Genomic DNA, 115343 nt, shown 5'->3' on the forward strand with positions numbered 1-115343 from the left:
CAATTATCAGTATAGAAGCAGATGGGTATATTAATATATTTGTAGTACAATTAAAATTGTAGGTAGTAAATAAAGTGACAAATTGTCACTTAAAAATTAGGAGGCGAATGTGTATGACTGATGTACTTGTATTAGGTGCCGGTTATGCTGGTATGCGTGCATGTAAAGTTTTAGCTAAAAGTAAGTTGGATTTAAACGTTACTTTAGTTAATAAGAACTCATACCATTATGATGCAACTGCTTTACACACAATTGCCGCAGGAACTAATGTTCCAGAAAATATCGAAATGGATATTCGTGATGCTGTGAGTGACAAAATTAAGTTTGTTCAAGATACAGTTGTTGATATTAATAGAGAAAAAAATGAAGTTGATTTAGCTGAAAATGGCTCTCTTCACTTTGATTATCTATTTAATGCTTTAGGGTTTGAACCAGAAACTTTTGGTACTCCTGGAGCGGATGATATTGCACTAAAAATTAGTAATGTTGATAATGCTTTAGAAGATTACCACACAATATTGGCTGCTTTAGAAAAGTATCAAGAAACTAAAGATAAATCATTATTATCGATTGCAGTTGTTGGTGGTGGTTTTACTAGTATTGAATTACTTGGTGAATTAGCTTATCAAATTCCAAAGTGGGCTAAAAAATATGGGTTTGCTAAAGATGATATGAAAATCACTTGTATTGCTCCAGGATTTTTACCAATGTTTGATAAAAAATACGCTGATTATGCTCAAAAATATCTTGAAAGTAAAGGAATCACATTTATCATGGGGGGGACAGTTTCTGAAGTGAAAACTGATGGTGTGATTTATGGCGATGATAAAATTTTCCTCCCTGCTAACATTACTTTTTGGACTGCTGGTGTACGAGGTAATAAAATCATGGCTAAAGCCGGATATGATCAACATCGTGATCGGGTTGCAGTTAATGACGATATGAGTTTAAGTGATTTCCCTAATGAATACATTATTGGTGATGTTTCTGCTGTTAAAGATCCAGAAAGTGGAAGAATGTACCCTACTACTGGGCAAATTTCGATTGTTGAAGCTACTAATGCAGTTAAAAATTTAGAAGCTAAACTTCAAAATAAGCAACCAGTTAAGTTTGTGTATAATTCATTAGGAACTGTTTGTTCACTTGGACCTTATTCTGGAATTGCTGATATTAATTTATTAGGTGTTCACCTTAAACTCAAGGGAATTATTGTACCACCTTTGAAACATGCAATCTTTAAACGTTCAGCTTTTGAATTATCTGGTCTTAAGGCCGCACTTCAAAGCTAATTGTTAATTAAGGAGAATAGAGATAATGTTAAATTTAGGACTTAGTGTTTTACCACTAGCTCGTTTCCAATTTGAAATGACAACTATTTTTCACTTTTTCTTTGTGCCAATGTCAATTGGACTTGTCTTAGTTGTCGCAATTATGGAGACATTATATGTGATTAAAAAAGATCCTATGTACAAAACCATGACTAAGTTTTGGGGAAGAATTTTCCTACTTAGTTTTGCCGTTGGTGTTGTTACTGGGTTGATTCAAGAATTTCAATTTGGAATGAACTGGTCAGAATATTCAAGATTCATGGGAGATATTTTTGGAGCTCCCCTTGCAATTGAAGCTTTACTTGCTTTCTTCATGGAATCTACTTTCATTGGAGTTTGGATGTTTACTTGGGATAAATTAAAACCAGCTTGGCATGCATTGACGATTTGGTTAGTATTCTTGGGATCATCAATTTCGGCTCTTTGGATTTTAGCTGCTAATAGTTTTATGCAGCATCCAGTTGGTTATAAAATTAATGCTGCAACTGGACATGTACAAATGACCAGTTTTTCTGCATTACTTAAGAATCAACAATTATGGTATGAATTTTCCCATGTAATTTTTGGAGCATTCATTACAGGAGCATTCATTGTTGCTGGTTTGTCGGCAATTATGCTTTTCAGAAATAAATCACCTAAGTTTTTTAGAAAATCAATGAGAATTGGTTTAATTATTGGATTATTTGCTTGTGTTGGCAGTTTCTTATCTGGTGATATGCAAACTCAATACCTAATTAAAGAACAACCAATGAAATTTGCTGCAACTGAAGGTATTTACAAAAATACCGACAATCCTGCACCCTGGACGGTCTTCCAAATTACTAATGAAAAAGATCATAAGGGAGAATTTAAAATTGAAGTTCCTTACATGTTAAGTGTTCTTTCTTATCATAAACTTTCAGGTTCCGTTACTGGAATGGATCAAACTAACAAAGCTCTTCATAAAAAATACAATAAAAAATTTGGCAAAAATATGAATTATAATTTACCTGTTAACACCCTATTTTTTGCGTTTAGAATTATGAGTGCTGGCTTTGGAGCTTTAGCTGGTTTAGCAATTTTAGGACTATGGTTCTCTCGAAAGAAAAAAGATACTATTTTAAAGCAAAAATGGCTAACATTACTTCTTGGAATTGCAACTTTTGGACCATTTATCATTAACTCATGTGGATGGCTAGTTACGGAACTTGGACGTGATCCTTGGGTTGTTTATGGATTACTTCCAATTGCAGCTGCAGTTTCACCTTCAACTTCTGCTACCTCAGTATTGTTTACAAATATTGTTTACTTCTTATTATTTACCACTCTTGGTTTCTTCATGATTATGTATGCAAAACACTTCTTATTTGAAGGACCTGAAGGTTTAGGTGATAAAACTAATTATGATCTTGAAGATCCATTTTCTAAGGAGGCATTTGAAAAATGAGTTTCTTACAATTATTATGGTATGCCGTAATTGGTTTACTTTTCATAATCTTCTTAGTACTTGATGGTGCTGATTTTGGAGTTGGGATGGCTACAAGATTTTTAGCATCTAATTATACTGAACGGAAATTATTGCTTAGAACAATTGGACCTCACTGGGATGGTAATGAAGTTTTCTTAGTTACCGCTGGTGGAGCAATGTTTGCTTCTCTACCTGGATGGTATGCAAGTTTATTTTCTGGATTCTACCTCCTCTTATTCTTTGTATTAATTGCTTTGATTTTTAGAGGAGTTTCTTTTGAATTTTCTGATGCAGCGTTAACTGAAAAAGGAAAACGTGGCTGGTTATGGGTTAACTTTATCTCATGTTTGTTCATTCCATTTTTATTAGGAATGTTGTTTACTGATATGATCCAACCCCTTCCAATTGATGCCGGTGGAAATATCTTCGTAAGTTTTTATAACGTTGTTAACCCACTTTCAATTCTTGGTGGACTTTGTATTACTGCAGTTTCACTTTATCAAGGATTAAATTACATTGCCCTTCGTACTGAAGGATTAATTCGTTATCATGCTTCTCGTTTAGCTGATAATTTATATTGGATTGCTTATCCAGTTGAAGTATTAATTGTAATTGCATTATATTTCCAAACTAATTTCTACGAACGTCACCTTGTAGCAACATTAGTATTCTTAGTATTAATTGTTGCTGTGACAGTTTGGGGACAAATTGCAGCAGCAACTGATAAAGAAATTCAAGCAATTATTGCTAGTTCATCATTATTTGCAGTAATCGTAATGTTAATCTTTACTGGATTATTCCCTTATGTTTTAATTGCAAATAATCCTGCTCATAGCTTGTTGATTAAGGAAGTTTCATCTTCACCATACACATTGGTAATAATGACAATTGTGTTAGTAATTCTCTTGCCAATTATGCTTGCATACTTCATCTGGAGTTATGTATCACAATGGCATCGAATTTCACTTGAAGAATTCAAAAAAGATTTGGATAATGGTGAAACATATTAATTAAGATTGGAGAATCTATATGTTTGATAAACAACTCATGTCTATTCCCGGTGTCAAAAAGTTAATTGCTAAACTTAGTTGTTTAGCAACTATCCAATCTTTAGCAATTATATTAGAGGCTTACTTCTTATCAGTAGCAGTCGTTAATACATGGAGCTTAAAAAAAATTACAGCATTGCTCTTGCCAATGCTGTATTTTTTTATAGCCTTTGTTGTTCGTTATTCTATCACAAGAATTGAAAGTCAAATAACTGATCGATTTGCAACGAAAGCTACTGGTGAAATTAAAACTCAATTACTTACTAAAGAATTTGAACTTGGACCTCGGATGATTAGTCAAATCGGATCAGGTCATTTAATTACTTTGGCACTTGAAGGAACAGATAAAATTGAAAATTATTTTAATTTAATTATTCTAAAAACTGTTAATATGGCAATTATTCCTGTAATTTTACTAATTGCAATTTTTTTAATTAACTTTATCTCAGGAATAACCCTCTTTTTAGTTTTCCCAATCATTATTATTTTTATGATTATTTTAGGTTTAGCCGCACAAGCAAAATCTGCACGTCAATATAAAGGTTTTACGGATATGTCAAATAATTTTATTGATACGATGCGTGGACTAAAAACATTAAAACTTTTTGGGCTTAGTGATAAGTATGCTGATAACCTTTATCGAGTTAGTGAAAATTATCGTAAAAGTACGATGAGCGTGTTGAAAGTTGCCCTTCTTTCAACATTTGCACTCGATTTTTTTACAACAATTTCAATTGCAATTGTGGCTGTCTTCTTAGGGGTTGCCTTAATTGATGGTAAAATTTTATTATTACCAGCTTTAACCATTTTAGTACTTGCCCCAGATTACTTTTTGCCAGTTAGAGATTATGGCGATGATTACCATGCTACTTTGGATGGAAAAAATGCTTTAACTAATATTTTTGAAATTTTAAAAATCAAATCCCCAACTAGTAAAATTAAATTAAGTGATTTTACTGGTTGGAATAATACTAGTGAACTAAAAATTAGTGACTTGAATTTCTCTTACGATAAAACAAGTCAAGCTCTACAAAATATCAATTTTAATGTTAAAGGATACAAAAAAATTGGAATTGTGGGACGCTCTGGTTCTGGTAAATCAACCTTTTTAAACATGCTAGGTGGTTGGCTTGAACCATCGAATGCAGATCAATTACCGTTTGATGTGAATGGCAAAAAAGTTGGTAGTTTATCTCAAATAGAATGGCAAAAACACATTAGTTATATTCCTCAAGATCCATATATTTTTGCCGGTACAATTACTGAAAACATTGCTTTTTATCAACCAAACGCCACTAAACAACAAATTAAAGTTGTTGCTGAAAAAGCAGGATTAATGGATTTTGTTAATGATTTACAAGCTGGATTAGATACAAAAATTGGAGAAAGTGGTCGTGGAATTAGTGGTGGTCAAGCACAACGAATTGCGCTCGCAAGAACATTATTAGATGATAATCGTGAAATTTTATTGCTGGATGAACCCACGGCTCATTTAGATATTGAAACTGAATATGAGCTTAAGCAAACAATGCTTCCTATTTTCAGAAATCATCTTGTTATTTTTGCTACTCATCGACTTCATTGGATGCAAAATATGGATTATATTTTAGTCATGGATGAGGGTAAATTAGTAGAACAAGGAACACCTGTTGAATTGGTAAATAGAAATGGGATTTATAAAGAATTAATAGACGAGATTCGAGGTGCAGATCAAAATGCATAAAATATTTAAAAATGATACTTGGATTAAACCTTATCTAGCTAGATATAAAAAACTATTAGTTTTGGTATTTTTCTTAGGCGTTTTAACGTTTTTCTGTGCCATCGGTTTAATGTTTGTTGCTGGTTATTTAATTAGTCGCTCAGCTACTCATCCCTATAATATTTTAGTGGTTTATGTTCCAGTTCTTTTAACTCGTGCTTTTGGGATAGGAAGACCCTTATTTAAGTACTTAGAACGGATCAATAGTCATAACTGGGTGCTAAAGGTTACCTCATTATTAAGAAAGCGCTTGTATACCACACTTGAGACTAGTGCCATGTTTTTAACTAGTAAGTTTCAAACCGGAGATTTACTTAGCATTTTAGCTGAAGATATTGATCATTTGGAAAATTTATATTTGAGAACGATTTTTCCTACGGTAGTTGCTTACATTACAGGAATTATCGTAATCCTTTGTCTTGGAGTTATCAGCTGGCTATATGCCATATTCATGCTAATATCATTTGCAATCATCTTATTATTTATTCCCCTTGCTTCAGTTGCGATGCGGGGTGCTGCAAAGGAGTATGAACGATCATTGGTTCATGAATCGTATAGTGAATTAACCGATGCAACCTTTGGAATTGGTGACTGGATGATTTCAGGGAGAAAAAATGGATTTTTAAAGCGAGTTACGAAAAACGATAGTAAATTAGATGCATCAAATTTTAGAACTCGTAAATATGAATGGAATCGTGATCTACTAGTTAAAGTTATGTTTGCAATTATTTTAATTGGTACTTTAATTTGGTCAAATTGGTTTTTTAACTCATCGCAAGCGCTGGCTAATTATGCTGCGGCTTTTGTCTTAGGAGTTTTTCCCTTGATGGATACTTTTATTCCAGTTAGTCAAGCAATGGAAGAATGGCCAATGTATAAGGATTCGGTGCTTAGATTAAATAAGCTTTCAAATGATGAAATTAAACCTAATCCTGATCAATCAGCTGCTAATCCTGATACTTTTAAAGAAATCAAAATGAATGATGTAACGTTTAATTATCCTGGCGAGTCAGTTAGTTTAATTAAAAACGTTTCTTTAGAAGTTAAAAGAGGCCAAAAATTAGCAATTATTGGACCCAGTGGTGTTGGTAAAACTACTCTACTTCAATTATTATTAGGATCATTAATTCCAACTAAAGGATCTGTAACGATTGATGGAATTAATGTGACAAGATTACAGAACAATCAGGCTAAATGGTTTAGTGTTTTAGACCAACACCCTTTTCTATTCAACACTTCTGTTTTGAATAATGTTCGAATTGGAAACGAAAATTCTAGTAATGAAGATGTTAAACAAGCAATAAAAGATGTAGGATTGGAAGATTATATTAAATCATTACCAGATGGCTACAATACTAATGTTCACGAAAGTGGTGTTCGTTTTTCTGGTGGTCAACGCCAACGATTAGCATTAGCAAGAATTTTACTACAAAATAATCCGATTGTTTTGCTGGATGAACCAACGGTTGGGCTTGATCCAATTACAGAAAATGATTTAATTAAGACATTAGATAGAGTACTTAAAGGAAAAACAGTTATTTGGGTAACCCATCATCTTCAAGGTTTATCAAACATGAATCAAGTTATTTTCCTAGAAAATGGTTCAATTAAGATGGAAGGTACCCCATCAGAACTATATAAAAACAACCCCCGTTACCGTAAGCTATATGCTATGGATCAAGGGATTGTTCAAGATTAATTATTTGAATAATTTTTCAATAATCATGTTTAAAGTATTTTTGGAAATACCATCAGGTAATTTATCAATTAAGTGTTTACACTCTTTTAAGGTTTTTTCTAATTTTTGTTGAGCTTGTTTTAACCCACCACTCGTCTCGATTATAATTTGAATTTTTTGAAGATCAGCTGAATCCAGCTGATCTTTTTTTAGTATCTTTAGTAACTCTTCTTTATAACTAGTTCGCAAGGCATAAATAATTGGAAGTGTATATATTCCTTCAGTTACATCTTCGAGTCTTGGTTTTCCAGTCTTATAGGTAGGATTAAAATCAAGTAAATCATCTCTAATTTGAAAAGCGTCTCCTAACTTGGAACCAATTTGTTCAGCCAATTTAACAGTTGTTTCATCAGCACCACCTAAAATAGCACCTTCTGCAGCACTATTTATAAATAAAGCAGATGTTTTTCCGTTAATGGCTTTGAAGTAATCAGTTTCAGATCTTTTTAGATTATCTTTCGAGAGACTTTGATGTAATTCGCCATCCAAAATAGATTGGATTAGTTCAATATTAAAATTTAAATTATTTTTGTCAGGTGCGTATTCGATAAGTAATTTGAAATAACGAGTAAATAAATAATCTCCTAAGTAAATTGCTTCGTGTTGACCAAATTTTTTATTGAGTGTTTTCGCAGCACGACGCAAATCAGATTCATCAATAACGTCATCATGAACTAAAGAAGCTAAATGAATAATCTCTATTGATGCTGCCGCCTTTTCGAAAATTAAATCATTATTATTAGGACCATACTCACTGAATAATAAAAGTAAGGCTGCCCGAATCATCTTACCATTGCCATTAATCAAATCATCAATTCCTTTTTTGAATTTGGAATTATCAATATTAATTTGATTAATCATGATTTTTTGAGTTTTTTTTAATTTATTTTCTAAATTTGGAAACTGTTCCCATAAACTATAGTCCATGAATTTTATTTTTCCTTAATGTTTTTTTGTTAGTTATATTTTATCATATTAAAACTGATTAAAATAAAAAAGCACGAATGACTTTTAACCATTCGTGTATTATTCCTTCTTTATTTTAAAGATTGGAATTTTAGGTAAATCTGTTGATTGATTATTAGAATTATTTTTTTGCTGTTCATAATTTTTACGTTGTTCTTCAACTTGTGCAACCGTTGTAATGTTTTGCTTTTTCCAAGAAATTAAAATTCTATCAATGTATTTTAAACTGTAAACCTGCTTCAAAACTGCCTCACGAAGAGCTAATTTAACAATTTTGGTTGAATATTTATCAATTGTAAGCCAATCGTTAATTGTTTCTAATTCAATTGGAGATAGTGGACGGCCAAATTCTTGTGTGAAATTATTGAATAATTCTTGGCGATTTGAGAGACTTTCTTCTTCAGTATCTTTAATAGAATCTGTTACCTCAATTTTAGAATCTGGATGTTGTTCTAATAATTGATTAATTTTTTGATTTAGTGGTGTAAAGCTATATTCATCTACATTTTCTTTTCCACTAGTAATTGCAACAAATCTTTTCTTTACTAATTGATGAATTGTATCAAAAACTAGTTTTGTATCAAATCCTGTCATGTCCACAATCATTTGTGGTTCAGGAAAGTTAATTCCCCTTGTTTTTAAATAGGAAAGTTCAATTAAAATTACTGATTCTGTTGCGGTTAAACCCAGATTATTGATGTTTGCTAAAATAGCGCCTGAAATATTTACAGATCCATAATCTAAATATTTAATTAAATTATTGTCCATCTAGACACTTCCTATACATTTAATGATTCAATTTTTTTGCCATTTTTAAAGTTTATAGTGACATAATCGTATCCACCGTTATATTTTTTTAAAGAAATTAGCCAAGCAGGTTTGTTATTCACTAAAACCAAACCAGCGTTTATAATTTTTTGATTGTTATTAGATTTTGCAATTATTTTAGCTTTTTCTTCACTAATTCCATCAGATTGTTTAAAAATTTTGATATGTTTCATATTTTTAGTAACAACCGCAAATGAAGGTATATTCTTCTTATTTTCACCAGCTACTGAATAGTATGTTGTTCCTAAATTATTTTCACTAAAATTTGATATATCATGGAATTTTGCATATTTTTCAACTAAATCAATTGTGATTGTTTGCTTTTTTTGAAACGGTCTCTGAGCAATGTGAATTGCAATTAAACCAGATAAAATTATGACAATTGCTAAAGCAAATATTATTTTTGAATAGCGTAATAATCTCATACGTAGTAATCTTTTTTCTCGCATAGGTATCCTCTTTTAAATTCACTAATAATTCAATTATAGCAACTTATCATTTTCTTTTGAATTAAAAAATGTTTTATTTTCTTTTGTAATATTCTCTATATCCCCTGTAATAATTTTTAGGTCTGGATTAAAAGATCTAAGGATTTGTTCACCATATTTTCTAGTAACTAAACGATTATCCAAAATTGTAATTGTGCCATAATCATTTTCATGACGTAACAACCTTCCCATTCCTTGATTCAAATCCATAATCGCCTTTGGCAAGGTATAGCTAATAAAAGGATTTTTTTTCTCTTTTCGCAAATATGAAGATCTTGCTTTAGCAATTGGGTTGCTTGGTGCTGCAAATGGTAAGCGAGTAATAATGACTGATTTAAGATAATTATTTGGAAAATCAATTCCTTCCCAAAATCCATTCGCTCCTAAAATAACTGGATTTTTTGTTTCCTGAAATTTTCTAATTATTTTTTCTTGGCTTCCAGATATTCCAGAAGCAAAAATATGAGGAACTTTATTATTAATTAGAATATTGTGATAAACTGATTCGATTAATTGTAATGAATTGAATAATACAAGTGTTGGAACAGGATGACTATTGTATATATCAATAATAGAATCTGATAAGTATTTAACATAATCGTCATTATCAAAACTTTCGGGCATAGGAGTTTGGTTAGAAACCATTAATTTCATTTGATTTGCATAATCAAAATTTGATTTTAGCCTTTTCATTCTGGTATTATTTCTATTCAAATCAAGTTGATTATAAATAAATTGCGATTTTTTGGAGGTAAACAAGACAGCACCAGTAAAAATAGCAGGTTTGAAATATTTATAAATATCTTTACTTAAACTATTGGTTGAATCAAGTTGTAAACTCTCTAAAATTACATTGTTGGGATCATGATCCAATCCATATTTCATCAAAATAACATCTGCAAAGTTATTAGCTGCAAAGTTATCTATAAAAATATTTAATTGTTCAATAAATTTTATAATTTTAGTCACGTGTTCATTAAACTTTAAGAATATTTCGTAATCAGCTGGTGTCCAGCGTTTAGAATTTTGTGCTATTTCGAAATTTAAAGATTTTAATTGATTTTGTAGAATACTATTTAAACTAGTTAGTTTAGTAATTTGTTGTTGATTTAGTTCAATAAACTCTTTGAGCTTGTCCAATCGTAACCCAACTTCAGAACGATGTTGATTAAGTCGTTTCATAAAGAACTTAGCAAACTGACTAGCTAAATAAGTGTTAGTTTCCGATATTTGGTCAACTGCTTGAGCGATTCTTTCAGTTTTAGATAGCAAACTATTATTACTTTCAAAGATATCGTTTAGATTTTCAGCATGAGTTTGAAAAATATCATTTCTTACTCGCCCACTATTTTTTTTAATAGTTCCAAGCCACAAATGTTTTTGTTGAGAATTAAATGCTACATCTGATAGTGTAGATGCTTCGTCAACTACTAAGTATGGTTTTTGATTTAGAGTTTCATTGATTTTACGAGCATTTTGATAGAGATAATTATGATTGGTAATTACAATATCTGTTGATTTAAGCATTTGCGTTTGACGGTTGATAAAATCATAATTTCCTAAATCTAGATTATCATCAGAAAAACCAGATTGATAATTAATTTGATTAATAATAATTGCTTTTTTAGGCAAATTTAATTCATCTAGATCACCTGTATCAGTTTCAGTCAACCAAATTAAAATTTTAGCTTTGATAAATTGTGATTGTTTGTTACCATCATCAATTAATAAGTTGAGCAAAAACCGATTTAAATCTAAATAATGATTTTTTCCTTTTAAAATTACTGAATTAAATCCAAATCCAAATTCTTCGTTTAAAGTATGATTGATAGTTTTTTGTAATTGAGATTGTAATGCAATTGTAGCAGTACTAATGACAACTGGTCTTCCTTTTTGAACTAAATATGCCATCGTAATTAAGTATCCTAAAGTTTTTCCGCTACCAGTAGGCGCTTCGATTATTAAGTTAGTGGGCTTTTTTTTCGAATCTGTGTAATTATGATAAATAGCATTCATCATTTTACTTTGAGATTCTCGCCATTGATATCCTGGTTCAAGTAACTTTAACTTTTTACTTTTGGTTTTAGGGAATTTAGGAACTTTTAATTTTTCAATAAACTGTGGGGATTTTACCTTTTTTAAAATAATCCCCTCAACGTTTACTAAATTATTTGGCAATTCTAGTTTTTTGGATTGTTTTTGTTGATAAATTGAGCTAATAAATGAAAGTGTATCTTGTGGTAATTCAAGGTTAATATCTAAAATGTTTTTTAAAGTTGTTTGCGGAATTGTTTTAATTTTATCTGTAATTTTAATTAATAAAACTGCTGTTGCAGCTGCATCACTAGCTGATGAGTGTGGGTGTTTATGAATAATATTAAAATGACTGCTAAGATCACTTAATCGATAACTATTCAAAGTTGGAAAAAAAATTTGCGTTAGACTAACCGTATCAATTGCGGGAATATCTAATTCTGGAAAGCCAACTTTTTCTAAAAAGGCATTTAAAAAGGGGAAATCAAAGTTGACATTGTGAGCAACAAATACAGTATTCTTTAATTTTTTGTAGATGGTTGCTGCTACTTGATCAAAAGTTGGAGCATTTTTAATGGTCTCGCTTGTAATTCCGGTTAGATTTGAAATCTCTTCTGAAATCTCAACCCCATCATTTATGTAAGTCGAATATGAATCAATGATTTGATTATTTTTAACAAAACTTACGCTAAATTGAATAATATGATCTCCGTGTTTGATACTCGTACCAGTAGTCTCCATATCAACAACGGTGTATGTTGTATTCTGATTCATTAACTTTCCTACTCTCGTTCTTATAAACTATTCTAATTCTACTACAAAACTAGTTAAATCGATAATATCAAATCGCTTGTATGATTGGTTATTTCTTCAAATATGATAAAATATAACAGTTAAGAAAGTGAGCGATAGCTAATGAATAAAGAAGCAATTGGAAAAAGTCATGCTAAGGTTATTTTTTTAGGAGAACATAGTGCGGTTTATCAAAAGCCTGCAATCGTCTTTCCACTTCCGCAAATTGAAGTCCAAGTTACAATTAAACCCATTCATTCTAATGAATCAGAAATTGAGAGTAAATATTTCAATGGTCCTTTATCCGAATTACCCACTTCTATGACTGGTATTTCACAATTAATTGAACGATTAAATGAACTTTTAAATCCTAAGCACATAAAATTTAGTATTCAAATTATCAGTGAAATTCCCTTAGGACGTGGGATGGGTTCTTCTGCAGCTACTTCAGCTGCCCTTACTCGTGCTTATTTTGCATATTTTGAAAAATCATTAGATAAACAAGAACTAGATAATCTAATTAATGTTGAAGAATCAATTACTCACGGAAATCCTAGTGGAATTGATGCCAAAACGGTGATTTCTGATCAACCAATTTTATTTGAAAATGGTCATTTTACCCCAATCTCTTTTAATACCACTGGGTTTATTATTATTGCAGATACTGGTATTTCTAGTAACACCAAAATTGCTGTTGATGAAGTTCATAACCGATTAAATTACCATCCAGAATTAGTGAAACAAGAAATTAATCAATTAGGAAATTTAACAGAACAAGTCAAATTAACTTTGAACAACAATGATATTAAAAAAACAGGACAATTAATGAACGATGCCCAAATGATTCTTTCTAATTTGGGGGTTAGTTCTTTCAAACTTGATCATTTAATCTCAGTAGCAAAAGCCAATGATGCTTTAGGTGCAAAATTAACTGGTAGCGGAATGGGCGGATGCATTATTGCCCTTTGCGGTACGTTGGAAAAAGCACAACTAATTAAGAAACAATTATTGAATAATGGTGCTAAATCTGCCTGGATCCAATCATTAAATGAATTAACTAGTGAGGCAAAACAATGACAATTTCTAAAAATAAAGTAACTGCTCGTGCATACACTAATATTGCTTTGATTAAATATTGGGGAAAAGTTGATCAGAAATTAAAAATACCTACAACCAGTAGCTTGTCGTTAACATTAAAAGATTTTTATACTGATACATCAGTTTTATTTAACGAAAAGCTTTTAGAAGACAAAATCACTTTTAACGGTCAACAATTATCAGAAAAAAAAGCTGAACGAATCGTTAATTTTCTCGATGTTGTTAGAGACCTAGCTCAACAAAACGTTTATGCAGAAGTTTCTACAATTAACAAAGTCCCTACCTCTGCTGGATTAGCATCTTCAGCATCTGGTTTTGCAGCGCTTGCTGCTTCTGCTAGCAAAGCAATTGGATTAAATTTAAACAAAAAAGACCTTTCTCGACTAGCACGTCGAGGTTCTGGATCAGCTACTAGAAGTATTTATGGTGGTTTTGTGGAGTGGAAAAAAGGCTTTAGTGACGAAACTTCATATGCTGTCCCCTTTGAAGAAGAAGTTGATTGGCCAATTAATGTAGTTGCTGTTATGGTTAATCAATCAGAAAAACAAATGAGCAGTTCTAAAGGAATGCAAATTTCAGTAAACACCTCCCCTTATTACTCAGCATGGGAAAAAGTTTCTAAAAAAGCTCTTAAAGAGATTAAAGTTGCAATTAAAAATCGTGATTTTGATAGGATGGGTAAAATTGCAGAGGAAAATGCAATGCAAATGCATGCGTTAACTTTGAGTTCTTCACCCGATTACACTTATTTTGATGCTGACTCATTAAAAGTAATGAATCTCGTTCATAGTTTAAGAAGCAGTGGTCTAACGTGTTATTTTACAATGGATGCTGGTCCAAATGTTAAAATACTAGTAGAAAAACAAAATACTTCTAAACTGGTTAGTGAGTTAGAAAAAGAATTTGGGTCTGATAAAGTAATTGTTACCTCAGCAGGACCTGGAATTGAGTACCAATAAAAATATTTTACGAAAGAAGTTATTTTTTTGATTACTACAAAAGCGCCTGGAAAATTATATCTTGCTGGCGAATATGCTGTTGTCGAAACTGGACACCCTGCAATTATTGCTGCAGTTAATCGGTTTGTTACAGCAGAAATTGAAGAAGCAAAAAGTTATGGAACGATTACTTCCCAACAGTATGAAAAAACCATGTTACATTGGCAACGGATTAATTCAGAAATCGTTTTAGATGACCGGGAAAATCCCTTTAAATACATCGTTTCTGCAATTAAAGTTGCTGAAGAATACATTAAGCCACTCAGACTCGATTTAAAAACTTTTAACATTAATATTAATAGTGAGTTAGATAGTGGAGATGGAAAAAAATATGGACTAGGTTCCTCTGCGGCAGTGACGGTTGCTACAACAAAAGCCGTATGTAAGCTTTACCAGCTTAACCTAACAAAAATAGAGTTATTCAAGTTAGCTGCAATTGCACACTTTGAAGTTCAGGGAAATGGATCATTAGGAGATGTTGCATCCAGTGTTTTTGGTGGTTTAATTTCATACACCTCTTTTGATCGAACCTGGCTTTCAAGTTTTCGGAAAAGAGTACCACTTAATAAACTAATTAAATTAGAATGGCCGAGCTTGGAAATTATTCCATTAAAAGTTCCATCAACCTTAAAATTTTTAGTTGGTTGGTCTGGTGCACCTGCTTCGACCTCTCATTTAATTGATAAAGTCGAATTAAAAAAAGGGAAAAATAAAGTACGTTATCATCAATTTTTACATGATAGTAACAAATGTGTGCATGATATTACTAATGGATTTCATCAAGATAATATTAAAATCATTATGAATAACATTAAGAAAAATCGTTTGCTTCTACTAGAACTCGGAGAAATGGCTAATGTCGTGATTGAAACTCCTAAACTGAAAGAATTAGTTGAAATTGCAGATTGCTTTGGAGGAGCTGCCAAAACATCTGGTGCAGGTGGTGGGGATTGTGGAATTGTCTTTATTAAGAATAGTGACGCAATTAATAAATTAGTTGAAGATTGGAAGCAACATGGAATTGATCGTTTAAATATCGAAATTTATAATTATTGAGGACATCATAATGGTAAGCATTCAATCGCATCGAAAAGATGAACATTTATCTTTAGCTAAAAAATTTCATAAAGAAAAATCAAATGCTGGATTTGATCAAATTCACTTCATCCCTAGTACAATTCCAGAGATTAGTTTTAATGATGTTAATATTTCCACTAAAGTTGGTTCATTAACGTTTGATATCCCCTTTTATATTGAGGCAATGACTGGTGGCAGTGAATATACTGGTAAAATTAACCGACAATTAAGTGAAATTGCACAAAAGTTAAATCTTGCGATGGCAGTTGGAAGTGAAAGCGTTGCCCTTCGTGAACCACAACTTGAGGGTACTTTTTCAATTATTAAAAAGGTTAATCCTACTGGATTAAAAATTGCTAATTTAAGTGCTAATGCATCGATTGAAGAAGTTGAAAAAGCTATTACTTTAATTGGTGCAAGTGCAATTGAAATTCATGTTAATGTTGCTCAAGAGGTTGTGATGCCTGAAGGCGATAAAACTTTTAATTGGATTAAAAACATCAAAAAAATCGTTGAAGCCTTCCCCATTCCAGTTATCGTTAAGGAAGTTGGCTTTGGTATGGCTCATGAATCAATCGAAAAATTGAAAGCAGTTGGTGTTAAATATATTAATCTTGGTGGTAAAGGTGGTACAAATTTTGTGCAAATTGAGAATTTTCGTCGACCTTCTAAGGATATGAATTATCTTGAAGATTGGGGATTAACGACAGTTCAATCACTATTTGAAGCTCAAGTATTACCAGATTTGAATTATATTGCTGCTGGAGGAATAACTTCCCCGTTAGACGTTGTAAAAGCTCTGTATTTAGGCGCTGATGCCGTTGGGATTGCAAGTACAATATTATCCTCATTAATTGATAATGGTCCTGAAAAGACCGAAATGATGCTTTCAGAATGGATTTATGGAATTAAAGCGATTTTTGTCATGCTTGGCGTAAAAAATATTACTGAATTAAGAAAAAGTAAGATCTTTACTAGTACAGACTTACAAAATTATCTCCAGCAAAGAAAGCTAAAATAAAAACGACTTCCTTAGAAGTCGTTTTTATTATGCTTTAAATCGTAATCCTTTTGGAAAGAAATTTTTAATTGTCCCAGAAACTACTTTTCCAAATCCGATTGACATTCCATCACAAATTAATAAATACCATCCTTTTTCTAAATTAGAATCAGTAGGAATTGTATCCCCATGGACGTATAATTTCCATTCGTCACGTGTAATATTTAATTTATTTTTTACGTGCTCTGGATTAATTTCCAATGCTAGCCCATATGCTGGTTCAATTCGATTTTTCTTAATTTGTCCAAGTGGTGTTCCTGGTCGCATAACTTTTAAACCATTTAAGTCAGGAATTTCAGGGTTGAATGAATACAAAGTTTCTCCAAATTTTAATAAAGGGTGTGGATCAAAATTAACGAAATTATCATAGTTAAACTTCTCCCAATCTTTTTTTAAATTTCCCGAAACATTAGAACGTTGATATTTTATTTTTCCAATTTTACCGTCGTCTAAACTTTGTAATTTAGCCACAAAATGTCCATCTCCCCTAAATAAATGAGGAAATAATCGAACCGTCTTACTTAGATCTGGATTTCCATTCGCCCACGCTGGTCGTCCACTACTCATGCCCTTGAATTTCTCAATTGGCAAAATTTTAAAATTATAATTATCAACTAGCCAGGCAATGATTTGCTCATCTTCTTCTGGTGCAAAAGTACAGGTCGAATAAATAATTTGGCCACCTGGTTTCAACATCTTAACTGCTTTTTTGATAATTTCACGTTGAAGCGTCGCACATTCTTTTGGGTAATCTTCTGACCAATAGTTGGTAGCATCATGATTTTTGCGAAACATACCCTCCCCAGAACAAGGAGCATCAATTAAAATTTTATCAAAATATTTTTTGAAATGTTTTGATAAATTAGCTGGATCTTCATTTAAAATTAATGGGTTTTTAACTCCAAATCTTTCAATATTTTCCACTAGTATTTTAGCTCTTCCACGGTCAATTTCGTTAGAAACCAAGAGTCCTTGATTATTCATTAAACTAGCTAACTGTGTTGATTTTCCACCCGGAGCGGCACACAAATCTAGAATTTTTTCCCCAGGTTTAGGATCGGCTACTTGTGCAACAAACATTGCAGAAGGTTCTTGACTGTATATATACCCACTTTGATGTTCGGCCGATTTACCGTCAATTTTACCAATAAATCCATTATCGACATATTCGATTGGTTCTTTTGTATTAATTTGAAGATTAGCTTTCGGTTTTAAACGATTAATTCTAAATCCATGATCTGCTTCTTCATCAAAACTTTTAATAAAATTTTCGTATTCTTCTCCTAAAAGTCGTTTATACTTTGATTTAAATTTTTCTGGTAATTCCACTTATTTCTTCTCCTCGAATGTTTCAGTAGTTCTAACTGCTAACTGCCAATTATGGTAAAGTCGTTTTCTTTCAATTTCAGACATTTGTGGTACAAATGTTTGTCCTGTTTGCTTAATTCCATCGATTTCATCAACGTCTTTCCAAAATCCAACTGCTAACCCAGCTAAAAATGCAGCCCCCAAAGCGGTTGATTCAGAAGTTGCTGATCTTTCAATTGCTTGATTTAAGATATCTGCTTGGAATTTCATTAAGAAATCATTTTTTGAAACTCCCCCATCAATTACTAATGAATTTAATGGAACTTGTGTTTCTTCTGTCATGGTATTGATGACATCTTTAGTTTGAAAAGCTAATGATTCTAATGTGGCTTTTACAATTTCATTTATTCCAGTATGATTGGTAATTCCTAAAATAGATCCCCGCACACTTTCATTCCAATAAGGTGCACCTAGTCCTGTAAAAGCAGGAACAACAAATACTGGTTCGTCATTTGCGGTTTTAGCCATATTAGCAGTTCCACTGATATTTTCAATCAATTTCAATTCATCTTTTAACCATTGAACGGCAGATCCTGCGATAAAGATACTACCTTCGAATGCATAATAAACTTTGCCACTAATTCCATAAGCAATGGTCGTTAATAAACCTAGTTTTGAAAACTTAGGTTTATCACCTAAATTCATCATAATAAAAGCACCGGTTCCATATGTGTTTTTCGTCATCCCCGGTTTTAATGCTAATTGACCAAATAAAGAAGCTTGTTGATCACCAGCAATTCCAGAAATCGGAATTTGGACCCCCATGAAGGTAAAATTTTGCGTATATCCATAAACATGAGAAGATTCTTCAACCTTCGGAAGCATTTTCTTTGGGATATTAAAAACATCTAATAAATCCTGATCCCACTCTAATTTGTTGATATTAAATAACATGGTACGACTGGCATTCGTTACATCAGTAGCATGTACTTTTCCAGCGGTTAATTTCCATAATAACCATGTATCAATGGTTCCAAAAAGTAAATCGCCAGTTTCAGCTAAGGTTTGTGCCCCATCAACATGATCTAAAATCCAACGAATTTTAGTTGCTGAAAAGTATGAATCAATGATTAGTCCAGTTTTTTGTTGAATCTCATCTGCTAAACCATGTTGTTTAATCTGTTTTGCAATGTCATTAGTTTGTTTTGACTGCCATACAATGGCGTTATAAATTGGTTTTCCAGTTCTTTTATTCCAAATGACAGTAGTTTCTCTTTGATTACTAATTCCAATTGAACGAACCTTATAAGGTTGTGTTTCAGTTTTAAATAAGACATCAGAAATTACTGACTCAGTTTTATTCCAGATTTCATTTGGATCTTGTTCTACCCAACCTGGATGTGGAAAAACTTGTTTGATTTCTTTTTGTGAACGATCAATTTCTTTTCCTTGATGATTGAATAATATGGCACGAACGGATGTTGTTCCCTCGTCAATTGCCATTATATATTGTTCATTTTTCATAATTAACTCCGTTTGTTCTTAATACTCTAATTATAACGCTTCTATGATTTTTAGTAATTTTTTTCAAGCAGTTATTCTACTATTTTTTATATAAATCCTATAAGTACATTTAATATTTTTCAAAAGTTAATGGTGCTATACTTATTTTGTTAAAATAACAGATTTATTAACAAGAGAGATTAGTATAATGGAATTTAATAATGTTACAGTCATTGGTGGGGGAACTCTTGGTTCTTAAATTGCTTATATGTCAGCATTTCATGGTAAAAACGTTACTATTTGGGGACGAAAAGAAAGTTCATTAGACAGTGCTAAAGAACGAGTTAGTCGTTGGGCTCAAGCAGTTAAGGAAGATTTAGGTGCTACTGAAAAACAATTAAATGATGCACAAGACCATCTTACTTATACTACTGACTTGTCACAAGCACTCAAAGATGCTGATTTAGTAATTGAAGCACTTCCAGAAAATGTTGAAATTAAGAAAGACTTTTATGAAAAGTTTGCTAAATTAGCTGATCCTAAAACAATTGTTGCTACTAATACATCAACCCTTTTACCTTCACAATTTGCTGATTATACTGGTCGCCCAGATAAATTTTTAGCTTATCATTTTGCCAATGAAATTTGGAAAAATAATACTGCTGAAATTATGTCACAAAGTAAAACTAGTAAAGAACTTCCTAAAATGTTTGAAAAATATTCAAGAGAAATTGGAATGGTTCCTTTACTTGTTAATAAGGAACAACCTGGATATATTTTAAATTCATTATCAGTTCCTTTCTTAACAGCAGGCGTTCAATTATGGGTTAAAGGAATTTCCGACCCTCAGACAATTGATAAAACTTGGATGATTGCTACAGGTTCACCTATGGGTCCTTTTGCTTTTATTGATATGATTGGATTACGTACCGTTTATGAGATTAATAAAATGACAAAAGACTCAACCTCACAAAAAGCTGCTGAATTACTTAAAAAGATGATTGATAAAGGTGAAATCGGAGTTGAATCTGGAAAGGGATTCTATACTTATCCTCATCCTGATTTTAAAAAGGCTGAATTTTTAAAATAAAACGTTTAGATAAAAAATATATATTTAACTAAATATTGCTTAAGAGCTAATTTCCAATTTGAAATTAGCTCTTTTTTAATTTCAGAAAATTAAACTTTATAGGAGTCTATTTAATCGATGTTACAATTACTATGATAGATAAAGTGTATTAAAGGAGCGGATTTTATGAATAATTTTGAATTTTCTGCCTGTACGAGTATTCTAGTCGGTAAAAATGCAACTACTGATGGAAGTACTCTAATTGGAAGAAATGAAGATTGTAAAGCAGCATGGCCAAAACGCTTTATAGTTAATGAACATCAAGTACTTGATAAACCCCAAAAGTTTGTTTCAAAAGACAACGGTTTTACTTTAGAGCTTCCTAAAGAACGAGGAAAATATACCTCAACTCCAGAATGGACTGATAAATATGGAGTTTTTGAAGAAGATGGAATCAATGAATACGGTGTTGCCATTAGTGCTACTGAAAGTACTTATGCTAATAACAAAGTATTAGGATTTGATCCGCTAGTTTCTAATGGTATTGGTGAGGAAGCAATTGTAACTGTTATACTTCCCTACGTTAAGTCTGCAATTGAAGGGGTTAACCGACTTGGGGAAATCATCAACAAGTATGGTGCATCAGAAACTAACGGAATTTTAATTTCTGATTCTGAAAATGTTTGGTATTTTGAAATTGGATCTGGTCATCAGTGGGTCGCTCAACGAATTCCTGATGATAGTTATGCAGTAGTAGCTAATCAAATGGCCATTCAAGATGTTAATTTTGATGATTCGGATAATTTTAAATGGTCTACTGATATTCAAAAATTTGTGGCTGATAATTCATTAAATCCTAATCGTCATGGATTTAATTTTAGAGAAATTTTTGGAACACAAAATCAATCAGATGCATACTACAGTACTCCTCGAGTTTGGTATGGTCAAAAAATGTTTAATCCAGAAATTGAACAAGATCCGGAATCACAAAATTTACCCTTCATTCGTAAGAGTAAACAATTAATTTCAGTGTTTGATGCCCAAGATTTTCTGAGTTCACATTTCCAAGAAACGGTCTATGATCCTATTGGAAACGGGACTGAAGCACAAAAACATATGTTTAGACCAATTAGCCTTGCTAAAACTCAAGAATCGCATGTTTTACAATTATCAGCTAAATATCCAAAGGAAATTGGTGACATCCATTGGCTTTTAATGGGAGTGGGATCACAAAGTACATTTGTCCCCTTCTTTGCTGGAATTACAGATACCCCTGAGGAATATAAATACAAAGTTGGACATGATTATGATCATGAATCAGCATATTGGACCTTTAAATTAGTAGGAATTTTAATTGATCCACATTATCTTCAATTTAATGAGCAATTAAAAGACGTACAAAATCAATTGATTCAGCAATACATTGCTAATGTTAATGAAGCTCAAATTGCTTCATTAAATGAAAAACAAAATTTAACTGAATTGGCCAATCACTATAGTTTCAAATCGGCTAATCTTGCGTTAACTGCTTATCGAAATCTGGCAGCTAAATTTATTACAGCTTCGACCGATTTTTCACCTTTGAATTATCAACAAGATTTAAATTTATAAACTACTTATATAAGAAATGCGTGTATTAATGGGAAAAAGTAATAGTAAAAAAATGAGTGCTAATAAATTAGCGCTTATGATATTATCGTCAATCTTTGGATTTGCTAATGTAACTGTTGCTTATGATCAAATGGGATATGCTAGTATCATTTGGTATATCTTTGCTGCTTTGGTATTCTTTTTACCAAGTGGTTTGATGTTTGCTGAATATGGATCAGCATTTAGTGAGCAAAAAGGTGGGATTTATTCATGGTTGAAAAACTCTATCGGCGATCGTTTAGCTTTCATTGGTACTTTTATTTGGTTAGCTGGTTGGGTTATTTGGATGATTTCTGTTGCCATTAAAGTTTGGATTCCGCTTTCAAATATCTTTTTTTGAACGGATAAAACTAATACTTGGCATTTACTAAGTTTTTTTAATTCCATGCAAACTATTGGAATTTTGGCAATTACTTGGGTAATTGTGGTTACCTTTTTTGCTGGTCAAGGTTTTAATCAATTGCTAAAGTATCTGGCATTGGGGGGTTCTCGATTATTTTACCAATTGCTTTTGTGGCGGTATCGGTTGTTGTATTAATTGTTAATCATGGTCATTTGGCCCGGCCAATTACAGGAATTAACTCTTTCATAAAATCGCCTAACATTCAATTTACTAATCCAATTGCCCTAATGTCTTTTATTGTTTATGCAATTTTTGCATATGGTGGAATGGAAACTACAGGTGGAATAGTTAATCAAGTTAATAATCCAAAAAAGAATTATCCTCGAGGAATTATTATTGCAGCAATTATAATGACTTTGACATATTCTTTTTCAATCTTCTTTGTTGGTGTAACAACTAACTGGAATAAAGTCTTGGGGAATGAAAAAGTTAATCTTGGAAATATTACCTATGTATTAGTCAATAATTTAGGGTTTGTTACTGCTAAAACGTTTGGATTATCGAATGGAATTGCAATTTTATTTGGTGGTTCTGGAACTCAAAAATTTTATTTGATTTTAACTGATATGGGCAACATTTCAAGCGCAGTTTCTTACCTATTTTTAATCGGGGCATTTCCATTTTTTAAACGTCTTCAAGAAATTGATCGACCATTTGTTTTCTTTAAACCTGGTTGGAAAACTAACATAACTGTGATTATCATGATGTTCATAATTACCTTAGGAATAGGTTTTACTGCTATTCAACCAATTATTTCTAAAGACTTTGAAACAGCTTTTTGGACGATTATTGGTCCTCTATTTTTTGGTTTGCTTGGTTGGTTATTATATGAAAACGGAATTAGAAATATTAAATTGCTAGAAAAATAAGTATAAAAAAAGAACCTACAAATGTAAGTTCTTTTTTTATACTTATTAACGTTTTTTGAATGATTGCTTGATACGAGCAGCCTTTCCTTGACGATCGCGTAAGTAGTATAGTTTTGAACGACGAACTTTACCACGACGAATAACTTCAAGCTTAGCAACACGTGGCGAGTTTAATGGGAAGATTCTTTCTACCCCAACACCATTACTGATCTTACGAACAGTATAAGTAGCTTGAATTCCGGCACCATGACGTTTAATAACGACACCAGTAAAGTTTTGGATACGTTCTGTATCACCTTCGACAACCTTAACAGATACGTTAACAGTATCTCCGGCACGAAAATCAGGCATGTCTGAACGTAATTGTTCAGCGTTGATTTTTTCAATCAATTTGTTTTGACGCATAATAAATTCCCCTAACTAGCACTCTTATCTTTCCGACAGCGGAATACTGTTGATTTTTTTGGTATAAATACCAAATATTATTATAACATATAATAATTCTAAATCAAATTATTATTTTTTTCTTCCTCAATTCGCACTTCAGCTAGTAACCGTTTAGCATCTTTAGATAATTTGCTATGATCAATCATTTCTGGTCGCTTAAGATATGTTTTTCGTAAAGACTCTTTTAAACGCCAATCAGCTATTTTTTGATGATCTCCACTTAAGAGTATCTTAGGAACCTTTTGCCCCCTAAAATCGGCTGGACGTGTGTATTGTGGGTATTCCAATAATCCATCAGAGAAAGAATCTCCAGGAGCAGATTGCGCGTTACCTAAAACACCAGGAATTAAACGTGAAACTGCATCAATCATTACTAAAGCTGGTAATTCACCACCAGTTAAAACAAAATTGCCTATTGAATATTCATCAGTCACAATTGATTTAATTCTTTCATCAAAACCTTCATAATGACCACAAATAAAAGTAAGATGTTCTTCTTTAGCTAATTCTTCTGCTATGTGTTGATTAAACTGTTTACCAGCTGGGTCAGTTAAAATAACTCGTCCCTTAGGAATTCCATTTTTTTTAGCAATTTTTTGAGTTTGTTGAAATGCATCGACAATTGGCTGAGGCTGAAGTAACATTCCCGCTCCACCACCATAAATTGTATCATCAACATTATGATGTTTATCAGTAGAATAATCTCTGAAGTTTGTAATTGAAACGTCTAATAAGCCACGATCAATTGCCTTACCAATTATTGAATCACTCAAAGGTCCCTCCAAAATACGAGGAAATAAACTTAAAATATCAACTTTCATATTACTCAAGCCCTTCTAATACATCAACAATTATTTTATGATTTTTTAAATCAACATTTTTAATAACATCATCAATTTTTGGCAACAATAAATCAGGCTGATTATTACGCTTAACAACCCATACATCATTTGGACCTAATTCCATAATATCTTTTACTGTTCCAACTAACTCGCCATTTTCTTTAAAAACATCTAAACCAATAATTTCGTGATAAAAATAAGTATCAGGATCTAATTCTAAATTTTCTTGTTGTTCCCTAGTAATTTTTAATATTGATGGTTTCAAGAATGTAACATCATTAATTGAGTCTAAACCCTTAAAATGTATAAGAACAAAGTTTTTGTGTTTACGTTTTCCGTCAACTTCTAATTCAACAGTTTTTCCATCCTTTAAAAAAGCGGTAACTTTTTCTCCTTTTTTAAAACGTTGATCAGGAAAATCAGTAATCGGTTGAACTCGTAATTCGCCTTTTAATCCCTGTGTATTCACGATTTTTCCTACATCAAAGTATTCCATTATTCACCTCTAATTAAAAAAGAAACCCTTACATAAGAACAAAGTTTTTGTGTTTACGTTTTCCGTCAACTTCTAATTCAACAGTTTTTCCATCCTTTAAAAAAGCGGTAACTTTTTCTCCTTTTTTAAAACGTTGATCAGGAAAATCAGTAATCGGTTGAACTCGTAATTCGCCTTTTAATCCCTGTGTATTCACGATTTTTCCTACATCAAAGTATTCCATTATTCACCTCTAATTAAAAAAGAAACCCTTACATAAGAACAAAGTTTTTGTGTTTACGTTTTCCGTCAACTTCTAATTCAACAGTTTTTCCATCCTTTAAAAAAGCGGTAACTTTTTCTCCTTTTTTAAAACGTTGATCAGGAAAATCAGTAATCGGTTGAACTCGTAATTCGCCTTTTAATCCCTGTGTATTCACGATTTTTCCTACATCAAAGTATTCCATTATTCACCTCTAATTAAAAAAGAAACCCTTACATAAGAACAAAGTTTTTGTGTTTACGTTTTCCGTCAACTTCTAATTCAACAGTTTTTCCATCCTTTAAAAAAGCGGTAACTTTTTCTCCTTTTTTAAAACGTTGATCAGGAAAATCAGTAATCGGTTGAACTCGTAATTCGCCTTTTAATCCCTGTGTATTCACGATTTTTCCTACATCAAAGTATTCCATTATTCACCTCTAATTAAAAAAGAAACCCTTACATAAAAACAAAGTTTTATATAAGGGTTTCTTTTATTTACCACCATCAATAATAAGTTTAACCCTTTTATTGTCAGTAACATGTACACTATAAATAATAGTGCGAATTGTTTGCGCAACTCTGCCACGTTTACCAATCACTCGTCCAACATCTTTTGGATTAGTTGATAAGATGTATTCGTGAAATTCAGAAGTCTCTTGATGATTGATTTTGACATCATCTGGGAACTTAACTAATGGTTTAATGATTTTTTTTATTAAATTATCAAAATTAATCATAATTAAATTTATTTTTTATCGGCTAACTTAATATCATGAAGTTTCTTCATGATACCAGCATCAGATAAAATGTTTTTAACAGTATCAGATGGTTTAGCACCCTTCTTCAACCAATCAAGAACATTTTCTTCTTTAAGAGTTACTTGGTCAACTTGAACAAGTGGGTTATAAGTACCAACATTTTCAATATAACGACCATCACGAGGACTACGTGAATCAGCAACTACAATACGGTAAAATGGGTTTTTCTTTGAACCCATACGTTTCAAACGGATTTTAACAGACATAACTACACCTCCTATTGATTTCTTAACAATATATAGTTTAACAATAAATTTTATAGATGTAAAGAGTTTTTTCTTTACACCTAATTACTTTCTTTTTTTCTTATTTTTTTTGCGTTTATTTTTTTTAATTTTTCGACTCATACGTTTCATAGCAAGACTAGATAACTTATTCATCCCTTTACCCATTCCTGTTTGTTGCATCATATTTTCCATTCCAGACATATTACCATTAGAAATTTGATTCATCATCTTCTTCATTTGATTGAATTGCTTAATCAAACGATTAACACTTTGAATTGGTTGAGCTGAACCCTTTGCAATTCGGCGACGTCGTGATGGATTTAGAACATCTGGGTTTTCACGTTCTTCATTAGTCATTGAATAAATAATTGCTTTAATTCGATCTAAATCTTTTGGATCCATATCTACGTTTTGTAAGGCAGGATTATTAGCCATCCCAGGAATCATAGCCATCAAATTTTTTAATGGTCCCATATTTTGAATTTGTTGAAGTTGATCAAGAAAATCATCAAAATTAAATGTATTTTCTTTCATTTTTTCGGCAAGTTCCATTGATTTTTTTTCATCAATGTTTTTTTTGGTCTTTTCGACTAATGATAAGACATCGCCCATTCCTAAAATTCTGGAAGCCATACGATCTGGATGGAAAACATCTAAATTATCCATCTTTTCACCTTGACCAGTGAAAAGAATTGGTTTACCAGTTACAGCTTTAATTGATAAAGCTGCACCACCACGTGTATCTCCATCTAATTTAGTTAAAACTACTCCAGTAATATCTAAAGCTTCGTTGAATCCTTCAGCCATATTAACAGCATTTTGCCCAGTCATAGCATCAACAACTAAAAGAATGTCAGTTGGTTTAGCAACTTCTTTGATTTCTTTTAGTTCATTCATTAATTTTTCGTCAATTTGTAATCGACCAGCAGTATCAATAAATACGTAATCATTATGATTTTCTTTTGCAACTTTTAAACCATCTTCAACAATTTTAACTGGGTTAACTTCAGTTCCTTCTTCAAAGACAGGAACATCAATTTGTTTACCAATTTGTTGAAGTTGTTCAATTGCAGCTGGACGATAAACGTCGGCCGCAATCATTAAAGGACGAGCATTGTCATCTTCCTTTAACATTTTAGCTAATTTACCAACTGTTGTTGTTTTACCAGCACCTTGGAGCCCAGCCATCATAATAATTGTTGGGATTTTATTTGATTTTTTTAAGGTAGTTGTTTCTCCACCCATCATTTCAGTTAATTCATCATCAACAATTTTAATGATTTGTTGTCCTGGGTTTAAACCTTCTAAGACATTTTCACCTTTAGCTTTAGCTTGTACTTTTTTTACAAAGTCACGAACTACGGTGAAATTAACATCGGCATCAAGTAATGCAAGCCGAATTTCACGCATAGTAGATCGCAAATCAGCTTCGGTAATTTGTCCTTTACCACGTAGTTTTCTGAAAGCCTCTTGCAGTTTACTACTTAATCCTTCAAAAGCCATATTTAAAACCTCTATTCTTCTTCAATTTCTTCTAATTTATCAATTAAACTATTTAGTGCTGAGTCTTTAGAATAAGAAACTTTAATCAAAGCTTCTAATTCGTCAACAACTTTATTTCGTTTAATAAATTTTTCATATAAGCCCATTTTTGATTCATAGTTTTCTAATGTTTTTTCAGTTCTTTTAATATTGTCGTAAACTGCTTGTCTGCTAACATTAAAATTCTCTGAAATCTCACCTAATGATAAATCATCTGCATAATATTGCGAAATATAATCGGCTTGTTTTGTAGTTAATAAACAACCATAAAAGTCAAATAAAGCATTAATATAATTGTCACGAACTAGTTTAAGATCAAAATTTTTATCCATATTTATTCCTCAACTAATCCCTTAAACAAACCATAGACAAATTTTTCTGGATCAAATGTTTGCAAATCATCCACTGACTCACCTAAACCTACATACTTAACAGGAATTCCAATTTCATTTTTAATGGCAATTACGATACCACCTTTAGCAGTACCATCAAGCTTTGTTAAAACAATTCCGGAAATGTCAGCTACTTCTTTGAAAGTTTTAGCCTGACTCATTGCGTTTTGACCAATCGTTGCATCAATTACCAACAAAACTTCTTGTGGGGCTCCAGGAATTTTATTAGTGATAATTTTATTCATTTTGGCTAATTCTTTCATTAAATTGACTTTGTTTTGCAAACGTCCAGCCGTATCAATAAATAAAATATCATAATCATCTGACTTAGCTTTTTCCACAGCATCATAAACAACTGAAGCAGGATCGCTACCTTCTGATTTCTTGACAATATCAACATGATCACGTTTAGCCCATTCATCTAATTGTTGGATTGCTCCGGCACGGAATGTATCAGCAGCAGCTAAAAGGACTTTTTTGCCTTGTTTTTGGTATTTATGAGCCATTTTTCCAATTGTAGTAGTTTTTCCTGCACCATTTACTCCGATAAATAAGATAACTGTAGGACCATCAGGATTTTCTTTTAATTTATTTTCATCATTAGAAGGAGAATCATAAATTTCTACTAATTTTTGAATTACAAAATTTTGAACTTCTTTATGACCTTTTACATTATCTAGTTTAACAGCTTCCTTTAATTGATCACTAATTTGAGTTGCTGTTTGTACACCAACATCAGATTCGATAAGGGTATCTTCTAAATCATCAAAAAAATCTTCATCAACGTTTCTAAAATTTGCCAAAAGATGCTTTAACTTTTCTCCAAAAGAAAATCTAGTTTTTTCCAATCCTTCTTCATAGCTTGCTTGATTTTCATTTTTTTGAGATTCTATTTCATCTATTTTTTCGTTATTTTCAACGATAGGTGTTACATAATCATTTTCTTTTTCAGGTTGATTAAAATCACTGGGTTTAATTTCAGAATCAGCAGTTTCTTTTTTGCCCGATTCTGGTAATTCTTCATTATTTTCTTCATTTTCAGTTAATGTTTTTTGTTCATCCACTTTGTTTTCTTCATTTGATGTAGATTGGTTTTTATGTTTAAAAATATCAAATAATCCCATTACTATCTCCTATCTTTATGGTTAATCAAATCAACAGATACTAGTTTTGAAACCCCAGAATCTTGCATGGTAATTCCGAATAAATCATCTGCATAAATCATAGTTTCTTTTCTATGCGTAACAACAATAAATTGAGTTTCATTTTTTAGATTTTTGATGTACTTTGCAAAACGATCTACATTTGCTGGATCAAGTGCTGACTCTGCTTCATCTAAAATAACAAATGGAACTGGCTTAACTTCAATAATTGCGAATAATAAAGCTAATGCCGTTAACGCCTTTTCACCCCCAGATAGTAAAGTAATATTACGGTAGCGTTTTCCAGGAGGCTTAACTAGAATGTCGATTCCCGTTGTAAGCAAATGATGCGGTTCACTTAATTCAAGTTTAGCTTCTCCACCACCAAAAATATTTCTAAACACTTGACTAAAAGATGCAGAAATTTTGTTATATGCTTGTTCAAATCGAACTTTAACGGTTTCATCCATTTTGTCCATGATTGTTAATAATTGATTCTTCGCTTCAAGCAAATCGTTCATTTGATGCTGCATAAATTCATGGCGTTCTTTAATTTCCTGATAAGCTTCAATTGATCCAAGATTAACTGGTCCCAATTCAGAAATTTGTAATTGGATATTTTGAATCTCATTATTTAATTGATTTAAATTTAAATCTAATTTTTTGTAAATTTGATTACTATTATTTAGTTCATCAAATTTGGTCTTAATTCGACTTAAATTATGATCAACCACAGTTAATTGTGATTTAAACTGATTAAGATATTCATTATTCTCAATTAAATGATTTTGTTCTTGTCCAATTTTAGCATCTAATTGTTGTAGTTCAGTTCTTTTTGTATCTAGAATTTCTTTAGTTTGATTAAAATTATTCTCAGTTTCATTAATTTGGATTTGAATATCATGAGTATCGAAATGATTAACTTTACTAATTTCTGCTAACTTTTGTTTAATTTTTTTAATTAAATTTTTGGAATTAGTTTGATTAATTTCATTTTTGTCAATCTGCTGTTTTATATTTGAACAAATTTGATTAACGTTGCTAAGTCTTTCTTTTACAATTCCAATTTGTTGTTGTAAATCATTCTTAGAATTAAGTTCAACATTATAATCATGTTTTAAAAGTTCTAAATTAGAAGTCAAAGACTTATTGCGGGATTGGTTATCATCAATTTGTTCCTGTAATTTTGTAATTTGTTGTTTTAAGTCTTCTGGCTGTTCAAATTCATTATCCCTACGATTGCCTAGTTTTAAATTTAATGCCTTTATTTCTCGTTCTATTTTATTTTTTTCATTTTCTTGCAAGCTTAAATTGTTTTTTTCTAACATTAGTTTTGAACTTATTTCACTGGAATCTTGATAAACCATTCGTTTTTTTTCTTGATCATCTTTTAGTTTAAATTGAATTTCTTTTAGGTTTTGTTCACCCGAATTCAACTTTTCTTGCATACGTTGAACTTGATTTTTTAAGTTAATTAAATTATTTTTTTGCGTTAAAAGACCATCATTTTGACGTTGGTTTTTCCCCCCAGTAATTGATCCACCAGCATTAACAACATCTCCATCTAATGAAACTACTTTTACTCTGTGATTACAAATATTACTAATCTGAGTTGCTGATTTTAAAGAATCAGCAATAATTATTCCACCAAGCAAATGTTGTTTTACTTGCTTATATTTATCATCAATCTGGACTAAATCAGATGCAATCCCGATAAAACCATCAATTTGACGAACTTTTTGCAGAATCGTATCTGATACAAAACGATCAGTAATCCCATTAACTGGTAAAAGGGTTACACGCCCAAGTTTATTTTTATTTAAATATGCAATTGCTTTACGTGCGTCGCTAACATTTTCTACAATTATCTGTTGAATAGCCGCACCAAGAGCAGTTTCAATTGCCTTAATATATTGATTATTGACATTTAAATAATCTCCGACCGCGCCAATAATTCCAGACAAATGTTCTTTTTGTTTTAATAAATTACGAGTTCCATGATACAAATTGTTATGATTTTCAAGTAAAGAAGCTAATCCATCTCGTTCAGTCTTTGCTTCTTGAAAAATTCTAAGAGCATCTAACCAATTAGCACGCATCGTTTCAACTCGATTTTCATCATTTTTTATTAGTGATTCGTATTTTTCGAGTTTCTTTGAAGCTTCAACCTCATTTTCTTTTAAAAGTTTAAGTTTAGAAATAATGTTATTAATCGATTCATTGATTGAATTTAATTGATCCTTTTTTTGTCTTAATTCTTGAAATAGCAATTTTGAGTTACTATCAGCTTGTTGACTTAGTTTTTCATTCATACGCAAGTCATTACGAGTATCTGAAATTTTTTGCATTAATTCGACATATTTGGATCGACCCTTATTAATTTCTTTTTCTGTAAATAAAACATCTTTTTCTAATTGTTCGATTTTTAAAGTTTTTAATTTATTTTCAAGATTAGTAAGTTGTTTTTTTAATGATTCTTGGTTATCGGACTCCTTAGCTAATTGACCAGCCAATTTATTTTTATTAGAAATTAAATCATCTAATTGTTGCTGTAAATCATTTTGCTTTTGCAAATCAAATTTTTTTCTTTGTTCATTAAGTTTTTTTTCACTACTCAAATTTTCAAGTAATTTATTCTTTTCTAATAATTCACTTTGCAAATTTTCTTTATCAATATCTAATTGATTAATTTTTTGACTTAGTTTTTCTTTATTTAAGTTCAAATTATCAATTTCCTTAATCAATTGACCATGTTCAATTTGAACTTCTTTTAATTTGTTTTGAATTTTACTTTTTTCTTCAGAATTATTTTTTAAAACAAATTCGAATTTATTAAACTTTAATTCATTCAAATATTTATTTTTAGACAAATAGAGCGAAGCGATTTCGCTTTGCTCTTTCAAAGGGTTCATTTGTTTTTCAATTTCCCTAATAATATCAGAAATTCTGTCTAAATTTAATTGCGTATCTTCTAATTTTTTTTCTGATTCATTCTTTTGCTTTTTATAATGATAAACTCCCGCGGCCGTTTCGATAATTGTTCGTCTTTTTTGGACGTCATCATCTAAAATATCATCAACATTCCCTTGAGAAATAATTGACAATGAACCTTCTCCTAGACCTGTGTCCATAAATAGATTATGTATATCCCGTAGCAAACATTCATGATCATTAATTGAATAAATACTTTCGCCACTTCGATAGTATTTTCTTGTCACTTTTACTTCACTATAATCTGATTCTAAGAAATGCGATGTATTATCAAAAATTAAACTAACTTCTGCACGATTCAAAGGGTGTTGATCTTTTGAACCAGAAAAAATAACATCTTTCATTTTTTTACCACGAAGACTTTTAGCTGATTGTTCTCCTAATGCCCAACGTACGGCTTCAATAACATTACTTTTTCCACTACCATTTGGACCAACAATTCCAGTAAAACCGTTTTGAAAATCAATGTTAGTTTTATTAGCAAATGATTTAAAACCTGCTATTTGGATTGATTTTAATTTCAAAACAGATTCCTCACTTTATTATTGCAATTTTTGATCTTTAATTCCTAATTTGTCTAGAGCCATTTTAGAAGCTAGTTGTTCTGCGTTTTTCTTTGAATGACCTTCCCCTACTCCAAGCTCCTGATCATCAACAAATACAGCAACTTTAAACTGTCGATCATTATCAGGACCATTTTCATCTAATAGCTTATACTCAATTTTAACTGGACCGTTTATTTGAATAGCTTCTTGCAATTCAGTTTTGTGATCAAAGAATTCATCGAACCAACCTTCATCAAGTTTAGGGAAAATGACTAAATTACAAAAATGTTTAACTGTTTCAATTCCTTGATCAAGATATACTGCCCCAATAAATGATTCAAAAATATCACAAAGAAGTGAATCACGTTTTCTAGCTCCAGCTTTTTCCTCACCCTTACCTAAACGAATGTATTTATCAAAGTGACATTCACGAGCGAACCGACTAAAACTATGACGATTAACCATTGCAGCTCTTAATTTTGTCAATCGACCTTGTGGCATTTCAGGATAACGTTTAAAGATGTAGTCAGACACTACAAGTTGATAGACAGCATCACCTAAAAATTCTAATCTTTCATAGAATTTTAAATCTTGATCTGGATGCTCATTTACATATGAAGCTTGTGTGAAAGCCTCATCTAATAGTTCTTCATTATTAAATTTTATGTTATATTTATCTGCTAATTTATTATCAAATTCTTTTTGCACAGTATACTCCTCCGTAATTCCTAATCTAAGTATATCATTAAACGAAAAACTCTATCTAATATTAGACAGAGCTTTATTGATTTGTTATTTTGTTTCAGCAACTTTTGTAAAATGATTTTTTGCTGATTCTACATAACCAGATTTTACAATTTCAGCGGCGTTAAATAAACAATTTTTAACTGTTTTAGCATCACTATTACCATGGCCCTTTACTACTGGATCTTTAATCCCTAATAAAACTGCACCACCATAACGTTTGTAATCCATTTTTTTAGCCATCTTTTTAAGACTATCTTTCATCAAGAAAGCACCTAATTTAGCTTTAAACCCACCATTTTTAATTGATTCCTTTAACAAACCTAATCCAGACATTGCAGTACCTTCAATCGCCTTAAGAACTGCATTTCCAGTAAAACCATCTGTAACAACAACATCGGCAACTCCATTTAACAATTCACGAGACTCGATGTTCCCGATAAAATTAATTTCACCATTTGCGTTCATTGATTGAAGTGCATCGTGCATTTTACGATGAATCATGTCACCCTTATCAGCTTCGGTTCCGTTATTAATTAATCCAATTCGAGGATTATTAACATGTCCAACTAGTTCTGAGTAATATTTTCCTAATAAAGCGTATTGTTCAATGTTGGTAACTTTTGCATCGGCATTAGCCCCTGCATCAACCATGGTAAATCCTTTATCGTTATTCATAACAGGCATTGTCGCCGTAAAACCAGGACGATCTATTCCTTTGATTCTACCAATAATTAACAAGGATGCAACTAATAATGCCCCTGTATTTCCAATGGAAACTAAGGCATCTGCTTTTCCGTCTTTGACAGCTTTAGCAGCTAAAACCAGACTTGAATTTTTTTTACGTTTAACTGCTCGAACTGGTTCATCTTCCATAGTAATTACTTCGTCAGCATGAATGATTTTAATGTTCTTTTCGTCTTTTAAAAGCGGTTTGATTTGTTTTTCATCACCAAATAATAAAAACTCGATATCGTCTCGACTATTACGAGCTAGTTTAACCCCTTCAACTACTGATTGTGGTGCATAATCTCCACCCATGGCGTCTACTGCAAGTTTAATCATATCTATCTTACTCCTTCAATCAAAAGATGTGTTCTCATTTAAAGTGGTTAAATTTTTTAATAATTCTTGATTTTCATCAAGATCTTTCCAGTTTTCGTTATCTGTAACCTGTTTAGCTACATCTTGAGCAGCACTAAGAATATTTAAATCTGCAATTGGATCTCCAACTTGAAAAGAAGGAAGCCCTGATTGCTGCTTTCCCAGCAAATCGCCCGGTCCTCTTAATTCTAAATCTTTTTGTGAAATAAAGAAACCATCTGTCGATGAGCTCATAACATTCATTCTTTTAATTCCAATTTCAGTTTTTGGATCAGCAATCAAAACGCAATAAGATTGCTGTGATCCGCGTCCAACTCTTCCACGTAATTGATGAAGTTGAGCCAGGCCAAAATGATCTGCATCAAAAATTACCATTACACTTGCATTTGAAACATCTACTCCAACTTCAACAACTGTTGTAGATACTAGAATTTGCGTTTTGTTATCTTTAAAATCCTGCATTACCGTATTTTTTTCGTTTTCATTTAATTTACCATGTAAAAGACCTACTTTGTATTTATTTCCAAAATATTGTTGGAATTTTTCAAAAGTCTCTGTTACGTTTCTCATATCCATTACTTCTGATTCTTCAATCAAGGGAACAATTACATATGCTTGTTCGTTATTTTTAAGATGTTTTTGTAAAAAGTTAAGCATGGTTTTAATTTGTGAATTTTTAATCCAGGTTGTTTTAATTGGTTTTCGTCCACCTGGTAACTCATCTATAACAGACACATCCATTTCTCCATATGCAGTAATCGATAAAGTCCTAGGAATTGGTGTAGCAGTCATCGATAAAACATTTGTTGCTTTGCCTTTTTCACGCATTTTTCGTCTTTGATTGACACCAAAACGATGTTGTTCATCAATTACTGCTAAACCTAAATCGTTATATTTAACTTTATCTTGAAATAAAGCATGTGTTCCAATAATTAAATTAATTTCTCCATTTTTAATTCTAGGAAGCATTTGTTTCCTAGCAGAAGCAGGTGTAGCTCCAGTTAATAATGCAATATTAACATTTGTCCCAGCAAATAGTTTAGCCAATCCATTAGCATGTTGTTCAGCCAAAATCTCAGTTGGAGCTAACATTACCGCCTGTTTTCCCGAGAGAATTGTAGATAAAATGGCAATTGCAGCAACGACTGTCTTTCCACTTCCAACGTCTCCTTGCAACAATCGATTCATAACATAAGGTCTATGTAAATCAGCTAAAATTTCATTAACTACACAATCTTGTGCCCCCGTTAGATGATACGGTAATTTCTCAATAAAGGGCATTAAGGTTAATTTATCAGCCATAATTCGGGCATCTTTATTTTTCTGGTGATTAGTCTTAATGGTCTGTAGTTGCATTTGAAATAAAAAAAATTCATTAAACTTAGCCGTTCTTAATGCTGCTTTAACATCATCATGGTTTTTCGGAAAATGTAGGTCATGAATAACCTTTTTAAAAGATTCGAGACGAAACTTATCAATAATCCATTTAGGGACAAAATCGTCAATTACATCATAATATTCTGTAAAAGCCTGTTGAATGATTTGCTGTAATGCTTTTTGAGTTATCTTGTTATTAACAGAATAAATAGCACTAAAATTATTTTTGCTATTTGATTTCATTAATTTGATTCCAGTCATCGATTTTGAAACAGCATTAAATTTACCATGAACTAAAACTTTCTGACCAATTTGTAATTGTTTTTTAAGCCATGCTTGATTAAAAAAGGTAACCGGAATAACATCATGATCTATTAATAAACGAACTGTTAAACGACTTTTTCGACGACCATAGAAACTAATAGTAGGTTCAGCAGCAATTTCGCCTTTTAAAGTTACTGTTTGCTGATCAACAATCTCTTGAATTTCTTTTGGTACAAAATCTTCATACCGAAAAGGAAAATACGTTAATAAATCAAAAATAGTATGAATATCCAAATCAAATAAAGCCTCTTGTTTTTTAGGGCCTACACCATTTAAAGTTGAAACCGAATCATTAAGATTCTTCATAGGTTTCCTCCTTATAGAAGAAAAAACTGCCAATCATAAATGATTGGCAGTTTTTGATGTTTTTATTCAACAGAGATAAGTAATGGATATACTGGTTGATCTCCTTCATGGATTTCAACTTCAAGTTCAGGATCAATTTCGATTGCTTTTGCCTCAATTTGATCTGCATCTGATTGAGTTGCACCCTCACCAAAAATAATGGTTACATTTTCACTGTCTTCATCTAACATTTTTGTCAACATTGAAATTGTTGCATCATTTAAAGTATCTTCAATAATTTCAATTTTACCATCAACAATTCCCATGTAACTGCCTTTTTTAATATCAAGACCATTAATCTTTGTATCACGAACTGCAGCTGTAACTTGACCACTTTTAACTGAATCTAGTGAATCATCCATTTCATTCTGATTTTCTTCAATTGAAGCGGCTGGATTAAAAGAAAACATCGCCGTTAAACCTTGTTGAATGGTTTTAGTATGAATAACTTTCATTGGTATATCAGTTAAACTTTCAGCTTGTTCAGCAGCCAAAAAAATATTCTTATTGTTTGGTAAAACAATTGCTTTTTTTGCATTTGAATTGTTAACCGCATTAACAATATCTTCAGTACTTGGATTCATGGTTTGACCACCACTAATAATGTTAGTTACCCCAAGGCTTTTAAATAATTCTTCAAGACCTTTACCAGCTACCACAGAGATTACAGCTATCTCTTTTGGACTTTCTTTTTTATCAGTTATTGGTTGATGTTCAATTTCTTCATCATTTTCCATGATTTCTTCTTGCTGACTACGCATGTTATCAATCTTGATGTTAATTAAATCACCAAATTTTTGTCCCCAAGTTAATACTTTACCTGGATGCTCAGTATGAATGTGAACTTTAGCAACTTCATCATCATTTATAACCAGCAATGAGTCACCAAGTGGAGCTAAGTAGTTATAAAAGGTATCATAGTCAAATTTTTTCTCAACTTCTTTACCTTTACCAAATCTAACTGTCATTTGAGTACAATATCCATAGATAATGTCTTCAGGATTTAATTGTCCTTGAGCACTTTCATGATGGTCTTCATTGACCATTTGATCCATTTGATTTGCTTTAACATTGAATTTTTCATGAACATCAGTTGAAGCTTCCCGGTCATTTAAAATGTCAGCAAAAGCTTCAAACACAAATGTAAGACCTTGTCCACCAGAATCAACTACTCCTACTTGTTTAAGTACTGGAAGTAATTCAGGCGTCTTAGCCAGAGCCTCTTGGGCACCATTTTTAATTGCATCCATTACTCGGGCACAATCATCAGTTTCTTCTGCAGCATGATGACCAGCATTAGCTGCATATCTTACTACTGTCAGAATCGTTCCTTCAGTAGGTTTCATAACTGATTTATAAGCAGTCTTAGCTCCCGCAGTAACAGCATTAGCAAGTTCATGCGCATTTAAAGTGGTCTTTCCTTCAACGTCTTTTGAAAATCCACGGAAAATTTGAGATAAAATAACCCCAGAGTTTCCACGGGCTCCCATCAAAAGACCCTTAGCTAAAGCTGAAGCTTTTCCACCAACTGTGTTATCAGTAGATTTACTAACATATTTAGCTCCACTTTCCATTGAAAGACTCATATTTGTACCGGTATCGCCATCGGGAACCGGGAAAACATTTAAAGAATTAATAAATTCTGCATTATTTTTTAGCACGACCGATGCAGCTTGAACCATTTGGTCGAACTCTTTAGTCGTAATCTTAGTTACTGGCACTATTATCCAATCTCCCTTTTAATTCAAACTAATTAATCGTTAATTACTTTTACACCTTGGACAATTACATTTACTGCATCAGCAGTAACCCCAAGCATTGTTTCTAAATTATATTTAACTTTGTCTTGTACAGTACGTGATACTTCAGAAATCTTTGTTCCGTAGCTCACGATGATATTGACATCTACTTCAATCTTGTCTTGTACTTGACGAACAACAACTCCACGTGAATATGCATCTCTACGTAAAATTTCGTTCATGTTGTCTTTTATTTGATTTTTACTTGCCATACCGACAACACCATAGTTATCAGTTGCTGCACCACCAACAACGGTTGCAATAACATCATTATCAATGTTGATGGAGCCGTATTGAGTATTCATCTTAACAGCCATCGTGTAAGCATCTCCTTATTTACAAGTTAATCTCGATACCCTATCTTAACATATTGATAATTAAAACCAAAATCATTTATTATTATTAGGGTGTCAAGTACAAATACTTGAAAGAAAGATTGCAATTAAAGTCCAAATATGCTAAATTTAGACATGTAGTTTAATACGCTCTAATTTAAAATAAAAGGAGGGATATTTTCATGGCTAAAGATGCATTAACAGGAAAAAGAACCCACTTTGGTAATCGTCGTTCACACGCTTTAAACTCTTCAAGAAGAAGTTGGAAGCCAAACCTTCAAAAGGTTCGTATTTTAGTAGATGGTAAACCAAAACGCGTTTGGTTGAGTGCTAGAACATTAAAATCTGGTAAATTCAAGCGTGTATAATATCTATACGTTTAATTAATTAATTAAAACAAAAAAGAAGTAATCGAAATGATTACTTCTTTTTTGTTTTGGTTAATTTTAATCTTTACTTTGAATCACGGTCAATATACCTTTATCAAATTCAAAAGTTGCATGATTATGCATAAATTCATTACTAGAAAAAGAAGTCGGTATTAAGACTAAATGGTCCTTCAAAGTATACATTTCATCAAATAAAGTTAAATGACAATTTTCAAAATTAACAAAATCTAGGTATTTCATCCCATTTATTTTATCAATTTGATGTTTTCCTGGTTTGAAAAAACGCACACAGTTTTGTTGATCTAAAAGAGTTACTTTTTCAACGACCGAATTAAAGATCGGCTTTTGTAACATCAATAAATTGGTCATTAACTGATCAAGACGTCCTCCAGAAAATCCATAAATATCAATTTCAGATTCTGGGAAATGTTTCATTACATATTTAATTGCAATTTCAGTATCAGTTTCGTCTTTAATTGGATTAGAGCGATGAATGGAACTAATCTGAGCTTCAATTAATTTCATCTCAGCATGGTTGACTGAATCAAAGTCACCAACTGCAGCAAGCGGGGTAATCCCTAATTCAAGCAATTTTAACGCGCCACGGTCAACCCCAATAAATGGTCCTTTAATTTTGCCATTTACTAATTCAGTTGGCCATTCTGTCTTAGGACCACCAACTAATAAATTAATTTTTTGCATAATTTAGAAATCCGTTGCTTTTTTAATCGCGTTGATTCTTTCAGCAGGATCTGGTGCATCAAAAACATATGAACCTGCAACAGCGACATTAGCCCCAGCTTCGTAAGCTTTAACAACTGTTTTATCGTTAACTCCACCATCAATTTCAATCTCAAAATTAAGGTTTTCTTTTTCGTTTCTAAGCTTGTTCAATTCTGCAATTTTTTCAATTGTTTCTGGAATGAATTTCTGTCCACCAAAACCTGGGTTAACAGTCATAACTAACACTTGGTCAACCATATATAAAATTGGTTCAATTAAGCTAACTGGAGTACCTGGATTAATTACTACTTCAGCTTTAACACCATGATTTTTAATCATTTGAAGGGCGCGATGGATATGTTGAGTTGCTTCAACATGAACTCCAATTAAATCTGCCCCATTTTTGGCAAAAACATCAATGTACCGTTCAGGATTTTCAATCATCAAATGACAATCTAATTCCATATTTGTAATGGGACGAATAGCTTTAACCCAGTTTGGTCCATAAGAAATTGAAGGAACAAACATTCCATCCATAATATCGATGTGTAAAACTTCAGCCCCAGCTTTATCTACTTCTTCAATTGATTTTTGAAGATTTACATAATCAGCACTTAAAATTGAAGGTGCAACTTTAATCATTTTTATTTCCCCTTTTTCGTTTATAAATAATTTTTTGACTCTTAATTAAAGCATATTGTTTGAGATAGTCATCGTACCTACTCGTTAGAATTGTACCATTTTCTACGCCTTTTTTCACTGCGCAACCTGGTTCGCTAATATGCGAACATTCTCTGAATTTACATTCATTGGCTACTCGGACAAACTCTGGGAAATAATTTTTTAATTCAGCTAATTTAATATCAGCTGCTTCAAATGAAGAAAATCCTGGCGTATCCGCAATAATCCCGTTGTTAATCGTCAAAAAAGAAACTTTACGAGTGGTATGTTTACCCCGACTTAATGCTTTAGAAACCTCACCAGTTTCTAAATTCAAACTAGGATCAAGATGATTTAAAAGAGTTGATTTCCCTGCTCCAGTTTGTCCCATGATTACAGACTGTTTATTTTTCAAAAGATCACGTAATACTTGAAAATTTTTAGCTTGGTCTGGAGAATAGATTACTTGATAACCTACTTTGTTTTCATAATCACGAGCAATTTGAGAGAAATAATCAACTTGTTTTTCAGAAACTAAATCTAGCTTAGAAAAGTAAATAATCGGAGTAATATGTTCTTTTTCTAAAGCAACTAGTTCTTTATCTAATAAAATTTCAGAAAAATCAGGTTCAATTACTGAAACAACCACAATTGCTTGATCAGTATTAGCAATTGGAGGTCTGACTAAAGAGTTTTTTCGGGGCATGATTTTTAAAATATAACCTTCAGTCCCATTTGTAACATCAAATTCGACTTCATCACCAACCAAAGGCTTAATTAAACGTTTACGAAAGTTTCCCCGAGCTCTGGTTCGATAAATTTGACCATCAGAATTAACATCATAAAAACCACTTAATGATTGGTAAATCTTACCTGTTTTCATAAATGCTCCTATCTCACTTTTTTAAATCCAGCAATGAAGAATCCATCAGAACCGTAATCATCTGGGAAAATCTTAAGATAGTCTTCACGTCGGTCCGCTTGAAGATTTAAATCAGTTTTAACTTTAATTTCTTCAAACTCTGGATGCTTTTCAAGAAAATCTTTTACGTTCTTGGAATTTTCTTGGTTCAAAATAGTACAAGTACTGTAAACTATTTGTCCACCAACCTTTACTTTAGCAGCAACGGAATCCAAAATTCCTCCCTGAACAACAGCCAATTCTTCAACATCTTCTAGTGATTTTTCGTATCTAATTTCTGGTTTTCTTCTAATTAGACCTAAACCAGAACAAGGGGCATCGACTAAGATTTTATCGAAAACGTTATCTTCATAAATGTCACCAACTTTACGGGCATCACACGCATGAACTTCAACATTTTCACTGACACCCATCCGTTCAGCATTTTCCATAATTTTATGCAACTTGTTTTCATGTAAATCAAGAGCTACGACTAATCCAGTGGTTAAATGCTCAGCAATCTGGGTGGTTTTCCCCCCTGGTGCAGCACAAGTATCAAGAATGTAGTCATCGCCATCAATGTCCATTGATTGAACGGGTAACATCGCACTTTCGTCTTGAATGGTGTAAAAACCTTCTTTAAACAACGCCGTATGAGCAGCAACTCCATCTTTAAGCACTAAAGCATCCGCCGCTACTTCACTATCACGAACTGTAAAACCGATCCGTTCTAGTTCTTTAACTAGAGCTTCCTTTTCGATTTTCTTAATATTAATGCGAATTGATTGATTAGCTGGTTGGTTAATACTCTTTAAAATTGATTCAGTCTTTGCTTTTCCAACTTGATTATTTAATTGTTTAATAATCCAAACTGGGACACTTGCTTCAATTGACTGTTTTTCAATTGCATTCATTCCAGTGATTTGTGGTAGACCATCTCGATCAATTTTGTGTAATACACCCGTAACTAATCGTCTAATTCCATCATGTCCTCTAAATTTAGCAATTTTAATAGATTCATCAAAAATTGCTCGATTGGGTACTTTATCGAGATAAATCATTTGATAAATAGCAGTATATAGTAATTCTTTAACCCAGTTTTGTAATTTACCAGGATGCTTAACTAATTTACTAACATAATACTCAAAAGTAAGACGATGTTGAATTACCCCATAAACAATATTAGTAAATAGACGGGTATCTTTTTCTGACATCTTAGTTGAATCAATTACGTTATTAATTTGTAAATTAGAATAGGCACCATCTGAAATTCGCTCTAAAGTTTTAACTGCCAAGTACCGTGGATTGTTGTTATTATCTTTCGTCAATGAATTGATCTCCTCTAGCTAACTTTTGATTTCCGTTTAAGAAATCAGTAATAGTTTTTTTCGGTTTACCAGCTGTTTGAACTTCATTCAATTGTAGAATTGAACCATTTCCAGCAGCAACTTGTAATGTATGTTTATCTCTGTACACGACTTGCCCTGGTTTTAAATCAGTCGTTTGGTCAATGACACTGGTATCCCAGATTTTAAAGCGTTTGCCACCAACAAAAGTATAGGCAATTGGATCAGGTCTTAATGCTCTAACCTTACAATCAATTAAGCGCGCAGGCTGTTTAAAATCAAGGACTTCTTCTTCTCGTTTAATATTTGGAGAAAAGATTACCTTACTTTCGTCTTGCTGAATGGGATTAATGTCTCCCTCAGCAATTTTAGGCAAAGTTTCTAATAACAAATCACGACCAACCTTACTTAGTTTTTTAAACATACTGGCAGTATCGTCTTTATCTGTAATTTCAATTGCTTGTTGTGAAATTATATCACCAGCATCCATTGCTTTAACCATGTACATAATAGTAATTCCGGTTGCTTGATCGCCGTTCATAATTGCATATTGAACGGGCGCCCCGCCACGATACTTTGGTAACAATGATCCATGGACATTAACCGCAGCAATCTTAACTGCTTCAAGTAATTTAGTTGGTAAAAACTGGCCATATGCGGCAGTTATAATGAAATCTGGTTGCAAAGCAATGATTTTTTGCATAGCTTCACTACCACTTAGCTTTTCTGGTTGATAAACCGGTAAATTTAAATCCACTGCTACTTGTTTAACAGGAGTTGGAATTATCTTCCGTTTTCTTCCAACTGGACGATCTGGTTGGGTAACTACTGCTTTAATATCATATTTTTCATTTAAGGCTTGTAAAATTGGAACACTAAATTCTGGTGTTCCCATAAAGACGATTGACTTCATATTCGTTTCCTCCATTACATAAAGTTAACTGGTTCAGAATCAATAGCAATTCGAAGACCTTTTCGCGCTTCTTGTTGTGAACTTTGTAAAATTTGCTTTAAAGCAGGACTTAATTTTTTGTCAACTTTATACTTAATAATTATTTGATAATAATAACGATTTTTAATTCGCGCAATTGGACGAGGTGTTGGTCCTAAAATCATTGTCTTATGACTTAACTGCGTTTTAAGATACTTTAAGATTTCATAAGACTTCCCTGCAGCTTGTTGTTCTTTTGTCGAACTAACCGTTAATTTAACAGTAAAATAATATGGTGCATAGCCAGCTAAATGTCTCAATTTCATTTCCTTTTTATAAAAGGTCTCATAATCTTGTTTTTTAACTAGCTGAATTGCATAATGCTCTGGATTAAAAGTTTGAATAATAACTTTACCTGCTTTATCCGCTCGTCCAGCTCGGCCTGCTACTTGAGTTAATAAATCAAATGTTCGTTCACTAGCTCTAAAATCCGGCAAATCTAAACCTGTATCAGCATTTAAGACTCCTACCAAAGTTACATTAGGAAAATCTAACCCTTTAGCGATCATCTGGGTTCCTAATAATATGTCTGCTTTTTGCTCGCCAAATTCATTTAAAATACGTTCATGGGCTCCTTTTCGTTTAGTCGTGTCAACGTCCATCCGTAAAATTCGTGCTTGAGGTAAGATTTTGGCAAGTTCTTGTTCAACTTTTTCCGTTCCAGTACCAAAATAACGAATGTTATGACTATGACATTTCGGACAAACATTTGGAATTGGCTCTTCAAAACCACAATAATGACATTTCATCGTATGACTATCTAAATGCATTGTAAGTGAAATATCACAATTAGGACACATCAAGACATAGCCACAGTCACGACACATCATAAATGAAGAAAATCCACGCCGATTAAGCATTAAAACAACTTGTTCATGTTTAGTGAGTTTTTCATTGATAGCCTGAAGTAATTCTTCAGAGAAGATATCGCCGCTTTTTGCGACTTCTTTAGTCATATCGACAATTTCAACTTCGGGAAGTTGTTGTTGATTAACTCGTTTTGTCAATCTAATAAAGTGATAGACACCCTTTCCCGCTCTTGCACGAGATTCTAATGAAGGAGTCGCACTCCCTAAGACAACGGGACAATGATGGTATTTTGAACGCCAAATTGCCACGTCACGAGTATGATAACGAGGGTTTTCATCTTGTTTATAACTAGTATCGTGTTCTTCGTCTAAAATAATAATTCCAATATTCTGTAAGGGAGCAAACACGGCAGAACGAGCCCCTACTACTACCTTAGCATTACCATCTCTAATTCTTCGCCATTCATCGTATCGTTCCCCATTGGATAGTCCACTATGAATAATGGCAACTTGATTTCCAAACCGATTTTTAACCCGATTAACCATTTGTGGAGTTAGAGCAATTTCTGGGACTAACATTAACGCCTGTCGTCCATCGTTTAAAGCCGTTTGAATATTTTGTAGGTAGATTTCCGTTTTACCTGAACCAGTTACCCCCTCAATTAGGAAAGTTTCTGGCTTTTTCTTTTTGATTGCCTGATCAATTTCTAAAACAGCTTTTTCCTGTTCTGGAGTTAAGCGTTTAGGATGATCTCGGACGAGTTTATGTTTATAGGGATTACGATATTTTTCAACTTGAGTTTTGTTTATCCATCCCTTATTAAAAAAAGCTTTAATCGCTGATGGCGAAATACCGTCTTTTTCAATGATTTTTTTTTGGACTAATTTTTCTTTTGGATGTTTTTCCAGAAAATCCAATAAGTGATGTTGCGCAGAGGCATTGGTTTTTAAATGCTTTCGAACTCCACTAAAATCATTAATTTGGTTTTGAATTGCTAATTCAACTTTGGATTTAGCTTCGTTCTTCACCACGTATTCGATTTCAACATCACCTTTTTTTTGCATTAAAATCAATTGATTAAGTTCTTTTTCAGTGAAATGTTTATCATCGAAGGGTGTCATCAAATTATCAGAAACTTTTTGATTTAATGCTTGATTTGTTAGCGGATGATTTTTCTTAACGGCTTTAGCGTATTTGGCTTTCATCACATTAGGAAGCATCGTTAATAAACAACTGATTCGAAAAGCGTAGGTTTTATCAGCAAGCCATTTTGATAAATCTAATAATTCTTCATCTAAGACTGGCTCAAAATCCATAATTGAACTAATTTCTTTTAACTTCGCTGGGTCTTGATTAGTTAGTGGTTCAATTCCAACCACAAAACCTTCAATTTTTCGATTTCCTTTTCCAAAGGGTACAACTACACGCATTCCCTTACTTAGAGATGATTGTAAGTCCTTTGGAACTAAATATGAATATGGTGAGTTAGTTTGCATGGTAGGAACATCTACAATAATATTTGCAATTTGCATCTATTCCCTCCTAAATAGTCCAATTGTTGTTTAATCACATTAATAATTGTTTTTGCAATTTTTTCTTTACTTTCAATTCCAGTTTGTTTTAAAATTCCATTTTTATTCATGATCGTTACTTGGTTATCATCACTACCAAAACCGATTTTTTGATTTGATACGTCATTTAAAACAATCAAATCTAAATGTTTCTTTTCCAATTTTAACTTGGCATTTCGTTTAACATCATTGGTTTCCGCAGCAAAACCAATGATGACTTGGTTTGCTTTCTTCTGATCAGCAACTAACTTTAAGATGTCATCCGTTTTTTGTAAATGAAGAACAAGTTCATTACTGTCATCGCTTTTTTTTATTTTTTGTTTAGCAACGTGAACTGGCTTAAAGTCACTTACGGCCGCTGCCATAATTAAAACATCATTTTTAGGTAATTTGGTTAAAATCGAATTTTTTAATTCATCACTAGTTTTAACCTTGATGAAGTTTATGTTTTCAGGAACTTGTAGATGACAATTTGCACTAATTAATGTAACATTAGCACCTTGTTTTACTGCAACATCAGCTAAAGCATATCCCATTTTTCCAGTTGAGCGGTTAGAGATATAACGAACTGGATCAATGTCTTCAATTGTTCCCCCAGCAGTAATTAAAACATTTTTGCCGGACAATAGTTTAGGATTATCAGATGCATAAATTGTTTGTACAATTTCTTCTGGTTCAATCATACGTCCTTTCGCTTTATAACCCTCAGCTAATCTACCATATTCAGGATTTAGGATTTTAATTCCATTTTGCTCTAGAGTTTCAATGTTTTTTCGGGTAGCAAAATTATTCCACATTACATCATTCATTGCAGGAACTACATATTTTGAGGTATCAGTCGCTAATAAAGTGGTTAAAGCAAAATTATCGGCAATCCCATTTGCCATTTTTGCAATAAAATCTGCTGAAGCTGGTGCAACAACAGAAATATCAGCCCACTTAGCTAATTCTATATGATCAATAGTTTCCCCATGATTAGTAAAATTGGATTCAGAATAGACAGGACATTTAGCTAATGAAGCAAAAGTTAACTGCGAAACAAATTTTTCAGCAAAAGGCGTCATTACAACTTTAACGTCTGCCCCTTGTTTTTGGAAAAGACGCAACAAATACACCGCTTTATAAGCAGCGATACTTCCTGTTACATATAAAACTATTTTTTTATTTTGCATTACGTCCCCCAGAGTTTTCAATATCTTAATTATACAATAATTACTAATAAGATAAATAAAAACCACTACGCGAACGTAATGGTTTACTGGTTATTTATTATTTTCAGGTTCAATTTTTAAGACACCGGCAGCAATTTCTTCAAGTGCCATTCCAACTGACTTAACATTTTCATAATGTGAAAGCATTGGGGTTGCACCTTGATCTAATTCTTCAGCACGTTTACTAGCAAGCATAATAAGTGAATAACGTGAATCTACAATTTCTAATAATTTATCAATTGATGGGTATAACATTAAATTTCATCTCCTAAACTATCAAGGTAATCTGGCATTACACGATTAACCTTTAATCTTTCACTTTTAACAATATCTTTAATTTGTTCAACAGCATTTTTAATTTTATCATTTACAATCGCATAATCATAGTTTTGCATCATTCGAATTTCTTTAGAAGCTTTTTGAATTCGTTTATTAATGACCTCTAAATCATCAGTTCCACGACCAACTAGACGGCTTCTTAGTTCTTTAATGTCTGGAGGAGTTAGGAAAATAAAGACTCCGTCTGGACAATTAGCACGAACTTGAAGTGCACCATTAACTTCAATCTCTAAAAAAACATCATGACCAGCATTTAACTGTTCGTTTACATAATTCAATGGTGTTCCATAGTAATTATCGACGTACTTTGCATATTCAAGCATTTCGCCATTTTTAATGTTTTCTTCAAATTGTTCTTTTGAAACAAAATAATAATCTACACCATTTTTTTCGCCTTCTCTAGGGTTTCTGGTAGTCATAGAGATTGAGTAATTAAAATCAACTTCAGGGTCCTCAAATAGTGCTTTTCTAACTGTTCCTTTTCCAACACCAGACGGTCCTGAAAGAACAATTAACATTCCTCTTTTTGCCATTAAAACAGCTCCTTCAATTTTACTTAGTACGAACATTATCGCTTTTTTACTAGTAATAATCAAGATATTTTAGATTAAAAATTAATTTTATTTGTGTTTTTCAGCATCAGCTAGTTTTAAAAGCTCTTCAGCATGATCAATTGCTAACTTCGTGACGGTTGCCCCAGCAAGCATTCTTGCTAATTCTTTAACGCGTGATTTACCACTAAGCAACTCAATACTAGTTTCAGTACGGTTATTAGCATCAACGTGTTTAGCAATATAATATTGATGATCAGCCATCGCCGCAACTTGAGGGAGATGGGTAATACACAATGCCTGTGATTTCATACTAATATGATGAATCTTTTCAGCAATTGCTTGTGCCACTCTACCAGAAACTCCAGTATCTACTTCATCAAAAATAATTGATGTAACCCCTTGAAGTTTAGAGAAAATAGTTTTTAAAGCTAACATAATTCGTGAAAGTTCCCCACCAGATGCAACTTTATTAAGTGGCTGCATAGCCTCTCCAGGATTGGTTTGAATATAAAATTCAACAGTTTCAACCCCTTTAGAAGAAAAAGTATCCTTAGGTAATTGTTTAAAGTGAACTTCAAATTCGGTCTTATCCATATATAAGTCTGACAACTGTTGTTGGATCTTATTTTTAAGTTTTTTAGCCCCTTGATGTCTAATTTCAGTAAGTTGACCACCAAGTTCATTTAAATCAGAAATACATTTTCTTAGTTGGATTTCTAAATCACTACCACTATTTTCTTCTGACTGCATTTCTTGTAATTCAGCTGAAATTTTTTCGTAGTATGCCAAAATTTGCCGAATTGAATCTCCATATTTGTGTTTCAATTCATAAATTGTGCTTAGACGAGCTTCAACTTCTTCCAAACGATTGGAATCAAACTCCAAAGTATCCATTTGATTAGAAATTTCTTTACTGGCATCTTGTAACATATAAAAAGCACTTTTAATGTTTTCTGAAATTGAAGTAAATGAATTATCTAATTCCTCAATATCTTCAATAGAACTCATTGCATCACCAATCATATCTAAGGGACTTATATTATCGTCGCCTTCGATGTTTGTTAATGCTTGATTTAAGTTTTGGTTAATAGTTTGAAAATTATTTAAACTATTTTTTTCTGCAACTAATTTTTCTTCCTCACCATCAATTAGATCCGCGTTCTCAATTTCATTGACCTGATATTGTAGCATGTCTAATCTTTGGGCCCATTCTTTTTCGTTTTGGTTCTTATTAGCAAGTTGTTTTTTTAATTTAAGATACAAATGGTACTGTAATTGATATTTTTCTAATACATCTTTTAATTTTGAACCAATAAATTCATCTAACAACAAAATATGTTTATCGCTTTGCATCAAAGTTTGATGTTCATTTTGTCCATAAATATCGACTAAAGTTTCTCCAATTTTTTTCAACGTATTTGTATTAACAAGCATGCCATTAACCCGACAGATATTTCGGCCATTTTTAAACAATTCACGTTGTAAGATTACACTATCATCATCGTGGTCAATTCCAAACTCATCTAATTTTGCTGCCGTAGTCTCATCGTGAGAAATATCAAATAGTCCTTGTAAAATTGACTTATTCGCACCAGTTCTAATGAAATGTTGCGAACCTCTTCCGCCAGCCAGTAAACCGACTGCATCAATAATAATTGATTTTCCAGCACCAGTTTCACCAGTTAGAGCTGTCATACCAGATTCGAAATTGATTGATAAATTGTCAATGATTGCAAAATCTTTAATTGAAATCTCTTTTAACAAAACGGTGCCTCCAATTAATTATTTAGGTTCTTATAGGCTCGATCTTGAACCTCTTTAACAGAAACATTCGGATTAATACTAGGTTTTTCGGTTGATTTTAGGTGAATCAAAAATTCAACATTACCTTCTCCACCTTTGATTGGCGAAAAGTCTAAACCTAAAACGGAAAAACCAGAATCAATTGCAAAGCCAATTACTTTATTTATAACTTCATTGTGAACTTTAGAATCACGAACAATTCCATGTTTACCAACATTTTCTTTTCCAGCTTCAAATTGCGGCTTGATTAAAGCCACTACTTCACCTTCAGGTTTTAAAATATTTTTCAATGGTGGCAAAATCAAATGTAATGAGATAAATGAAACATCAATTGAGGCAAAATCTGGAAGCCCATCGGAAAAATCTTCAGGTTTACTATAACGAAAATTAGTATTTTCCATTACATGTACTCTCGGATCTGTTCGAAGTTTCCAAACCAGTTGATTGGTTCCAACATCAAGGGCGTAACTCATCTTAGCGCCATTTTGAAGCATAACATCCGTAAATCCACCAGTCGAAGATCCAATATCTAAAACTGTTTTTGAAGCGACTGAAATACCAAAGCTCTTTAAAGCTTTAGCTAATTTAAGACCGCCTCGACTAACATAAGGCATAACATTACCTTTTAAGTGAAGTTTAGTATCAACAGGGATTTTAACTCCCGGTTTATCCAACCGTTCTTCATTTTTTCCTAGAACATCACCAGCCATAACAGCTCTTTTGGCTTGTTCACGACTGTCAAACAAACCTTGTTTGACTAATAAAACATCAATTCTTTCTTTTTCGATTGCCATATTATCCTTTTCCAAATTGAAAATACGATAAAAATGATTTTAACAAATCAATTGACTGCGCATTTTCTAATTTTTCTAATTCTTTTATACAATTTTCCACAGTTTCACTAAGTTTTGTTTTTGCACCTTGCATTCCTAAAAAATTGACATAAGTATTCTTGTCAATATCTTCCTGAGTTTCATCAGTAGGAGCATCTAAAATATCATCATAAATTTGAAAAGCAATTCCAAAATTCCAAGCAAATTCCAATAAAGATTGTTGGTCTGCTTCATCTACTTTTGCCAAGACGGATCCAGCTAAAATACAGTAATGAAATAATTCACCCGTTTTTTTACGATCTAAAGTTTGTAAACCAACCAAATCCAAAGTCTTTTCTGCTGAAGTAACGTCAATAACTTGACCTTCTACCATTCCCTTTGGGCCAGCAGCATTTGATAACAATGAGACTAGCTTAATTCTTTGAGAAGCAGGTAAAGAATTATCCGATAACCAGGAAAAAGCTAAAGTCAATAACCCATCACCAGCTAAAACGGCAATATCATCACCAAATTTTTTATGGTTTGCAAGTTTGCCACGGCGATAATCACTATTATCCATCTCAGGCAAATCATCATGAATTAAAGAGTAGGTATGCAACAACTCAACTGCACAACTAATTTTAATCAATTCATCGGTGATTTTGACTCCGTACGATTCCAATACTGCTAAAACAAGTAATGGACGTAATCTTTTACCCCCAGCCATTAATGAATATTGCATCGAGTTTACTAATAGATTTTCATTTGATGAATTTTTAATTTCTTTACTTAAAACTGCATCAATTTTAGGAATATATTCAGTTTGAAATCGATTTAATTTTTCCTGATTAAATTTCATTAAAATGGTAAATCTCCACTTTCATTTGCTTTTGCTGGTTCTTGTGTTTCATAACCCTTATCACGTTTAAAAGGAACTTCTTCCCCATCTGGATTAACCATTTTAGTTAAAGTATTTTCGGCATTCTCCAAGGTCTTTTGCATTTCTTGACTTAACTTAACTCCAGCTTGAAATTCAGTTAAAGCTTTTTCTAAAGGAACATCGCCACTTTGTAATTCATTTACAATTTGTTCTAACTTAGTCATGTTTTCTTCAAATGAAACTTTTTTTTCTGCCATTATTTTCCACTCTCCTGGTTTATCTTGGAAACATCTGCTTCAATATTTCCGTCGCTTAAATCAACGGTAATTGTTTCTCCAATTTTAACATCGGTTACTTTTTTAATAATATGATTTTCGGAATCTTTTACCATCCCATATCCACGTGCCATGATCTTCAAAGGACTCAAATGATCTAATGCATCGACCTTATTCCGCAACTGGTCCTTTTTTGAAGAATAAATTGCTTTTATATTTTGTTTTAGATTGGCATCTAAGTACTTTAACTGATTTTGTTTATCAATTAGTAGATTATGAGGTGACGAACCAGCTAGTTTACTTCGTATAAGTACTAATTTATTTTCTTTTTGCTTTAGTTGCTCTTTGAATGCGCTCAATAATTTATCCGTTAATAAATCAGCTTGTTGACTATATGACTCGTATAAACGGCTTGGATCTTGAAAAACATAACTTTGTTGTAGGTGATTTAATCTTTGTTGGTCAATTTTGATAAGATTTCGCATTGAATTTTCTAAACTATTTTGTAAATTACGGATGTTTGAAATCACATCAGTTAACTCTGGCGATGCGATGACCCCAGCTTGAGTCGGAGTCGAAGCCCTTTGATCAGCAACTAAGTCAGCAATAGTATTATCTGTTTGGTGTCCAACGGATGAAATGATGGGAATTTTACTATCATAAATTGCTCTAGCAACAATTTCTTCGTTAAATGGCCATAAATCTTCAATTGATCCACCACCACGTCCGATGATTAAAGTATCAAAATTACCGTTTTGATTAACATTTTCGATTTGCTTAGCAATTTCTTGAGCAGCACCTTCTCCTTGTACAGCTGCGGGATAAAGGACAACTTGTATGTGTGGATCACGTTTACGAACTGCATCAATGATATCTCGAATTACGGCTCCACTTTGTGATGTCACAACGGCAATTCGTTTAGGATATTTAGGAATAATTTGCTTATGGTTTTCGTCAAATAAACCTTCAGCATAAAGCTTTTTCTTTAGTTGTTCGTAGGCTAAGTATAAATTACCAATTCCATCAGGTTCCATTGATTCAACATAAATTTGATATTGCCCACTCTTGGCAAACGAGGTAACTCGACCTGTAATGAGAACTTTCATTCCCTCTTCCGGTTCAAACTTAACTTTGGCAAAAGAACTTTTCCACATCACTGCACTGATTACGGAATGATCATCTTTAATAACAAAGTATTGATGTCCAGGACGTTTTCTCCAATTTGATAGTTCACCAGTTACGTAAACTTTACTCAAATATGGATCATTTTCAAATTTTTTATGAATATATTGATTTAAAGCAGTAACCGTTAAATAATCATGATTCATTATTAAAGTCCCCATTCACACATTTCGACAGTTTGTTGCATTAACGTGGCAATCGTCATTGGACCAACTCCCCCAGGAACAGGCGTTATATAGCCAATTTTACTTGTTTTAGGGTCGTAATTAACATCACCGACTAATTTACCATTTGAATCTAAATTTTGCCCTACATCGATTACATAGGCGCCTGGTTTAAAATCTTTATCTTCAAGAGTCTTATATTTTCCAACTGAAGAAATAACAATATCAGCAGCTTGGGTATAAGCTTTCAAGTTTTTAGTATGACTATGTACTACTGTAATTGTTGCATTTGCATTCAACATCAAAGCCAACATTGGCTTCCCTACAATTGAACTACGACCAACAATTACCACCTTTGCACCATCTAGATTTACTTGGTATTTTTCTAGTAACGTCATTATTCCTTTGGGTGTACAAGCAACTGGATATTTTTCATCCAAATTTAAGAATAAATTTCCAATATTAATAGGATTAAAGCCATCAACATCTTTTTCGGGTGAAATTGTATTAATTACTTTTTGTTCATTAATATGTTTTGGTAAAGGTGATTGAACTAGAATTCCATTAACCTTGGGATTACTATTCAATTTATTAATTGTATCAATTACTACTTTCTCACTAACATCTTCCGAAAAAGTCTTCATAATTGAATTAATCCCTAATTCATTTGCTTTCTTTTCCTTCATATGAGCATATCTTCTACTAGCATCGTTATTTCCAACTAAAATAACTGCTATACCGGGGGTTACACCCTTTTTTGCTAGTTCACGAACTTTTTGTTTCGTAGACTCATTTAATTGTTTTGCGACTTTTCGACCATCAATTATTTTTACCATGTTGAATCCCCGCACTTCATTTTTAACTTAATTTTAGCATATTCCAAAATTAAACACCTTGATTAAACAAAATATAATTATAAAAAAACAAGAATCCTACGATAGTAGCTTTTGAGCTGTTATCGTAGGATTCTTGTGGCGTTTGAGAATTATTTTTCAGTATCGTTCATAATTTTATCTAAGATAGCATTAATAAAGTTAATTGACTTGTCATCACTAAAATTCTTTGATAATTCAAGTGCTTCATTAATAGCAACTTTTGCTGGAACATTTTCTACAAATTTCATTTCGTAGATTGCAATTTCAAGAATGATTAAATCTGACTTATTAAGACGATTAAGCGTCCATTTTGAGTCTAAATATGATTCAATAATTTTGTCGATTTTTTCTTTATTATCTTCAACACCATTAACTAATTCTTTATAGTAATCTGGTGCAACTGCTTCATCATTGTCAGTTAGATATTTAAAAAAATAATCTAAATTTAATTCATCATTACTTTGCATTGCAAATAAAGTTTGAAATACATATTCTCTGATTTGATGTCTGTTAATTTTCACTTTTTTCTCCATCATTGTCGAACAAGCTATCAGTATCAACTTTTGTAGCCTTTTCAGGAACTACACCTTCAACATGAACATTGACAGAACCAACCTGTAAATCAGTCATGAAAAGTAATTGTTGCTTAACTTGATCTTGAATTTGAAGTGCTACTTTAGGAACTGAAACTCCATAATCAAGGTAAACAAATACATCAACATCCAAGTTATCATCATCATTAAACACTAGCTTAACTCCGTGACTACGTTCTTTTCTACCAAATAATCCTTGAACACTTGAAGAAAAGTTGCCTCGCATTTTGTTAACACCATCAACATCAGTTGTTGCAATACTGGTAATCACTTCAATAACATTGGGTGCCACTTTAATTTTACCTAAATCACTTTTTTTATTATCTAAAGTAATAAATTGTTCTTCTGCTGCCATTTTCATAGCCTCCAATTCAAGAATAATTATTTTTTATTTACTTTCTTTGTCACGTGAAATGTAAGAACCATCAGTAGTATTGATAATTAATTTATCACCTTGGTTAACGAAGAAAGGAACTTGTAACGTAACACCAGTACTCATAGTAGCTGATTTTGAACCACCAGATGCAGTATCACCTTTGATTCCTGGTTCAGTAGCAGCAACTTCAAGGCTAACAGTCTTTGGTAATTCAATTCCAAGAGTTTCACCCTTGTATTGCATGATTTGAACTTCCATGTTGGGTTGTAAGTATTTCATTGCTTCCTTACAATCTTCACGTGGAATTGTAATTTGATCAAAAGTGTCATTGTCCATAAATACTAAACCAGTACCATCATCATAAAGATATTGCATCTTCATAGTATTGATTTCTGCTTTTTCCATTTTAGCACCAGAACGGAAAGTTTTTTCTTGAACAGCACCAGTTCTTAAGTTCTTAAGTTTAGTACGAACAAAAGCTCCACCCTTACCAGGTTTAACGTGTTGGAATTCTAAAATCTTCCAGATTGCATTATCAACTTCGATAGTCAATCCGTTTTTAAATTTTGCAGTTGAAATAGCCATAATAAAGCCCCCTATATTTACTTTCAATCATATCAATTGTAACTAGTCTAAATCAAGTGAATTAGCTAATTGCATAAAAAAAGACTCACGATTAAGCGAGTCTCAAATTTTTATTTACTTATTTGCAGTTTCAGCTTCTGGATAAACAGAAACTTGACGTTTGTCTCTTCCTAAACGTTCGAAACGAACGACACCATCAGCAAGTGCGAATAAAGTATCATCTGAACCACGTTTAACGTTAACACCTGGATAGATGTGAGTTCCACGTTGTCTGTAAATGATTGAACCAGTTGTAACAGTTGAACCATCAGCAGCCTTAGTACCTAAACGACGACCAGCTGAGTCACGACCGTTAGATGATGAACCACCGGTTTTATGGTGAGAGAAGAATTGTAAATTCATTTTAAGCATGTGCGATACACCTCCATATTAAAATTTATTGAACTTTAATGTATTGATCATATTGTTTTGCAATATCACTAATACCATTTTTAAAGCATAATAATAATGCTTGTACTCGAATGTTATCTAAATCTATATCTTTAATTGTTACAGCTAGATAACCGCCATTTTTTTCATCTTGATCAACCATTGGTTTAATACCAGCGACCTGGCTTAGACCATTAACCGTTGAAATTGATAGAACAGAAACAGCAGCACAAACAATATCATGCCCATACTCGCCAGAATCTGCATGACCAGATAATGTAAATCCAGTAATTAGATTCTTTTGAGAATTAAACTTTGCTTTAATCATAATAATTAAGCGTTAATTTTTTCAATCTTAACTTTAGTGTAAGGTTGACGATGACCTTTTTTAGAAGTAGAACCCTTCTTAGGTTTGTAACGGAAGATAGTAATCTTCTTTTGTTTACCTTGTTTTTCAACAGATCCTTCAACTGAAGCACCGTCTACTAATGGAGTTCCAACTTTAGCATTGTCTCCACCAACAAATACAACTTGGTCAAAAGTTACTTTGTCACCTGCAGCTGCATCTAATTTTTCAACGAAAATTGATTCACCTTCAGAAACTTTGTATTGTTTTCCACCTGTAACGATAATTGCGTACATGTACATGCACCTCCTTAAAATAATATGCTTAGACTCGCCATAGCTGAGCGCCGAAAACGGACTTAATACTCAGAATGTGCGGTTGTAGCTGTGAGAGTTCACAAGTACAACATAGTTATTATATAATAAATAAACTAAAAAAGTCAATAAAAAAAGAAATGCATTAAGCATTTCTTTTAAAAATGTCGCAGGAGCGACTCGAACGCTCGACCTACGGTTTAGAAGACCGTTGCTCTATCCAACTGGGCTACTGCGACATATTGTTCTTTAACAGAACAATAATAATTATATGAATTTTATAACCTTAAGTCAATAGGAAATTAAATAAGTTTCAAATCTTTTTCTATTTTTTTCTGAAATGCAACTTGAATTTCATTCTCAGTAAAATTCAAATCTGTTTTACCCCATTTAAGAAATAAAATCCATGCATGACGAAAAGCAATTACATCTTTCTCATAAAAAGATTTTAGCAACATATTCTCAATTGATAAATAAAGGATGTTCAACTGGTTTTTATCATCCTTGGGTAAAATGGTTAATCGCTTAGTTTCCTTTTCGCTTATAGATAGTTTATCTGTCCAATTACAAATAGTTGAAAGTAAAATAAAATCTTGCATCACTACAACCAGTTTTTCTAACCGTAATTCTTTAGATGAATCTGTAATCCCATCAATTTTAGTATAGTCTAGGCCGCAAACTTCCGCTAACTGTCCTAAATGAATATTCAAAGAAACTAAAATAGAAGATAAATGTTCAGTGTCTTTCCAAATAAATTGACGTTTAGCATCATACTGACGATATAAATTAACTGTTTGTTTACACATTGTTTCGATATTCAAAGGATCATCTCCACTTTCTGATTAATAAATCAATATCATTTATTTCATTTGGATGTTCAACTAAATTAAACCAATTAGTATTTAATTTATTTCTAAACCACGTTAGCTGTCTTTTAGCGTAGTGACGTGAATCAAGTTTAATTGCATCTATTGTAGCAGATAAACTTTGATGATTGTTAAAGTATGCATTGAACTCACGATAACCAATTCCTTTACATGCAGGATTATTTACCCCACCATTTGCATATAACCATTCGTTTTCTTGAAGCAATCCACTTTTCATCATCAAATCAACTCTCTGATTAATTCTTTGATAAAGTAACGCTCGATTACAATTTAATCCAATAATTAAGGCATCGTATTGTTTCTTCTGATTTTGCTGATCTGAGAATTTTTTACCGGTGGCTTTATAAACCTCTAAAGCTCTAATGATTTTACGAGAATTAGTTTTTGGAATTTTTATGGCTGCATCGGGATCAATTTCTTTTAGTTGACTCCACATATGTTCACTATTAGTCGAGGCTAATTCTTTTTCTAAATCGGCTTTTATTTTTTTATCAGAACTATTTTCTCCACCTAAAGCTAAACCATTAATCAAAGCTTGAATATAATAGCCTGTTCCCCCTGCAATAATTGGTAACTTTCCAGTACTAGAGATTTGATTAATTAGTTTCCCTGCATCATGAACAAAATCAACCACACTATTTTCCTCATCAATTTCTTTTGTATCAATTAAATAATGTTTAATTCCATCTTGGTCTTTTGTTTGGACTTTTGCAGTCCCAATATCTAATTTACGATAAATTTGTAACGAATCACCAGAAATGATTTCACCATTAAACTTTTTGGCTAATTTAATTGCTAAATCGCTTTTACCAACTGCCGTTGGTCCCACAATAATTAATATTTTTTTCATAATCATCTTTTACCTCATAGCTGATACTGGATATATTACATTAAATAACGCATAATAAACATGGAAATAATAATATGGAGGTTAGTTTATTATGCATAAATTTGGAAAAGGTTTTGCTACTGGTGTAGCTACTATGATTGGTCTTACCGCCGGAGTTCTATTCTCATTTAAAAAAGCAGTAGTTGAACCAATTGAATCACAAGAACAAAAAGCTGAAGAAAACCGTAAAAAATCATTAAGAAAATCTGGCTCTTCACACCTAGGTTAACAAAATAAAAAACCTTATCACAATCGTAATGACGGTTATGATAAGGTTTTTATTTTACTCAAGAATCAATTTTAACCCTTTTTAACTTTTCCATCCCATTTTTGGTAACCTTCATCCAAGATGGAAATGTTTTTAAAACCTTTTTTATTTAAAAATTTAGCTGCTCTCATACTGAGTGTTTTAGTTTGATCATACAAAAACACTGGCAAATCAGGACGAAGATCAGTGTAAAAATTTTTAAAGGTTGAGTAAGGAATATTACGAGCACCCATAATATGACCATTAGAAAAGGCATTAGCTTCTCTTAAATCAATTACTTGAGCCTTTCTAATTCCTTGTCGAAACTCATCTTCTGAAAGAAATTTAGCATAGCGCTTAGTCCGAAATACATTAAAATAATGTACCGCTGACCAAAGTGCAATAATAACAACAATTGCCACTAAAAACATGGTAATTGAGTTCAAAAAACTGGCGAAACCAGACATTTAAATCTACCCCATTCTTTAGTAGTTTTTATCTAAACTGTAATGCCATTGATGCAGCACCAATTACTCCAGCATCATTTCCAAGTTTAGCTAATTTAATCTTAGTTGAGTCTCTAACTGATGGAAACGCATTTTGTTGGAAGTATTTAGTAGTAGGTTGTAATAGAGTATTACCCGCATTAGAAACTCCACCACCGATAATAATACTTGCTGGGTTTAATGTATTACCAATCATTGAAAGAGCTAATCCAAGATAGAAACAAATCCGATCAACGACTTGATTAGCTAAAATATCTCCATTATCTGCAAGATAAAACACAAGTTTTGAGGTAATCTTTTCATCACCATCATCAATAAGTTCCTTCAAACGTGATGTTCCATTGAATTCTTTAGCCATATCATCAGCTACTCTAACAATTCCAGTTGCAGATGCATAAGTTTCTAGACATCCCCTTTTACCACAAGTACATAAATAACCATTTGATTGAACAGTAATATGACCTATTTCACCTGCTCCACCGTTTACTCCATGAAGCAATTTACCGTTGGCAATAACTCCACCACCAACACCAGTTCCAAGAGTAGCGAAAACAATATCATCTTCGTTACTACCAGCACCTTTCCAATATTCACCAAGTGAAGCAACGTTTGCATCGTTATCTAAATCAAAAGGTAAACCTAGACCTGCTTGAATATCTTTACGAATTGGTTGGGTAGTTTTCCAGTTTAAATTAAAAGCTTCTGACACAGTTCCATTTTCACGATTAACAGCACCAGGAGTTCCCATTCCAATTCCAATAAAATCATCAGTTGTTTTACCTGAATCTTCAATATGTTTTGAAATTGATTTAATAATATTAGGAACGATATGACTTCCATTATCACTAATATCAGTCAAAATTCTCCATTTTTCTAAAACTTCACCATCTTCATTGAGAAAGGCCATTTTTGTAGTTGTACCACCTAAATCAATACCAATTAAACCTTTTGACATAACTATAAACCTCCACCGTTATTTAATTTTTTTATTTTAAGTTCTTCAATCTTATGCTCATGAGTTAAAACTAATTTTGCTGAGACAAATTCTTTATTAGAAATAATCTTTGCCTTGTATAAATGATCAAGTTCCAAAGCCATCACTTCAATGTCCCAAATTCGTTTACCTACATAAACATAAATGCCAAACTTTTTCAAAAGTTGCTGCACATCATATAAAGTTTTCATACATAGCTATCATCCTAAATAATATCTTATTTGTGTAAATGATATAAACCAATATAGTACAATACCATTATAACAATAATTAAAGCGTTTGCATAAAATATTATACATTTTTTATTTAAAGTTTTAAATCCCTTTATTCCTAAAACTAAACTAATCAAAATGCCACCAATTAATCCACCTAAATGACCGATTATGCTAATCGATGGAATAAATAAATCAAAAATAAAATTTAAAATTATAAAAATTAAAAATGTTTTTGCATTATTTTGAATAAATGTATTATTTTTCAAATTTAAATATAAAACAAAATAAGCACCAAACAATCCAAAAATAGAGGTACTACTACCCGCTGAAATTCCATTTTCAAAAGCAAAACTAAATAAATTACCTACGATTCCCGAAACTAAAAAAATAATCAAATAACGAAAATGCCCATAAAATTTTTCTATTATACTGCCTAAAAAGTATAAAACAATCATATTTAAAATTAAATGTTGATATCCAATATGGATAAAGATTGGTGTTATTAATCTCAATATCTGACCTGCTTTGATTAGAGGATTGTATTCAGCACCAAATTCAATTAAAACGTTATTATTACTGGTACCACCAGCAAATGTCATAAATATAAAATAAATGACCATTATTCCAATTAAAAAATATGTAATAATGGGTTTCTTAGCCAAACTATTTTTTATCATTAATTTCCTCAACTATTAAATTTTGAACTGGTACATCAGTTAATTCTGGGATCCATTTTGAATCAACTAGTTGAATTTTTCTAACTAAACTAACTGTTTTACCTTGATAATTTTGTAGATAACGATCATAAAACCCACCACCGTAACCAATTCTCTGATTATTTATTTTTGAAAATGCAATTCCAGGGACAATTATTAAATCAATTTCATTTTTTTAATTGGTTCTTGTTCTCCATTAGGTTCTAAAATTCCAAATTTTGTTTTACATAAATCATTAATCGAGGTGAATTCAAAAAATTCCATCTTACCTTTTGCAAAAGTTTTTGGAATTAGGATTTGTTTCTTTTCAGCTAACCCTCGTTCGATAATTGGCATTGTATTTAGTTCATCATCAGTACTCATTGTCAAGGCCACTGTTTTTGCATCGTTCCATAAACTTGATTCAAACAATTTTTTATATAACGATTCTTCATTAATTGGAATTTTTTTCATTAAATTTAAAATGCTTTTTCTGATTTTTCTTTTCATTTTTTCACCATAATAAAAAAGATTTTGAGCTCTAGGCTCAAAATCTTTATTTTGTTTCGCGATGTAAAGTTGCTTTTCTTTCACGAGGGCAGTACTTTGTTAATTCTAAACGATCGGGATTGTTACGACGATTTTTAGAAGTTAAGTAATTGCGTTCGTGGCATTCAGTACATTCTAATGTAATGTGTACACGCATGGTAAATACCTCCAAACAGATGCTTTTTTAATTTATCAATAGTAACATAATTAATCATAACATTTTTTCAAAATAATTTCTAGCAATTATTCAAAATAATGTTAAGTAATTATACTTGACGCTTATTTTGGAGCATTTTCAACATCTTTCCAATAAGCATTTAAAATATCAGTTGCTAATTGACCGTTATTTCTACCAGACTCAGCAGGCATATTTGGCATTGCTAATGCAACAACCACTTTCGGATTTTTCGCTGGTGCCATTGCAATTAAACTAAGCGTAGTCGTTTGGTTACCATCGTAAAATGTTTGCGCAGTACCAGTCTTAGCCGCAATCTCTGGTTTTACAGTATTAAGAAGTTCTCCAGTTCGATATGGACTGGTTCCATGAACAACTTTATACATTCCTTGGAGAATAACATTTCTTTGAGATTGTGTCATTGGAATTTGATTTAAAATTTTAGGTCTGATTGTATCTTTAATAGCACCTAACTTTTTATTTTCTTTATTAATTCCTCGAATATTTTGTACTAGTTGTGGTTTCAAACGATAGCCACCATTAGCAATTGTCGCAACATATTGGGCCAATTGAATTGTAGTATAGCCATCATAGTTCCCATATGATTCATCAAGTGCTTTACCAATATTAGCAAAACCTGTTGGTCCTTCAATTCCAGCTGATTCTCCTGGCAAATCGATTCCAGTTTTAACACCTAAACCAAATTGTTTAAAATTGTTTCTTAAGGTTTCAAAAATTGAAGGATTCATATCTAAGTCTGCACCTGGTACATATTTAAAACCTGCTTCTTTCATTGCTAACTGCATCATATATGAGTTTGAAGAAACTTCCAAAGCATCTTGGGCTGTTAATTGAATATTATGACTACCATTAGTGTTAAACCAAGATGATTTGACCCCGCCACCATTTTTGATTGGTTGATCAGTTTGCGTACTGTTTTCAGGGGTTATAATTCCTTTCATCAAAGCTCCAGATTCCATAGCCGGTTTTACCACTGATCCCATTGTAATGGGACGATTAATGACACCCACATCGTTTTGTGTAACTTTATTTGTTTTAGGATCACGATCTACACCAGCCATACCAATTACTCCGCCAGTGTAAGGATTCATTACGACAGCATAAGTACCAGTTGAATATCCACCAGCTTGGTCTTTTCTAACAATTTTTTGTAAATCATTTTGAAATTTTGAATTAATCGTAAGTTGCAAATTATCTCCATTTTGACCTGGATATTTAACAACCTGTGAAATAATTTGATTACTACTGTTAACTTTGAATTGAGTTTGCGATTTAGAACCTTTTAGAACTGGTTCATATTGTGATTCAAGATCACTAATACCAACTGATTCATTTTGTGAATATCCCTGAGCCAATAAGCTATTAACACGATCCTCTGGAAGACCAGATTTATTTGATGAAACCGATCCAGTCACAGTTCGAACTTCTTTTCCTTGAGGATAATTTCTCACCCAATTACTACCAACTTCAACTCCAGGCAAATCAGATTGATGTTCTCCAACTAACGACATTTCTCTATCAGATACGTGATTATATTTTATATAAGTAGTTGATAAAGTATATGCACCACTCATAGAATTAAAAATTGCAGCTGCATTTTTCATGTCATTAGTAACTGGAGTAATTTTGCCGGCTATAAATTTATTAATTTCTGCCTTTTGTTGTTGATTGGGACTCATTGAAGCAGCGCCACTAATTTTCTTTTTAGCGCTTGCTTGATTTTCAGGATTTGCTAGATAATATTCTGCAATTTGTTTTTTAGTAAGTCGATTGGTAGGAACTGTAATATAGTCTCCTAATTTCGTTGCTGTTTGATACATGTCTTTTGATGATACGCTTGGCAATCTAGTATAAGTGATTGCCCTTTGGTTCTCATTTCCAACCATTAATTTTCCAGTTGCATCATAAATTTTTCCACGAGCTACATTACCATATTTAACATAATTACTGGTTTGATTCACGGTTGATTTGAAATAATTGCCTTGAATAATTTGTAAATCAGCTAATTTCCAAATTAACACAATAAATAATAATCCAACTACTAAGAAAATCAAATTCAAACGAAACGGAATTGTATTAGACTCATTTGTTTGTCTTGTTGAACGTGTCCGCTTTTTGAAAAATTTTCCAAAAAAGTTACCCACAGCAGTTACCCCTTTTTATCATATAATTTTAAATTAAATTCATTTCATAATTTAAACAATTAGCTTAATTATCGCATTATAAAAGCGGTTCCGCAACAAACATAAATTAAAATTAAGTAAAAAGATGCTAGGCAAATTGCCTAACATCTTTTTTTATATTTAATCGACACCTAAAATTTCAACATGCATTGTTCCATCTGGAATTTCAATATCAATTTTTTCTCCAACCTTGTGTCCCAAAAGGCCACGAGCAATTGGTGAATCATTTGATACTTTCCCAGCAAGTTGATCAGCCTCAGCTGCTCCTACAATTTGATATTCTTCTGGTTCTTCGTCAGGTAATTCTTTAAATGTTACAGTTTTACCAACACTCACTTCATCAGAAGCAGTTTTAATATCATCAACAATTTGAGCGAACTGCAACATATGTTCAACCGTATTAATACGGCTTTCTAATAGTGCTTGCTCATTTTTTGCTGATTTATATTCTGAATTTTCTGATAAATCACCATAACTTCTTGCAATCTTAATTTGTTCAATTACATGTGGACGTTGATTAGTTTTTAAATCTTCAAGTTCTTTTTCTAGCTTAATTTGACCATACTTGGTCATTGGATATACATCTTCAGCCATTTAAACACCTCATTATTTTATTCAACTTAAAATTAACATTAATCTCAAACTTTTTCAAACAAAATTATTAATAATCAATCAAAGAATTGGGATTATCATTACCAAAGATTGCCTGAACCTTTGTAACAAGCAAATCGATTGCCACAACATTCTTACCACCGCGGGGAATAACTATATCAGCATATCGTTTACTAGGCTCAACAAATTGATGGTACATGGGCCGAACGGTCGCTAAATATTGTTGAATAACTGAATCCAATGAACGACCTCTATCAGCAATATCACGCTTAATCCGACGAATTAAACGGATATCATCATCGGTATCTACGAAAACTTTAATATCCATTAAATCGCGAAGTCGTTTATCATTTAAAATCAAGATTCCTTCTAAAATAATGACATCAGTTGGTTCTTGGATTTTAGTTTCTTTACTTCTCGTGAATTTTGTATAATCATAAACTGGCTTTTCAATTGATTTGTAATTCAATAAATCATTCAAATGCTTAACTAATAAATCATCATCAAAAGCATCAGGATGATCATAATTAACTTTTTTACGTTCTTCAATAGTCATATCAGATTGATCATTATAATATGAATCTTGTTGAATGATACTAATCGAGTGCCCAAGCAAACGTTGCAAAATTGATTTACTAACGGTGGTTTTTCCACTACTAGAACCACCTGTTACACCAATAATAATAGGTCTTTTTTTGGTTGCCATTTGTCAGTTTCCCTTCTAAATTGAAACTATCTAATTTCAACATCAAGTTCATCTTGAAGATGTTTAGTAATTTTAGCAACTGCTTTGTTTACAACTTCATCTTTAAGAGTTTCTTTAGGATTTTCAAAAGTCAAAGAATAAGCTAATGACTTTTTGCCTGCTGGAACGTGTTCACCATCATAAACATCAAACAAAGTAACTTTCTTCAAGAAGGCTCCACCACGACGTTTAATAATAGCATAAACTTGTGCATTAGTAATGTCATCATTAACTAACATTGCCATATCACGACTAATCTTTGGAAATGGACTAACTTGTTGGTATTGTTGTTCACTTTTCTTAGCTGTAACTAATTTATCTAAGTCAAGTTCAAAAACAAACGTTGGCTTAATTTTGAAAGCTTTAGCTGTTGATGGGTGAACTTGACCAACAAATCCAATCACTTCATCACCAAGTTTTATTAAAGCTGTTTGTCCTGGATGCATTTCTGAAATTGAATCAGTTGCTTCATATGAAATTTCATCAGCTAATGATAACGTTTCAAGATATTTAGTCACAATTCCTTTCATTCCAAAGAAGTCCATTGGGGTAGCTTTTTGATTCCAAGTTGATTGAGCTAATGAACCAGAAATTGCTCCTGCAATGTGTTCAACTTCAGTTGGACGAACTTGATCAGCTTCGCGGAAAAATACCCGTCCTTGTTCAAAGAAAGGAACATCTTCAACGCCACGAGCTTGGTTATAGGCAATATCATCTAATAATCCCGAAAGTAAATTCATACGTAACACAGCATGATCATTAGTCATTGGCCATTGCAAATTGGTTTCATTACTATCATTTAGTAAAAACATCTTTGCCTTGGCTTCTGTAGTTAGCGAATAAGAAATTGCATGAGTAAGTCCTTCTCCAAGCAAAATTTTACGAGAATTTTTGATTAATTGTTGTTTAGGTGTAAAACTTCCTTCAGTAGTAACGGTAACTGGTAGTGTTACAGGAATATTATCATACCCATAAATCCGAGCCACTTCTTCAATTAAATCAGCATCAATTTTAATATCCCAACATCTAGTTGGAACGGTAACCAACATCTCATGATCTTTATTTTCAACTGTAAAGCCTAGACGATGGAAAATATCAGTAATTTCTTTCTCACTTAACGAGGTTCCTAAAACGTGATTAATGCGTTCAGCAGAAATTGAAATAGTAACTGGTTTAACAACTTCGTCACTTCCAATAACCACTCCTTGGCTAGCACGTCCATTAGCAAGGTCTTGAATTAATCCAGCTGCATAGTTTAATGCATTTTCTACATTGCCTTTGTCGATTCCACGTTCAAAGCGTTGAGATGCATCAGTATGAAGTAATTCTTTTTGAGCCATCTTACGAGTCGCAACTGGAGCAAAAACGCCAGCTTCAATTACGATATCAGTAGTATCTTTAGTAACTTTAGCATCATTTCCACCCATCAAACCTGCTAACCCGACTGGCTTTTCAGAATCTGCAATAACAACATCTAGTGCCGATAATTCACGTTCTTCTTCGTCTAAAGTTGTAATCTTTTCACCTGGTTTAGCTCGACGAACTCTTAAATCACCATCAGCAATCTTACTTAAATCATAAGCATGTAAAGGTTGTCCCAATTTCATCATTACTAAGTTAGTAATATCTACTACATTATTAATTGGTTTAATACCTAAATTCCATAATTTAATTTGGAGCCATAGTGGACTTGGCTTTACTTCTACATCCTTAACTACCTTAAGCTTATAGATAGGAGCAAGATCTTCATCCGCATGAGCCTTAATATCGGTCTTGGATTCTGTTTGCCCTAATTCCTTACCCGCTTTTTCATCAAAGTTAACTTTTTGATCAAAAACAGCTGCTAAGTCATAAACAGCACCACGTAAACTTAACATATCACCACGATTAGGGGTAACGTCTAAATCAATTAATGGGTCGTTCATACCAAGATAATCAAAAACCGAATTACCTAATTTAGCATCATCTGGTAAAAAGTAAATTCCATCTTTCCATTCATCAGGCACAACATCTTTAGAAAAGCCAATTTCATCTAATCCACAAAGCATTCCGTTTGATTGTACACCACGCATCTTGGCTTTTTTAATTTTGATGTTTCCACCAACCCGAGCTCCGGATAAAGCAACAATTACTTTTTTACCTACTTCAACATTGGGTGCACCACAAACAATTTGAAGCGGTTCATCTTCACCAACATCAATTTGGCAAATGTTTAAATGTCCAGCATCGGGATGTTTTTCAAAAGAAATGATTTTACCAACAACAATTTTTTTAAGCCCGTCACTTCTTTTAGAAACAGAATCTACTTCAACGGAAGTTCTTTCAATTTTTTCACCCAGATCTTCTGGAGAAAGATTAATGTCTAAATAATCTTTAAGCCAATCATATGATAATAACATTTCAATTCCTCCTAATTAATCAAATTGTGATAAAAATCTTAAGTCGTCAAGATAGAAATCACGAATATCATTTACACCGTATTTCAACATGGCAAAACGGTCAGGACCGACTCCAAAGGCAAATCCACCATATTCTTTTGGATCAACGCCAGCCATTTTAAGCACATTGGGATGAACCATTCCAGCCCCTAGAACTTCAATCCAGCCAGATCCTTTACAAACGTCGCAACCTTTACCACCACAATTCATGCAAGTAATATCTGCTTCCACTGATGGTTCGGTAAAAGGAAAGTAACTAGGACGAAGACGAACTTTAAACTTATCACCAAATAACTTATGCGTCATCGTTTCTAAAGTTCCCTTTAAATCAGCCATTGTAATATGTTTATCAATCATAATTCCTTCTACTTGATGGAATTGGTGGGAATGAGTTGGATCGTCGGTATCACGTCTGAAAACCACCCCTGGTGAAATCATCTTTAATGGACCTTTACTAAAATCATGTTTTTCTAGAGAACGTGCTTGCATTGGTGAAGTATGAGTTCTCATTAAAATTTCTTTAGTAATATAGAAAGTATCTTGCATATCGCGTGCAGGATGATCTTTTGGTAAGTTCATCATTTCGAAATTATAATGATCTTCTTCAACTTCAGGACCATTTAACACTTGATATCCCATCCCAATGAAAATATCTTCAATTTCATCAATAATTTGTTGAATCACATGTGGATGACCTAAAGCAACCTGGTTACCTGGTAAAGTAACATCCAATTTTTCTTCAGCTAATTTAGCATTTAATTTAGCGTTTTCTAATTCTGTTTGTTTCGTGGTAATCGCGGTTGCTAACTCATCACGAATTATATTTGCAAAACTACCAACTACTGGGCGCTCTTCAACTGGAAGTTTAGAAATTCCACGTAGTGCTTGAGTAATTGGACCTTTCTTACCTAACAATTGAACACGAATTTCATTTAAACTTTTTACATCGGTTGACGCGTCAATTTCTTTCAAACCATTTTGTTTAATTGTTTCTAAATCTTCTTTTAAACTCACAACAAAATCCCCCTTTTCAAATAAAAAAAGCCTCTCCCACAATCAAGGGACGAAGCTTCGCGTTACCACCCAAATTCATACAATTAGTATGCACTCTTAGATGGATAACGAACATCAATCGGACATTTTTTAATTAGCTTATGTCTACTTCTTCAAAAGCGAATTCAGTTACTATGATTTTTTTCAGCAATCAAAATCTCTCTGTTAAAACGTAACTTACTAATTCTTTCTTCACAGTAGTTAATGAAATTATAAATCAAATCTTAATAATGGTCAAACTTACTTATTACCATCACACCATTTATCTGCCCAAACATGAACTGATTTCATAATTGGTTGTAAATCTCTTCCCTTTTCTGTTAATTCGTACTTAATAAGTGAGGATTCATCAAAGGTTTTACGTGAGACGATATCACAATCACGTAGTTCTTTTAACCTAGCAGTTAAGATTCGATCACTACAGCCATCAATCTTATTAGCAATTTCTCCAAAACGAAGTGAATCACCAATCAATAGAGCTTCAATAATTACTCCATTCCATTTTTTACCTAAAATGGAAAAAACTTCTTCAAACCTAGAACAAAGACAATCTCCATTCTCTTTATCTATTTTTTTTCTGTTTGTCATCAAAATCACTACCTATTCTTTTTATGATTACCTTTGTTATTTAATAGTCTCTTAAACCTGTTTTCAACTGGCGACATAAATTCATTAACAGCAGCATAATCATCAACTAAGGAAACAATCACACTCTCCATATACTTAGGTCTAGCTAAAGTTAAACCCCACATATGTTTTAAAATAATATCTTCCTCTTTGGGTGTTAACTCCGTAATGTTTTTAGCATTTCGTAAAGCAACTCGAGGATGCATATATGCATGCGTCCCTATATCAAATTTAGTGGTTCTCCAATCATAATAAAATAAATCATGAAGCAATCCACCGCGAGCTGCAGCTCGATAATCTAGATTCATTTTTTTTGCAATCAAGTAACTAACATAAGAAACATAAATACAATGTTTTAACCTAGTTGAATGATGATGTTGTGTATAACCAGCTAATTGCTTAACTTCATTGGAAGCTAATAAATCAGAAATACAGTTCATAAATTCTGGGTCAGATTTCCATTCATTTGCCTTCATAATCTGTTCTCCAAATTACTTAATAATTTGAAACATAATCACTGCTGCCGCAATTGCAACATTTAGTGATTCTGCTTTTCCTTTAATCGGAATATATAAATTATTAGTAGTCTCTTTTAATAAACTCTTATTCATTCCATTACCTTCATTTCCCATAATCAAAGCAAAATCAGATAATGGAGTAATTTCTTTATAATTTACTGCATCTGGATTTAATTCAGTACCATAAATGGGAGTTTTTTGTAATTTTAATTTTTCAACCGCAGATGATAATGGGGCTTTGACTAATTTAATATGGAATTGGCTACCCTGCATTGATCGCTGTACTTTACTATTATATTGGCTAGCAGTACCATCACCAAATATAACCCCCGCAAATCCAGCTGCATCTGCAGTTCTAACCATCGTCCCAATATTTCCTGGATCTTGAATATCATCAAGTAAGAGCCATGCTCCATCTAATTTAACATCTAACAAGGATTGATTGTTAATTTTGCATAACGCAAAAATTCCTTGGGTGGTAGAAGTAGATGCAATTTCGCTAGCAATTTCGTCAGAAATAGAAATTACGTTTAAATCCTTTAAATCTGAGCCATGCTCAAGATATTGATCATCAGTGACAAAAATTGAAATTACATCTTTCTTTGGTAAATTATTAATCGCTTCTTGGACTAAATGCCAGCTCTCAATTAAATACTGGTCCGATTTTTTACGGCCTTTAGCAGTTGCTAATTTTTTTAATTCTTTTACTTTTTTATTTTGTTTTGATGCAATTCGTTCCATATATGAATTCTTCCTCAAATTAATTTATTCTAATCATTATACTAACACATCAATCAAACAAATAAACTTGAAACAATTTTAAAATTGATAGACGATTATTAAATTATTTTCAAGTTTATTACAAAGATTCAAATATATAAATTCTTTTATTAATATATTTTTGATTTAATTTAAATTCATTCAATTGCAGTAACAACTGCATTAGTTTAATATTATAATTATGATTTAATAGATGGGAGTATCATAAATGAAAAATAGAAAAAAACTGAGTTTAATTGGAATAATTGGATTCGCAGCACTGACCCTATCGGGTTGTGTACGTCAAGATTCTCATGGGCATCCATATGGAATGGTTTACGATTATTTAGCAGTTCCAGGACAACATGTAATGGATTGGTTAGCTAAATATGTTGGGGGTTATGGTTGGTCTTTAATTGCAATCACTGTAATTGTTAGATGTCTATTGTTACCTGTCATGATTAGTCAATTAAAAAAATCAACCATTATGCAAGAAAAAATGGCTTTAGTTAAACCTCAAATGACTAAAATTCAATCATTGTTGAAAAATGCCAAAACTCAAGAAGAGCAAGTTGCTTTAAATCAACAAATGATGAAACTTTACAAAGATAATGGTATTAGTATGACAGGTGGAATTGGTTGTTTACCACTTCTAATTCAAATGCCTATATTTGCTGCTTTATATGCTGCAATTCGTTATTCTCCAGAATTGTCTCATACAGTTTTTATGGGAATTCAATTAGGACAAAAAAGTATTTTACTAGCTGTTCTCTCACTGATTGTTTACGCAATTCAGGGTTATCTTTCTATTTTAGGAATGCCAAAAACTCAACGTAAACAAATGGGAGCTATGATGATTATAAGTCCAGTAATGATTTTCTTTGTCTCATTGTCATCTCCTGCTGGATTAGGAATCTATTTCTTCATTGGTGGATTATTTGCAATTATTCAACAATTAATTGTTAATGAAATTCGTCCTAGAATTATCAAGCAAATTCAAACAGAAGCTAAAAAAAATCCGCCTAAAATAATTGTTCCAGATACCCTTGAAGAAACCGAAGAAAAAGTTTCTGCTGAAGAAAGCAATGACAATCAAATAAATCACAATAATAATCGAAATGCTAACAAACAGCGTCATCATCACGAATAATTTAAAAAAGCTAGGAATTTATTTCCTAGCTTTTTTGTAAACAAAAACACCTTAACCAAAGTTAAAGTGTTAATGTAATTAATCTCTATTATCACCCATTCCAATAAGTTCCAAAAGAATTTGGAAGATGTTAAGAATATCAAGATAAATACTTAAAGCACCAATAGTACTGTATTTTTGAAGTTGTTCTTCACTTTGGACTGAATCAGCAAAACGCTTTACGCTTTGAGTATCAAAAATGATGAATACCGCAAAAATTACCAACATTACTACATCTACAAGAACGTATAATAAAGCAATGTGGAAAATCATTGAAACTAAACTTAACACAATAGCGGCTAAGAGTCCCCAAGTTAAGTATGCACCAAATCCAATAAAATCTCGTTTAGTAGTATTTGCATAAAAAGTTAACCCACCAAACATCACTGCTGTTCCTAACATTGCTAATCCAATTGTCTTTACATCATAATAAATAAGTACGGGACTTAACGAAACCCCAAACAATATGGTCATTAAGTAGTAAATTGTATTAGTTGTTGAGGCACTAGTATTATCATTGGTAACTGAACGACTTAGAGCAAACATTAACCCAAGAGCAACTACCAAAATTAATAATGAAGTCGTGATTCCCATTGACATAACCCATTTAGTCATAAAGACAGCCATGAGTGTCATAATTACTCCAGTAATAGCAAGACCAGTACAAACTTTTTGATAAGTTTTTGCGACTAATCTATTTGCTATTTCAGCAGTATTTCCATAAATTTCACCATTCATAAAAATATCTTCCTTTCAAATTCTATAATAGACAAGATAAATTCTAACACGATTAAAATATAAATCCTAGAATCAATCTTCATAAGTTTAAACTTTAGCTAAAACTTTATTTGTTTTAATAAAAAACAAATTAAATGCATTATTTCACAATTAATTCTATAAAAAAAGAACATCGAAAACCCATGGTGTTTTCAACGTTCTTCATTATCTATTAGTTGTTCTTTTTAGCAACTACTTCTTTTCCATCGTAGAAACCACAGCTTGGACATACGTAATGTGACTTACGTAATTCTCCACAGTTAGGACATGGACTCATGCCAGGAACACTCAATTTGATGTGTCCACGACGCATATCTCTTCTAGATTTTGAAGTTTTTCTCTTTGGTACAGCCATTAATAATAACCTCCCTTATTAATTAATTTCCACTAGTGAATTTTTAAGCCTTGTCATCATTTTTAGAATGAAAATTCTTTAAACTTGCAAGACGTGGATCAACTTTCGTTGTTTCCTCCTCTTGATGATTAAAATCATCTTCAGAAATAACTTCCCAGTCATTTCCAGATGGCATTGACTTACCATCTTGTTCCTCAGGAGAAAGAACCTGCATAGGAATATTAATAATAATATTATCCGCTACAGCTTTATCAAAATCAATTGCATCATCATCTTCGTCAATTTTTAATACCACAACATCTTCATCATAGCGATTCAATGCTGCTTTAGTATTAACATAAACTTCATTAATATCAAAGTCTAAATCAAGTTCAACTGGATCCAATGATCTTGAAGAAGGAACAGTTACACTTCCTTTAACATGGGCATCAATAATCACATCTCCATTATCAGAAATCGCTGATACTTTCACGTCAAAAGGTGTTGCATCTAAAATATTATCAGGATATCGTTCTTTTAAATCCGCTCTTAAATCTAATTTACCGCTGTCTTCAAAAGAATTATTTTTATATTCCTGAAGTTTTTCAAAAGACCATTTCATAAAAACAACCTCCAATGCAACAATCCAATTATACTTATATCTAAAATCTATGTCAAGGTGTTTCACTTGATAGCAATTGCTATTTGTTAATTATAACAGGAAAATGATATAAATCTTGTTGATTATTTAAAATTGTTCCTGTTAATAAACCAGCTTTACACTCTAAATAATCAGCTCTATCAAAAACAGTTTTATCTACTTTTGAAATTAAAGATAATTTAAGTTCCTTTTTGATCTGATTTAAATAATTTTGACCATTTTTCGTCATTCCTAGTACCCTAAGATTCCGAGAACTATCATCAATCTGTTGCTGAGTAATTTTAAATAAAACGTAAACACAAAGTCTTTGTAATCTGGTATAAGTATACCGTTTACTTTTTACTAGTTCAATAAATTCATTAAAGTTTTTAGCCTTAATTGCAGCCCTTTTGAAAAGAAATTCTAATCCGTCTGACATTTGATATACATTTCTTAAATCAAATAATGAAGTTTGATTAATTTCATATTTTAAATATGGCCAATAGTCATCCCAAAAAAGTGGTTGTAATTTTTCAATCTGAACCGACGATTCTGGAATGAAATTAATAAATCTCGAATTACGATTCTTAATAGCTTTTCTTATCGCTTTACCGCTTGAAATTTGATGTAATAATTTATCATCACCGTGATTGCTTTCATTTCTGGCAATCGGAACTAATTTTAAATTGGCATTAAGTTTTTGCACAGCTTGAGCATACCAAAAGCCTAAGGTATCGTTTGGTAACTCTAGATTAAATCCATAATTTTCTAGCATAAACTTGCGGAAATTTTCTGGATAGCTTTCCTGATAATTTTTGAATTCATTAGAACTGGTATTAACTTCAAATGTTTTAAACTTATTAAAATCAAATTCTGGACTTTCACTACCAAATGAAAGAGATTGACATTTTAAAGCAACAATTAATTCAACAGCATTGTATGCAAAAATACTTGCAGGTTGAACTGCAGATTGAATTGGCAATTCAATTACCAAATCAACTTCATTTTCTAAGGCCATTTTAGTCCTTGTCCACTTGTCAAAAATAGCTGGTTCTCCGCGTTGAGTCCAATTACTACTCATAACTACAACTGTCACATCCGCATTAGTTAACCGTTGTGCCTGTCGTAATTGAAATAAATGGCCATTATGAAATGGATCATATTCTGCTATTATTCCAACTGCTTTTAAAGTCATTTTTAATCCTTTTCACACACAAAAAACCATCTAGTCGTTTGATCATCAACTTCTTTTTCACCAAATTCAGAACTAATTTTAATGTTCTTAAAACCAACTTTATACAATACCGATTGATATTCTTTCGCCAAATAAGTACGTTCATAATGAGTTTCTGAATATTCATCATAACCTTTAATTTCATTATTATAGTTAAAAAAGGTTAAATCATGTTCAACTGAATGGGGAAATTCACCGATATAAGTCGTCCACATAAATGCATGATCTTCATCATGAAAATTATACATATATCCTGGATACTTAACGTCAGTTTGATATGGGGTGATAACGTCAAACAAAAATTTTCCATGACGATTTAGATGGCCATAAACTTCTTTAAACATTACCTTAACTTCATTTAAATTATTAAGATAACAAATTGAATCATCAAAACAAGTAATGACGTCAAAATTACCTAATTCACTTAAATCAAGCATATTTTCGTTTAATAATGAAGGTTCAGTAAAACCTGCTTCAATTAGGTGCTCGTTTGCAATTGCTAACATATCTTCTGAAAAATCTGCACCAATTGCATCGTACCCTTTCTTTTTCATTAAAACTAGTAATCGACCAGTTCCACACGCTAAATCTAAGATCTTATCATTTTTATTAACATTATTACTTACAAAATTAACCCATTTGTTATACAAAGCATTATCAAATAATTGATCATAAAAAGTGGCAAATTCAGTGTAAATCATAATTAATCCTCAGTAATCCAGTTTGACACGTCAACTGCCTTAGCATCTGCCCATAATTTTTCTAGATTGTAAAATTCACGAGTTTCAGTCTTAAAGACATGCACAATTACATCACCTAAATCCATTAAAATCCAGTTTGATTTATCTTTACCTTCAAAATGAATAATTTTAACTCCATCCTCTTCAAGATGATCTTCAATATTATTAGCAATCGCTTTGACTTGACGTTCTGAACTTGCGTCCATCACAACAAAGTAGCGACCCATTACACTTAAATCTTCAATATTTAATACTACAATATCATTTGCACGACGTTCGTCAGCAGCCTTAACTACCGTCTCTAAAACTTTTTGGTTGTTCATATTTTCTCCTATTTAAGTCCGGCAACAATTGAATTGTAAGCTACAATTGCAGCTGGATAAATTGCTTTATTTTTACCAACTAATAATTGCATGGTTTTTTCGTTTTGAAAAATAACCCCATCCCATAAATTTTTATGAGTGATTTTTCGTGCTTCGTCAGCTTCAGAGAAATCACGATCAGGTTCAATGAAGTCAGCCATATAAGTGATTTGAGCGTACTTATCCATGTCAGGGGCACCAATTGTGTGATACTTAACAGCATTTAATATTCTAGCATCGTTAATTCCTAATTCGGCTTGCACTAAAAGATAGCCAACATAACCATGCCAAATTGCTTTACCATAGTTTAGCAAATCAGGGTCAAGATGATGTTCTTTAATTACTTTAATAAAGTCCTCATTAGGTCGTTGTTTAGCATAATCATGAACAAGCCCAGCTAATCCAGCAATTTCTGGGTTTACTCCATTTTCATTTGCTAAATCAATTGCAGTCTGTTCAACTCTTAAACAATGCTGAAATCTTTTATCATTAAGATGCTTTTTCATTTCTTCAAGAATTTCAGTACGATTCATTTTGGCGTAATTAGTATAATCATATTTAACTTCATTCATAAAGACCATTCTCCTTAATGTAATTTAGTACTTGATTGGGAACAAGATATCTCAAATCTCGATGATGCAAAATTGAATTTCTAACGTAAGTTGAAGAAATATCTATTAATGGAGAAGAAATCCATTTTACAGGATATTCTGTCTCTACTTTATTTCCCAGTCTCTTAACCCCCACAAATGTTACCATTTTTAATAAATCATTAATTCGATACCATTTTGGTAAATATTCAACCATATCACCACCAATAATAAAATAATAATCATTATTTGGATGACTTTTAGTTAACTGTACCATTGTATCAAAAGAATAACTTTTTCCACCTCGATCAACTTCAATTGTTTCTAATTTAAAATTAGAATTGTTAGCAATCGCTAACTTAATCATATTTATTCGATCAAAAGCATCAATCGTATCCTTATGGTCAATATGAGGGGGTAAATAATCTGGCATAAATAGTACTTTATCTAGTTTTAACTGAGATAGAGCTTGCTCTGCCATAATTAAATGCCCTAAATGGATGGGATTAAATGTACCACCTAAGATACCAATCTTTTTTTTTTCCATTCTTTTATAGACTAAAGACGCCGTTGGAAATATCACGGTGTTTAGGATTTGATGACTGATTAAATAATAAAACTGTTTTGCCAATGGTTTGAACTACACTGATATCACTGTTATTTTCAATAAATTCTTTTACATCATCAGTATCAACATCTGCACTTTGTTGAATACTAATTTTTACTAATTCACGACTATCGACAGCTTGATTAACCTCGTTTAACCAAAGTTCGTTTAATCCGTTTTTACCAACTGAAAAAATGGGCCGTAAATGATTAGCATTGGCACGTAAGAATCTTTTTTGTTTGCCTGTTAATTTCATAATTTCTCCTTAAAACATTGCTTTTCTAATTAAAACAGAAACACCTTTGGGAGCCCAACCAGCAATGATTGAACCTTTTGGTACGGTAACCCAACCTAAACCTTCAATTACTAAATCAGAAGTATCTTCGACTTTAAATTCATGCCTCTGAAGTGGAACAACATTTTCCTTACCCAATGGTGGATTCAATAATTCACCGGCATGTTTATCAAAAAATTCATCAGCATTTTCTGTCTTCGTACGGTGGATCATTAAATTATTATCAACGTAAACTGTAAAACCAGTCTTTGGACCTTTAACATAATCAAAACGACCAATTGCCCCCAAAAATAAAGTTTGACCATCATTTAATTGGTAAACTTTTGGCTTAATTCGCTTTTGTGGAGAGACATATTTCAAATCCTTTGGCGATAAATAATGTGCCATTTGACTTGCATGAATAACTCCTGGAGTATCAATTAAATCGTGTCCATCATCCAATGGAATTTTAATCATATCTAAAGTAGTACCTGGAAATTTTGAAGTTGTAATCACTTGTTCTTGTCCAGAAGCTTGATGGATAATTTGGTTAATCAACGTTGATTTACCGACGTTAGTTACCCCAACTACATAAACATCCCGGTTCTTTTGATATTTTTTTATAACTTCCAATAAGTCATCAACGGAACGATTAGTTTTTGCTGAAACTAATTCAATGTCAATTGGTTTAATGCCAGCTTTATTCATCATTTGACGAAGCCAATCTTTAATTTTTGATTCTTTAAATGATGATGGAAGTAAATCAACCTTATTACCTACTACTAAAATTGGATTATTTCCGACAAAGCGTTGGATTCCTGGAATAATACTTCCGTTAACATCAAAAATATCGACAACATATACGACTAAAGAGTCAGTATCTCCAATTTTACCTAATAAATGAAGGAATTCGTCATCTGAAACATCAACTGGTTGAATTTCATTGTAATGCCGTAATCTAAAACAACGTTGACAATATAATTCTCCTGATTCAAGTCCTTTTTCAATGGCTGACTTAGGTGTATAACCAGCTTTGTCTTTATCAGTATCTTGAATTAAAGCACCGCAACCAATACAATAAAGTTTTTCTTCCAGAATTTTGTTAATATCGTTATTTTCTACCATTAATAAATGTCTTCTTTCCAATTCAAGTTCGGATACTTTTTCTTGAGTTTTTTATAAACTACTGACTCAAGAAACCGATTTATTTTAGTTGGAAACATGTCAGTTTCAACCAATGGTTTAACCCAGATACTTTTAATATGGCAATTATTAGCAGCCCAAATATCTGTCATTAATTGGTCTCCAACCATTACAACCTGTTTCGGAGTTAGTTTAAAACGTTTTAAAGTTTGCTTAATCCCACGATTAAGTGGTTTTAAGGCATGTGCAACAAAAGGAATATCTAATTTTTCGACTGCAATTCCAACTCGTTTAGGATTGTTGTTAGAAACTACAATTACATTAATTCCATTTTCTTTCATAAATCTAATCCATTCATTAATTTTATTCGTGCCAATGGAATTATTCCAAGGAATTAACGTATTGTCCAAATCGGTTAAAATTGTATCAATTCCATTTTCCTTTAATTTTTCCGGTGAAATGTGATATAAACTTTCAACCATCCATGTAGGTTTAAAAGCATCTAACATAACAACCCTTCTTTCTCTTCTAATTACTTACTATTATTTTAAATCATTTAACACATAATTGGGAAGATATTGAAGAAAAAAACTTCCACCAAAGAAATTGATGGAAGTTTTTAATGTTTAAAATTAAAGAGCTTTTTTAGCTTGTTCTACTAAAGTAGCAAATGCTTCTGCATCATTAACAGCTAAGTCAGCTAACATTTTACGATTCATATCAATGTTAGCTGATTTCAAACCATGCATTAATTTACTGTAACTAATATCATTGATTCTAGCAGCAGCATTAATTCTAGTGATCCAAATCTTTCTGAAATTGCCTTTGTTGTTACGACGATCACGGAAAGCATAAGTACGTGACTTCATTACTTGATCTTTAGCAGTTTTGAAAAGACGATGCTTAGCACCGCGATATCCTTTAGCTAATTTAAGAACACGTTTACGACGGTTACGTGTGGTAGCTCCACCTTTTACTCGTGGCATATTAAAATCCCCCTATAGTTAAATTATTTTCTTAAAAGTTCAGTATAAGTTTTTACCCAAAGACTACTAATCATGTGTGTTCCACGTAAATGTCTACGTTGTTTCTTAGTTTTACCATGGAAACGGTGACTAGTATATGCATGAGCACTCTTAAGTCCACCTTTAGCGGTTTTCTTAAATCTCTTAGCAACTGCACGATTTGATTTCATTTTTGGCATAACAATATCCTCCTCTTTAATTAAAGAAATTAATTATTTCTTTCTATTAGTACTTGGTGCAAGCATTAAGAACATGCTACGTCCATCCATTTTTGCTCGTTGGGTAACGGTAGCAATATCAGAAAGTGCATCAGCCATTTTGTTAAGAACAGTCCGACCGATTTCCTTATGGGTAATGGCACGTCCTTTAAATCTGATGGATACTCTAACTTTTTCACCTTTGTCTAAGAATTTTTGAGCATTCTTAAGTTTAGTATTAAAGTCATTTGTATCAATAGTAGGACTTAATCTAATTTCCTTAACACTAACAATCTTTTGTTTCTTACGAGCTTCACGATCTTTCTTTTGTTGATTAAAGCGATATTTCCCGTAATCAAGAATTTTAGCAACTGCTGGTTTAGCGTTAGGAGCGACAAGAACCAAGTCAAGATTTGCATCTTCAGCAATTTTCATTGCTTCTTGTTTTGTCTTTAAACCAAGTTTATTTCCATTATCATCAATGATCATCATTTCGTGGGCACGAATACCATCATTAACCATTTGATCTCTCTTTGCTATAGTGGTTCACCTCCAAGTAATTTTAAAGCAGAAAAATAGCGGATACCCACAATGGATACCCGCTATCCCTATCGAAATAGGTCTTTCATTCGTAAAGCCCAGCGATTAAAATCACTTAGGCGAGAAGCGGGAAGCCTCTGCTTTTAACTATTTAATCATATCAACATTATCTAACTTTGTCAACTGATTCTTTTTCTTTGTTTGCATCTCTTGAGTAACTTGAGATATCTTTTAAAATTTCCATGACAAATTCATCAATTGACATATCACGACTATTATCTTCACCATATTTACGTACGGAAACTGTATTATTCTTAACTTCGTTTTCTCCAACCACAATGGTGTATGGAACCTTATGGGTTTGAGCATCACGAATTAAGTAACCCATCTTTTCACTACGATCATCAACATGAGAACGAATCTTAATTGCAGAAAGTTTTTCATTTAACTTACGAGCATAATCTCCGTATTTTTCATCACTAACCGGAATGATTTCAACTTGTTTAGGTGCTAACCAAGTTGGAAAAGCTCCTTTGTACATTTCAATCAAGTAAGCTGTAAATCTTTCCATAGTTGAAACAATTCCACGATGAATCATAACTGGACGATGTTCTTTACCATCTTCACCAACGTAATGTAAATCAAAGCGTTCTGGAAGCATAAAATCAAGTTGAATAGTTGATAACGTTTCTTCGTTACCAAGAGCTGTCTTAGTTTGAACATCAAGTTTTGGACCGTAGAAAGCAGCTTCACCTTCCGCTTCAACGTAATCTAAACCAAGTTCATCCATGGCACCTTTAAGCATTGATTGTGCTTTGTTCCACATTTCATCATCGTCAAAGTATTTTTCCGTATTCTTAGGATCACGATAACTAAGTCTGAATGTGTAGTTATCAATATCAAAGTCATCGTAAACATCCATCATTAATTTAAGAATCTTTTTAAATTCATCTTGAATTTGATCTGGAGCAACAAAAGTATGACCATCATTAAGTGTCATCTCACGAACCCGTTGTAATCCACTTAAGGCACCAGATTTTTCATAACGGTGCATCATTCCTAATTCAGCAATTCGAAGTGGAAGTTCACGGTATGAACGAATGTGATGTTTGTAAATTTGGATATGTGAAGGACAATTCATTGGACGTAATTCAAGCATTTCGTCATCATCCATTTCCATTGGAGGAAACATGTCTTCACGATAGTGATCCCAATGACCAGATTGTTTGTATAAATCAAGGTTAGCTAAAACGGGAGTATAAACGTGTTGATAACCATTAGCTAATTCTTTATCTGTAATGTAGCGTTCAATAGTACGACGAATGGTAGCACCATTTGGCATCCAGTAAGGCAGACCAGCACCAACTTTAGGATCTACAAAGAATAAATCTAAGTTATTCCCAATGACACGGTGGTCACGTTCTTTAGCTTCTTGACGAGCTTTTAAATCAGCTTCAAGCTCTGCTTCTTTATAAAAAGCAGTACCATAAATTCTTTGTAACATTGGGTTAGATGATTTACCTTCCCAATATGCACCAGCAACTGAAAGTAATTTGAAATGTTTAATATTTTTAAGACTAGGTGCAACTACTCCTTGAGCTAAGGTTAATACGCCGGCAATGTCATAGAATAAAATATTATCTGAATCAATTTCAGAAATGATTTTAGCTTGGTATGGATCACCATCGACTTCTTTAAGTGCCTCATCTTTGCTCAAATAAACTCGCTTTACAGAAGCGTCATTTTTAATGATTCTTTTCATTTGATTTGCTAATTCATCAAGCTCATCAGCACTAACTTGGCGTTCAGCTTTATCAGTGTCAACATAAAAACCATCTTCATCAGCAGAAATTTCACCAATTTTAATGTCATGGAATTGTTTTTTTGCAACTGTTTCTAATAATTGAGCTGCACTTTGACGAAGAACTTGTAAGCCTTCTTCTGATTCAGAAGTAATGATTTCAATTTTTCCGCCCTTTTGTAAGGGTGCAAATACATCAACTAATTCACCATCTACTTTACCAGCAACGGCCTTTTTGGCTAAACTAACTGAAATTGATTTGGCAATATCCTCAACAGAAACGCCGGCATCAAATTCTTTTTGATTTCCATCTGGAAATTCAAAAGATAACTTTGACATGATTTTTCCTCCTATAAAAAAAGTCCCTAGTATTATTCAATACCAGGGACGTCGTTAGACGCGGTTCCACCCAAATTCGTTCAGTAAACTGAACATCTCATTTGTAACCACATTATTAATTTTAATTTTAATCAAGGTGGTAAATTAACTAATCCAACGAATAACTTCCAGAAAATGTTATTCTCTCTGTGAATTCATAGCTAACTCATATCCTTGTTAATACTGTACTAACACCAACAACAAATGTCAAGAGTGATGCTTAATCATTTCTTAAATTCTTTCCGTTAACTTCAATCGGAGTAGCCAAGAATTTAATTCTCTCCATGAGCCGCTTAGCTTTTAGTGGCTCAAAATCTCCCTTAGCTGTAATTGCTAAATGTTCTTTTTCTAATTGCTCCATCGAAAAATTAGAACTAAAGAAGGTTGATAATTGATTTTGCATCCGATATTCCAAAATCACTCCCAAAATATCATCGCGAATCCAAGCTGACATCGAATCAGCTCCAATATCATCAATCATTAAAACAGGTACTTTTTTAACACAATCAACCTGATTACCTACAGAATCAGTTTTGGAATTAATCAAAGCCTTCATATCCATTGCAAATGATGGAAAGTGTAAGAATGTAGTTTTAATGTTGTCATTAGCCAGACGATGGGCAATTGCACTCAACAAGTATGACTTTCCAACTCCAAAACTTCCATAGATATAGAACCCCTTGTGATATTTCTGCGGGTTATTTTCATATGCATCAATAAAGTCAAGAGCATGAACTAAAGCATTTTCGCGAGCTGGATTTCCTTCATGATAATAATCATTAATGTTAGCATTTTGTAGCGCTTTGGACATACCTAAATCTTGAATATTATCACGAATTTGGCGTTCCCAAACCTTAGTTAGGTAGGCTTGGGTTGGTTGATAAGAAACTTCAATCGCATGATTGTTAACAACTAACTTTGGTTCATACCCATGTGCATAAGTGTCTTTTCCATTTAGCATGGCATCACGTTTATTCACAAACTCATATAAACTTGAAGCAGACTTTTTAATTGATTCATCCGTCAATGCATCACGATTAGACTCAATAAAATTTTCAACCTCTGGATCTGCATATACTTCATCCATTAATTTACGATAATTTTCTGCGTAGTTTCCGGTTGCCATAATTGCTTTAAATTTTTTTCCAACATTATCCATTATCAATCACCTCACTTCTTTTCGTTAAATTTTTTAAGCTTTTCTGCAATTAATTTTTTTTCTTTAATATTATTTGAAACTGAAGTCTGGGGGGTATGTGGTTGATCTTTTGCCCAATCAGGCAGAGTTTCTCTGACATTTAATTTAACATTTTGTTTTGATTTTTGTCTTCTTTTAGATTTTTCTGCATTAATCTTACTATCACGTGTTTTGATTTGTTTAAGTGCCTGTTCAGCAGTTTGAATATGATTTTGTGACCAATCGTTAGCAATGGTATCAACTAAATTTTTATTTAAAGTTGGATAATTATAATCAACTAGCAATAAATAAATTAACATGTTAATTACATCCGTTTTCAATACCATTCTTTCGACCAATTGTGAAATAACTCTTTCTTCAGAGCTTGTTGCATATCCATTTTTTTCTTTTTTTAAAGCATTTAAAAAAACAAGCGGTGCATAATTTTTAGCAGTCTTAATTAGTTGTTGTTCTTCATTATCGAATTGATATTCATTTGTTGTAGTATTTTTAACTGGATTAGTTTTTGCTGTTTTAAAATCAGTTTGATTATTTCTCGAAACTAAAAGTTTAAACTTTTGCATATCAAAATGATTATTAGTTAAATTCGTAGCTTGTTCAACTAATTTTGTCATCGTCATTTCATCAATACCATACAATAACTTAGTGGAAACAAATAAATCATGATTCTTTTTAATATCATCGATATTTACAAATGAACTACTCAAAATATCTAACATTAATTTGAAATCTAAATTATCATCTTTCAAGCTTTGTACCTGCTTTTCATCAGGAATTCCCGTTTGAACTTGTTTAATAATGTCTTGCTGGTTAGTAATATTTTGTTGGTTAATTGAATAAACTTCTAAGAAGTCGTGAGTAGTATCAGTTAATAGGGAAAAATCATAATCACTGGGAAGTAGTTCTTTAGATAGTTCTAAATACTTGGTTTCCCCCACCATTTCTAACAAAATTTCACTCATTAAACCATTACTAAAAAATGATGTAGCTGATAACGGCTTTGTTAATAAATACGTAACTATTTCTTTTTCATTTTGAAAAGTCTGAACTAATCCAACACCCTCAAGTTTTAAGCGCGCTTGATAAAGTTCACCACCATCAATTCCAATCCCATTCATCAATGCGAAATGTTCACGCTTATTAGAATCTTCATTCCATAATGAACTGATTAAAGCAAAAGCATTTGCCCCGATAATTGGCAAATACAGCTTGGTTAAAATTTGAAAGTCTGTCGCATTTAATTCTCCATTACGATAAACTCGATATTCTGTTTTAGGTTCAATAATTTGATTATTATTCATCTTTTTTGTTTTTCTCTTTTGATGCGTCGTCACCCATCAATTCCTTCATCTTACTATAAAATTCATTCATGTCTTTAAACTGGCGATAAACGCTTGCAAATCTAATATAGGCAATTTCATCGACATCTTTCAGCCCCGCCATAACGCCTTTGCCAATTAATTCACTGGAAACTTCATGACTACCATCATCATTATTTTCCAAATTACGTTTTGTTTCGTTAACAATTCTATTCATTTGCTCAAGTGAAACTGGTCTTTTTTCACACGACCGAATAATTCCACGTAAAACTTTTTCGGAACTAAATTCTTCTCGATTACCATCTTTTTTAACAACTAGTAATGGTGAAGCTTCAATTCTTTCAAAAGTAGTAAAACGATGACCACAATTATTACATTCTCGGCGGCGTCTAATTTCGTTACCCACTTGAATAGGACGACTTTCTAAAACTTTTGAAGATGTGTGTTGGCATTTTGGACATTTCATTTTCTTACCTCAAATCATCAAGCAAGCATAAAACTTGTTTTTTTAACTCATCAATTCCATTTGTAGAATCAATTACTACATCTGATAATTCTTTTTTTACTGATTGTGGCCACTGACTTTTCATTAGTAAGTTAGCTTTACTAATTGAGATGGTGTTTCTTTTTATCAATCGCTGCATTTGAATGACCGGATCACAAGCTATCATAATAATTTTATCAACATAAACTTGTAAGCCATTTTCAAAAAGCGTGGGTGCTTCAATAAAAATAACATCCTCATCTGTATGACTATTAATTTCTTTAATCAAAAATGGATTCAATATTCTAACTAATCTCTTTAAAGCGTTTTTATCATTAAACACAATTTCGGCAAGCTGAGAGCGATTGATTTTTCCGTTATTAGTAGTCTTTACTCCGAACAACTTAACAATTTTATTAATGACATCTTTGTTTTCATTTTCTAAATCATGAACAGTCTTATCTAAATCAATCACATCAAAATTTTTATCTTTAAGCAGTTTCCCCACGGTTGATTTACCAGACGCAATCCCACCTGTCAATGCAATCACTTTAGTCACTTAGATCACCATGTAGTTTTTGACATTTAGGACAGAAAGTCGTTCCCCTTTGTGCCACTTTAATTTTTTCCATTGTAGTTCCACAACGCTCACATTTTTCATCTTTACGCCCATAAGCATGAAGTTGATTTTGGAATTGGCCTGCTTCACCATATGCATTTGAATATGAGTGAACAGTGGTTCCGTGACCCTTGATTGCTGCAGCAATTTCTTTAACAATATTTGCTCGTAATCTTCTAATCTCATCATCACTTAATTCATTAGTAAGTTGTTCTGGATTTATTTTGGATAGCCAAAGAACTTCATCACAATAAATATTTCCTAATCCCGCAATTTTTGATTGATCTAATAAGAATCCTTTGATTTTACGATGAGATTTGTGCATGATTTCTTTCATGTAATCAAACTTCAAATCTTGCTCAGTAGGTTCAGGGCCAATTTTATTTAACCCTGATAATTTATAAACATCTTCATTTTTAACTAAAGCCATTTTTCCAAACATTCGAGTATCTTTATAGCGTAATTCACGACCATCAGTTAAATGAAAAACGACATTTGTATGCTTAGGTCTTTCAGTTTCTTCAGGTTGAACTTCATACTTTCCTTCCATTCTCAAATGGGAAACCAGTGTCAAATCATCACTCAATCTAAATAAAAGATATTTGCCTCGACGGTCAATTTGAATGATTTCTTTTCCTGCTAATTTTTTTTCAAAATCTTCAGCTGGAATATTAATCATCTTAGGGTATAAAACTTCTACAGATTTAATCTTCGATCCCTTAACTAATTTATTTAATCCTTGACGAACCGTTTGAACTTCTGGTAATTCTGGCATGAAAGCCACCTCTTTACTTTATTTTTTTATATTATACCAATCTGATCCAGAATGGCTTTCAACTTTTAATGGAACATTAAAATCAACAGTTGAATTACTGAGTAATTTGTCTGTCTTCATAATTGAGTCCATCACTTGTGGTACTAACTTTTCTAAAACTGGAATTTCTGTTTCTGGTGCTTCAAAAATTAACTCATCATGAATTTGTAAAAGCATCTTAGCTTGTAATCCTTTTTCTTTTAAAACAGATTGCATTTTAATCATTGCCGCCTTAATTATGTCAGCTGCACTTCCTTGGATGGGAGAATTCATCGCAATTCGTTCGGCAAATTGACGTTGCTGAAAACGTTTGGACTGAATTTCTGGAATGTAGCGTCGGCGATGGGAAATAGTTTCAACATATCCATGTTCTTTGGCAAATTTAACTGAATCTTCCATATATTGCTTAACACCAGGGTATTCATTAAAATATTTGTCAATGAACCGTTTAGCGTCACCATTTGAAATCCCGGTATTATGCGCTAATCCAAACGAACTAATTCCATACACAATTCCAAAGTTAACCGCTTTGGCTTGTCGTCTTAAAGTTGGTGTGATTACAGCATCTTTATCCAATTCAAATATTCTACGAGCGGTAGCTGCATGAATATCTTCTCCACTTTCGAAAGCCTCTCGCATATTTTTATCGCCAGAAATCGCAGCTAAAACACGTAATTCAATTTGAGAATAATCAGAAGAAAACAATTTCCACCCTTTATGACTAGGAACAAAAGCTTCACGAACCTTACGGCCTTCTTCAGTTCGAACGGGAATGTTTTGTAAATTAGGGTCAACGGATGATAATCGACCAGTTTGCGTTAAGGTTTGCAAGTATCGTGTGTGCACCTTACCATCATCCGTAATATCAGCTTTAATTCCGTCCAAATACGTAGAAATTAATTTAGTTAATTGACGATAATTAAGAATATTTTCAATAATTGGATGATCTGGGGCTAATTGTTCTAAAACATCAACTGCGGTTGAGTAACCAGTCTTAGTTTTTTTAATAACTGGAAGCCCCATTTTTTCGAATAACACAATTCCTAATTGTTTGGGTGAGCCGATATTAAACTCTTCACCGGCCTCTTGATAGATTTTTTGTTTGTATTCACTAACTCGTTCAGTAAATTTACTTTTTAATTCTTCTAATTTATCTTGATTAACACTAATTCCTTGAATCTCCATTGCACTCAAAACGCAAGCTAATGGAAGTTCCAAATCACGATATAAATCAGCCTGCTGATGTTCTTTTAGTTTTTCAAGCATTTGTTTTTTTAATGTTGAAATAGCTAATGCTTTTCGCACCATATGCTCGAATAATTCATGATTATCTGGAATTTGAAGGCTCTTTCCCTTGCCATAAACCTCTTCATCAGATAAAACACTGAAATAACCATGGCGATTAGCAACTTCTCCGATATCATCTTCATTATTGAGTGTATTAATTAAATATGAGACCAAAAGCATGTCAAAATCAACGCCTTGAAATCCAATCTCATTACGATGTAATCCAACAATTTGTGCTTTGGTATCAAAAATATTTTTATTAATTTCACTATTTTCTAAAATTTGTTTAATTCGTTTATCAGATAATAAGCTCATATCGCGACTAACAAACCACTTTTTTCCATTGCCAATTACGAAACCTAATTGTTCAGCCGTATGGTAGTTAGGATTAATTGTTTCAAGATTAAAAGTTATTTCATTACCTAAACTATTAACTTCATCGAGATTTTCTTTACTTAACTCAGTAAATTCAACTTCTGGTAGTTCAATTTTAGAGGTTCCAAGTTGATTATCGGCATTATTTGAACTATTCAAAAATGATTTAAATCCCATTTTTTTATAAAAATCAGATAATTCTGGTTCTTGTGGACCCTTGTAAATTAAATCAGCAAGTTTAATATCAATTGGTGCGTTAGTATCAATTGTAGCTAATTTCTTTGAAAGAAATGCTTGCTTCTCATCGTTTACCAAATGTTCTTTTAATTTTTTAGCCGTAATTTCATCAATATGGTCATAAAGACCCTGAACCGTACCATACTGTTTAATTAATTTAATTGCTGTTTTCGGACCAACTTTTTCTACACCTGGATAATTATCAGAAGTATCACCTTGAAGTCCCTTAATATCAATAATTTGTTCAGGATTTATACCCATATTCTTTTTTACATAAGTCGGTGTATAATCTTCAAGATCACTGACCCCTTTTTTGGAAACTTTAACGGTTGTTTTCTCAGAACAAAGTTGAGTTAAATCGCGGTCTCCAGTAATAATATCAACGTGATAACCCTCTTTTTCAGCCATCTTAGCCGTTGTACCGATAATATCATCAGCTTCATAATCTTTTAATTCATAAGTTTTGATTCCTCGAGCTTTTAGCAAATCCATCACATAAGGAAATTGTTCCCTCAACTCGTCAGGAATTTTTGCTCGGCCTGCTTTATAATCAGAATACATTTTTGTTCGAAAGGTCTTTTTACCAGCATCAAATGCTGCTAAAACAGTTGTTGGTTTGATATCAGCTAAGATATCATTTAACATCCGATTAAATCCATAAACTGCACTTGTATGTAATCCGTCTGGACTAGTGAATCTATCCATTGAGGTATATAAAGCAAAAAATGCCTTATAAGTTAATGAATTCCCATCAATTAATAAAAGTTTTTTTTCGGTCATCTGGAAATTCCTCCAAATTTATTTCTTATATTTTAACACTACTTTTTTAGCAAAAAAAAGCATGACTTATCGTCATACTTTATTTTTAGTTATTTTTTTTACTTAAATGACTAAGTAAGTCTTCATAACTTCTTTCGTATTTTTGGATATCCCCAGCTCCCATAAAAATGACAACTGCATCGTGATAATTTAATAATGGTGAAACATTGTCTTCTTTAATCAAGGATGCACCAGGAATTTTATTAACTAAATCTTGACTACTAATGTTACCTGATTTTTCCCGAGGGGAACCGTAAATTTTAGTAATATAAACTTGATCAGCTTTTGAAAGAGTTTTCGCAAAATCATCAAGATATGCAATCGTTCTACTAAAAGTATGTGGTTGAAAAACAGCAATAATCTCTTTGTTAGGAAATTCTTGCCGAGCAGCATCTAAAGTTGCTTTAATTTCAGATGGGTGATGAGCATAATCATCAATAATTGTCATATCTCCAACTTTGATTTTTGAGAATCGACGTTTAACCCCCTGAAAAGTTAGTAATTCACGTTGAATTTCATCTAAATCAACTTCTTCAAAATATGAAACAGCTATTACTGCAAGCGAATTAAGAACGTTATGTTCACCAAACAAAGGAATTTCAAAACGTCCTAAATCTTCACCTCTAAAAATTACATTGAACGTTGAGCCAGAAGTAGTTCGCTTAATATCAACTGCTCTAAAGTCATCCTTTTCGCCCGTTCCATAGTAGTAAACAGGAACATCTGCTTTAATCTTACGAAGATATGGATCATCTCCCCAAGCAAAAATTCCCTTTTGAACATGCGTAGCAAAAGTTTGAAATGCATCAAAAACATCTTCAATTCCAGTATAGTAATCAGGATGATCAAAATCGATGTTTGTCATAATTGCATAATCAGGATAAGTTGGCATAAAGTGACGACGATATTCATCAGCTTCATAGACAAAGAATCGAGCATCAGGAAGGGCATTTCCAGTACCATCACCAACTAAATAATCGGTAGGTGCAATTCCACTAAGAACATGAGCTAATAAACCCGTTGTACTAGTTTTACCGTGAGCCCCGCATACCGCGATACTGGTAAAACCTTTAATTAATTCTCCCAAAAATTCTGGATATCTAAAAATTGGTAATCCTAATTCTTTTGCTCGAACCACTTCAGGTTGGCTATCTTCAAAAGCATTTCCAACGATTAATGTCATACCTTTTTTAATATTATTTGGATTAAATGTAAATACTTTAATTCCAGCATCTTCTAATCCCTTTTGGGTAAAGGTGTATTTTTCAATGTCGGAACCTTCCACAGTACAACCCATGTCTTTAACAACAAGTGCCATGGCACTCATACCGGTTCCTTTAATTCCAACAAAATAATAAGTCGTATTTTTATCAATTTTTAATTCTGGTTTAGTCATTATTTATGAAAACTCCTTTTATTTTCTTTACTAGTAAATATCATACCATTTATTGCTTTTGGTAATTAGATATTTAATTTATGAAAATCATCTTCCGTTAAATAAACATCACGTGGCTTTGAACCATGTTGTCCTGAAATGAAATTATTTTTTTCCAAATCATCAATAATGGTTGCCGCTCGATTGTATCCAATGGAAAATACTCGTTGTAACTTAGAAGTAGAAACATTATCTTCTTCAGCAATATATTCTAACACTCTTTTCCAAATTTCATCATGTTTTGCCGCCTGATCAACACTCTTTAAAAGTGACTTGGGATCAAAATCATAATGAACTGTTCCTTGGTTTCGAACAAAATTAGTTACTTTTTCAACTTCTTTATTGGTAACAAATGCCCCTTGAAGACGTTCGGGTTTATTAGCGCCATTGGCTTGATAAAGCATGTCACCCTTCCCTAACAAACGTTCGGCACCAGCTTGATCAATAATTGTTCTTGAATCTATTTGACTAGAAACCATAAAAGCAATTCGTGTAGGAATATTATTCTTAATTGTTCCAGTTACAATATCAACACTTGGACGTTGAGTAGCAACAATTAAATGAATTCCAGCAGCACGTGCTTTTTGAGTAATTCGAACAATATAATCTTGTACTTCACTAGAAGCAACCATCATCAAATCAGCTAATTCATCAATGACAACTAAAATATATGGTAATTTATCTTGGTCTCTATCAGTTTCATGAGCCTTTTTATTATATTGTTCAATATTACGAACTCCCGCCGCTGCTAATCTATCATAGCGATTATCCATTTCATTTGTTACCCACTTCAATGCTGCAGAAGCTTCCTTTGGATCGGAAATAACCGGTGAAATAAGGTGAGGAATTTCATTGTACGGCGCTAATTCTACAGCCTTTGGATCAATTAAAATCATCCGCAAATCACTTGGAGAAGCGTGATAAAGCAATGACAACAACAAACTATTGATAAAAACACTTTTCCCAGAACCAGTTGCCCCAGCAATTAAGGCATGTGGCATTTTATTTAGGTCAGCCACAACTGGGTTTCCTTCAATATCGACCCCCATCGCAACCTCAGTAACAGAATCATTATTTTTGAATTTAGGTTCTTCAAGTATTTCTGACAACATAACTGGACGAGGATGGCGATTAGGAATTTCAATTCCAACTGTTGATTTCCCAGGAATTGGGGCTTCAATTCGAATATCTTTGGCTGCTAAAGCCATTTTTAAATCATCTGTTAAATTGGTAACTTTACTGACTTTTACACCTAAGTCCAACTTAACTTGAAATTGTGTAACCGTGGGACCATTAGTCCAATCAACTACATGTCCCTTAACATGAAAAGCTTGTAAAGTATTGTCTAATGTAATTGCTTGTTCTGTAATCCAATCATCCATATCAGAATCAACATCGTCAACTGGGGAAACTAATAAATTATCATTAGGGTACAAATAATTAATATTATTAAATTTTGTTGATTTTGATTGAGTAATAAAATAACCATTACCATCACTCGTCTGTAAATTTTTTGCTGGATCTTGAATATTTTCATTTTTCGTTAATTCGCGATTATCTATTTTTGAATTATTTGTATTAGAATTATTGGATTTTTTATTATCAGTTGAATCAACTACTTTTTGTTCACTATTATTAAACAAAGGTAATTTGTCAGCCAATCCTGATTCATCTTTCAATATATCACTAAGAGAATGACCCAATCCCCTATTGTTATTATGTTTTTGCTTATGTTGTAGTGAGTTATCCACAGTGTTTTCATTTTTGTTTTCATAATTTTCTTCCAGCTGTTTTTGTTCATTTTTAGAAGACAAATCATATTTTCTGGATAATTCATTATTTTCATTTTCTTCAATTAAATCAGTATTAGAGGAATTAGAAACTTCTTGAGAAGTTATTACCTTTTTTTGACTTAAAAGATCATTGTTTTTATTTAAATCGATTTTAGGTATTAAAACTGATTTATCATCATCTTTCGCAAGCAAAATTAAATCTTGCATATTTTCTAAATTTTCAATCGCCCGTCTATAGCGATCAGTAAACTTATTAGTCCATCGATTAAAAACTTTTTCTGTCGAAAAATGGTTCTCAGGCTGAAAAGACTTAGTCTGTTCAACTAAGCTAGATCTCGATTCAGCATTCTTTGATTTAATGAAATATTGCTTTGCTTGGTTCGATTTTATTTTAATTTTATTTTCGTTATCTCTACCTTTATAGTTAATTGACTTAGGAGTAACTTGACCAGCTTTGTTGTTTTTAAAGAGATTTTCACCTTTAAAATATTTTCTGAAAAAAGCTGGCCCATCATAACGATCCATATTTTTCACCTTAACTTTATTTATGTATAAAAAAACGAATAGATTCTATTCGTCGAAAAGTGTTTTTGCTTTATCAAAATCAAAGGGTTCACCGATTTTATATGAATCAGGTAAAATTAGTGCCCCAGGACGATCAGGAGCATTAGGAATTTTAAGTTCTCTACCAGAACAAATCATTCCATCACTTTCTACATCTTTTAATTCACTTGGCCAAATAATCAAACCATTTGGCATCATGGCACCAACTTCAGCAACAACCACTTTGATGCCTTCTTGCATATTAGGTGAGCTACTTACAATTTGAAGGGTCTTTCCATCTTCAACTTCTGTTTCAGTGATGTACAAATGGCTTGATTTAGGATGTTCTTTCATTGATTTAACGAATCCAACCACAAATTTAGGTGAGACTTTACTAGGTAATTTAGTGTCAAATCCGGCTGAAACAATTGCTTCATTTAATTTATCGATTTGATTATCAGATAAAATAACCTGTCCATTTTGATTTTTAATTTCTGGAGTAATTGAACTAACATTAAAAATGTTATACCCAATTATTTTTCCATCTTCGTTTTTAAGCGCAACAATATTACCATTTTTTTTGCTAGTTTGAATCCCTTTATCTTGTCCTAAGACAACGATTAAAACATCACCAATTTGTTTGAAATTGTAACTTGCAATCATCATATTAAAAGCTCCTATTTTTATTCTGTTGGTAAAGATTTAATAAAATTTTCTACTTCTTCTTTACTCTTACGATCTTTGTTAACTAAACGTCCAATTTCTTTTCCATTACTAAACGCAACAAAACTTGGAATTCCAAAAACGTCTAAATCTTTACATAAATCAATATTATCATCTCTATCAACCTTAATGAAGGTAAATTCAGGGAATTCTTTAATAATTTCTGGCATTGCCGGCTTGATAAAATTACAATCAGGACACCAATCAGCAGTGAAAAACAAAATGTATCTGCCTTTTGCTAACTTATTTTTAAGCTCTTTTTCATTGATTACAGCTAATTCTTCCATAGTTACATCTCTTCTTTCTAATTTTATCGTTCATAAAAATTAAATTGTTATATAATAAATCTAATTAATCAAACTGAAAGGAAATCAGTTCAATGCCAAAGAAAAAATTATTTATCCCTGCAATTTTATCATTAGTTGGAACGTCAGCTTATCTAATCACAAAAAAGCGAAAAGAAACAAAACAAGATAATATTCGCCAAGCGTTAACTAAATCTTTAAGTCAACGCTTTGGAAAAGAAAATATCAAGGGATACTGGATTGACTTCAATAATGATCAAGGATTGGAATATGCTTGCGGGGTAAACATCGAAAATGACGATGCCGTAGTGGATTCTTACACATTTATTTTCAACCCCGAAAATAATGAAACTTATAGTTTCAAAATTATCAATTCTTCATTTAAATAATTAAATTTATTTTTAAAATTTGGCTACAATCTTATAGATTGGGCCTTTTTGTTTGAATTTTTCTTCGTATTCTGTTTCAACGTTTTCTGCAATTGTTTCTTCATCACTATGATGAAGATCAAGACTTACCATTTCAAATTTCATCCCATAATTGTTTAAACTAACTAATGAATATTCAAACAATCCGCGATTATCAGTTTTAAATTCTAGTTCAGAATTATCAGGTAGAATATTCTCATAACTTTTAAGGAATGTCTTATAAGTTAAACGACGTTTTTCATGTCGACTTTTTGGCCATGGATCAGAAAAATTAAGATAAACTTTTGAAACTTCTCCCTTTTCAAAAAAGGTGTCAACATTTGCTCCATCCGTTAAAATTAATTGAACATTATCTAATTCACCTTCGACTGCTTTTTGCACAGCCATAGCTAACACAGAATCTTGTAAATCAATTCCAATATAATTAATTTCGGGATGCTTTTTTGCCATACCAATAATAAATTGACCTTTACCAGAACCAACTTCAACATGAATGGGTTGTGATTTTTTAAATCTTGATTCCCACTTACCAATCAATTTTTCTGGTTCCGTGATCAAGTACTCTGGGTGTGCTTCCATGTATGGAACAGCCCACTTCTTTTTTCTAACTCTCATTATAAAAACTCCATTTCATTTTTAATTTTCAAATTTACTTTTAAGGTAAGGACCAGTTAAACAGTAAATCTCGAATAAACCAACAATTAGGGCAAAACCAATAAATTGAATTGATGTTCCACTGATTAACATTCCGATTGTTAATACTAAAATCTCGATTGATAACATAGTTCTAACTACGATTCTAAAATTATACATTCGCGTTTTTTCACTTATTGGATAAATATGCACAAAAACATTATCGTCAAATATCTTATAAAAAGGAATTAACTGGAATCCAACTAAGTAAATAAACAAATCATAAATACATAAACTTAATACATTATTTTTCACAAAAACAATCACCAAAAATCCAATGATTATCAATCTAAAGTACAAGGAACTAATCTCCCCGTCGCGAATAAACGTTAATAGATATAGCTTAGTAAAGGTATTGTTGTGAATAGTTTTTACTGATTTAAGCAGTGGACTTGCCCACCTTCTCCGTTTAACTTTCGGTTTAACTTCTGGAACATCTTGAAATAGACTGAAAAAACGATAAATATTTGCCATCCGTCGCTCTTCATTGTCAATTAAATATTTCCAATCAAGTAAATTAGCTAATCGATTAAGTGCTAATTGTAACAAGATTGAAAAAAACAGTGCAAGTGCAATCCCAACAGACAGATTAACGTATAATGTCACGATTAAAACGATAGCGGGGATAATTAAATTAACAATTACTTTTTCAAAAATTGATTTAGGAAAATCTAAATAAAAATTTGCCCAATTATTTTTAAGAATTAACCATTTTAAAATTAAAATTAAACAAAACAACTCAATTATTTGAATTCCATTCCAATGCAAACTAATACTTACAAAGGGCATCAAAATAAAAACAACTAAAGCTTCAAATAAAAATGCCAAAGTTAAACTATAGTAAAACGAAGACTTTAAATATGATCCAAACTCATATTCTTTTGGTGCAATAAAAACTTTATCAGGCTGTTTTATTAAGGCAGCCATACCACAAATTTGTAAAGCAATTACTAAAACTAAGATTATAACAACTTTTTCCCACCAAAGTCCCCCAACGACTTCTTTTAAAAAGTTAGAATAAACTAATCCTAGTGCCCCAATGAAAAACATTAAAGCAATTACAAAAAAATCATTAAAAACATATTTTAAATACCGTGTCATTTCTTTAAAATGTAAACCTAATCGATGTTTAAAGAAATTATTCATGATTATCATCCTTTTTTGCCAAAGCAAGATAAATTTCATTTAAAGAATGGCCCAAATCGTTAAAATGTTGTTTAATTTCATTCATGCTACCTTCATAACTAATGCTTCCATCATTAATCAAAACAAAGCGATCACAGTATTTTTCAGCCGTATCAAGTACATGCGTTGACATCAAAATACTAGCACCTTCGTGTTTCTTTTCATTAATTAGTTGTAGTAAATCATTAACTGCTAGCGGGTCTAATCCAAGAAATGGTTCGTCGATCACAAATAATTTGGCATCTGTGATAAAAGCACAAACAATCATTACTTTTTGCCGCATTCCTTTGGAAAAGTTAGAAGGAAACCAGTCAAGTTTATTATCCAATCGAAAAATCTTTAATAATTTTTGTGCACGTTTCCAGGCATCGTCTGAATCAAGATTATATGCCATAATAGTTGTCTCAATATGTTCCCGCAAAGTTAATTCATTGTATAGAATTGGCATTTCAGGTATATAAGCAATCTGTTGTTTATATTTTTCAATATTATCCGTAATTTGTATTCCATTAACTGTAATTGTTCCAGAAAAAGGTGTCATTAAACCCATAATATGATTAATGGTTGTTGACTTCCCTGATCCGTTAAGTCCAATTAATGAAACAAGTTCGCCATCTTTAACATCAAAAGTCTCATTCTTTAAAACTGGAATACTTGAATATCCCCCAGTTAATTTATTAACTTTTAAACTCATTTAAACTCTCTTTTCTGAATGGAATGTTTTCTTAATTATATCACAAGATTAACTTTTCTAATTACGCCATATTATAGTGTATAATCGACAAAAAGGAGAATTATAATGACTGATAAAGATTGTATTTTTTGTAAAATTGTAGCTGGAGAAATTCCAAACTATAAAGTATATGAAGATGATGTTGTTCTTGCTTTTTTAGATATTTCACAAACTACACCAGGACACACCTTAGTAATTCCTAAGAAACACATTCAAGATATTTATCATTTCACGGCTGAAGAAGCTGGAGATGTTTTTTCTAGAATTCCAATGATTGCAAAAGCAATCAAAGCATCCAACCCAGAAATTAAAGGTATGAATATCATTAATGATAATGGGAAACTTGCTTATCAATCAGTTTTTCACGCACACTTCCACTTAATTCCTCGTTATTCTGAAAATGATGATTTTTCTATTCATTTTGGAAATCATGAAAATGACTATGATAATGCTAAGTACACTGCAATACAAGACGCCATTAAAGACCAAATTAAGTAGATTAAAATATGATTAAATTTTTTAATCAATATAAGCATGAATATTTACTTGTGTTATATTAGGGTTATTGACTAGTTTATTAACTACAAGATAAATAATTTATTTAAGGAATGGACGTGTATTAATGAATAAGAAAAAATGGGCAGTTGGTGCTGCTGGAATTTTAATGAGTTTATCACTTGTTGCTTGCGGTCAAAACGATAAAACTGTTGTTACTACAAATGGTGGTAAAATCACGCAAGAACAATACTACAACAAGATGAAACAAACCCAGCAAGGTAAACAAGAACTTCAACAAATGATTTTAAACAAGGTTCTAGAACATAAATATGGAGACAAAGTTAAAAAATCTGAAGTTAATAATCAATTAAAACAATACAAGAGTCAATATGGATCCGAATTTAGTGCTATGTTACAACAACAAGGCATGACTGAGAGCCAACTAAAGGGTTCAATCAGAGATAACCTATTATTGAAACAAGCAGTATTAGCTAAGACTAGTTTTACTGATAAAGATTTACAAAAACAATTCAAGAGCTACGAACCTAAAGTTACTGTTAAAGCAATCACTGTTAAAGACAAAGATACTGCTCAAACTGTAATTTCAGAATTACAAAATGGTAAGAAGTTTGATACTTTAGCTAAAAAGTATTCTACTGACGATACTACGAAAAATAAAGGTGGTCTACTTCCTCCTTTTGATAATACAAGTACTAGTGTTGATTCAAAAGTTAAGAAAGCTGCCTTTTCACTTAAAAATGGTCAATATACAACTGAACCAGTTAAAACTGACGCTGGTTATGAAGTCATTAAAATGGTTAAACACCCTTCTAAAGGTAGTTGGAAAGATCACAAATCTGAACTTAAAGACCAACTTGCTACTTCAAGAATGAATAACAGCACTACTCTTCACAATGTTGTTTCTAAAGTCTTAAAAGATGGCGATGTTCACATTGAAGATAAGAGTCTAAGTAACATTCTTTTAGGATATGTTGATGCTCCAAAAAGCTAATTAAAAACTAAAATAGACGATTACAATTGTAATCGTCTATTTTTTTAGCTTAATTTAAGTAAATCTTCTGATTTTACTTGTTTTTCAATTCGATCATCTGCTGTAAAGTAAATAACCTGAGTTGTATTAGATATTTCTTTCATTAATTCAATTGCAGCATTGGTTCGAACATGATCAAAATCAACAAATCCATCATCAATGATAATTGGCATTGGATACTCATCACTAAACGACATTGTTAATGCAAAAATAAGTGCAAGATAAAGTTGTTGCATGGTTCCCTTAGATAATTCTTTCACGTCAAACTTAGTTCCTGTTTCAGTCTTTACTTTAATTTTTTTACCATACTCTACGGAAACGTAGTGATGATTAGTGAGCATATTAAAGTATTTTTGTGCCAAAGCTTGAACTTGTGGGAATCGACCATGACTGGCTAAATTCAATACCTTTTCAATCCACTCATCTGTTAACTTCAAAGTTAGCCATTTTGAAACCAAATCATTAATTTCTGTCTTTTGAATAGCAAGATCTTGACGTAATTCATCATAAGTTCCATCTTTAGCTAAACTATCAATTGTAATTTTTACCGAACTTATTTTTTCCGAAAGATTAGTTAAACTTTCGGAATTTTCTCGATCAACACGCTCTAACTTATTTAGTTTTTGTTTCAAATCATCAAAATTTTTATATTGTTGGAGCCGTTCAATCATTTGACTACTTATTGAATTTTGTAAATTTTGAATCTGTTCTTTCCGTTTTTGTCCCACTTGTTGAATTTGATATTGTTGATCAAACTCTGTAAAACTTGAAACATTTCGTTTCTTTAAGAAATCTTGTTGAGCTTGTTCAATTTTTTCAATTTGTTTTTGATAATCAGAAATTTCGTTTAATTTTTCAGTTCGTTTTTCTTGTTGAATTTTGATTTTATTTTTCATTTCATGAATATTAAGCATGAATTGATTGATTTGATTTAAGGACTGACTAAACGCTTGATTATTTAAGTTTGGCAAACTCCAACTATTAAGATAACTAACAATTTTTTCATGGTCATTGTGTAAATCTTGCTTCAGTGATTCCACCTGTTGTCGATGTTGATTTCTTTTTTTCATTGAAGTTTGTAGCACCGTCGTCCAAGTCTCTGGATGATCATTTTTAATTTGATGATCCTCGGCAATTTGGGATAGTTGTTGATTAATTTTATTGATTTGATCATCATAGTCTACGGTTTGCTCCTGACTAACCATTGATTTTGGTTGCGATTTAAGGTAAAACCCAAATCCTACTAGAACAAGACCAACTAATAATAAAGTAAATAATCCAATTCCCCCGACTACAAATCCAAGCACCACTAGTCCTAATCCGATTGTCATTAATAATTTCCAAGTATGATTTGGTTTATCATCAGCAATTGGAGTTTTGGAAAATGTCTTTTTCGTTTTCAAAGCTTGTTTTTCTTCGAGTAACTGGTTAATTTTGGTTTGATCATCATCATTAAACTCAAGACTATCATTTCCGCCCGCAGCTTCATTATCTAATTCCAAATCTTGTTCTTGTCTTCGTAAATCACGTTTCAGATTTTCATAATCGCGTTCATTCTTCATTTGAGTATCTAGTTGCAGATACAAATCATCAAATTTGGATTGATTTGCTAAATACAAATTGTACTCTGCTGAAGGTTTTAAACTTTTTTCTTGCTGTTGTTCAATTAATCCTTGTAAATCTCTAATTTTTGCTTTTAAAAAGTCAATCTGATTAATTAATTCCTTAAATTCACTCAAATCACTAGTGGTGAATCCCGGTAATAATTCAATTTGTTCCTTTTTATTTTTATCTAATGCAACGTAATTATTCCAATTCTGTTCATCTGCTTGAACGGTTCGAAGTTGTTCAAAAGTATGTTCTCTTTGTATTTTAAGTTCTTGCTTTTTTTGCAGAAGTTCTTGATATTGATGATTTAAATTTAAATATTCATCATAGGATTGCTGAGCCTCACTTAATTTTTCTTTGCTTTCTTGATATTCAATCAATGCTTTATTTAATTTTGGTTTTTTACCACGCTGCTTATATAATTCATCGGCAGCTTTTTCAATGGATTTTTTCAATTCCAACCATTGTTCAATCCCAATTACCCCAACTTGACGAATCCTTGTTTCTAAATCATCTTTACTGAGTTTTCCAACTTCTGCTAAATTAGGCGAACCAAAATAAAATAAATTATCAAAAGTCTCACGATTAATTGGTCCTAATAATCGTTTTAATAGCTCTGGTGGCATCTCTGTTTCATTCAGGTCAGTTATTTTTAGATTACCACCATTTTTTCCTTCGACACGTTCAATTATGTACGCAGTATCATCAACAGTAATATGAAGGCGTCCCCCCATTTCACTCTTATCTTTAGGTACATAGGGATGTGTGGCTTTACGTTTAGTAAATCCAAATAACACATCTTTGATAAAATTAATTATCGTCGTTTTACCGGCCTCATTGGCACCTAAAATTGCTTGAAATTGATTAAATTCAAAAACTTGATGACTTAGTTTTCCATACCCAAAAATTTCAATTTTATTAATCTGCATGATCAGTATCAACTCCTTTCATTTCAGATTTAATCAGCTCTTCACTTTTTTGCATTAAACCATTAGCTGATTCATCGCTATTAAATTCATTTCTGATAAAATCATCAACAAATAATTTCCCAGCTAAATCAGCAATATTTTCTTTAGAAAAAACTTCTACTTTGGCTTGATTCCAAAAGACTTGATCTAAATTGCTAAATTCTTTTTTGCTGTTTGACTTTAACTTTATTTCATAAATCCAAGCATTTAAAATTTCGTATTGAGAAGATAATTCGCGTTGCAAATTACTAATCAAGAAATCATGACCATTCCTTTGACTAACATCCTCAGAAAATTCACCAGTTTGGGATTCTAAAGTTAAATTAATCAAATGTAATTCAGTAAAGTCTTGATCTTTAAGGGTTATTAAAATTTTATTAACAACCATGGTAATATCCATGTTTTCATCAACTTTAATTGTCATTGGACTAAAGATAATGGTAGAAGTAGGTACAAATGTTTTATTTAAATGACCATTTTGATCATCAACGAGCAGATAACCTTTTTCGCCAACTTCATTTTTATGACGACCTTGAATATCACCTGGATATTCAATCATTGGAACCTGATTCAATTCACTTCGTTTATGAATATGTCCAAGGGCCCAATAATCATAACCTTTACTCTTCATTTCTGAAATCGTAAATGGTGCATAATTATCCTTACCATCTTTTCCAATTTCGCCATGAACCATTCCAATCTGGTAGTCAGCATTCCCCTTTAAAGGAAAATCTTGAACTAAATCGGTTGTTACAGCTTGGCTTGGGTAACTAAAACTAGTAACTGCCACCCGCTTTCCATCATGTAAAGTTAATTCATGGGTTGTAACTTCTTTGGGAAAAATAAAAACATTAGCGGGGAAATCAAAGTGTTTCCCTTGATCAGGTTGAAAGTCATGATTCCCAAATGAAAGTAAAACTGGAATTTGTGCATCATTCAATCGATTAATTTGTTCAATAAAAAAACTAAGTGCTTTAACGCTTTGATTTTTACTATCAAATACATCCCCAGCAATTAACATAAAATCAATTTTTTGATTGATTGCTTGATCAATAATCTTTTGAAAAGACTTATAAGGTGCATTTTTTAGAGTTTGCCAAAGAGAAGTTGGCGTTTCAAGATCATTTTTGATTCCATCAAATGGTGTATCTAAATGTAAATCAGCTGTATGAATAAATTTCATTTTTCTTCCCCTAAGTATAAAAAAAGAAGCACTAAAAAGTGCTTCTCTAATTACAAAAAATTAAGCTTGGTATAATTTACGTAATGGTTCAGTAATAACCATGTTAGCATCGTCAATTAACTTACCCATAGCTTTTTCACGTTCCATTAATAATTTGATTGCAGGAAGCTTGTTCATTTTATCAGCAAGTTCACGAGCATATTTCATATCATCTGGTGTAATTTCTTGACCAGACATTTGTTTTTGTCTTAAATCATTTTGGCTTGCTTGGAAATCAGTAAATACTTTGTAAGAATCTTTTTCAGCCTTTAAAGCATCCATAGCATTCTTTAAATTAGTGAATTCTTCTGATTCTAAAACAGTTTCTTGCATTTTCTTTGCTTGTTCCAAAATTTTGTTATCTGACATAATTAAAAATCTCCTATTAGTTAATATACTTATAGCATAACACAATTATAGAATTATTGACCTAAAAAGCTCTTAACTCCATCAACTAAATTATGAGCAACTTCAGATGCCTTTTGTGATACTTGACCAAGTTTATCTTTAATTCCATCAACAGTATTATTACTAGAATCATCATCTCCTAAATATGATTCATCTTGTTGCTGTTGCTTTTGCGCATATCTTGTTGCCGCATCTTTGACTTTAAATTGATTTTGCTCAGTATAAGGTAAGATATCTTCCATTTGATTCTTAAATAATGTGTTAATACTATTACTTCCACTAGAAATCTCTAAATGATTATCTGAATTGGCATTGTCAAAACCTTCCCAACTAGCAACTACTACATCAGGAGTATATCCAATTACCCACCAATCTCTTACAGCACGATTATCACCACTAGAATCATCTTCCGTAGTCCCTGTCTTACCAGCAACCTCATAACCACTTGGCTTTCCACTAGCACTTGTTCCACCTGGTTTAAAGACATCAATTAACATACTTGTCATTTCACGAGCCGTGTCTGCTGAAATAATTTGTGAAGTATTTGTATCATGACTAGCAATCGTTTTACCAGTTGAATCAACGATTTTTGTAATGTAGAAAGGGTGGGATAATTTACCTTGATTAGCAAACGCTGTATAAGCACCGGCCATCTGTTGAGGCGAAACACCTGTTGTTAAACCACCTAAAGCTAACGAAAGATTTTTGTCCTTCTTAGTCACGGGTAGTCCAAAACTTTGTACAGAATCATAACCCTTATCTACTCCAATTTTATTCAAAGTCCAAACTGCAGGAGCATTTAAGCTTTGTGCAACAGCCTTAAACATTGGAACTTTGCCTGAATACGTTTGAGAAAAGTTTTGCGGAGTATAGTTATTTTTACCATATGATTGTAGTTTATTATTGAGCATTGAATCGTATGAAAATCCATTTTCCAATGCTGGTGTATAAACCGAAATTGGTTTTAATGCCGATCCAGGCTGACGACGCATATATGTAGCACGATTATATCCCCGAAAAACTGTATCCCCACGTCCACCAACAACAGCTTGAACACCACCATTTTTGGGATTGACTGCAATTGAAGCGGCTTGTACTTTCTGACCATCCGCACCATTACCCGGAAACAATGATGAATCTTTAAATTCACTTTGAAAACTTTGTTGTTGCTGCTGATTCAAAGTTGTATAAATCTTATAGCCATCATTCATAATTTGTTTTTCTGATAAGCCGTATTGATTAATGGCTTCATCAATAACAGCATCAAAATAGTATGGATATTTATATCCATTTTGATCATCTAAATCATCACGGACTTCCATTGGCTTGCTTTGATAAAGTTTAACTTGATTTTCTGGAATCTTGCCAGTTTCTCCCATTAACGCCAAAACAACATTTCTTCGTGCTTTCGCTGCCTCTGGATGATCGATTGGATTATTACTTGGATTTTGTAACATTCCTGCCAAAGTTGCCGCATCTTGAACTGGTAAATCTTTTGCATCCATCCCAAAATATTTACGAGATGCATCTTGCACACCATAAACCCCATTACCGAAGTAAGAATTATTCATATACATCGTAATAATTTGTTTTTTAGAATAAATATTTTCAATTTCAATTGAAATAAATAACTCTTTAAACTTTCTAGATAAAGTTTGTTGTTGTGATAAGAAAGTATTTTTAGCTAGTTGTTGGGAAATCGTACTACCACCACTACTTATTTGATTATCATGCAAAATCCTGTTTTTAAGGGCTAATAAAATTGCTCGTGCATAACCCTTAACTGAAAATCCATGTTCATGATAAAAATTACGATCTTCGGTAGCAATAATAGCATTCCTAATATTAGGTGAAATATTATTACTGGAGACGTATGTCCCTTTCTGTGCGTATAATTTCCCTGCTTTTTTTCCACTTTGGTCATAAATCACTGTCGATCTAGATAAGTTAGATTGTAAATTTTTAACATGTGAAGTTTTCGCAATAATCGTTAAGTAAATTGAAGAAATTAGCATAATGAATAAGACAATTGCAATTATCCATTTTGTAATTTGATACCTTTTCCAATATCTTTTTAAAACTCTCCAAAAAATTAAAAAGTATTTTCTAACAAAATTCCATAAAATACTCATTCCTTGTTTTAAGGAACTTATGATTTTTTCTTTATCCATTAATTATTTCTCCTAGGAATAAACTTATTTTAATTTTATCATAAAGAATAAAAATAACATGAATAACAAAAAACGGAAGTTTGTCAAATGGTGTTGAAGGATAGTTTCTATCCTTTGGAGATCTCCTCGTGTGGGAGATCTTTTTTGTTGTTTTATTAGTTGCGGCGTTTAATCTGGTGTGTTGTCTGAATATCGTACTTGAAGGCATAACAAATAAGCCTACCATCGTGACGTTATTGTGGTAGATAATCTAGGCAATCAGCTGGTAGACGCGTGTGAACATATTGGCCTGATTGGAGAAGCCATAACAAGCACGTTTGAACTCCTTGATCTTACGGTTGATGCCCTCTATCGGTCCGTTAGAGTAGGACGATTTGTCGGCGTTAATTACTCCATTAAGATTCTTTCGTAGGGTATGCATGGCCGTATCTAGGGGCGTGCCGTTAGGCTGATAGTTAGTGATGATATTCTTGAGTTCATCAGCGTGATGCCCCATCAAAGCATCGTGGAGATCGATGTAGGTTTCATAAGCTGTTTTGAAGGCCGGAAACGTAGGGTCTAGAATTTTTGGTGTTGGAAAGTATTTCCATTCCAAAAGTACTAGGCCCTTTTTGATAACAAAAAAGGCATCTAAGCCTCCCTAGTGCTATGCTTTAAGCGACGAAACTTAAGATAAGCGGGGTAGGAATAGATGTCTCAACTAGATAATACACTTAAATTACTGGGAATTACAGACACAAACATTCAGGTGTTCGGTACTCGTGAGGAATTTCATGGTCGGGGCTCGGGTCGCAAAAAGTATTTGGTCATCCAGGCAGAGCTTACCTACACACTCAGGCGCTGTCCCAGCTGTGGATACAATACGTTGCACCCTAACGGATACAAGCTCACTCATGTCCACATTTGCAGGACCCATGGACCGGCCCGTAATTCTAGAGCTAAACAAGCAACGCTGGCGTTGTAGTAACTGCCATAGCACTTGTACGGCCACCACTCCAGTGGTATCAACCAACCCACGCCATCGGTCACGGACTGGCGACTCATGTGCTGAAGCTAGCTAGTAAATCACTCCCGGCTAAGACTATCGCCAGTCTCACCGGTATTTCGACAAACTCAGTTCAGCGTATTTTGACGGCTAATATTCATCCACACGCGAGCCGCCGGTTACCGATTAATCTATGCTTTGATGAATTCCGTTCCACGCACGGCTCCATGTCGTTTATTTGCATTAACGCCGACACTCACAAATCAGTTAAAGTACTTAGCGACCGCCTTAATAGAACCATCAAACAGTTCTTTCTTAGTCAGTACAGCACCGCAGAACGGGCCGCGGTTCAACGCGTCATCATGGACATGAACGCCTCCTATCAGGCATTCGTGCACGAACTATTCCCTAACGCCGAACTCATTATTGATCGGTTCCACATTATTCAATTAATGGGCCAGACGATTGAAGAGTTTGAGATGTTACAAAATTTGCCGCCGGAAGAATTATTAGCCAGACGTCAAGCTCGCTTCCGCAAGTTTTAAAAGCCCCATATGGGCGCAAGCTTACTTTGGGTTAGTGTAATATCGTATCACAAATGGACTATTCCGTGATTTAATTCACAAACAAGAGAAAGCCAAGCGCAAAAAGTGCGGGCCCTCCTTGCGTGAAAATAATCTTTTTGTTTGCTGTTACAGAACCGAACAGCGCAGCAATTACAACAAAACCTATAAATAGAACTTGGACGTGAAGCGAAGCCATACCAGTGAGACCATATCGGGCGTATACGATACCGACGCCAACAAAGCCATTGTATAGGCCTTGGTTGGCCATTGACATGCGTGCTTCTTTAATTGCTAAGTATTTCTTCGACAAGTCGAAAGCGTTGCGTGCTATTTTAGTTTGCGTGCCAAACATTTCAAGCAACATAATGAGCAACGCCTCTACTGCGACAAATATAACAAAAATATCTTTCAAAATAATCATCATGATCCTCCTAGTATAGAAAAGGGCCTAGTACTTTTGGAATGGAAATACTTTCCAACACCAAAAATTCTAGACCCCCAAAAACTTATAAACACAGTTATCATTAACCTGCTGTTATAAGTTTTTTAAACGATTATTACATTTCGTTAGGAGCCTTAACACCTAATAATCTCAATGATTCTTTTAGAATAATTGAGACACTTTTTACTAATGCTAAACGAGCATTTAATTCATCATCTTCAACCAAAATTTTAGTGTGTGCGTAATATTTGTTGAAGGCTTTTGCTAATTTTAAAGAATACTTAGCAACCACAGAAGGTTCAAATTCTGCATTAGCTCGCTTTACAATTTCAGGGAATGCTTGAATTAATTTAATTACTTCCCAAGCGTCTTCATTAGTTAAAGCATAATTATCTGAATTAATATAGTCTGATTTAGCTTTTCGAAGAATACTTTGTGCTCTAGCATGAGCGTATTGAACATAAGGACCTGTTTCTCCTTCAAATTTCAACTGTTCTTGTAGATTGAAGTCAATACTATCAATTCTAGAATTCTTCAAATCACCAAAGACAATTGCACCAACCCCAACTTCTTCAGCAACTCTATCTTTATCTTTAAGGTCTGGATTTTTTTCAACAATTTGTTGCTTTGCCATCTTAACGGATTCATCTAAAACTTCGTTAAGTAATACAATATTACCATGACGGGTTGATAATTTTTTACCGTTAACTGTAATTAACCCAAATGGAATATGATGCAATCCAGCTGCGGAGTCTAACCCCATTTTCTTTAAAACTGCTTTGAGTTGTTTAAAGTAATAAGTTTGTTCAGAACCAACTACATAAAGATTCATTACAGGATGATAAGTTTCATCACGATAAATTGCTGTGGCAATATCACGAGTTACATATAATGAAGCACCATCAGTTTTTAGGATTAAAGCAGGATTAAGATTTTCATCGCTCAAATCAACTACTGATGCACCCTGTGATTTTTCAAGTAATTCATCTTTTTTTAAAGTGTCTACAACATCTTGTAACTTTTCATTGTAAAATGATTCCCCATTGTAAGTATCAAATTCTACTCCAAGTTTTTTATACGTTTGGTTGAATGCTTCTAAAGAAACTTCACGGAACCATTTCCATAAATGAACCGCCTCTGGATCACCATCTTCGAGTTTCTTAAACCATTCTCGTGCTTCTTCATCATACTCTGGATGGATTTCATCTTCTTTATGAAAACGAATGTAATATTGAACTAAGTAGTGAATAGGATCACGTTTAACATCTTCTTCACTTCCCCATTTAAGATAAGCTGTAATTAATTTACCAAACTGAGTTCCCCAATCACCTAAATGATTATCTTTAATTGGTTTATAGCCATTTTTTGTAAGGATTTTAGCAATTGAATTTCCAATAACAGTTGAACGTAAATGACCCATTGACATTGGTTTAGCAATGTTAGGAGAAGACATATCAATAGTAACTACTCGATCTTCACCTTGATGGTTATCACCAAAATGTTCTTCTTCAGTCAAAACTGTTTCAATTACCTGATGGCTTACTTTACCCTTATCAAGGAAGAAGTTAACATATGGTCCTGCTGCAACGACTTTTTCAAAAGATTCACCATTGATATTATCAACGATTTCTTGTGCAATTACTTGAGGTGATTTGTGTAATTCCTTTGACAAAATAAATGCTGGGAAAGAAATGTCACCATTTGCTGATGTTTTAGGTTTTTCAATTTTTGCATAAATATCATTAGTAGATACTTTACCATCTACCACACTTGATACAGCATCCGCTACAATTTGTTTGTAATCCATGTAATTCACTCCTTCTAAATAAAAAGACCCCTACATTAAAAAATGTAAGAGACGAGATTAACCCGCGGTACCACTCTATTTGGATAATACCCACTTTAATTATTAATTTAAATTGCCTAAAAAGTACGAATTCACTTAAGGACTTTATCTAGCTCACATCATCCTAGACTCGCTGTAAAATTCACTTAAATTACTATTCTTTCATCTTTGGCAAATCACAAAAGCGGGCGACGGGAATCGAACCCGCGACGTAAGCTTGGGAAGCTTAAATTTTACCACTAAACTACGCCCGCAATACGTTATAGATTATACCATCTTTGATAATCATTGTCATTAAAATTAAGAATGAGATGTTATAATAAATTAATAACGGAGGTTTGTTATGTTAGTTAATATTATGATGTTTCTTTGGGCATTACTAATCATCCCATTTTTGGTTGGAATGTACGTCAAGCAAGATAAAACAATCATTAAAATTATGATTTATACCAGAATTATATATTTAATCGTTTTAGTTGGAGATATTATGCTAATCCTCCGAAACTTTAAAACTAATCCAGTAATTGATACTTTGAGTTTTTTCGCAACAGTTATCGCAATTTCTTTCATTGATATTTCTTATCAACGTAAGATTCAAGGTAATTTTAAGTCTTATCTGATTTGGATTACAATTATTAGTATTATAATCTCTATTTTTTGCTTATTTTTAATTTAACAAAAACACGTCATTTAATTGACGTGTTTTTTTGTTTGCTATAAAGTTTCCAACAAATCGCGAACAACTTTTGAGTCGGTTGGATATGGTGTATCTACCCCATTAATTTTTTGATAAGGATCTTGCCCTTTACCAAGGATTACACTTATATCTTCAGGGCTACTATTTAAAATAGCATCTTTAATTGCCTTTTCTCGATCCATTTCGAAAATCACTTTCACATTGTCATGATTAATATGTGCATCTATTTCACTCGCAATTTTCATCGGATCTTCAAATGCTGGGTCATCCATTGTTAAATAAGCAACGTTTGCCTCTTCACTTAAAGCCTTACCAAATCCTTCACGACGATCAATTCCTTTGTTACCAGGACTACCAACTACAACAGAAACCTTTCCGTGATGACTTTGACGTTTCAAAAAATTTAATAAAGCTTTAGTACTAGCATAATTATGTGCATAGTCCACATATACAACTCCATGATTATGGCTACGATACATTTCCATTCGCCCTGGAATTCTTGTATTTTTAATGCCTTCAAATAATTGATCTCGTTTGAATCCCACTAAACCTGCTGAAATAATTGCATCAGTTGCATTTGATTCATTATAATCACCAGGAATCCCAATTGTATAATCACCTTCAACTCCAAGTGATTTAGCTTTTTCACTAAGTGCGATTAAAGAGATTTTACTATCATTTAAAGTATCTTCATGACTTTCAAAAACAAAATCTAAATCAACTGGCAAAGAAACGTCCCCACCATTTCTAGCAAATAAATAAATATCTTCTGGATTGGTAGTGGCTTTAGCAGCATAATAAACATCTTCAAAATCTGCAGTCTCAGCATTTAAAATAACTTTATTTGAATTTACCAATAATTGCTCTTTACAATGAAGATAATTAGCAAAAGTTGGATGTTCATTCTCACCAACATGATCTGGTGAAATGTTAAGAAAAGATCCCACGTCAAATTTCAAACCGTAAACTCGATTTTTCAAATATGCTTGCGAAGATACTTCCATAACTAAATTCTTCATTCCATTATCAACGGCTTTTCGCATATTTTTAAATAAATCTAATGATTCAGGTGTTGTTAAATGAGATTTAAAAATTTCGTTTGGACCTAAAACAGTATTAACCGTTGAAAAAAGTGCTGTTTTTTGATTAGTTGCTTGCTTAATTCCATCATAAATGAAATATGCAGTCGTTGTCTTGCCTTTCGTTCCAGTAATTGCTATTGTATTCATTTCATCTTGCGGAAATGCAAAAAACGCAGCTGATAATATTGACATTGCTTTTTGAATGTCAGAAACTATGAACTCTGTCATTCCTTCGCTTTGTGTTAAATGTTTTTCAGCAACAACACCAGTAGCACCTGCATTTTTAGCATTCGTAACAAATTCTGGCTTATAGTTTCCTTTACAAAAAAACAAAGTATTACTTTTAATATCACGAGAATTATAACTTACGTAATCAAAACTAGTACTTTTTGTAATATGCTGGTTTTTTAGCAAATTATGTTCCAGTAAAATAGTCTTAATTTCATCAATATTTAAGGACAATTCTTTTACCTCATTTTTAATTATTTATTTATTTATTAGCAGTTTAATTCTAGCAAAACTTATTTTTGTTAATCAACTGAAGTTATTTTATGAATGTCGACATTATCAAGTTGATCACTTACAACGTTGATAACTTCTAGAGCTTCATCAATTTGACTTCTAGTCAAACCCAAAATATCAAAACACTGATTAACATGTGCATAAATTTCTTGTTCCATTTTTTTGGCATAATCAGTGATATTAATATTAACTACACGCTCATCTTTGGTTGAACGTGATTTAATTACCCACCCATTTTTTTGAAGTCTTTTTAATAGCGGAGTAAGTGTCCCACTATCAAGATCTACGTAAGATCCTAATTCACGGACTGTAATTGGCGTATGTTTCCAAAGAACGAGCATAAACGCATACTGAGGATACGTTAGCCCATAATTTTCCAAAACATGTTGATAAAATCGATTAAATTTTTTATTTGCATTATAGATGCCAAAACATAATTCTCCATCTATTTGTCTAATTTCTGCCATAATACATTACTCCAATCAATAGTTAGTTATGTACAACTTAGTTATTTATATACTAAACTATGATTTAACAACTGTCTATAGCAATAAAACGATTGTTGAAATTTAAAAAGTCCTGTCTTGAGAGACAGGACTTCTTTATTATTATTCAAAAAATACTCGACTGTGTGCAGTTTCGTTGTAAATATCAAAACGACCTTGTTTTAATTCTACTTTATACATGTCAGTTTTTTTAGTTTCATTTTTTGCAAAATTCATCAATTCGTGTTCCACACTACTGTTATCTTTGTGACCTTCAGAATTTAATAATTCTTCTTGGACACGGGGATACTTTAAAACTTCTTCTAATTTCTTTTCAAGTTTTGCACCATCAGTTGTAAATTCTTTCATAGTAAATAATTCCTACATAATTGTATTTCCCCCATTATAGCATTTAAAAATAAAACATCCTTAGCTAATCTAGCTAAGGACGCCTGCGCGCGGTACCACCTTTATTTTTAGTATTCTCACAAATACTAACTCACTAAGTCTAAAATTACTTTTTAGCTGATACAAAAAAACGTCCTTGGTTAATTAACCAAGGACGTTTTACACGTGTTACCACCTATTTTCCCAATTACTTCTAATCGGCTCAAAAAGTATAATTTTTATACTTAAATGCGGTAATGGGCACGGCCAGCAAAAACTCAAATTCGCCTTTGCAACTTGTAGACTACTTTCATTAAAAAATTGTTATCTCTTTTCACCACCAGAGACTCTCTGAAACAAAATTAAAAACTACTTTTCTACGCTTCGCTTTTTTTATTAATTTGTACTATAAATGATAAGTTAAATGGTGTCAATCGTTTATTTAATTAAAATTAGCAGTCCTACAATTGCAATTAAAACAATTAGGATTGCAAAAACTTTTTCCCAAGCATTAAAGATTTGCTGATTAGGATTATATTCCTTTCGGGCATACATAAAAACCGGGATTCCAATTGCATAAATTACAAAAGCAATTGTTAAGTACTTAATTCCAGCAGTATATCCCATAAACAAAGTTCCAATGATTGCTAAAATTGCAATAAATAATGCTGCATACCTTGATACATTAATTGCATTTTTATCTGGGTTAAAGGTCTCTTCTTTCATACTAATTTTAGCTAAATAAAGCATTGAAATTAAATATGGTGGAATAGTCATTGTTGCAACAATAGTTAAAGTTGTATCAAAAGCACGCCCTGCAAAATGAGTCATAATAATTATGATTTGAATTACGATAACCGTCATAATTAATGATGATTTTGGAACATTATGTTTACCAATTTTTTGAAAAAACATAGGAAAAGTTCTATCTTCTGATGCTGCCCTAGGCATTTCAGATAACAATAAAATCCAACTTAGCCAACTTGCCAAAACAGCTACAATTACTCCAAAAGTAATAATTAATCGGCCAATTGGTCCTAATACGTATTCCAGCAAAATAGCAGTTGAAGGACTGGGGATATGCGATAGCTGACCATAACTAGCTATTCCTAATGGTAAAATTGAAACTAAAGCATATAAAACTAAGCACAGAATAAATCCATCACGAGTGGCCCTTCGCACTGATTTTTGACTTTTGGCACTTCCAGAAAGGACAACGGCACTTTCTACTCCGGAAAAAACCCAGAGAGTGGTAAGCATTGAGCTTTTTATTTGATGGAATAATCCACCCAAATCACGATCATGAATTTTGGGTGGATTATTTGATGCCATTGGATTAGTGACAAAGACATGCCAATTGAATGCTACAATCATTGTAATTATAAAGGTTGCAATGATTAATAACATACAAAAAGTGCCGATTAGATCAACTTTACTTGTCGTTCTGATACCTTTTAAAATCAAAAATGTCATAGTCCAGAGAACTATCGTTCCACCCAAGATTGCTAGCCAATTATTACCGCCTTTGAACATTCCTGGCCAAAAAGCATCAAGTGTAGACATTAATAGAACCGAATATGCTGCAATCGCAAATGATTGGCATATCCAATATCCCCAACTAACAAAGAAAGCGGCAAATTTGCCAAATCCTGCCTGAGCATAATGATAAAGACCCGTCGTATACTGCGGTCTAAGTTGTGAAAGAATCATAAATGATCTAACGATTGTCCAAATGATAATTCCAGTAATAATCCAAGCTAATACTTGTGCTACTAAACCAGCGTGCAATGCCATATTTTGTGGAAGATCATAAATTCCCCCACCTACCATAGCTGATAAAACGAAAGCAGTTAAACCTAATCTTCCAATTTTTTCATTTGTTTTATTTTCCAAACTGCACCTCTTATAATTTTCAACATCTATTAATTATAGTTGAATTATTCAACTATCGCAATGTTATAAGAATTAGAAATTTTGTATATTACAACTAATTAAATTTGAAATGCTTTTTTACATGATAGTGTTTATGAGAATAAGTTGTATGCCATTTTTTATATTTTTTTACATGATATTTTGAATAATTAGCTGGAGAAGGAACTGTCATAGATGTATCAACCGTAGAACGTCCAGTTTCATAATCGAAAACAACACCCGGTTGAACATT

Annotated in this window: 118 protein-coding genes, 2 tRNA genes, 3 pseudogenes and 4 other annotated features (1 of these 127 running past the window's edge); of the genes and pseudogenes, 20 read left to right on the top strand and 103 right to left on the bottom strand. The window is 32.4% G+C overall.

The features are described from left to right. The first annotated feature begins 113 nt into the window (after positions 1–113). Genes FD36_RS00815 through cydC form a run of 5 tightly spaced genes read left to right on the top strand, consistent with a single transcriptional unit; the run spans position 114 to position 7285 of the window. Positions 114–1289, top strand: coding sequence for an NAD(P)/FAD-dependent oxidoreductase (locus tag FD36_RS00815; RefSeq protein ID WP_056957566.1), 1176 nt, complete (start codon positions 114–116; stop codon positions 1287–1289). 25 nt (positions 1290–1314) lie between these two features. After that, positions 1315–2754, top strand: a complete 1440-nt coding sequence (locus tag FD36_RS00820; RefSeq protein ID WP_056957567.1) for a cytochrome ubiquinol oxidase subunit I — start codon at positions 1315–1317, stop codon at positions 2752–2754. Continuing rightward, positions 2751–3785: a cytochrome d ubiquinol oxidase subunit II gene (gene cydB, locus FD36_RS00825; protein WP_056957568.1), complete on the top strand. Its 1035-nt coding sequence runs from the start codon at positions 2751–2753 to the stop codon at positions 3783–3785. Before FD36_RS00820 ends, cydB begins: the two co-directional genes overlap by 4 nt. A gap of 19 nt (positions 3786–3804) precedes the next feature. Then, on the top strand, positions 3805–5547 hold the full coding sequence (cydD, locus tag FD36_RS00830) for a thiol reductant ABC exporter subunit CydD (protein ID WP_056957569.1): 1743 nt from the start codon (positions 3805–3807) through the stop codon (positions 5545–5547). After that, positions 5540–7285 (top strand): thiol reductant ABC exporter subunit CydC, encoded by a 1746-nt coding sequence (gene cydC, locus FD36_RS00835; RefSeq protein ID WP_056957570.1) that lies wholly within the window; start codon positions 5540–5542, stop codon positions 7283–7285. Before cydD ends, cydC begins: the two co-directional genes overlap by 8 nt. On the opposite strand, the gene FD36_RS00840 is transcribed toward cydC, so the two are convergent. From FD36_RS00840 to FD36_RS00855, 4 genes are all read right to left on the bottom strand, one after another. Continuing rightward, a complete protein-coding gene (locus FD36_RS00840) occupies positions 7286–8251 on the bottom strand; it encodes a polyprenyl synthetase family protein (RefSeq protein ID WP_056957571.1) in 966 nt (321 codons plus the stop codon). A gap of 99 nt (positions 8252–8350) precedes the next feature. Then, positions 8351–9058, bottom strand: coding sequence for a DnaD domain-containing protein (locus tag FD36_RS00845; protein WP_056957572.1), 708 nt, complete (start codon positions 9056–9058; stop codon positions 8351–8353). A gap of 11 nt (positions 9059–9069) precedes the next feature. Further along, positions 9070–9567 (bottom strand): cell wall elongation regulator TseB-like domain-containing protein, encoded by a 498-nt coding sequence (locus FD36_RS00850; RefSeq protein WP_056957573.1) that lies wholly within the window; start codon positions 9565–9567, stop codon positions 9070–9072. Between the two features lie 33 nt (positions 9568–9600). After that, a complete protein-coding gene (locus FD36_RS00855; RefSeq protein WP_056957574.1) occupies positions 9601–12414 on the bottom strand; it encodes a helicase C-terminal domain-containing protein in 2814 nt (937 codons plus the stop codon). Between the two features lie 141 nt (positions 12415–12555). Here FD36_RS00855 and mvk point away from each other — a divergent pair, with 141 nt between their 5' ends. The 4 genes from mvk to fni are packed head-to-tail and all read left to right on the top strand — an operon-like array spanning position 12556 to position 16626. Further along, positions 12556–13509 (top strand): mevalonate kinase, encoded by a 954-nt coding sequence (mvk, locus tag FD36_RS00860; protein ID WP_056957575.1) that lies wholly within the window; start codon positions 12556–12558, stop codon positions 13507–13509. Continuing rightward, positions 13506–14489: a diphosphomevalonate decarboxylase gene (gene mvaD / locus FD36_RS00865; protein ID WP_056957576.1), complete on the top strand. Its 984-nt coding sequence runs from the start codon at positions 13506–13508 to the stop codon at positions 14487–14489. The genes mvk and mvaD overlap by 4 nt, the downstream gene beginning before the upstream one ends. Before the next feature lie 27 nt (positions 14490–14516). After that, complete coding sequence (locus tag FD36_RS00870) at positions 14517–15584, top strand: phosphomevalonate kinase (RefSeq protein ID WP_056957577.1); 1068 nt, start codon at positions 14517–14519, stop codon at positions 15582–15584. Between the two features lie 10 nt (positions 15585–15594). Continuing rightward, the gene (gene fni, locus FD36_RS00875; RefSeq protein ID WP_056957578.1) at positions 15595–16626 is read left to right on the top strand and encodes a type 2 isopentenyl-diphosphate Delta-isomerase; all 1032 of its coding nucleotides are present in this window, start codon (positions 15595–15597) and stop codon (positions 16624–16626) included. 27 nt (positions 16627–16653) lie between these two features. Here fni and FD36_RS00880 read toward each other — a convergent pair whose 3' ends face one another. Both FD36_RS00880 and glpK read right to left on the bottom strand, forming a co-directional pair. Further along, the gene (locus FD36_RS00880; protein WP_056957579.1) at positions 16654–17994 is read right to left on the bottom strand and encodes an RsmB/NOP family class I SAM-dependent RNA methyltransferase; all 1341 of its coding nucleotides are present in this window, start codon (positions 17992–17994) and stop codon (positions 16654–16656) included. Beyond that, entirely contained in the window at positions 17995–19497 is a 1503-nt protein-coding gene (gene glpK / locus FD36_RS00885; RefSeq protein WP_056957580.1) for a glycerol kinase GlpK, read from the bottom strand. A gap of 247 nt (positions 19498–19744) precedes the next feature. Between glpK and FD36_RS00890 the strand changes: the two genes are divergently transcribed. The 3 genes and pseudogenes from FD36_RS00890 to yjeM all read left to right on the top strand — a co-directional run bounded on the left by FD36_RS00890 (position 19745) and on the right by yjeM (position 23467). Next, the gene (locus tag FD36_RS00890) at positions 19745–20566 is read left to right on the top strand and encodes a 3-hydroxyacyl-CoA dehydrogenase (protein ID WP_225361978.1); all 822 of its coding nucleotides are present in this window, start codon (positions 19745–19747) and stop codon (positions 20564–20566) included. A 165-nt stretch (positions 20567–20731) separates the two neighbouring features. After that, positions 20732–22156 carry a C69 family dipeptidase gene (locus FD36_RS00895; protein ID WP_056957581.1) on the top strand — a complete coding sequence of 475 codons (1425 nt, stop codon included), beginning with the start codon at positions 20732–20734 and terminating at the stop codon, positions 22154–22156. Positions 22157–22184: 28 nt separating this feature from the next. Then, positions 22185–23467, top strand: a pseudogene (gene yjeM / locus FD36_RS07015) (glutamate/gamma-aminobutyrate family transporter YjeM). Between the two features lie 45 nt (positions 23468–23512). On the opposite strand, the gene rplS reads toward yjeM, so the two are convergent. The 17 genes from rplS to FD36_RS00985 form a co-directional block, all read right to left on the bottom strand. Beyond that, positions 23513–23872 (bottom strand): 50S ribosomal protein L19, encoded by a 360-nt coding sequence (gene rplS / locus FD36_RS00905; protein ID WP_056957582.1) that lies wholly within the window; start codon positions 23870–23872, stop codon positions 23513–23515. 98 nt (positions 23873–23970) lie between these two features. After that, positions 23971–24735, bottom strand: coding sequence for a tRNA (guanosine(37)-N1)-methyltransferase TrmD (gene trmD / locus FD36_RS00910; RefSeq protein WP_056957583.1), 765 nt, complete (start codon positions 24733–24735; stop codon positions 23971–23973). A 1-nt stretch (position 24736) separates the two neighbouring features. Then, a complete protein-coding gene (gene rimM / locus FD36_RS00915; RefSeq protein ID WP_014081965.1) occupies positions 24737–25252 on the bottom strand; it encodes a ribosome maturation factor RimM in 516 nt (171 codons plus the stop codon). 28 nt (positions 25253–25280) lie between these two features. Continuing rightward, on the bottom strand, positions 25281–25475 hold the full coding sequence (locus FD36_RS00920; RefSeq protein WP_338029779.1) for a ribosome maturation factor RimM: 195 nt from the start codon (positions 25473–25475) through the stop codon (positions 25281–25283). A gap of 28 nt (positions 25476–25503) precedes the next feature. Next, complete coding sequence (locus FD36_RS00925; RefSeq protein WP_338029779.1) at positions 25504–25698, bottom strand: ribosome maturation factor RimM; 195 nt, start codon at positions 25696–25698, stop codon at positions 25504–25506. A gap of 28 nt (positions 25699–25726) precedes the next feature. Next, the gene (locus tag FD36_RS00930; RefSeq protein WP_338029779.1) at positions 25727–25921 is read right to left on the bottom strand and encodes a ribosome maturation factor RimM; all 195 of its coding nucleotides are present in this window, start codon (positions 25919–25921) and stop codon (positions 25727–25729) included. 63 nt (positions 25922–25984) lie between these two features. After that, positions 25985–26230, bottom strand: a complete 246-nt coding sequence (locus tag FD36_RS00935; protein WP_014081964.1) for a KH domain-containing protein — start codon at positions 26228–26230, stop codon at positions 25985–25987. Between the two features lie 8 nt (positions 26231–26238). Next, the gene (rpsP, locus tag FD36_RS00940) at positions 26239–26517 is read right to left on the bottom strand and encodes a 30S ribosomal protein S16 (RefSeq protein ID WP_014081963.1); all 279 of its coding nucleotides are present in this window, start codon (positions 26515–26517) and stop codon (positions 26239–26241) included. 84 nt (positions 26518–26601) lie between these two features. After that, a complete protein-coding gene (gene ffh / locus FD36_RS00945) occupies positions 26602–28041 on the bottom strand; it encodes a signal recognition particle protein (RefSeq protein ID WP_014081962.1) in 1440 nt (479 codons plus the stop codon). 11 nt (positions 28042–28052) lie between these two features. After that, the gene (locus FD36_RS00950; protein ID WP_014081961.1) at positions 28053–28412 is read right to left on the bottom strand and encodes a putative DNA-binding protein; all 360 of its coding nucleotides are present in this window, start codon (positions 28410–28412) and stop codon (positions 28053–28055) included. Between the two features lie 2 nt (positions 28413–28414). Next, positions 28415–29596, bottom strand: a complete 1182-nt coding sequence (gene ftsY, locus FD36_RS00955) for a signal recognition particle-docking protein FtsY (protein ID WP_056957584.1) — start codon at positions 29594–29596, stop codon at positions 28415–28417. A 2-nt stretch (positions 29597–29598) separates the two neighbouring features. Continuing rightward, on the bottom strand, positions 29599–33129 hold the full coding sequence (smc, locus tag FD36_RS00960; protein WP_056957585.1) for a chromosome segregation protein SMC: 3531 nt from the start codon (positions 33127–33129) through the stop codon (positions 29599–29601). An 18-nt stretch (positions 33130–33147) separates the two neighbouring features. Beyond that, positions 33148–33858 carry a ribonuclease III gene (gene rnc, locus FD36_RS00965; RefSeq protein WP_056957586.1) on the bottom strand — a complete coding sequence of 237 codons (711 nt, stop codon included), beginning with the start codon at positions 33856–33858 and terminating at the stop codon, positions 33148–33150. An 84-nt stretch (positions 33859–33942) separates the two neighbouring features. Next, a complete protein-coding gene (gene plsX, locus FD36_RS00970; protein ID WP_041818081.1) occupies positions 33943–34956 on the bottom strand; it encodes a phosphate acyltransferase PlsX in 1014 nt (337 codons plus the stop codon). Positions 34957–34974: 18 nt separating this feature from the next. Beyond that, positions 34975–37005 (bottom strand): ATP-dependent DNA helicase RecG, encoded by a 2031-nt coding sequence (gene recG, locus FD36_RS00975; RefSeq protein WP_056957587.1) that lies wholly within the window; start codon positions 37003–37005, stop codon positions 34975–34977. A gap of 62 nt (positions 37006–37067) precedes the next feature. Next, the gene (locus tag FD36_RS00980; protein ID WP_056957588.1) at positions 37068–38765 is read right to left on the bottom strand and encodes a DAK2 domain-containing protein; all 1698 of its coding nucleotides are present in this window, start codon (positions 38763–38765) and stop codon (positions 37068–37070) included. A 32-nt stretch (positions 38766–38797) separates the two neighbouring features. Further along, positions 38798–39160 (bottom strand): Asp23/Gls24 family envelope stress response protein, encoded by a 363-nt coding sequence (locus FD36_RS00985; RefSeq protein WP_014081954.1) that lies wholly within the window; start codon positions 39158–39160, stop codon positions 38798–38800. A 200-nt stretch (positions 39161–39360) separates the two neighbouring features. On the opposite strand from FD36_RS00985, the gene rpmB reads away from it, so the two are divergent. Beyond that, positions 39361–39546 carry a 50S ribosomal protein L28 gene (gene rpmB / locus FD36_RS00990; protein WP_014081953.1) on the top strand — a complete coding sequence of 62 codons (186 nt, stop codon included), beginning with the start codon at positions 39361–39363 and terminating at the stop codon, positions 39544–39546. A gap of 78 nt (positions 39547–39624) precedes the next feature. Here rpmB and FD36_RS00995 read toward each other — a convergent pair whose 3' ends face one another. From FD36_RS00995 to miaA, 24 genes are all read right to left on the bottom strand, one after another. Then, positions 39625–40269 carry a thiamine diphosphokinase gene (locus tag FD36_RS00995; RefSeq protein WP_014081952.1) on the bottom strand — a complete coding sequence of 215 codons (645 nt, stop codon included), beginning with the start codon at positions 40267–40269 and terminating at the stop codon, positions 39625–39627. Between the two features lie 3 nt (positions 40270–40272). Next, positions 40273–40932 (bottom strand): ribulose-phosphate 3-epimerase, encoded by a 660-nt coding sequence (gene rpe / locus FD36_RS01000; RefSeq protein WP_041817731.1) that lies wholly within the window; start codon positions 40930–40932, stop codon positions 40273–40275. Further along, entirely contained in the window at positions 40925–41833 is a 909-nt protein-coding gene (gene rsgA, locus FD36_RS01005; protein WP_056957589.1) for a ribosome small subunit-dependent GTPase A, read from the bottom strand. Before rsgA ends, rpe begins: the two co-directional genes overlap by 8 nt. 8 nt (positions 41834–41841) lie before the next feature. Then, positions 41842–43188, bottom strand: coding sequence for a 16S rRNA (cytosine(967)-C(5))-methyltransferase RsmB (gene rsmB / locus FD36_RS01010; RefSeq protein ID WP_082610565.1), 1347 nt, complete (start codon positions 43186–43188; stop codon positions 41842–41844). Further along, on the bottom strand, positions 43166–44110 hold the full coding sequence (gene fmt, locus FD36_RS01015) for a methionyl-tRNA formyltransferase (protein WP_014081948.1): 945 nt from the start codon (positions 44108–44110) through the stop codon (positions 43166–43168). The genes rsmB and fmt overlap by 23 nt, the downstream gene beginning before the upstream one ends. Before the next feature lie 14 nt (positions 44111–44124). Further along, on the bottom strand, positions 44125–46530 hold the full coding sequence (priA, locus tag FD36_RS01020) for a primosomal protein N' (RefSeq protein WP_056957591.1): 2406 nt from the start codon (positions 46528–46530) through the stop codon (positions 44125–44127). After that, positions 46506–47741 carry a bifunctional phosphopantothenoylcysteine decarboxylase/phosphopantothenate--cysteine ligase CoaBC gene (coaBC, locus tag FD36_RS01025; protein ID WP_056957592.1) on the bottom strand — a complete coding sequence of 412 codons (1236 nt, stop codon included), beginning with the start codon at positions 47739–47741 and terminating at the stop codon, positions 46506–46508. Before coaBC ends, priA begins: the two co-directional genes overlap by 25 nt. 90 nt (positions 47742–47831) lie before the next feature. After that, positions 47832–48035 (bottom strand): DNA-directed RNA polymerase subunit omega, encoded by a 204-nt coding sequence (gene rpoZ, locus FD36_RS01030; protein WP_014081945.1) that lies wholly within the window; start codon positions 48033–48035, stop codon positions 47832–47834. Beyond that, positions 48035–48652, bottom strand: a complete 618-nt coding sequence (gene gmk / locus FD36_RS01035) for a guanylate kinase (RefSeq protein WP_056957593.1) — start codon at positions 48650–48652, stop codon at positions 48035–48037. The genes rpoZ and gmk overlap by 1 nt, the downstream gene beginning before the upstream one ends. A gap of 87 nt (positions 48653–48739) precedes the next feature. Continuing rightward, positions 48740–50437, bottom strand: a complete 1698-nt coding sequence (gene recN, locus FD36_RS01040; protein WP_056957594.1) for a DNA repair protein RecN — start codon at positions 50435–50437, stop codon at positions 48740–48742. Positions 50438–50451: 14 nt separating this feature from the next. Continuing rightward, entirely contained in the window at positions 50452–51264 is an 813-nt protein-coding gene (locus FD36_RS01045) for a TlyA family RNA methyltransferase (RefSeq protein ID WP_056957666.1), read from the bottom strand. A 7-nt stretch (positions 51265–51271) separates the two neighbouring features. Beyond that, entirely contained in the window at positions 51272–52147 is an 876-nt protein-coding gene (locus FD36_RS01050; RefSeq protein WP_056957595.1) for a polyprenyl synthetase family protein, read from the bottom strand. Beyond that, positions 52147–52425 (bottom strand): exodeoxyribonuclease VII small subunit, encoded by a 279-nt coding sequence (locus FD36_RS01055; protein ID WP_014081940.1) that lies wholly within the window; start codon positions 52423–52425, stop codon positions 52147–52149. The genes FD36_RS01050 and FD36_RS01055 overlap by 1 nt, the downstream gene beginning before the upstream one ends. Further along, positions 52425–53771: an exodeoxyribonuclease VII large subunit gene (xseA, locus tag FD36_RS01060; protein ID WP_056957596.1), complete on the bottom strand. Its 1347-nt coding sequence runs from the start codon at positions 53769–53771 to the stop codon at positions 52425–52427. The genes FD36_RS01055 and xseA overlap by 1 nt, the downstream gene beginning before the upstream one ends. A gap of 2 nt (positions 53772–53773) precedes the next feature. Then, entirely contained in the window at positions 53774–54625 is an 852-nt protein-coding gene (locus FD36_RS01065) for a bifunctional 5,10-methylenetetrahydrofolate dehydrogenase/5,10-methenyltetrahydrofolate cyclohydrolase (protein ID WP_056957597.1), read from the bottom strand. A gap of 149 nt (positions 54626–54774) precedes the next feature. Continuing rightward, positions 54775–55185: a transcription antitermination factor NusB gene (nusB, locus tag FD36_RS01070; RefSeq protein ID WP_056957598.1), complete on the bottom strand. Its 411-nt coding sequence runs from the start codon at positions 55183–55185 to the stop codon at positions 54775–54777. Next, positions 55175–55612 (bottom strand): Asp23/Gls24 family envelope stress response protein, encoded by a 438-nt coding sequence (locus FD36_RS01075; RefSeq protein WP_056957599.1) that lies wholly within the window; start codon positions 55610–55612, stop codon positions 55175–55177. Before FD36_RS01075 ends, nusB begins: the two co-directional genes overlap by 11 nt. Positions 55613–55645: 33 nt before the next feature. After that, a complete protein-coding gene (gene efp, locus FD36_RS01080; protein WP_056957600.1) occupies positions 55646–56218 on the bottom strand; it encodes an elongation factor P in 573 nt (190 codons plus the stop codon). A 114-nt stretch (positions 56219–56332) separates the two neighbouring features. Then, positions 56333–56629 (bottom strand): 50S ribosomal protein L27, encoded by a 297-nt coding sequence (rpmA, locus tag FD36_RS01085; protein ID WP_014081934.1) that lies wholly within the window; start codon positions 56627–56629, stop codon positions 56333–56335. A 25-nt stretch (positions 56630–56654) separates the two neighbouring features. Beyond that, the gene (locus tag FD36_RS01090) at positions 56655–56975 is read right to left on the bottom strand and encodes a ribosomal-processing cysteine protease Prp (RefSeq protein WP_014081933.1); all 321 of its coding nucleotides are present in this window, start codon (positions 56973–56975) and stop codon (positions 56655–56657) included. Positions 56976–56980: 5 nt separating this feature from the next. After that, positions 56981–57289: a 50S ribosomal protein L21 gene (gene rplU / locus FD36_RS01095; RefSeq protein ID WP_041817715.1), complete on the bottom strand. Its 309-nt coding sequence runs from the start codon at positions 57287–57289 to the stop codon at positions 56981–56983. A gap of 20 nt (positions 57290–57309) precedes the next feature. Then, positions 57310–57383: a sequence feature (ribosomal protein L21 leader region), on the bottom strand. 89 nt (positions 57384–57472) lie between these two features. Next, a tRNA-Arg gene (locus FD36_RS01100) sits at positions 57473–57546 on the bottom strand. Positions 57547–57609: 63 nt separating this feature from the next. Then, positions 57610–58128: a hypothetical protein gene (locus FD36_RS01105; protein WP_056957601.1), complete on the bottom strand. Its 519-nt coding sequence runs from the start codon at positions 58126–58128 to the stop codon at positions 57610–57612. Positions 58129–58132: 4 nt separating this feature from the next. Next, positions 58133–59044 (bottom strand): tRNA (adenosine(37)-N6)-dimethylallyltransferase MiaA, encoded by a 912-nt coding sequence (miaA, locus tag FD36_RS01110; RefSeq protein WP_014081930.1) that lies wholly within the window; start codon positions 59042–59044, stop codon positions 58133–58135. 91 nt (positions 59045–59135) lie between these two features. Here miaA and FD36_RS06440 point away from each other — a divergent pair, with 91 nt between their 5' ends. Continuing rightward, complete coding sequence (locus FD36_RS06440) at positions 59136–59312, top strand: DUF3042 family protein (RefSeq protein ID WP_014081929.1); 177 nt, start codon at positions 59136–59138, stop codon at positions 59310–59312. Positions 59313–59383: 71 nt separating this feature from the next. Here the strand turns inward: FD36_RS06440 and FD36_RS01115 are convergent, their stop codons facing one another. The 15 genes from FD36_RS01115 to FD36_RS01180 all read right to left on the bottom strand — a co-directional run bounded on the left by FD36_RS01115 (position 59384) and on the right by FD36_RS01180 (position 71402). Continuing rightward, positions 59384–59797: a rhodanese-like domain-containing protein gene (locus FD36_RS01115; protein ID WP_014081928.1), complete on the bottom strand. Its 414-nt coding sequence runs from the start codon at positions 59795–59797 to the stop codon at positions 59384–59386. A gap of 28 nt (positions 59798–59825) precedes the next feature. Then, positions 59826–60791 (bottom strand): ROK family glucokinase, encoded by a 966-nt coding sequence (locus FD36_RS01120; RefSeq protein ID WP_056957602.1) that lies wholly within the window; start codon positions 60789–60791, stop codon positions 59826–59828. Between the two features lie 2 nt (positions 60792–60793). Next, the gene (locus FD36_RS01125; RefSeq protein WP_014081926.1) at positions 60794–61021 is read right to left on the bottom strand and encodes a YqgQ family protein; all 228 of its coding nucleotides are present in this window, start codon (positions 61019–61021) and stop codon (positions 60794–60796) included. Positions 61022–61047: 26 nt separating this feature from the next. After that, positions 61048–61722, bottom strand: coding sequence for a rhomboid family intramembrane serine protease (locus FD36_RS01130; protein ID WP_056957603.1), 675 nt, complete (start codon positions 61720–61722; stop codon positions 61048–61050). Next, positions 61709–61927 carry a 5-formyltetrahydrofolate cyclo-ligase gene (locus FD36_RS07020; protein ID WP_082610571.1) on the bottom strand — a complete coding sequence of 73 codons (219 nt, stop codon included), beginning with the start codon at positions 61925–61927 and terminating at the stop codon, positions 61709–61711. Before FD36_RS07020 ends, FD36_RS01130 begins: the two co-directional genes overlap by 14 nt. Further along, the gene (locus tag FD36_RS01135; RefSeq protein WP_056957604.1) at positions 61918–62250 is read right to left on the bottom strand and encodes a 5-formyltetrahydrofolate cyclo-ligase; all 333 of its coding nucleotides are present in this window, start codon (positions 62248–62250) and stop codon (positions 61918–61920) included. The genes FD36_RS07020 and FD36_RS01135 overlap by 10 nt, the downstream gene beginning before the upstream one ends. 46 nt (positions 62251–62296) lie before the next feature. Beyond that, a complete protein-coding gene (gene rpmG, locus FD36_RS01140) occupies positions 62297–62446 on the bottom strand; it encodes a 50S ribosomal protein L33 (protein ID WP_014081923.1) in 150 nt (49 codons plus the stop codon). Positions 62447–62568: 122 nt separating this feature from the next. After that, complete coding sequence (locus FD36_RS01145) at positions 62569–64629, bottom strand: peptidoglycan D,D-transpeptidase FtsI family protein (protein WP_056957605.1); 2061 nt, start codon at positions 64627–64629, stop codon at positions 62569–62571. A gap of 159 nt (positions 64630–64788) precedes the next feature. Further along, positions 64789–65262 carry a transcription elongation factor GreA gene (greA, locus tag FD36_RS01150; RefSeq protein WP_056957606.1) on the bottom strand — a complete coding sequence of 158 codons (474 nt, stop codon included), beginning with the start codon at positions 65260–65262 and terminating at the stop codon, positions 64789–64791. A 67-nt stretch (positions 65263–65329) separates the two neighbouring features. Then, positions 65330–65986, bottom strand: a complete 657-nt coding sequence (udk, locus tag FD36_RS01155; protein ID WP_056957607.1) for a uridine kinase — start codon at positions 65984–65986, stop codon at positions 65330–65332. 26 nt (positions 65987–66012) lie between these two features. Continuing rightward, positions 66013–68424 carry a phenylalanine--tRNA ligase subunit beta gene (gene pheT, locus FD36_RS01160; RefSeq protein WP_056957608.1) on the bottom strand — a complete coding sequence of 804 codons (2412 nt, stop codon included), beginning with the start codon at positions 68422–68424 and terminating at the stop codon, positions 66013–66015. 15 nt (positions 68425–68439) lie between these two features. Further along, positions 68440–69477 (bottom strand): phenylalanine--tRNA ligase subunit alpha, encoded by a 1038-nt coding sequence (gene pheS / locus FD36_RS01165; RefSeq protein ID WP_056957609.1) that lies wholly within the window; start codon positions 69475–69477, stop codon positions 68440–68442. Positions 69478–69519: 42 nt separating this feature from the next. After that, positions 69520–69720: a binding site (T-box leader), on the bottom strand. 36 nt (positions 69721–69756) lie between these two features. Beyond that, the gene (locus FD36_RS01170) at positions 69757–70104 is read right to left on the bottom strand and encodes a winged helix-turn-helix transcriptional regulator (protein ID WP_056957610.1); all 348 of its coding nucleotides are present in this window, start codon (positions 70102–70104) and stop codon (positions 69757–69759) included. Between the two features lie 8 nt (positions 70105–70112). Next, the gene (locus tag FD36_RS01175; RefSeq protein ID WP_014081916.1) at positions 70113–70619 is read right to left on the bottom strand and encodes an HDIG domain-containing metalloprotein; all 507 of its coding nucleotides are present in this window, start codon (positions 70617–70619) and stop codon (positions 70113–70115) included. A 15-nt stretch (positions 70620–70634) separates the two neighbouring features. Further along, complete coding sequence (locus tag FD36_RS01180; RefSeq protein ID WP_041817709.1) at positions 70635–71402, bottom strand: TrmH family RNA methyltransferase; 768 nt, start codon at positions 71400–71402, stop codon at positions 70635–70637. A 247-nt stretch (positions 71403–71649) separates the two neighbouring features. Between FD36_RS01180 and yidC the strand changes: the two genes are divergently transcribed. Continuing rightward, a complete protein-coding gene (gene yidC / locus FD36_RS01185) occupies positions 71650–72570 on the top strand; it encodes a membrane protein insertase YidC (protein WP_056957611.1) in 921 nt (306 codons plus the stop codon). 78 nt (positions 72571–72648) lie between these two features. Here the strand turns inward: yidC and FD36_RS01190 are convergent, their stop codons facing one another. The 25 genes from FD36_RS01190 to FD36_RS01310 all read right to left on the bottom strand — a co-directional run bounded on the left by FD36_RS01190 (position 72649) and on the right by FD36_RS01310 (position 95211). Then, positions 72649–73347 (bottom strand): Bax inhibitor-1/YccA family protein, encoded by a 699-nt coding sequence (locus FD36_RS01190; RefSeq protein WP_056957612.1) that lies wholly within the window; start codon positions 73345–73347, stop codon positions 72649–72651. Positions 73348–73558: 211 nt separating this feature from the next. Continuing rightward, positions 73559–73741: a 50S ribosomal protein L32 gene (gene rpmF / locus FD36_RS01195; RefSeq protein WP_014081912.1), complete on the bottom strand. Its 183-nt coding sequence runs from the start codon at positions 73739–73741 to the stop codon at positions 73559–73561. A 43-nt stretch (positions 73742–73784) separates the two neighbouring features. After that, a complete protein-coding gene (locus FD36_RS01200; protein WP_056957613.1) occupies positions 73785–74342 on the bottom strand; it encodes a DUF177 domain-containing protein in 558 nt (185 codons plus the stop codon). A gap of 79 nt (positions 74343–74421) precedes the next feature. After that, complete coding sequence (locus FD36_RS01205) at positions 74422–75555, bottom strand: nucleotidyltransferase (RefSeq protein ID WP_056957614.1); 1134 nt, start codon at positions 75553–75555, stop codon at positions 74422–74424. Between the two features lie 2 nt (positions 75556–75557). Continuing rightward, complete coding sequence (locus FD36_RS01210; protein WP_056957615.1) at positions 75558–76295, bottom strand: class I SAM-dependent DNA methyltransferase; 738 nt, start codon at positions 76293–76295, stop codon at positions 75558–75560. Positions 76296–76297: 2 nt separating this feature from the next. Further along, on the bottom strand, positions 76298–76657 hold the full coding sequence (gene rsfS, locus FD36_RS01215; protein WP_014081908.1) for a ribosome silencing factor: 360 nt from the start codon (positions 76655–76657) through the stop codon (positions 76298–76300). Positions 76658–76665: 8 nt separating this feature from the next. Next, positions 76666–77268 carry a bis(5'-nucleosyl)-tetraphosphatase (symmetrical) YqeK gene (gene yqeK, locus FD36_RS01220; protein WP_056957616.1) on the bottom strand — a complete coding sequence of 201 codons (603 nt, stop codon included), beginning with the start codon at positions 77266–77268 and terminating at the stop codon, positions 76666–76668. Continuing rightward, the gene (locus tag FD36_RS01225; protein ID WP_056957617.1) at positions 77261–77833 is read right to left on the bottom strand and encodes a nicotinate-nucleotide adenylyltransferase; all 573 of its coding nucleotides are present in this window, start codon (positions 77831–77833) and stop codon (positions 77261–77263) included. Before FD36_RS01225 ends, yqeK begins: the two co-directional genes overlap by 8 nt. Positions 77834–77837: 4 nt before the next feature. Beyond that, a complete protein-coding gene (yhbY, locus tag FD36_RS01230; protein ID WP_014081905.1) occupies positions 77838–78149 on the bottom strand; it encodes a ribosome assembly RNA-binding protein YhbY in 312 nt (103 codons plus the stop codon). 9 nt (positions 78150–78158) lie between these two features. After that, on the bottom strand, positions 78159–79292 hold the full coding sequence (yqeH, locus tag FD36_RS01235) for a ribosome biogenesis GTPase YqeH (RefSeq protein WP_041817706.1): 1134 nt from the start codon (positions 79290–79292) through the stop codon (positions 78159–78161). Continuing rightward, positions 79292–79819, bottom strand: a complete 528-nt coding sequence (locus FD36_RS01240; RefSeq protein ID WP_056957618.1) for a YqeG family HAD IIIA-type phosphatase — start codon at positions 79817–79819, stop codon at positions 79292–79294. The genes yqeH and FD36_RS01240 overlap by 1 nt, the downstream gene beginning before the upstream one ends. A 123-nt stretch (positions 79820–79942) precedes the next feature. After that, the gene (gene rplT, locus FD36_RS01245) at positions 79943–80296 is read right to left on the bottom strand and encodes a 50S ribosomal protein L20 (RefSeq protein WP_014081902.1); all 354 of its coding nucleotides are present in this window, start codon (positions 80294–80296) and stop codon (positions 79943–79945) included. A gap of 23 nt (positions 80297–80319) precedes the next feature. Continuing rightward, a complete protein-coding gene (gene rpmI, locus FD36_RS01250; RefSeq protein ID WP_014081901.1) occupies positions 80320–80514 on the bottom strand; it encodes a 50S ribosomal protein L35 in 195 nt (64 codons plus the stop codon). A 33-nt stretch (positions 80515–80547) separates the two neighbouring features. Next, positions 80548–81054 carry a translation initiation factor IF-3 gene (gene infC, locus FD36_RS01255; RefSeq protein WP_041817703.1) on the bottom strand — a complete coding sequence of 169 codons (507 nt, stop codon included), beginning with the start codon at positions 81052–81054 and terminating at the stop codon, positions 80548–80550. Positions 81055–81096: 42 nt separating this feature from the next. Continuing rightward, positions 81097–81221: a sequence feature (ribosomal protein L20 leader region), on the bottom strand. A 17-nt stretch (positions 81222–81238) separates the two neighbouring features. Continuing rightward, on the bottom strand, positions 81239–83212 hold the full coding sequence (gene thrS, locus FD36_RS01260) for a threonine--tRNA ligase (protein ID WP_014081899.1): 1974 nt from the start codon (positions 83210–83212) through the stop codon (positions 81239–81241). A 259-nt stretch (positions 83213–83471) separates the two neighbouring features. Beyond that, on the bottom strand, positions 83472–84410 hold the full coding sequence (gene dnaI / locus FD36_RS01265; protein ID WP_056957619.1) for a primosomal protein DnaI: 939 nt from the start codon (positions 84408–84410) through the stop codon (positions 83472–83474). A gap of 11 nt (positions 84411–84421) precedes the next feature. Further along, entirely contained in the window at positions 84422–85750 is a 1329-nt protein-coding gene (locus FD36_RS01270) for a DnaD domain protein (protein ID WP_056957620.1), read from the bottom strand. Further along, complete coding sequence (gene nrdR / locus FD36_RS01275; protein WP_056957621.1) at positions 85743–86234, bottom strand: transcriptional regulator NrdR; 492 nt, start codon at positions 86232–86234, stop codon at positions 85743–85745. Before nrdR ends, FD36_RS01270 begins: the two co-directional genes overlap by 8 nt. Positions 86235–86238: 4 nt before the next feature. After that, a complete protein-coding gene (coaE, locus tag FD36_RS01280; protein WP_014081895.1) occupies positions 86239–86811 on the bottom strand; it encodes a dephospho-CoA kinase in 573 nt (190 codons plus the stop codon). After that, a complete protein-coding gene (mutM, locus tag FD36_RS01285) occupies positions 86804–87646 on the bottom strand; it encodes a DNA-formamidopyrimidine glycosylase (RefSeq protein ID WP_056957622.1) in 843 nt (280 codons plus the stop codon). Before mutM ends, coaE begins: the two co-directional genes overlap by 8 nt. Positions 87647–87664: 18 nt before the next feature. Continuing rightward, positions 87665–90364 (bottom strand): DNA polymerase I, encoded by a 2700-nt coding sequence (polA, locus tag FD36_RS01290; protein WP_056957623.1) that lies wholly within the window; start codon positions 90362–90364, stop codon positions 87665–87667. Between the two features lie 85 nt (positions 90365–90449). Further along, positions 90450–91778: a UDP-N-acetylmuramate--L-alanine ligase gene (gene murC / locus FD36_RS01295; RefSeq protein WP_056957667.1), complete on the bottom strand. Its 1329-nt coding sequence runs from the start codon at positions 91776–91778 to the stop codon at positions 90450–90452. A gap of 86 nt (positions 91779–91864) precedes the next feature. After that, positions 91865–94156, bottom strand: coding sequence for a DNA translocase FtsK (locus tag FD36_RS01300; protein WP_056957624.1), 2292 nt, complete (start codon positions 94154–94156; stop codon positions 91865–91867). A gap of 45 nt (positions 94157–94201) precedes the next feature. Next, the gene (gene ytpR / locus FD36_RS01305; protein WP_056957625.1) at positions 94202–94840 is read right to left on the bottom strand and encodes a YtpR family tRNA-binding protein; all 639 of its coding nucleotides are present in this window, start codon (positions 94838–94840) and stop codon (positions 94202–94204) included. Positions 94841–94857: 17 nt separating this feature from the next. Next, on the bottom strand, positions 94858–95211 hold the full coding sequence (locus FD36_RS01310) for a thioredoxin family protein (RefSeq protein ID WP_014081890.1): 354 nt from the start codon (positions 95209–95211) through the stop codon (positions 94858–94860). A 65-nt stretch (positions 95212–95276) separates the two neighbouring features. Here FD36_RS01310 and FD36_RS01315 point away from each other — a divergent pair, with 65 nt between their 5' ends. After that, positions 95277–95591 (top strand): hypothetical protein, encoded by a 315-nt coding sequence (locus FD36_RS01315; RefSeq protein ID WP_056957626.1) that lies wholly within the window; start codon positions 95277–95279, stop codon positions 95589–95591. Positions 95592–95603: 12 nt separating this feature from the next. Here FD36_RS01315 and trmB read toward each other — a convergent pair whose 3' ends face one another. Genes trmB through FD36_RS01330 form a run of 3 tightly spaced genes read right to left on the bottom strand, consistent with a single transcriptional unit; the run spans position 95604 to position 98202 of the window. Beyond that, complete coding sequence (gene trmB, locus FD36_RS01320; protein ID WP_014081888.1) at positions 95604–96245, bottom strand: tRNA (guanosine(46)-N7)-methyltransferase TrmB; 642 nt, start codon at positions 96243–96245, stop codon at positions 95604–95606. Positions 96246–96266: 21 nt separating this feature from the next. Further along, positions 96267–97469, bottom strand: coding sequence for an ABC transporter permease (locus FD36_RS01325; protein ID WP_056957627.1), 1203 nt, complete (start codon positions 97467–97469; stop codon positions 96267–96269). Then, entirely contained in the window at positions 97462–98202 is a 741-nt protein-coding gene (locus FD36_RS01330; protein ID WP_056957628.1) for an ABC transporter ATP-binding protein, read from the bottom strand. The genes FD36_RS01325 and FD36_RS01330 overlap by 8 nt, the downstream gene beginning before the upstream one ends. A 105-nt stretch (positions 98203–98307) precedes the next feature. Here FD36_RS01330 and FD36_RS01335 point away from each other — a divergent pair, with 105 nt between their 5' ends. Next, the gene (locus FD36_RS01335; RefSeq protein WP_041817695.1) at positions 98308–98739 is read left to right on the top strand and encodes an HIT family protein; all 432 of its coding nucleotides are present in this window, start codon (positions 98308–98310) and stop codon (positions 98737–98739) included. Positions 98740–98863: 124 nt separating this feature from the next. After that, positions 98864–99751: a peptidylprolyl isomerase gene (locus FD36_RS01340; RefSeq protein WP_056957629.1), complete on the top strand. Its 888-nt coding sequence runs from the start codon at positions 98864–98866 to the stop codon at positions 99749–99751. A 44-nt stretch (positions 99752–99795) separates the two neighbouring features. Here FD36_RS01340 and FD36_RS01345 read toward each other — a convergent pair whose 3' ends face one another. From FD36_RS01345 to FD36_RS01365, 5 genes and pseudogenes are all read right to left on the bottom strand, one after another. Further along, positions 99796–102327: an AAA family ATPase gene (locus FD36_RS01345; RefSeq protein ID WP_056957630.1), complete on the bottom strand. Its 2532-nt coding sequence runs from the start codon at positions 102325–102327 to the stop codon at positions 99796–99798. Next, entirely contained in the window at positions 102317–103549 is a 1233-nt protein-coding gene (locus tag FD36_RS01350) for a metallophosphoesterase family protein (protein ID WP_156843336.1), read from the bottom strand. The genes FD36_RS01345 and FD36_RS01350 overlap by 11 nt, the downstream gene beginning before the upstream one ends. A gap of 60 nt (positions 103550–103609) precedes the next feature. After that, positions 103610–103957, bottom strand: coding sequence for a YlbF family regulator (locus FD36_RS01355; RefSeq protein WP_014081881.1), 348 nt, complete (start codon positions 103955–103957; stop codon positions 103610–103612). A 53-nt stretch (positions 103958–104010) separates the two neighbouring features. Then, positions 104011–106167, bottom strand: coding sequence for a transglycosylase domain-containing protein (locus FD36_RS01360; protein ID WP_056957632.1), 2157 nt, complete (start codon positions 106165–106167; stop codon positions 104011–104013). 250 nt (positions 106168–106417) lie between these two features. Further along, positions 106418–106720 (bottom strand): annotated as a pseudogene (locus FD36_RS01365) (transposase); the annotation flags it as partial. Between the two features lie 138 nt (positions 106721–106858). Here FD36_RS01365 and FD36_RS01370 point away from each other — a divergent pair. Continuing rightward, positions 106859–107622 (top strand): annotated as a pseudogene (locus FD36_RS01370) (ISL3 family transposase); the annotation flags it as partial. A gap of 145 nt (positions 107623–107767) precedes the next feature. On the opposite strand, the gene FD36_RS01375 reads toward FD36_RS01370, so the two are convergent. The 3 genes from FD36_RS01375 to FD36_RS01385 form a co-directional block, all read right to left on the bottom strand. After that, positions 107768–108139, bottom strand: coding sequence for a DUF1304 domain-containing protein (locus tag FD36_RS01375; RefSeq protein ID WP_021354596.1), 372 nt, complete (start codon positions 108137–108139; stop codon positions 107768–107770). A 136-nt stretch (positions 108140–108275) separates the two neighbouring features. Continuing rightward, positions 108276–109967: an arginine--tRNA ligase gene (gene argS / locus FD36_RS01380; protein ID WP_056957633.1), complete on the bottom strand. Its 1692-nt coding sequence runs from the start codon at positions 109965–109967 to the stop codon at positions 108276–108278. A 222-nt stretch (positions 109968–110189) separates the two neighbouring features. Further along, positions 110190–110260, bottom strand: a tRNA-Gly gene (locus FD36_RS01385). Positions 110261–110349: 89 nt separating this feature from the next. Between FD36_RS01385 and FD36_RS01390 the strand changes: the two genes are divergently transcribed. Continuing rightward, entirely contained in the window at positions 110350–110682 is a 333-nt protein-coding gene (locus tag FD36_RS01390) for a DUF1516 family protein (protein WP_056957634.1), read from the top strand. A 38-nt stretch (positions 110683–110720) separates the two neighbouring features. Here the strand turns inward: FD36_RS01390 and FD36_RS01395 are convergent, their stop codons facing one another. From FD36_RS01395 to FD36_RS01415, 5 genes are all read right to left on the bottom strand, one after another. Continuing rightward, entirely contained in the window at positions 110721–112247 is a 1527-nt protein-coding gene (locus tag FD36_RS01395; RefSeq protein ID WP_056957635.1) for a UDP-N-acetylmuramoyl-L-alanyl-D-glutamate--2,6-diaminopimelate ligase, read from the bottom strand. Positions 112248–112315: 68 nt separating this feature from the next. Next, positions 112316–112774 carry a MarR family winged helix-turn-helix transcriptional regulator gene (locus tag FD36_RS01400; protein ID WP_056957636.1) on the bottom strand — a complete coding sequence of 153 codons (459 nt, stop codon included), beginning with the start codon at positions 112772–112774 and terminating at the stop codon, positions 112316–112318. Between the two features lie 141 nt (positions 112775–112915). Next, positions 112916–113161, bottom strand: a complete 246-nt coding sequence (locus FD36_RS01405; RefSeq protein ID WP_056957637.1) for a hypothetical protein — start codon at positions 113159–113161, stop codon at positions 112916–112918. A 186-nt stretch (positions 113162–113347) separates the two neighbouring features. Beyond that, positions 113348–113573, bottom strand: a binding site (T-box leader). A 44-nt stretch (positions 113574–113617) separates the two neighbouring features. Beyond that, a complete protein-coding gene (locus tag FD36_RS01410) occupies positions 113618–115072 on the bottom strand; it encodes an amino acid permease (protein ID WP_225361977.1) in 1455 nt (484 codons plus the stop codon). Positions 115073–115166: 94 nt separating this feature from the next. Continuing rightward, positions 115167–115343 carry the end of a DNA/RNA non-specific endonuclease gene (locus FD36_RS01415; RefSeq protein ID WP_056957639.1) on the bottom strand. Its footprint extends 678 nt past the window's final position, so only the last 177 of its 855 coding nucleotides appear in the window; its start codon lies off the right edge, out of view; it ends in the stop codon at positions 115167–115169.

It is taken from the genome of Fructilactobacillus sanfranciscensis DSM 20451, assembly GCF_001436035.1.
Classification (GTDB): Bacteria; Bacillota; Bacilli; order Lactobacillales; family Lactobacillaceae; genus Fructilactobacillus; species Fructilactobacillus sanfranciscensis.

Bases quoted from the DNA above. Each gene is read 5' to 3' on its own strand.
- FD36_RS01210 (WP_056957615.1), bottom strand. From the start codon at position 76,295: ATGATTTACACTGAATTTGCCACTTTTTATGATCAATTATTTGATAAT.
- cydD (WP_056957569.1), top strand. From the start codon at position 3,805: ATGTTTGATAAACAACTCATGTCTATTCCCGGTGTCAAAAAGTTAATT.
- rplS (WP_056957582.1), bottom strand. From the start codon at position 23,872: ATGCGTCAAAACAAATTGATTGAAAAAATCAACGCTGAACAATTACGT.
- pheT (WP_056957608.1), bottom strand. From the start codon at position 68,424: ATGTTATTATCATATGATTGGCTTAAAGATTATTTAGACATTAATCTT.
- rpmG (WP_014081923.1), bottom strand. From the start codon at position 62,446: ATGCGTGTACACATTACATTAGAATGTACTGAATGCCACGAACGCAAT.
- mutM (WP_056957622.1), bottom strand. From the start codon at position 87,646: ATGCCAGAATTACCAGAAGTTCAAACGGTTCGTCAAGGATTAAATAAA.
- mvaD (WP_056957576.1), top strand. From the start codon at position 13,506: ATGACAATTTCTAAAAATAAAGTAACTGCTCGTGCATACACTAATATT.
- rsgA (WP_056957589.1), bottom strand. From the start codon at position 41,833: ATGAAAACAGGTAAGATTTACCAATCATTAAGTGGTTTTTATGATGTT.
- infC (WP_041817703.1), bottom strand. From the start codon at position 81,054: ATGGTTAATGATGGTATTCGTGCCCACGAAATGATGATCATTGATGAT.
- udk (WP_056957607.1), bottom strand. From the start codon at position 65,986: ATGGCAACCAAAAAAAGACCTATTATTATTGGTGTAACAGGTGGTTCT.
- FD36_RS01240 (WP_056957618.1), bottom strand. From the start codon at position 79,819: ATGTTAGATGCTTTTAAACCTACATGGATGGTTGAAAGTTTATATCAC.
- xseA (WP_056957596.1), bottom strand. From the start codon at position 53,771: ATGAATCATGATTATTTAACGGTTACTGCTTTAAATCAATATATTCAT.
- cydB (WP_056957568.1), top strand. From the start codon at position 2,751: ATGAGTTTCTTACAATTATTATGGTATGCCGTAATTGGTTTACTTTTC.
- FD36_RS01130 (WP_056957603.1), bottom strand. From the start codon at position 61,722: ATGATAAAAAATAGTTTGGCTAAGAAACCCATTATTACATATTTTTTA.
- FD36_RS00845 (WP_056957572.1), bottom strand. From the start codon at position 9,058: ATGGACAATAATTTAATTAAATATTTAGATTATGGATCTGTAAATATT.
- cydC (WP_056957570.1), top strand. From the start codon at position 5,540: ATGCATAAAATATTTAAAAATGATACTTGGATTAAACCTTATCTAGCT.
- polA (WP_056957623.1), bottom strand. From the start codon at position 90,364: ATGACCGAAAAAAAACTTTTATTAATTGATGGGAATTCATTAACTTAT.
- FD36_RS01330 (WP_056957628.1), bottom strand. From the start codon at position 98,202: ATGAGTTTAAAAGTTAATAAATTAACTGGGGGATATTCAAGTATTCCA.
- FD36_RS01345 (WP_056957630.1), bottom strand. From the start codon at position 102,327: ATGCAGATTAATAAAATTGAAATTTTTGGGTATGGAAAACTAAGTCAT.
- FD36_RS01055 (WP_014081940.1), bottom strand. From the start codon at position 52,425: ATGGCAGAAAAAAAAGTTTCATTTGAAGAAAACATGACTAAGTTAGAA.
- FD36_RS01180 (WP_041817709.1), bottom strand. From the start codon at position 71,402: ATGGAACGAATTGCATCAAAACAAAATAAAAAAGTAAAAGAATTAAAA.
- FD36_RS01390 (WP_056957634.1), top strand. From the start codon at position 110,350: ATGTTAGTTAATATTATGATGTTTCTTTGGGCATTACTAATCATCCCA.
- mvk (WP_056957575.1), top strand. From the start codon at position 12,556: ATGAATAAAGAAGCAATTGGAAAAAGTCATGCTAAGGTTATTTTTTTA.
- FD36_RS01115 (WP_014081928.1), bottom strand. From the start codon at position 59,797: ATGTCTGGTTTCGCCAGTTTTTTGAACTCAATTACCATGTTTTTAGTG.
- FD36_RS01375 (WP_021354596.1), bottom strand. From the start codon at position 108,139: ATGATTATTTTGAAAGATATTTTTGTTATATTTGTCGCAGTAGAGGCG.
- rsfS (WP_014081908.1), bottom strand. From the start codon at position 76,657: ATGAACAACCAAAAAGTTTTAGAGACGGTAGTTAAGGCTGCTGACGAA.
- FD36_RS01075 (WP_056957599.1), bottom strand. From the start codon at position 55,612: ATGGCAGCAGAAGAACAATTTATTACTTTAGATAATAAAAAAAGTGAT.
- FD36_RS01315 (WP_056957626.1), top strand. From the start codon at position 95,277: ATGCCAAAGAAAAAATTATTTATCCCTGCAATTTTATCATTAGTTGGA.
- rplT (WP_014081902.1), bottom strand. From the start codon at position 80,296: ATGCCACGAGTAAAAGGTGGAGCTACCACACGTAACCGTCGTAAACGT.
- greA (WP_056957606.1), bottom strand. From the start codon at position 65,262: ATGGCTGAAGATGTATATCCAATGACCAAGTATGGTCAAATTAAGCTA.
- glpK (WP_056957580.1), bottom strand. From the start codon at position 19,497: ATGAAAAATGAACAATATATAATGGCAATTGACGAGGGAACAACATCC.
- FD36_RS01325 (WP_056957627.1), bottom strand. From the start codon at position 97,469: ATGAATAATTTCTTTAAACATCGATTAGGTTTACATTTTAAAGAAATG.
- rpmA (WP_014081934.1), bottom strand. From the start codon at position 56,629: ATGCTTAAAATGAATTTACAATTCTTCTCTCACCATAAAACCGGTGGT.
- yqeH (WP_041817706.1), bottom strand. From the start codon at position 79,292: ATGGTAGAAAATAACGATATTAACAAAATTCTGGAAGAAAAACTTTAT.
- thrS (WP_014081899.1), bottom strand. From the start codon at position 83,212: ATGTCAAAGTTATCTTTTGAATTTCCAGATGGAAATCAAAAAGAATTT.
- yqeK (WP_056957616.1), bottom strand. From the start codon at position 77,268: ATGAATGAAGTTAAATATGATTATACTAATTACGCCAAAATGAATCGT.
- FD36_RS00935 (WP_014081964.1), bottom strand. From the start codon at position 26,230: ATGATTAATTTTGATAATTTAATAAAAAAAATCATTAAACCATTAGTT.
- FD36_RS01335 (WP_041817695.1), top strand. From the start codon at position 98,308: ATGACTGATAAAGATTGTATTTTTTGTAAAATTGTAGCTGGAGAAATT.
- rpmI (WP_014081901.1), bottom strand. From the start codon at position 80,514: ATGCCAAAAATGAAATCAAATCGTGCAGTTGCTAAGAGATTTAAGAAA.
- FD36_RS01125 (WP_014081926.1), bottom strand. From the start codon at position 61,021: ATGAAAACTTTATATGATGTGCAGCAACTTTTGAAAAAGTTTGGCATT.
- FD36_RS00820 (WP_056957567.1), top strand. From the start codon at position 1,315: ATGTTAAATTTAGGACTTAGTGTTTTACCACTAGCTCGTTTCCAATTT.
- FD36_RS00985 (WP_014081954.1), bottom strand. From the start codon at position 39,160: ATGGCTGTTAAGATGAATACTCAATACGGCTCCATCAACATTGATAAT.
- rpoZ (WP_014081945.1), bottom strand. From the start codon at position 48,035: ATGTTATACCCATCAATTGATAAATTATTAGAAATTGTAGATTCACGT.
- gmk (WP_056957593.1), bottom strand. From the start codon at position 48,652: ATGGCAAAAAGAGGAATGTTAATTGTTCTTTCAGGACCGTCTGGTGTT.
- FD36_RS00890 (WP_225361978.1), top strand. From the start codon at position 19,745: ATGTCAGCATTTCATGGTAAAAACGTTACTATTTGGGGACGAAAAGAA.
- coaBC (WP_056957592.1), bottom strand. From the start codon at position 47,741: ATGCAAAATAAAAAAATAGTTTTATATGTAACAGGAAGTATCGCTGCT.
- yidC (WP_056957611.1), top strand. From the start codon at position 71,650: ATGAAAAATAGAAAAAAACTGAGTTTAATTGGAATAATTGGATTCGCA.
- fni (WP_056957578.1), top strand. From the start codon at position 15,595: ATGGTAAGCATTCAATCGCATCGAAAAGATGAACATTTATCTTTAGCT.
- FD36_RS00995 (WP_014081952.1), bottom strand. From the start codon at position 40,269: ATGCAAAAAATTAATTTATTAGTTGGTGGTCCTAAGACAGAATGGCCA.
- rpmB (WP_014081953.1), top strand. From the start codon at position 39,361: ATGGCTAAAGATGCATTAACAGGAAAAAGAACCCACTTTGGTAATCGT.
- FD36_RS00840 (WP_056957571.1), bottom strand. From the start codon at position 8,251: ATGGACTATAGTTTATGGGAACAGTTTCCAAATTTAGAAAATAAATTA.
- FD36_RS01360 (WP_056957632.1), bottom strand. From the start codon at position 106,167: ATGGATAAAGAAAAAATCATAAGTTCCTTAAAACAAGGAATGAGTATT.
- FD36_RS01190 (WP_056957612.1), bottom strand. From the start codon at position 73,347: ATGAATGGTGAAATTTATGGAAATACTGCTGAAATAGCAAATAGATTA.
- ffh (WP_014081962.1), bottom strand. From the start codon at position 28,041: ATGGCTTTTGAAGGATTAAGTAGTAAACTGCAAGAGGCTTTCAGAAAA.
- trmB (WP_014081888.1), bottom strand. From the start codon at position 96,245: ATGAGAGTTAGAAAAAAGAAGTGGGCTGTTCCATACATGGAAGCACAC.
- miaA (WP_014081930.1), bottom strand. From the start codon at position 59,044: ATGAAAAAAATATTAATTATTGTGGGACCAACGGCAGTTGGTAAAAGC.
- FD36_RS00930 (WP_338029779.1), bottom strand. From the start codon at position 25,921: ATGGAATACTTTGATGTAGGAAAAATCGTGAATACACAGGGATTAAAA.
- recG (WP_056957587.1), bottom strand. From the start codon at position 37,005: ATGAAGAATCTTAATGATTCGGTTTCAACTTTAAATGGTGTAGGCCCT.
- FD36_RS00950 (WP_014081961.1), bottom strand. From the start codon at position 28,412: ATGGATAAAAATTTTGATCTTAAACTAGTTCGTGACAATTATATTAAT.
- fmt (WP_014081948.1), bottom strand. From the start codon at position 44,110: ATGAAGTCAATCGTCTTTATGGGAACACCAGAATTTAGTGTTCCAATT.
- FD36_RS01175 (WP_014081916.1), bottom strand. From the start codon at position 70,619: ATGAAGGCAAATGAATGGAAATCTGACCCAGAATTTATGAACTGTATT.
- FD36_RS01270 (WP_056957620.1), bottom strand. From the start codon at position 85,750: ATGAATAATAATCAAATTATTGAACCTAAAACAGAATATCGAGTTTAT.
- FD36_RS01355 (WP_014081881.1), bottom strand. From the start codon at position 103,957: ATGTCAGATAACAAAATTTTGGAACAAGCAAAGAAAATGCAAGAAACT.
- FD36_RS01300 (WP_056957624.1), bottom strand. From the start codon at position 94,156: ATGGATCGTTATGATGGGCCAGCTTTTTTCAGAAAATATTTTAAAGGT.
- trmD (WP_056957583.1), bottom strand. From the start codon at position 24,735: ATGAAAGTTGATATTTTAAGTTTATTTCCTCGTATTTTGGAGGGACCT.
- FD36_RS01340 (WP_056957629.1), top strand. From the start codon at position 98,864: ATGAATAAGAAAAAATGGGCAGTTGGTGCTGCTGGAATTTTAATGAGT.
- ytpR (WP_056957625.1), bottom strand. From the start codon at position 94,840: ATGATGATTGCAAGTTACAATTTCAAACAAATTGGTGATGTTTTAATC.
- priA (WP_056957591.1), bottom strand. From the start codon at position 46,530: ATGCAAATTGCAAATATTATTGTAGATGTTCCTACCATGCAAACTAAC.
- argS (WP_056957633.1), bottom strand. From the start codon at position 109,967: ATGGATTACAAACAAATTGTAGCGGATGCTGTATCAAGTGTGGTAGAT.
- FD36_RS01050 (WP_056957595.1), bottom strand. From the start codon at position 52,147: ATGAAATTTAATCAGGAAAAATTAAATCGATTTCAAACTGAATATATT.
- FD36_RS01350 (WP_156843336.1), bottom strand. From the start codon at position 103,549: ATGAAATTTATTCATACAGCTGATTTACATTTAGATACACCATTTGAT.
- ftsY (WP_056957584.1), bottom strand. From the start codon at position 29,596: ATGGGATTATTTGATATTTTTAAACATAAAAACCAATCTACATCAAAT.
- FD36_RS00925 (WP_338029779.1), bottom strand. From the start codon at position 25,698: ATGGAATACTTTGATGTAGGAAAAATCGTGAATACACAGGGATTAAAA.
- nrdR (WP_056957621.1), bottom strand. From the start codon at position 86,234: ATGAAATGTCCAAAATGCCAACACACATCTTCAAAAGTTTTAGAAAGT.
- FD36_RS00920 (WP_338029779.1), bottom strand. From the start codon at position 25,475: ATGGAATACTTTGATGTAGGAAAAATCGTGAATACACAGGGATTAAAA.
- efp (WP_056957600.1), bottom strand. From the start codon at position 56,218: ATGGCTATTTCAACTGCAAAATTTAAAAACGGATTGACTATCGAAGTT.
- FD36_RS00850 (WP_056957573.1), bottom strand. From the start codon at position 9,567: ATGCGAGAAAAAAGATTACTACGTATGAGATTATTACGCTATTCAAAA.
- dnaI (WP_056957619.1), bottom strand. From the start codon at position 84,410: ATGGATAATGTTGGAAAAAAATTTAAAGCAATTATGGCAACCGGAAAC.
- FD36_RS01065 (WP_056957597.1), bottom strand. From the start codon at position 54,625: ATGGTAAAAATAATTGATGGTCGAAAAGTCGCAAAACAATTAAATGAG.
- rpsP (WP_014081963.1), bottom strand. From the start codon at position 26,517: ATGTCTGTTAAAATCCGTTTGAAACGTATGGGTTCAAAGAAAAACCCA.
- yhbY (WP_014081905.1), bottom strand. From the start codon at position 78,149: ATGAAATTAACAGGCAAACAAAAAAGATTCTTACGTGCCAATGCTAAT.
- FD36_RS00815 (WP_056957566.1), top strand. From the start codon at position 114: ATGACTGATGTACTTGTATTAGGTGCCGGTTATGCTGGTATGCGTGCA.
- FD36_RS00895 (WP_056957581.1), top strand. From the start codon at position 20,732: ATGAATAATTTTGAATTTTCTGCCTGTACGAGTATTCTAGTCGGTAAA.
- FD36_RS01120 (WP_056957602.1), bottom strand. From the start codon at position 60,791: ATGTCAAAAGGTTTAATTGGTATTGATTTAGGTGGTACAACTACAAAA.
- rplU (WP_041817715.1), bottom strand. From the start codon at position 57,289: ATGTACGCAATTATCGTTACAGGTGGAAAACAATACAAAGTTTCTGAA.
- rpmF (WP_014081912.1), bottom strand. From the start codon at position 73,741: ATGGCTGTACCAAAGAGAAAAACTTCAAAATCTAGAAGAGATATGCGT.
- FD36_RS01090 (WP_014081933.1), bottom strand. From the start codon at position 56,975: ATGATTAAAGCAAAGTTTAATTCTCAAAAGAATCTAATTACTGGATTT.
- FD36_RS01205 (WP_056957614.1), bottom strand. From the start codon at position 75,555: ATGACTTTAAAAGCAGTTGGAATAATAGCAGAATATGATCCATTTCAT.
- rimM (WP_014081965.1), bottom strand. From the start codon at position 25,252: ATGGAATACTTTGATGTAGGAAAAATCGTGAATACACAGGGATTAAAA.
- rpe (WP_041817731.1), bottom strand. From the start codon at position 40,932: ATGATTAAAGTTGCACCTTCAATTTTAAGTGCTGATTATGTAAATCTT.
- FD36_RS01225 (WP_056957617.1), bottom strand. From the start codon at position 77,833: ATGGAAAAAAAAAAGATTGGTATCTTAGGTGGTACATTTAATCCCATC.
- FD36_RS01135 (WP_056957604.1), bottom strand. From the start codon at position 62,250: ATGAAAAGAAAAATCAGAAAAAGCATTTTAAATTTAATGAAAAAAATT.
- FD36_RS01405 (WP_056957637.1), bottom strand. From the start codon at position 113,161: ATGAAAGAATTTACAACTGATGGTGCAAAACTTGAAAAGAAATTAGAA.
- FD36_RS00855 (WP_056957574.1), bottom strand. From the start codon at position 12,414: ATGAATCAGAATACAACATACACCGTTGTTGATATGGAGACTACTGGT.
- FD36_RS01200 (WP_056957613.1), bottom strand. From the start codon at position 74,342: ATGAAATGGTCTTTTGAAAAACTTCAGGAATATAAAAATAATTCTTTT.
- FD36_RS01400 (WP_056957636.1), bottom strand. From the start codon at position 112,774: ATGGCAGAAATTAGACAAATAGATGGAGAATTATGTTTTGGCATCTAT.
- FD36_RS06440 (WP_014081929.1), top strand. From the start codon at position 59,136: ATGCATAAATTTGGAAAAGGTTTTGCTACTGGTGTAGCTACTATGATT.
- FD36_RS01170 (WP_056957610.1), bottom strand. From the start codon at position 70,104: ATGACAAACAGAAAAAAAATAGATAAAGAGAATGGAGATTGTCTTTGT.